126 protein-coding genes, 6 tRNA genes, 2 riboswitches and 1 other annotated feature (1 of these 135 running past the window's edge) are annotated in these 115,343 nt (G+C 36.3%); of the genes, 25 read left to right on the top strand and 107 right to left on the bottom strand.

Annotated features, from left to right (window positions below; translation table 11 throughout):
* The 6 genes from xerD to ACSKT4_RS11050 form a co-directional block, all read right to left on the bottom strand.
* A protein-coding gene (gene xerD / locus ACSKT4_RS11075) for a site-specific tyrosine recombinase XerD (protein ID WP_339214778.1) crosses the window boundary here: on the bottom strand, positions 1-633 show its 5' portion. Its footprint begins 258 nt before the window's first position; the window shows 633 of its 891 coding nt (coding positions 1-633); it begins with the start codon at positions 631-633; its stop codon lies off the left edge, out of view.
* A gap of 3 nt (positions 634-636) precedes the next feature.
* A complete protein-coding gene (locus ACSKT4_RS11070; protein WP_343457019.1) occupies positions 637-843 on the bottom strand; it encodes a YqzK family protein in 207 nt (68 codons plus the stop codon).
* Positions 844-1,021: 178 nt separating this feature from the next.
* Positions 1,022-1,492: a ferric iron uptake transcriptional regulator gene (gene fur / locus ACSKT4_RS11065; RefSeq protein ID WP_186869839.1), complete on the bottom strand. Its 471-nt coding sequence runs from the start codon at positions 1,490-1,492 to the stop codon at positions 1,022-1,024.
* Positions 1,493-1,567: 75 nt separating this feature from the next.
* Entirely contained in the window at positions 1,568-2,215 is a 648-nt protein-coding gene (spoIIM, locus tag ACSKT4_RS11060; RefSeq protein WP_339214776.1) for a stage II sporulation protein M, read from the bottom strand.
* 117 nt (positions 2,216-2,332) lie between these two features.
* Complete coding sequence (locus tag ACSKT4_RS11055) at positions 2,333-3,502, bottom strand: endonuclease Q family protein (protein ID WP_339214774.1); 1,170 nt, start codon at positions 3,500-3,502, stop codon at positions 2,333-2,335.
* A 1-nt stretch (position 3,503) separates the two neighbouring features.
* On the bottom strand, positions 3,504-4,049 hold the full coding sequence (locus ACSKT4_RS11050; protein WP_186869842.1) for an NUDIX domain-containing protein: 546 nt from the start codon (positions 4,047-4,049) through the stop codon (positions 3,504-3,506).
* A gap of 125 nt (positions 4,050-4,174) precedes the next feature.
* On the opposite strand from ACSKT4_RS11050, the gene ACSKT4_RS11045 reads away from it, so the two are divergent.
* Positions 4,175-5,086, top strand: coding sequence for an aldo/keto reductase (locus ACSKT4_RS11045; RefSeq protein WP_186869843.1), 912 nt, complete (start codon positions 4,175-4,177; stop codon positions 5,084-5,086).
* A gap of 261 nt (positions 5,087-5,347) precedes the next feature.
* Here the strand turns inward: ACSKT4_RS11045 and ACSKT4_RS11040 are convergent, their stop codons facing one another.
* The 4 genes from ACSKT4_RS11040 to ACSKT4_RS11025 all read right to left on the bottom strand — a co-directional run bounded on the left by ACSKT4_RS11040 (position 5,348) and on the right by ACSKT4_RS11025 (position 8,219).
* Positions 5,348-5,890 (bottom strand): GNAT family N-acetyltransferase, encoded by a 543-nt coding sequence (locus ACSKT4_RS11040; RefSeq protein ID WP_186869844.1) that lies wholly within the window; start codon positions 5,888-5,890, stop codon positions 5,348-5,350.
* A gap of 245 nt (positions 5,891-6,135) precedes the next feature.
* Complete coding sequence (locus ACSKT4_RS11035) at positions 6,136-6,456, bottom strand: iron-sulfur cluster biosynthesis family protein (RefSeq protein ID WP_186869845.1); 321 nt, start codon at positions 6,454-6,456, stop codon at positions 6,136-6,138.
* 19 nt (positions 6,457-6,475) lie between these two features.
* The gene (locus ACSKT4_RS11030; RefSeq protein WP_186869846.1) at positions 6,476-7,270 is read right to left on the bottom strand and encodes an SDR family NAD(P)-dependent oxidoreductase; all 795 of its coding nucleotides are present in this window, start codon (positions 7,268-7,270) and stop codon (positions 6,476-6,478) included.
* Positions 7,260-8,219 carry an MBL fold metallo-hydrolase gene (locus ACSKT4_RS11025; RefSeq protein ID WP_186869847.1) on the bottom strand — a complete coding sequence of 320 codons (960 nt, stop codon included), beginning with the start codon at positions 8,217-8,219 and terminating at the stop codon, positions 7,260-7,262. The genes ACSKT4_RS11030 and ACSKT4_RS11025 overlap by 11 nt, the downstream gene beginning before the upstream one ends.
* Before the next feature lie 194 nt (positions 8,220-8,413).
* Between ACSKT4_RS11025 and ACSKT4_RS11020 the strand changes: the two genes are divergently transcribed.
* From ACSKT4_RS11020 to ACSKT4_RS11005, 4 genes are read left to right on the top strand one after another with little or no spacing between them, the layout of a single operon-like run.
* Entirely contained in the window at positions 8,414-9,160 is a 747-nt protein-coding gene (locus tag ACSKT4_RS11020) for a glycerophosphodiester phosphodiesterase (protein WP_186869848.1), read from the top strand.
* A 15-nt stretch (positions 9,161-9,175) separates the two neighbouring features.
* Positions 9,176-10,192: an NADPH dehydrogenase NamA gene (gene namA / locus ACSKT4_RS11015; RefSeq protein ID WP_186869849.1), complete on the top strand. Its 1,017-nt coding sequence runs from the start codon at positions 9,176-9,178 to the stop codon at positions 10,190-10,192.
* Between the two features lie 13 nt (positions 10,193-10,205).
* Positions 10,206-11,129, top strand: coding sequence for a ribonuclease Z (rnz, locus tag ACSKT4_RS11010; protein ID WP_186869850.1), 924 nt, complete (start codon positions 10,206-10,208; stop codon positions 11,127-11,129).
* Between the two features lie 15 nt (positions 11,130-11,144).
* Entirely contained in the window at positions 11,145-12,512 is a 1,368-nt protein-coding gene (locus tag ACSKT4_RS11005; RefSeq protein ID WP_186869851.1) for an aldehyde dehydrogenase, read from the top strand.
* A 346-nt stretch (positions 12,513-12,858) separates the two neighbouring features.
* On the opposite strand, the gene ACSKT4_RS11000 is transcribed toward ACSKT4_RS11005, so the two are convergent.
* The 7 genes from ACSKT4_RS11000 to ACSKT4_RS10970 all read right to left on the bottom strand — a co-directional run bounded on the left by ACSKT4_RS11000 (position 12,859) and on the right by ACSKT4_RS10970 (position 20,648).
* A complete protein-coding gene (locus ACSKT4_RS11000) occupies positions 12,859-13,566 on the bottom strand; it encodes a DNA alkylation repair protein (protein ID WP_186869852.1) in 708 nt (235 codons plus the stop codon).
* Positions 13,567-13,642: 76 nt separating this feature from the next.
* Positions 13,643-14,014: an iron chaperone gene (locus ACSKT4_RS10995; RefSeq protein ID WP_186869853.1), complete on the bottom strand. Its 372-nt coding sequence runs from the start codon at positions 14,012-14,014 to the stop codon at positions 13,643-13,645.
* Between the two features lie 51 nt (positions 14,015-14,065).
* The gene (locus ACSKT4_RS10990; RefSeq protein ID WP_186869854.1) at positions 14,066-15,301 is read right to left on the bottom strand and encodes a DNA polymerase IV; all 1,236 of its coding nucleotides are present in this window, start codon (positions 15,299-15,301) and stop codon (positions 14,066-14,068) included.
* A 161-nt stretch (positions 15,302-15,462) separates the two neighbouring features.
* Positions 15,463-16,581 (bottom strand): M20/M25/M40 family metallo-hydrolase, encoded by a 1,119-nt coding sequence (locus ACSKT4_RS10985; RefSeq protein ID WP_186869855.1) that lies wholly within the window; start codon positions 16,579-16,581, stop codon positions 15,463-15,465.
* 18 nt (positions 16,582-16,599) lie between these two features.
* Complete coding sequence (locus tag ACSKT4_RS10980) at positions 16,600-18,153, bottom strand: acyl-CoA carboxylase subunit beta (RefSeq protein WP_186869964.1); 1,554 nt, start codon at positions 18,151-18,153, stop codon at positions 16,600-16,602.
* Positions 18,153-18,971 carry a methylmalonyl-CoA epimerase gene (gene mce / locus ACSKT4_RS10975; protein WP_186869856.1) on the bottom strand — a complete coding sequence of 273 codons (819 nt, stop codon included), beginning with the start codon at positions 18,969-18,971 and terminating at the stop codon, positions 18,153-18,155. The genes ACSKT4_RS10980 and mce overlap by 1 nt, the downstream gene beginning before the upstream one ends.
* 24 nt (positions 18,972-18,995) lie before the next feature.
* Positions 18,996-20,648, bottom strand: a complete 1,653-nt coding sequence (locus tag ACSKT4_RS10970) for an acyl-CoA mutase large subunit family protein (RefSeq protein ID WP_186869857.1) — start codon at positions 20,646-20,648, stop codon at positions 18,996-18,998.
* 163 nt (positions 20,649-20,811) lie between these two features.
* On the opposite strand from ACSKT4_RS10970, the gene prli42 reads away from it, so the two are divergent.
* Positions 20,812-20,955 (top strand): stressosome-associated protein Prli42, encoded by a 144-nt coding sequence (prli42, locus tag ACSKT4_RS10965; protein WP_186869858.1) that lies wholly within the window; start codon positions 20,812-20,814, stop codon positions 20,953-20,955.
* Between the two features lie 46 nt (positions 20,956-21,001).
* Here prli42 and ACSKT4_RS10960 read toward each other — a convergent pair whose 3' ends face one another.
* The 7 genes from ACSKT4_RS10960 to ACSKT4_RS10930 all read right to left on the bottom strand — a co-directional run bounded on the left by ACSKT4_RS10960 (position 21,002) and on the right by ACSKT4_RS10930 (position 28,429).
* The gene (locus ACSKT4_RS10960) at positions 21,002-21,982 is read right to left on the bottom strand and encodes an aromatic acid exporter family protein (RefSeq protein ID WP_186869859.1); all 981 of its coding nucleotides are present in this window, start codon (positions 21,980-21,982) and stop codon (positions 21,002-21,004) included.
* Between the two features lie 69 nt (positions 21,983-22,051).
* A complete protein-coding gene (locus tag ACSKT4_RS10955; protein WP_186869860.1) occupies positions 22,052-22,483 on the bottom strand; it encodes a BrxA/BrxB family bacilliredoxin in 432 nt (143 codons plus the stop codon).
* Between the two features lie 87 nt (positions 22,484-22,570).
* Positions 22,571-23,851: a dihydrolipoamide acetyltransferase family protein gene (locus ACSKT4_RS10950; protein WP_186869861.1), complete on the bottom strand. Its 1,281-nt coding sequence runs from the start codon at positions 23,849-23,851 to the stop codon at positions 22,571-22,573.
* 15 nt (positions 23,852-23,866) lie between these two features.
* Complete coding sequence (locus tag ACSKT4_RS10945) at positions 23,867-24,850, bottom strand: alpha-ketoacid dehydrogenase subunit beta (protein ID WP_186869862.1); 984 nt, start codon at positions 24,848-24,850, stop codon at positions 23,867-23,869.
* Positions 24,851-24,862: 12 nt separating this feature from the next.
* On the bottom strand, positions 24,863-25,858 hold the full coding sequence (locus ACSKT4_RS10940) for a thiamine pyrophosphate-dependent dehydrogenase E1 component subunit alpha (protein WP_186869863.1): 996 nt from the start codon (positions 25,856-25,858) through the stop codon (positions 24,863-24,865).
* Between the two features lie 37 nt (positions 25,859-25,895).
* Complete coding sequence (lpdA, locus tag ACSKT4_RS10935) at positions 25,896-27,317, bottom strand: dihydrolipoyl dehydrogenase (protein ID WP_186869864.1); 1,422 nt, start codon at positions 27,315-27,317, stop codon at positions 25,896-25,898.
* A 14-nt stretch (positions 27,318-27,331) separates the two neighbouring features.
* Entirely contained in the window at positions 27,332-28,429 is a 1,098-nt protein-coding gene (locus ACSKT4_RS10930) for a Glu/Leu/Phe/Val family dehydrogenase (protein ID WP_211741309.1), read from the bottom strand.
* Positions 28,430-28,798: 369 nt separating this feature from the next.
* On the opposite strand from ACSKT4_RS10930, the gene ACSKT4_RS10925 reads away from it, so the two are divergent.
* Positions 28,799-29,032 (top strand): DUF2627 family protein, encoded by a 234-nt coding sequence (locus tag ACSKT4_RS10925; RefSeq protein ID WP_186869866.1) that lies wholly within the window; start codon positions 28,799-28,801, stop codon positions 29,030-29,032.
* Between the two features lie 373 nt (positions 29,033-29,405).
* Here the strand turns inward: ACSKT4_RS10925 and spo0A are convergent, their stop codons facing one another.
* The 25 genes from spo0A to ACSKT4_RS10800 form a co-directional block, all read right to left on the bottom strand.
* Positions 29,406-30,188: a sporulation transcription factor Spo0A gene (spo0A, locus tag ACSKT4_RS10920; RefSeq protein ID WP_186869867.1), complete on the bottom strand. Its 783-nt coding sequence runs from the start codon at positions 30,186-30,188 to the stop codon at positions 29,406-29,408.
* Positions 30,189-30,487: 299 nt separating this feature from the next.
* Positions 30,488-31,774: a SpoIVB peptidase gene (spoIVB, locus tag ACSKT4_RS10915; protein ID WP_186869868.1), complete on the bottom strand. Its 1,287-nt coding sequence runs from the start codon at positions 31,772-31,774 to the stop codon at positions 30,488-30,490.
* Positions 31,775-32,012: 238 nt separating this feature from the next.
* Positions 32,013-33,725, bottom strand: coding sequence for a DNA repair protein RecN (gene recN, locus ACSKT4_RS10910; RefSeq protein WP_186869869.1), 1,713 nt, complete (start codon positions 33,723-33,725; stop codon positions 32,013-32,015).
* Between the two features lie 18 nt (positions 33,726-33,743).
* Positions 33,744-34,193, bottom strand: coding sequence for a transcriptional regulator AhrC/ArgR (ahrC, locus tag ACSKT4_RS10905; protein WP_186869870.1), 450 nt, complete (start codon positions 34,191-34,193; stop codon positions 33,744-33,746).
* A gap of 49 nt (positions 34,194-34,242) precedes the next feature.
* On the bottom strand, positions 34,243-35,070 hold the full coding sequence (locus ACSKT4_RS10900; RefSeq protein ID WP_186869871.1) for a TlyA family RNA methyltransferase: 828 nt from the start codon (positions 35,068-35,070) through the stop codon (positions 34,243-34,245).
* A gap of 27 nt (positions 35,071-35,097) precedes the next feature.
* Positions 35,098-35,982 carry a farnesyl diphosphate synthase gene (locus ACSKT4_RS10895; RefSeq protein ID WP_186869872.1) on the bottom strand — a complete coding sequence of 295 codons (885 nt, stop codon included), beginning with the start codon at positions 35,980-35,982 and terminating at the stop codon, positions 35,098-35,100.
* Complete coding sequence (locus ACSKT4_RS10890; protein ID WP_186869873.1) at positions 35,982-36,218, bottom strand: exodeoxyribonuclease VII small subunit; 237 nt, start codon at positions 36,216-36,218, stop codon at positions 35,982-35,984. Before ACSKT4_RS10890 ends, ACSKT4_RS10895 begins: the two co-directional genes overlap by 1 nt.
* Positions 36,211-37,560 carry an exodeoxyribonuclease VII large subunit gene (xseA, locus tag ACSKT4_RS10885; RefSeq protein WP_186869874.1) on the bottom strand — a complete coding sequence of 450 codons (1,350 nt, stop codon included), beginning with the start codon at positions 37,558-37,560 and terminating at the stop codon, positions 36,211-36,213. Before xseA ends, ACSKT4_RS10890 begins: the two co-directional genes overlap by 8 nt.
* Positions 37,557-38,408 carry a bifunctional methylenetetrahydrofolate dehydrogenase/methenyltetrahydrofolate cyclohydrolase FolD gene (gene folD / locus ACSKT4_RS10880; RefSeq protein WP_186869875.1) on the bottom strand — a complete coding sequence of 284 codons (852 nt, stop codon included), beginning with the start codon at positions 38,406-38,408 and terminating at the stop codon, positions 37,557-37,559. The genes xseA and folD overlap by 4 nt, the downstream gene beginning before the upstream one ends.
* A gap of 17 nt (positions 38,409-38,425) precedes the next feature.
* Positions 38,426-38,806 carry a transcription antitermination factor NusB gene (gene nusB, locus ACSKT4_RS10875; protein ID WP_186869876.1) on the bottom strand — a complete coding sequence of 127 codons (381 nt, stop codon included), beginning with the start codon at positions 38,804-38,806 and terminating at the stop codon, positions 38,426-38,428.
* Between the two features lie 139 nt (positions 38,807-38,945).
* Positions 38,946-39,338, bottom strand: a complete 393-nt coding sequence (locus ACSKT4_RS10870; RefSeq protein WP_186869877.1) for an Asp23/Gls24 family envelope stress response protein — start codon at positions 39,336-39,338, stop codon at positions 38,946-38,948.
* A gap of 30 nt (positions 39,339-39,368) precedes the next feature.
* A complete protein-coding gene (gene accC, locus ACSKT4_RS10865) occupies positions 39,369-40,742 on the bottom strand; it encodes an acetyl-CoA carboxylase biotin carboxylase subunit (protein ID WP_186869878.1) in 1,374 nt (457 codons plus the stop codon).
* A gap of 14 nt (positions 40,743-40,756) precedes the next feature.
* A complete protein-coding gene (accB, locus tag ACSKT4_RS10860; protein WP_186869879.1) occupies positions 40,757-41,254 on the bottom strand; it encodes an acetyl-CoA carboxylase biotin carboxyl carrier protein in 498 nt (165 codons plus the stop codon).
* Positions 41,255-41,540: 286 nt separating this feature from the next.
* Positions 41,541-42,089 (bottom strand): SpoIIIAH-like family protein, encoded by a 549-nt coding sequence (locus ACSKT4_RS10855; RefSeq protein ID WP_186869880.1) that lies wholly within the window; start codon positions 42,087-42,089, stop codon positions 41,541-41,543.
* Positions 42,090-42,104: 15 nt separating this feature from the next.
* Positions 42,105-42,728, bottom strand: coding sequence for a stage III sporulation protein AG (gene spoIIIAG / locus ACSKT4_RS10850; protein ID WP_186869881.1), 624 nt, complete (start codon positions 42,726-42,728; stop codon positions 42,105-42,107).
* Entirely contained in the window at positions 42,725-43,351 is a 627-nt protein-coding gene (gene spoIIIAF, locus ACSKT4_RS10845; protein ID WP_186869882.1) for a stage III sporulation protein AF, read from the bottom strand. The genes spoIIIAG and spoIIIAF overlap by 4 nt, the downstream gene beginning before the upstream one ends.
* Positions 43,352-43,361: 10 nt before the next feature.
* Positions 43,362-44,534 carry a stage III sporulation protein AE gene (gene spoIIIAE, locus ACSKT4_RS10840; protein ID WP_465823385.1) on the bottom strand — a complete coding sequence of 391 codons (1,173 nt, stop codon included), beginning with the start codon at positions 44,532-44,534 and terminating at the stop codon, positions 43,362-43,364.
* 38 nt (positions 44,535-44,572) lie between these two features.
* Positions 44,573-44,965 carry a stage III sporulation protein AD gene (gene spoIIIAD, locus ACSKT4_RS10835; RefSeq protein WP_186869884.1) on the bottom strand — a complete coding sequence of 131 codons (393 nt, stop codon included), beginning with the start codon at positions 44,963-44,965 and terminating at the stop codon, positions 44,573-44,575.
* A 5-nt stretch (positions 44,966-44,970) separates the two neighbouring features.
* Positions 44,971-45,177: a stage III sporulation protein AC gene (gene spoIIIAC / locus ACSKT4_RS10830; RefSeq protein ID WP_010093209.1), complete on the bottom strand. Its 207-nt coding sequence runs from the start codon at positions 45,175-45,177 to the stop codon at positions 44,971-44,973.
* 18 nt (positions 45,178-45,195) lie between these two features.
* On the bottom strand, positions 45,196-45,708 hold the full coding sequence (gene spoIIIAB, locus ACSKT4_RS10825) for a stage III sporulation protein SpoIIIAB (RefSeq protein WP_186869885.1): 513 nt from the start codon (positions 45,706-45,708) through the stop codon (positions 45,196-45,198).
* Entirely contained in the window at positions 45,644-46,630 is a 987-nt protein-coding gene (gene spoIIIAA / locus ACSKT4_RS10820; protein WP_186869886.1) for a stage III sporulation protein AA, read from the bottom strand. Before spoIIIAA ends, spoIIIAB begins: the two co-directional genes overlap by 65 nt.
* Positions 46,631-46,926: 296 nt before the next feature.
* Complete coding sequence (locus ACSKT4_RS10815) at positions 46,927-47,907, bottom strand: prenyltransferase/squalene oxidase repeat-containing protein (protein ID WP_186869887.1); 981 nt, start codon at positions 47,905-47,907, stop codon at positions 46,927-46,929.
* 170 nt (positions 47,908-48,077) lie between these two features.
* Positions 48,078-48,635: an elongation factor P gene (efp, locus tag ACSKT4_RS10810; protein WP_186869888.1), complete on the bottom strand. Its 558-nt coding sequence runs from the start codon at positions 48,633-48,635 to the stop codon at positions 48,078-48,080.
* Between the two features lie 27 nt (positions 48,636-48,662).
* On the bottom strand, positions 48,663-49,724 hold the full coding sequence (locus ACSKT4_RS10805) for a M24 family metallopeptidase (RefSeq protein WP_186869889.1): 1,062 nt from the start codon (positions 49,722-49,724) through the stop codon (positions 48,663-48,665).
* 134 nt (positions 49,725-49,858) lie between these two features.
* Positions 49,859-50,380, bottom strand: a complete 522-nt coding sequence (locus ACSKT4_RS10800; RefSeq protein ID WP_343221425.1) for a YqhR family membrane protein — start codon at positions 50,378-50,380, stop codon at positions 49,859-49,861.
* A gap of 217 nt (positions 50,381-50,597) precedes the next feature.
* Here ACSKT4_RS10800 and ACSKT4_RS10795 point away from each other — a divergent pair, with 217 nt between their 5' ends.
* Entirely contained in the window at positions 50,598-50,966 is a 369-nt protein-coding gene (locus ACSKT4_RS10795) for an SA1362 family protein (protein ID WP_246521329.1), read from the top strand.
* Positions 50,967-50,986: 20 nt separating this feature from the next.
* On the opposite strand, the gene ACSKT4_RS10790 is transcribed toward ACSKT4_RS10795, so the two are convergent.
* The 4 genes from ACSKT4_RS10790 to ACSKT4_RS10775 all read right to left on the bottom strand — a co-directional run bounded on the left by ACSKT4_RS10790 (position 50,987) and on the right by ACSKT4_RS10775 (position 55,638).
* Positions 50,987-51,877 carry a patatin-like phospholipase family protein gene (locus ACSKT4_RS10790; RefSeq protein WP_186869891.1) on the bottom strand — a complete coding sequence of 297 codons (891 nt, stop codon included), beginning with the start codon at positions 51,875-51,877 and terminating at the stop codon, positions 50,987-50,989.
* Between the two features lie 73 nt (positions 51,878-51,950).
* Positions 51,951-52,370 carry a transcriptional regulator MntR gene (mntR, locus tag ACSKT4_RS10785; protein ID WP_186869892.1) on the bottom strand — a complete coding sequence of 140 codons (420 nt, stop codon included), beginning with the start codon at positions 52,368-52,370 and terminating at the stop codon, positions 51,951-51,953.
* Between the two features lie 93 nt (positions 52,371-52,463).
* The gene (locus ACSKT4_RS10780) at positions 52,464-52,649 is read right to left on the bottom strand and encodes a hypothetical protein (RefSeq protein WP_186869893.1); all 186 of its coding nucleotides are present in this window, start codon (positions 52,647-52,649) and stop codon (positions 52,464-52,466) included.
* Between the two features lie 430 nt (positions 52,650-53,079).
* Positions 53,080-55,638, bottom strand: coding sequence for a vitamin B12-dependent ribonucleotide reductase (locus ACSKT4_RS10775; RefSeq protein ID WP_186869894.1), 2,559 nt, complete (start codon positions 55,636-55,638; stop codon positions 53,080-53,082).
* A gap of 391 nt (positions 55,639-56,029) precedes the next feature.
* On the opposite strand from ACSKT4_RS10775, the gene ACSKT4_RS10770 reads away from it, so the two are divergent.
* Positions 56,030-56,401, top strand: a complete 372-nt coding sequence (locus tag ACSKT4_RS10770; protein ID WP_186869895.1) for a rhodanese-like domain-containing protein — start codon at positions 56,030-56,032, stop codon at positions 56,399-56,401.
* A 434-nt stretch (positions 56,402-56,835) separates the two neighbouring features.
* Here ACSKT4_RS10770 and gcvPB read toward each other — a convergent pair whose 3' ends face one another.
* From gcvPB to gcvT, 3 genes are read right to left on the bottom strand one after another with little or no spacing between them, the layout of a single operon-like run.
* The gene (gene gcvPB / locus ACSKT4_RS10765; RefSeq protein WP_186869896.1) at positions 56,836-58,299 is read right to left on the bottom strand and encodes an aminomethyl-transferring glycine dehydrogenase subunit GcvPB; all 1,464 of its coding nucleotides are present in this window, start codon (positions 58,297-58,299) and stop codon (positions 56,836-56,838) included.
* Positions 58,292-59,641: an aminomethyl-transferring glycine dehydrogenase subunit GcvPA gene (gene gcvPA, locus ACSKT4_RS10760; RefSeq protein ID WP_465823384.1), complete on the bottom strand. Its 1,350-nt coding sequence runs from the start codon at positions 59,639-59,641 to the stop codon at positions 58,292-58,294. The genes gcvPB and gcvPA overlap by 8 nt, the downstream gene beginning before the upstream one ends.
* Before the next feature lie 15 nt (positions 59,642-59,656).
* Entirely contained in the window at positions 59,657-60,769 is a 1,113-nt protein-coding gene (gene gcvT / locus ACSKT4_RS10755; RefSeq protein WP_186869898.1) for a glycine cleavage system aminomethyltransferase GcvT, read from the bottom strand.
* A gap of 90 nt (positions 60,770-60,859) precedes the next feature.
* Positions 60,860-60,946: riboswitch (glycine riboswitch) on the bottom strand.
* A 3-nt stretch (positions 60,947-60,949) separates the two neighbouring features.
* Positions 60,950-61,050: riboswitch (glycine riboswitch) on the bottom strand.
* Between the two features lie 149 nt (positions 61,051-61,199).
* On the opposite strand from gcvT, the gene ACSKT4_RS10750 reads away from it, so the two are divergent.
* Both ACSKT4_RS10750 and ACSKT4_RS10745 read left to right on the top strand, forming a co-directional pair.
* Positions 61,200-62,864 carry a DEAD/DEAH box helicase gene (locus ACSKT4_RS10750; RefSeq protein WP_186869899.1) on the top strand — a complete coding sequence of 555 codons (1,665 nt, stop codon included), beginning with the start codon at positions 61,200-61,202 and terminating at the stop codon, positions 62,862-62,864.
* The gene (locus ACSKT4_RS10745) at positions 62,854-63,636 is read left to right on the top strand and encodes a YqhG family protein (protein ID WP_186869900.1); all 783 of its coding nucleotides are present in this window, start codon (positions 62,854-62,856) and stop codon (positions 63,634-63,636) included. The genes ACSKT4_RS10750 and ACSKT4_RS10745 overlap by 11 nt, the downstream gene beginning before the upstream one ends.
* A 61-nt stretch (positions 63,637-63,697) precedes the next feature.
* Here the strand turns inward: ACSKT4_RS10745 and ACSKT4_RS10740 are convergent, their stop codons facing one another.
* Both ACSKT4_RS10740 and ACSKT4_RS10735 read right to left on the bottom strand, forming a co-directional pair.
* Positions 63,698-63,883, bottom strand: a complete 186-nt coding sequence (locus tag ACSKT4_RS10740; RefSeq protein ID WP_186869966.1) for a YqzE family protein — start codon at positions 63,881-63,883, stop codon at positions 63,698-63,700.
* A 30-nt stretch (positions 63,884-63,913) separates the two neighbouring features.
* Positions 63,914-64,429, bottom strand: a complete 516-nt coding sequence (locus tag ACSKT4_RS10735) for a shikimate kinase (RefSeq protein ID WP_186869901.1) — start codon at positions 64,427-64,429, stop codon at positions 63,914-63,916.
* Between the two features lie 100 nt (positions 64,430-64,529).
* Between ACSKT4_RS10735 and comGA the strand changes: the two genes are divergently transcribed.
* The 8 genes from comGA to ACSKT4_RS10695 all read left to right on the top strand — a co-directional run bounded on the left by comGA (position 64,530) and on the right by ACSKT4_RS10695 (position 68,749).
* Positions 64,530-65,540: a competence type IV pilus ATPase ComGA gene (gene comGA, locus ACSKT4_RS10730; RefSeq protein ID WP_211741300.1), complete on the top strand. Its 1,011-nt coding sequence runs from the start codon at positions 64,530-64,532 to the stop codon at positions 65,538-65,540.
* Positions 65,503-66,555, top strand: coding sequence for a type II secretion system F family protein (locus tag ACSKT4_RS10725; protein WP_465823383.1), 1,053 nt, complete (start codon positions 65,503-65,505; stop codon positions 66,553-66,555). The genes comGA and ACSKT4_RS10725 overlap by 38 nt, the downstream gene beginning before the upstream one ends.
* A 13-nt stretch (positions 66,556-66,568) precedes the next feature.
* Positions 66,569-66,883, top strand: coding sequence for a competence type IV pilus major pilin ComGC (comGC, locus tag ACSKT4_RS10720; protein WP_211741298.1), 315 nt, complete (start codon positions 66,569-66,571; stop codon positions 66,881-66,883).
* Positions 66,876-67,301 carry a competence type IV pilus minor pilin ComGD gene (gene comGD / locus ACSKT4_RS10715; RefSeq protein WP_186869905.1) on the top strand — a complete coding sequence of 142 codons (426 nt, stop codon included), beginning with the start codon at positions 66,876-66,878 and terminating at the stop codon, positions 67,299-67,301. The genes comGC and comGD overlap by 8 nt, the downstream gene beginning before the upstream one ends.
* A gap of 10 nt (positions 67,302-67,311) precedes the next feature.
* Positions 67,312-67,623, top strand: a complete 312-nt coding sequence (locus ACSKT4_RS10710; RefSeq protein WP_186869906.1) for a hypothetical protein — start codon at positions 67,312-67,314, stop codon at positions 67,621-67,623.
* Positions 67,607-68,026, top strand: a complete 420-nt coding sequence (gene comGF / locus ACSKT4_RS10705; protein WP_186869907.1) for a competence type IV pilus minor pilin ComGF — start codon at positions 67,607-67,609, stop codon at positions 68,024-68,026. Before ACSKT4_RS10710 ends, comGF begins: the two co-directional genes overlap by 17 nt.
* Entirely contained in the window at positions 67,998-68,390 is a 393-nt protein-coding gene (locus ACSKT4_RS10700) for a hypothetical protein (protein WP_186869908.1), read from the top strand. The genes comGF and ACSKT4_RS10700 overlap by 29 nt, the downstream gene beginning before the upstream one ends.
* A 116-nt stretch (positions 68,391-68,506) precedes the next feature.
* On the top strand, positions 68,507-68,749 hold the full coding sequence (locus ACSKT4_RS10695; protein WP_186869909.1) for a DUF2626 domain-containing protein: 243 nt from the start codon (positions 68,507-68,509) through the stop codon (positions 68,747-68,749).
* A 51-nt stretch (positions 68,750-68,800) separates the two neighbouring features.
* Here ACSKT4_RS10695 and ACSKT4_RS10690 read toward each other — a convergent pair whose 3' ends face one another.
* Positions 68,801-69,427, bottom strand: coding sequence for an MBL fold metallo-hydrolase (locus ACSKT4_RS10690; RefSeq protein WP_186869910.1), 627 nt, complete (start codon positions 69,425-69,427; stop codon positions 68,801-68,803).
* Between the two features lie 173 nt (positions 69,428-69,600).
* Between ACSKT4_RS10690 and ACSKT4_RS10685 the strand changes: the two genes are divergently transcribed.
* Positions 69,601-69,783, top strand: a complete 183-nt coding sequence (locus ACSKT4_RS10685) for a DUF2759 family protein (protein ID WP_186869911.1) — start codon at positions 69,601-69,603, stop codon at positions 69,781-69,783.
* Positions 69,784-69,881: 98 nt separating this feature from the next.
* Here the strand turns inward: ACSKT4_RS10685 and ACSKT4_RS10680 are convergent, their stop codons facing one another.
* The 8 genes from ACSKT4_RS10680 to rpmG form a co-directional block, all read right to left on the bottom strand.
* Positions 69,882-71,747, bottom strand: coding sequence for an LTA synthase family protein (locus tag ACSKT4_RS10680; RefSeq protein ID WP_186869912.1), 1,866 nt, complete (start codon positions 71,745-71,747; stop codon positions 69,882-69,884).
* Positions 71,748-71,906: 159 nt separating this feature from the next.
* On the bottom strand, positions 71,907-72,869 hold the full coding sequence (locus ACSKT4_RS10675; RefSeq protein ID WP_186869913.1) for an ROK family glucokinase: 963 nt from the start codon (positions 72,867-72,869) through the stop codon (positions 71,907-71,909).
* The gene (locus ACSKT4_RS10670; RefSeq protein ID WP_186869914.1) at positions 72,869-73,078 is read right to left on the bottom strand and encodes a YqgQ family protein; all 210 of its coding nucleotides are present in this window, start codon (positions 73,076-73,078) and stop codon (positions 72,869-72,871) included. The genes ACSKT4_RS10675 and ACSKT4_RS10670 overlap by 1 nt, the downstream gene beginning before the upstream one ends.
* A 74-nt stretch (positions 73,079-73,152) precedes the next feature.
* Complete coding sequence (locus ACSKT4_RS10665) at positions 73,153-74,610, bottom strand: spore germination protein (RefSeq protein ID WP_186869915.1); 1,458 nt, start codon at positions 74,608-74,610, stop codon at positions 73,153-73,155.
* 300 nt (positions 74,611-74,910) lie between these two features.
* Positions 74,911-76,431, bottom strand: coding sequence for a rhomboid family protein (locus ACSKT4_RS10660; RefSeq protein ID WP_255488110.1), 1,521 nt, complete (start codon positions 76,429-76,431; stop codon positions 74,911-74,913).
* Positions 76,432-76,584: 153 nt separating this feature from the next.
* On the bottom strand, positions 76,585-76,782 hold the full coding sequence (locus ACSKT4_RS10655; RefSeq protein ID WP_186869917.1) for a hypothetical protein: 198 nt from the start codon (positions 76,780-76,782) through the stop codon (positions 76,585-76,587).
* Between the two features lie 58 nt (positions 76,783-76,840).
* The gene (locus tag ACSKT4_RS10650; RefSeq protein ID WP_186869918.1) at positions 76,841-77,398 is read right to left on the bottom strand and encodes a 5-formyltetrahydrofolate cyclo-ligase; all 558 of its coding nucleotides are present in this window, start codon (positions 77,396-77,398) and stop codon (positions 76,841-76,843) included.
* A gap of 84 nt (positions 77,399-77,482) precedes the next feature.
* Entirely contained in the window at positions 77,483-77,632 is a 150-nt protein-coding gene (gene rpmG / locus ACSKT4_RS10645) for a 50S ribosomal protein L33 (protein ID WP_026681152.1), read from the bottom strand.
* A gap of 175 nt (positions 77,633-77,807) precedes the next feature.
* Between rpmG and ACSKT4_RS10640 the strand changes: the two genes are divergently transcribed.
* Both ACSKT4_RS10640 and ACSKT4_RS10635 read left to right on the top strand, forming a co-directional pair.
* Entirely contained in the window at positions 77,808-78,017 is a 210-nt protein-coding gene (locus ACSKT4_RS10640) for a hypothetical protein (protein ID WP_186869919.1), read from the top strand.
* 23 nt (positions 78,018-78,040) lie between these two features.
* Positions 78,041-78,625 (top strand): endolytic transglycosylase MltG, encoded by a 585-nt coding sequence (locus ACSKT4_RS10635; protein WP_186869920.1) that lies wholly within the window; start codon positions 78,041-78,043, stop codon positions 78,623-78,625.
* Between the two features lie 45 nt (positions 78,626-78,670).
* On the opposite strand, the gene phoU is transcribed toward ACSKT4_RS10635, so the two are convergent.
* The 12 genes from phoU to ACSKT4_RS10575 all read right to left on the bottom strand — a co-directional run bounded on the left by phoU (position 78,671) and on the right by ACSKT4_RS10575 (position 87,272).
* Positions 78,671-79,330, bottom strand: coding sequence for a phosphate signaling complex protein PhoU (gene phoU, locus ACSKT4_RS10630; RefSeq protein WP_186869921.1), 660 nt, complete (start codon positions 79,328-79,330; stop codon positions 78,671-78,673).
* 138 nt (positions 79,331-79,468) lie between these two features.
* Complete coding sequence (locus tag ACSKT4_RS10625) at positions 79,469-81,613, bottom strand: peptidoglycan D,D-transpeptidase FtsI family protein (protein WP_186869922.1); 2,145 nt, start codon at positions 81,611-81,613, stop codon at positions 79,469-79,471.
* Between the two features lie 71 nt (positions 81,614-81,684).
* A complete protein-coding gene (locus ACSKT4_RS10620) occupies positions 81,685-82,959 on the bottom strand; it encodes an MFS transporter (protein WP_186869923.1) in 1,275 nt (424 codons plus the stop codon).
* Positions 82,960-83,082: 123 nt separating this feature from the next.
* Positions 83,083-83,694: a superoxide dismutase SodA gene (sodA, locus tag ACSKT4_RS10615; protein WP_186869924.1), complete on the bottom strand. Its 612-nt coding sequence runs from the start codon at positions 83,692-83,694 to the stop codon at positions 83,083-83,085.
* A 164-nt stretch (positions 83,695-83,858) separates the two neighbouring features.
* Positions 83,859-83,934: transfer RNA gene (locus tag ACSKT4_RS10610), tRNA-Phe, on the bottom strand.
* Between the two features lie 194 nt (positions 83,935-84,128).
* Positions 84,129-84,221: transfer RNA gene (locus tag ACSKT4_RS10605), tRNA-Ser, on the bottom strand.
* Between the two features lie 9 nt (positions 84,222-84,230).
* A tRNA-Ile gene (locus tag ACSKT4_RS10600) sits at positions 84,231-84,307 on the bottom strand.
* Positions 84,308-84,316: 9 nt separating this feature from the next.
* Positions 84,317-84,392 (bottom strand) — tRNA-His (locus ACSKT4_RS10595).
* 26 nt (positions 84,393-84,418) lie between these two features.
* Positions 84,419-84,495 (bottom strand) — tRNA-Met (locus ACSKT4_RS10590).
* A gap of 7 nt (positions 84,496-84,502) precedes the next feature.
* A tRNA-Asn gene (locus ACSKT4_RS10585) sits at positions 84,503-84,577 on the bottom strand.
* Positions 84,578-84,804: 227 nt separating this feature from the next.
* Positions 84,805-86,433, bottom strand: coding sequence for a Na/Pi cotransporter family protein (locus ACSKT4_RS10580; protein WP_186869925.1), 1,629 nt, complete (start codon positions 86,431-86,433; stop codon positions 84,805-84,807).
* 203 nt (positions 86,434-86,636) lie between these two features.
* Complete coding sequence (locus ACSKT4_RS10575; RefSeq protein ID WP_186869926.1) at positions 86,637-87,272, bottom strand: NfeD family protein; 636 nt, start codon at positions 87,270-87,272, stop codon at positions 86,637-86,639.
* A 78-nt stretch (positions 87,273-87,350) separates the two neighbouring features.
* Here ACSKT4_RS10575 and ACSKT4_RS10570 point away from each other — a divergent pair, with 78 nt between their 5' ends.
* On the top strand, positions 87,351-87,680 hold the full coding sequence (locus ACSKT4_RS10570) for a hypothetical protein (protein WP_186869927.1): 330 nt from the start codon (positions 87,351-87,353) through the stop codon (positions 87,678-87,680).
* Between the two features lie 43 nt (positions 87,681-87,723).
* On the opposite strand, the gene ACSKT4_RS10565 is transcribed toward ACSKT4_RS10570, so the two are convergent.
* On the bottom strand, positions 87,724-88,095 hold the full coding sequence (locus tag ACSKT4_RS10565) for a DUF4190 domain-containing protein (RefSeq protein WP_186869928.1): 372 nt from the start codon (positions 88,093-88,095) through the stop codon (positions 87,724-87,726).
* A gap of 175 nt (positions 88,096-88,270) precedes the next feature.
* On the opposite strand from ACSKT4_RS10565, the gene ACSKT4_RS10560 reads away from it, so the two are divergent.
* Positions 88,271-88,555: a DUF2624 domain-containing protein gene (locus ACSKT4_RS10560; protein WP_186869929.1), complete on the top strand. Its 285-nt coding sequence runs from the start codon at positions 88,271-88,273 to the stop codon at positions 88,553-88,555.
* A 201-nt stretch (positions 88,556-88,756) separates the two neighbouring features.
* On the opposite strand, the gene ACSKT4_RS10555 is transcribed toward ACSKT4_RS10560, so the two are convergent.
* From ACSKT4_RS10555 to cccA, 5 genes are all read right to left on the bottom strand, one after another.
* Positions 88,757-89,650 carry a deoxyribonuclease IV gene (locus ACSKT4_RS10555; RefSeq protein ID WP_186869930.1) on the bottom strand — a complete coding sequence of 298 codons (894 nt, stop codon included), beginning with the start codon at positions 89,648-89,650 and terminating at the stop codon, positions 88,757-88,759.
* An 18-nt stretch (positions 89,651-89,668) separates the two neighbouring features.
* Positions 89,669-90,979 (bottom strand): DEAD/DEAH box helicase, encoded by a 1,311-nt coding sequence (locus ACSKT4_RS10550; protein ID WP_186869931.1) that lies wholly within the window; start codon positions 90,977-90,979, stop codon positions 89,669-89,671.
* 37 nt (positions 90,980-91,016) lie between these two features.
* Positions 91,017-92,144, bottom strand: a complete 1,128-nt coding sequence (locus tag ACSKT4_RS10545; RefSeq protein WP_186869932.1) for a Nif3-like dinuclear metal center hexameric protein — start codon at positions 92,142-92,144, stop codon at positions 91,017-91,019.
* Entirely contained in the window at positions 92,128-92,838 is a 711-nt protein-coding gene (locus tag ACSKT4_RS10540) for a tRNA (adenine(22)-N(1))-methyltransferase (RefSeq protein WP_186869933.1), read from the bottom strand. Before ACSKT4_RS10540 ends, ACSKT4_RS10545 begins: the two co-directional genes overlap by 17 nt.
* 76 nt (positions 92,839-92,914) lie before the next feature.
* Positions 92,915-93,280, bottom strand: a complete 366-nt coding sequence (gene cccA, locus ACSKT4_RS10535; RefSeq protein WP_186869934.1) for a cytochrome c550 — start codon at positions 93,278-93,280, stop codon at positions 92,915-92,917.
* A 571-nt stretch (positions 93,281-93,851) separates the two neighbouring features.
* Between cccA and ACSKT4_RS10530 the strand changes: the two genes are divergently transcribed.
* Positions 93,852-93,998: a hypothetical protein gene (locus ACSKT4_RS10530; protein WP_186869935.1), complete on the top strand. Its 147-nt coding sequence runs from the start codon at positions 93,852-93,854 to the stop codon at positions 93,996-93,998.
* Here the strand turns inward: ACSKT4_RS10530 and rpoD are convergent.
* From rpoD to deoC, 22 genes are all read right to left on the bottom strand, one after another.
* The gene (gene rpoD / locus ACSKT4_RS10525) at positions 93,995-95,116 is read right to left on the bottom strand and encodes an RNA polymerase sigma factor RpoD (protein ID WP_186869936.1); all 1,122 of its coding nucleotides are present in this window, start codon (positions 95,114-95,116) and stop codon (positions 93,995-93,997) included. The two genes, ACSKT4_RS10530 and rpoD, sit on opposite strands and share 4 nt — an antisense overlap.
* Before the next feature lie 28 nt (positions 95,117-95,144).
* Positions 95,145-96,953: a DNA primase gene (gene dnaG, locus ACSKT4_RS10520; protein ID WP_186869937.1), complete on the bottom strand. Its 1,809-nt coding sequence runs from the start codon at positions 96,951-96,953 to the stop codon at positions 95,145-95,147.
* A 457-nt stretch (positions 96,954-97,410) separates the two neighbouring features.
* The gene (locus ACSKT4_RS10515; protein ID WP_186869938.1) at positions 97,411-98,211 is read right to left on the bottom strand and encodes a pyruvate, water dikinase regulatory protein; all 801 of its coding nucleotides are present in this window, start codon (positions 98,209-98,211) and stop codon (positions 97,411-97,413) included.
* Positions 98,212-98,230: 19 nt separating this feature from the next.
* Positions 98,231-98,860 (bottom strand): CBS domain-containing protein, encoded by a 630-nt coding sequence (locus ACSKT4_RS10510; protein ID WP_186869939.1) that lies wholly within the window; start codon positions 98,858-98,860, stop codon positions 98,231-98,233.
* A 177-nt stretch (positions 98,861-99,037) separates the two neighbouring features.
* Positions 99,038-101,122 carry a glycine--tRNA ligase subunit beta gene (gene glyS / locus ACSKT4_RS10505; RefSeq protein ID WP_186869940.1) on the bottom strand — a complete coding sequence of 695 codons (2,085 nt, stop codon included), beginning with the start codon at positions 101,120-101,122 and terminating at the stop codon, positions 99,038-99,040.
* Positions 101,122-102,000 (bottom strand): glycine--tRNA ligase subunit alpha, encoded by an 879-nt coding sequence (gene glyQ, locus ACSKT4_RS10500; protein WP_186869941.1) that lies wholly within the window; start codon positions 101,998-102,000, stop codon positions 101,122-101,124. The genes glyS and glyQ overlap by 1 nt, the downstream gene beginning before the upstream one ends.
* Before the next feature lie 199 nt (positions 102,001-102,199).
* Positions 102,200-102,377: a binding site (T-box leader), on the bottom strand.
* A gap of 54 nt (positions 102,378-102,431) precedes the next feature.
* Positions 102,432-103,175 (bottom strand): DNA repair protein RecO, encoded by a 744-nt coding sequence (gene recO / locus ACSKT4_RS10495; protein WP_186869942.1) that lies wholly within the window; start codon positions 103,173-103,175, stop codon positions 102,432-102,434.
* Between the two features lie 27 nt (positions 103,176-103,202).
* The gene (locus ACSKT4_RS10490) at positions 103,203-103,355 is read right to left on the bottom strand and encodes a YqzL family protein (protein ID WP_186869943.1); all 153 of its coding nucleotides are present in this window, start codon (positions 103,353-103,355) and stop codon (positions 103,203-103,205) included.
* A 172-nt stretch (positions 103,356-103,527) separates the two neighbouring features.
* Positions 103,528-104,430, bottom strand: coding sequence for a GTPase Era (gene era, locus ACSKT4_RS10485; protein WP_186869944.1), 903 nt, complete (start codon positions 104,428-104,430; stop codon positions 103,528-103,530).
* Positions 104,431-104,843: 413 nt separating this feature from the next.
* Positions 104,844-105,209 (bottom strand): diacylglycerol kinase family protein, encoded by a 366-nt coding sequence (locus ACSKT4_RS10480; protein ID WP_343221424.1) that lies wholly within the window; start codon positions 105,207-105,209, stop codon positions 104,844-104,846.
* Positions 105,187-105,651, bottom strand: a complete 465-nt coding sequence (gene ybeY / locus ACSKT4_RS10475) for an rRNA maturation RNase YbeY (protein ID WP_186869945.1) — start codon at positions 105,649-105,651, stop codon at positions 105,187-105,189. Before ybeY ends, ACSKT4_RS10480 begins: the two co-directional genes overlap by 23 nt.
* Positions 105,651-107,780: an HD family phosphohydrolase gene (locus tag ACSKT4_RS10470; protein WP_186869946.1), complete on the bottom strand. Its 2,130-nt coding sequence runs from the start codon at positions 107,778-107,780 to the stop codon at positions 105,651-105,653. The genes ybeY and ACSKT4_RS10470 overlap by 1 nt, the downstream gene beginning before the upstream one ends.
* Positions 107,777-107,902: a hypothetical protein gene (locus ACSKT4_RS10465; RefSeq protein ID WP_255488111.1), complete on the bottom strand. Its 126-nt coding sequence runs from the start codon at positions 107,900-107,902 to the stop codon at positions 107,777-107,779. Before ACSKT4_RS10465 ends, ACSKT4_RS10470 begins: the two co-directional genes overlap by 4 nt.
* The gene (locus tag ACSKT4_RS10460) at positions 107,871-108,839 is read right to left on the bottom strand and encodes a PhoH family protein (RefSeq protein WP_186869947.1); all 969 of its coding nucleotides are present in this window, start codon (positions 108,837-108,839) and stop codon (positions 107,871-107,873) included. Before ACSKT4_RS10460 ends, ACSKT4_RS10465 begins: the two co-directional genes overlap by 32 nt.
* A gap of 2 nt (positions 108,840-108,841) precedes the next feature.
* A complete protein-coding gene (yqfD, locus tag ACSKT4_RS10455; protein ID WP_186869948.1) occupies positions 108,842-110,065 on the bottom strand; it encodes a sporulation protein YqfD in 1,224 nt (407 codons plus the stop codon).
* A gap of 23 nt (positions 110,066-110,088) precedes the next feature.
* The gene (yqfC, locus tag ACSKT4_RS10450) at positions 110,089-110,370 is read right to left on the bottom strand and encodes a sporulation protein YqfC (protein WP_186869949.1); all 282 of its coding nucleotides are present in this window, start codon (positions 110,368-110,370) and stop codon (positions 110,089-110,091) included.
* Between the two features lie 96 nt (positions 110,371-110,466).
* Complete coding sequence (locus tag ACSKT4_RS10445) at positions 110,467-110,982, bottom strand: hypothetical protein (protein WP_186869950.1); 516 nt, start codon at positions 110,980-110,982, stop codon at positions 110,467-110,469.
* Between the two features lie 32 nt (positions 110,983-111,014).
* The gene (gene floA, locus ACSKT4_RS10440; protein WP_186869951.1) at positions 111,015-112,007 is read right to left on the bottom strand and encodes a flotillin-like protein FloA; all 993 of its coding nucleotides are present in this window, start codon (positions 112,005-112,007) and stop codon (positions 111,015-111,017) included.
* A gap of 48 nt (positions 112,008-112,055) precedes the next feature.
* Complete coding sequence (locus ACSKT4_RS10435; protein ID WP_465823378.1) at positions 112,056-113,390, bottom strand: NfeD family protein; 1,335 nt, start codon at positions 113,388-113,390, stop codon at positions 112,056-112,058.
* A gap of 273 nt (positions 113,391-113,663) precedes the next feature.
* A complete protein-coding gene (locus tag ACSKT4_RS10430) occupies positions 113,664-114,110 on the bottom strand; it encodes a GatB/YqeY domain-containing protein (RefSeq protein ID WP_186869953.1) in 447 nt (148 codons plus the stop codon).
* A 15-nt stretch (positions 114,111-114,125) separates the two neighbouring features.
* A complete protein-coding gene (gene rpsU / locus ACSKT4_RS10425) occupies positions 114,126-114,302 on the bottom strand; it encodes a 30S ribosomal protein S21 (RefSeq protein WP_042145999.1) in 177 nt (58 codons plus the stop codon).
* A 168-nt stretch (positions 114,303-114,470) separates the two neighbouring features.
* Complete coding sequence (gene deoC / locus ACSKT4_RS10420) at positions 114,471-115,142, bottom strand: deoxyribose-phosphate aldolase (protein ID WP_186869954.1); 672 nt, start codon at positions 115,140-115,142, stop codon at positions 114,471-114,473.
* Positions 115,143-115,343: the final 201 nt, after the last annotated feature.

Raw genomic sequence — 115,343 nt, 5'->3', positions numbered from 1 at the left:
ATTTAAAAATAAAACACTCTCATCTCTATTCTTTTTTAATAGATTAGAGCGAGCATATTTTAGATAATTTTCTATCGATTGCTGTGCCATATCACCTAATGGTACAATTCTCTCCTTTGCTCCTTTACCGAAGCATCGGACAAAGCCCATCGTTAAATGTAAATCGTCTGTTTTTAGTGATACTAGTTCACTTACACGTAAGCCGGTAGCATAAATGAATTCAAGCATAGCCTTATTTCGAATATCTAAAGGAGTATTCCCTTTAATATCAAGGAGCTTGTCTACTTCTTCTATGGAAAGAACATCCGGAAGTTTTCTTTCTTTCTTAGGTGTTTCAATATGTAATGTTGCGTCATGATTAACAATTTCCTCACGCAATAAAAAATGGTGAAACTGACGAATGGCAGAAATAGTTCGCGCAATCGTTGCAGATGATTTCCCTTCATCCCTTAGTTTATAAAGAAATCCAACAATATCCGTTCTTGTAATCTCATTCCATGTACTATGTTTCCCTATACTCATATCTTTCATATATCTACTTAAATCTCGTTTATAGGATTTTAACGTATTATCAGATAATCCTCGTTCAATTTGCAGATAATGAAAAAAATCATTATAGGCATGATTTAGCATTCTCTACTCCCCTAATCGAAAAAAGATATTTAAACGATCAATAAAGCTTTGTTCATTTTGGAATACTTTAACAGATGGACCTTCTGGAGTCTCATATCGATGAAACTGTTCATATTCGGAATGCATGACTTGCAAACCAAAATAAAATAAGCATGTACAAGCAACGAAGATAATAAATACCTTAACCGTATCCCATACCATCCTCTTCATATGGCATTCTCCTTTAATAAATACTAATAATAAAAGATATGCCAAAAAGATATACTTTATACATACTAACTAGAAAACTAGTCCCATAAATTCATATGATGAACCTATTTATATAGTAACACGAAAAAATGACGATTAAAATTAAATAATGCCTTCTCCTATTGAAAAGGCATTCCTATCATGAAGTAGACTTAGAAGCAGACTTGACAGTAGCTTTTTGACATACTTTACACAGGCCATGAAAGGTCAATCGATGATCCTGTACTTGAAAACCCCACTCTTTTTCTACTATTTTCTCAACATCACCTAATAAATCTTCCATTATTTCCTCTACCGAACCACACTCAATACATACTAAGTGATGATGAAAATGCTCGGCTCCTTCTTTTCGTAGATCGTATCTGGAGACGCCATCGCCAAAATTAATTTTATCAATGATTTTCAATTCCGATAATAATTCCAATGTACGATATACGGTAGCCAAGCCGATTTCAGGTGCTTTTTCTTTAACTAATAAATATATATCCTCAGCACTCAAATGGTCCGCTTCCCGTTCAAGTAGTACTCTTACGGTGGCTTCGCGTTGTGGAGTCAGCTTATAGCTCTGTGCATGAAGTTGTTTCTTTATACGATCAATACGATGTTCCATGGCGATCTCCTCCCTCATATCCACCTTTAATTATATGCACACGTATAAAGGGTGTCAAAGTTTATTTGTTTCTAACTATTCTGTGGCATATAGAGATTTAATATAGGATACCATGGCTTCATTTGCAACATAGGCTTCAATCAGTGCTGGAATAACAGATAATATCAGTAATATAGCAAATACAGAAGCATATTTTATGAATGGATGTAAAACTGGTTGTGAGAAGGACACCTTTCTAGCGAATAATTTATTCAATAATCCCAATGTGAATATCATAGAAAGACTTCCAGCAATGATATAAATGGGTATAACCAAAATATTTTGAGGTGCAATAGAAAATGTAGCTAGTAAAAAGCCCTTTAACCCAAGCTGATTAACAATAAATCCTACTGAAAATCCAACTACCAATCCTTTTAAAAATATTAGAATCCATACAATTGGCAAGCCAATTACTGATAAGCCTAGTATAAATAGAAGAAATAAATATCTCGCATGATATACATAACTTTCCTTGAATATATCATTATTAGCAATTGTATTCTCATTCGTTAAGTAACCAAAAAAACGTTCTACATAAAAGAAAAGATCTGTTCTCTGCTCAAACCCCATACTATTAACAACAATTGCCCCAAATATTATACCGGTTAAAAATAATATAATCATAAAGATATAAATGGTCGCATGTGTTTTTAGATGATCCATTGCTAGTGTTCGTTTTATCATAGGAATCCTCCATTCACTTTCTTGTCTATATTAAAAGTTATGAGGGATTCCTGTTAAACATTCCTATCAAATCTATCTTTACAATAATATCTTTTATCATTCAACTAAACTGTAGCATCAGCTCTCGGCAACACTACCATATTTTCCTCCACCACCAGCAATGATAGCTAGTTTTCCTTCTCTCATTTGAATAATAGACTGTGCAATATGTTCTGGAACTACTTCTAGTAAGGTTTCATAAGGAACATGATGGATAATATTCATTTCCGTTTGAAAATGTTCTAATAATTTTTTATATGTTTTCGGCCCTAGCTTCGGTAGATATTCTAGTGGTACTTGATACATATATGGTGGACGTAGCTCTACTTCACCAGTATGATCTCTTAACTCGCCTATTCGATCTGCTACCCCTTTCACAATCTTTCTTGAACCACACTCTGGGCACACAGTCGAATCCGAATCCAAGTAATGGAGACATTGATCACAAACAGTCTTATGGTATTTACCGAGCTTTGGATTCATTCCGAAATTACGGATAATCTTTCGTCCTTTAACCTGGTGTAAGGCATAATTAAATTCTTTAAAAGACGGTTCACTCATTTGAATTTCCTGATATTCCCTACCAATTTTCGCTAATGAATGCGCATCAGAATTGGTCAAATAGGTATAGGAATGGAGTTCTTTGATTTGATCTGCCATATACGTATCCGAACTAAGACCTAATTCAATTCCATCTATTAAGTCTGGGTCAAAGACTTCGTTTAGCGATTGTTTAACCCCTTTACCATATAAGCTTTTATAAGGTGTGAATACATGTGCTGGTATAAAAATTCCTGACAATTCTTTTACTTTGTATTGCAAATCCTTAGCTGAACCATAGTAGCGCTGCGAGCTTAACGTAATATTCTTCATTTTCGTTATGAGCCATTCCGAAAACTTCTCCATTTCTACTAAGCTTGGTAGAAAGCAAAGAACATGAATTGGACCTCGACAATTCTCGTCATATACTTCTATTTCGGAACCAAGGAGTAATGTGACTTCCTCAAAACGGATTCCACCATCATTAAGTTCGTATGCTAGCTCTTGGTCTATCAGCTTTTTTAATTCCAACTGTACATTAGGTGATTGGCAATCAATTACACCAATTAACTGAATCCCTTTGTTCCGACTAGCCTCTTTTAATATATTCGTTATGGTTAAATTCTTGGAAGCCGTAATTTTAACTGGCTTATTAAAAATATCTCTTCCAATATGAATGTGCATATCGGCAAAATAGGATGGTAACATGTTATAACAACTCCTGAGTATCTAGGTAAAGTATGGCATAATTCGTTTTTGCATCATGGATTCGTTGTTCTTCTACTAACTTTTTCGCTTCCTCCAGTGTAACCTCTAGAACTTCTACAAACTCATCTTCATCTAAAGCTTTAGGTACTGTTAATTTCTCTAAATCTTTAGCTAGATAAATATGCATTAGTTCATTAGCAAATCCTGGCGAAGTATAGAAGGAGGTTACTTTTGTTAGATGACTTGTAGTGTAGCCTGTTTCCTCTTCTAATTCTCGCATTGCAGTTATTTCTGGCACTTCACCAGGCTCAAGTTTCCCAGCAGGGATTTCAATTATCGATTTTTCTAATGGCTTACGATATTGTTCAACAAGAACAATTTTATTATCCTTTGTAATCGGTATAACTGATACAGCACCTGGATGCTTAATTAATTCTCTCTTAGCTTGTTGGCCATTTGGTAATCGTACATCATCAACTTGTAATTTCACAACTTTTCCATCATAGATTGTTTTCGAATTTATCGTCTTTTCTTCAAATTTCTTCATTACGTTCATCCTTTAATCATAATGATTCCATTTTAGCATAAGGATTCTTGCAAGTTAATAATCAAAGCTTTAGAACTTGGCATTTGCCTTTCATTTGAAATATGATAAAGACAGGAGGGAGTACTATGAAGAAAAATAAATTAGGAAAATCAGACATTGAAATATCAGCATTGACACTTGGATGTATGTCACTTGGTACCGATAGAACGAAAGCAAAAGCTATTATTGACTATGCCTTAGACAACGGGATCAACCACCTTGATACCTCTGACTTATATGACTTTGGATTGAATGAAGAGATAGTTGGGGAAGCAATTAAACATAAGCGCGACAAATTAATTGTTACAACAAAGGTAGGCAACCGTTACACTCCTGGTCAGGATGGTTGGTACTGGGACCCATCGAAAGCCTACATACTGAGAGAGGTCAAAGAAAGCTTACGTCGCCTTAAAACAGACTATATTGATTTCTATATGCTTCACGGTGGGACATTAGATGATCCAATTGATGAAACAATCGAAGCGTTTGAACAATTGAAGCAAGAGGGACTGATTCGCGCATATGGAATCTCCTCCATTCGACCAAATGTGATTAGAGAATATGTCCAAAAATCTTCCATCGATGGTGTCATGACACAATACAGTCTTTTAGACAGAAGACCAGAAGAAGAAACGTTAGATTTGCTATACGAGCATAACATTAGCGTGTTAGCAAGAGGGCCACTTGCTAAAGGGATGTTAAGTAATCAAGCGAAAACAGTGATCACCAATAAAGGAGAAAAGGGATATTTAGATTATACACAAGACGAGTTACAAAACATCTATCAAGAACTAAGCGCTATCTCAGAAAATCTAAATGATCTTGCATTACGTTATGTGTTAAAACATCCTGCAGTATCAACTGCCGTATTTGGTGCTAGCTCCATACAACAAGTAGAGGAAAATTTAACAATCCAGTCAGCTAACCCTCTTGATGAGGATGTTTATCAAAAGCTTAAAACGATTACGAGAAGCAATACGTATGACAACCATAGATGATTGTTTAATATAGGAAACCAAAGCTTCTTAGTAAAAAAACGAACTTACTTTGTATAATCCTTTTACGAGGATTTCTAAAAGTAGTTCGTTTTTGTACTTTATGACCACTTTAACCAAAACTACCAGTAATAGACCAATTATCAACTTGTGAGTCGGATTAGATTGATATGGCTGGTCCCTTCTCCATTAAAACCTTTGGCTCTAGGAGTCTATTTCACTACACTTTATGACTTTCATTCGTCAGTTTTCATTACGTTCGGTTTACTTATTTATAATGCCATAATAGACTAAATCAACATATCGATTTTCTTTTCTTACATGCTCCTTTAACATGCCCTCTTTTTCCATACCTATCTTTTCCATCACTCTACCTGAAGCTGGATTCGTACTGAAGAAGCGGGCAAATACTTTATGAAGTTGCTTCTCTTTAAAGGCGAATTCTATCATGGCTTCTGCTGCCTCTGTAGCATAGCCATTTCCCCAATATTCTTCCCCTATCCAATAAGCTAGCTCACCATGATGAAAGCTAGGACTATTCGATAAGGCGATTGCACCGAATAATTCTCCTGTCTTCCGGTCTGTTATAGCAAATTCATAAGCTTTATCAGCTAGAAAATTTTCTAAATGACGCTCCATCCAAACTAAGGCATGATCCCTTTCATAGGGAAAAGGTAGATACATCGTGTTCTTGTAGATCTCGTAATTATTACATAATTTAGCAACAGTATCCGCATCAGATTCTTGGAACAACCTTAGCAGAAGTCGTTTCGTTGTAATGGTTTTGACTTGATCATTGTAAGTCATACGTTTTCCCTCCTGTGTAACCCGAGCTCAATTTAAAACTAACGTTATACGTATTCCTATGAGTGATACGTAATCGATGTATATTTATTCGATTAGCGATATGTATATATTACCATAATTTAGCAGTACACTTATAGAAACTATCAGAAAAAATAGACTAGCATTTTATTTTAGTTGTGTAGATAAGAAAAAATCGTGCAAGCAATCCAAGAAAGGATTACGGCACGATTGGAATACATACTTATTTAATTTACAACACTTGTTGTAGAAATAAACGGATTCAAAATACCTTCTGGACTAGATAATCGAAAAGTTCCATTTACATAATCTAGTTTCATCTCTTCAGCAAAAAAGACTGCCTGCATGCTGTTTATAATGGTAGGAAAGGTATCGTTTTCTACGTCCTGATGTGTTTCTTCTTTCTGCGACAAGAACCGAAACGTAGGCATACCATTCACGCCACAGCCCAAGCCTTCTGTATCATAACGTAATAAGATATATGTCATGTTATTTATATTTAGTTCATTAAGCTTATGTTGGGCATTCTCTGTAATCGTAAGTTTCATTTATTTCTCCTCTATTGTCCTATTTTTTATTAAACTGTTTTTTTAGTACTTTTTCCATAATACCAGGAAAAACCTGATAAAATCTACTACCTAGATCCATCCAGAGTGGCATATTAATTTCTCGTTTACTTGTGAATAGATGTTGGGTGATCTTCATCGCAACTTTTTCCGGCTCTAACATATACTTATTTACATTTTCTTGATAACTCCCCTCCGGATCTGCTAAAGAGAAGAAATTCGTTCGAACTGGACCAAGGTTAACTGCTGTAACCGCTATATTGTGTGCGACAATTTCCTGTCTTAATGCATTAGTAAAACCGATTATAGCATGCTTGGTAGACGCATATACAGCTGATTTAGGTGTGGATATTTTTCCAGCTTGTGATGCAATATTCACGATATGACCGGCATTATTAGCCTTAAAATGCGGAAGAAATAGCTTAGTCATTCGAATGACAGCAAGCACGTTTACTTGAAACATTAGCTCAATATCTTGCCATTTCGTTTCATCCACATATTGAAACAGACCTACCCCAGCATTATTGATGAGTGCATCTATCGTTTCATGTTCTCTCATCACTTGAACAACTACCTCATCCACTTCCTCTAGATTAGTTAAGTCAACCTTATAATAATACCCTTTCACCTGGTATTCTTCTTTTATTTGTTCTTGAAGTTGTCGTAACTTATCCAACGAACGAGCTAGCATAATAGGTGTTCCACCGCTAGCAGCTATTTTCCTAACAAGCATTTCACCAATTCCACTTGATGCTCCTGTCACGACAATCTTTTTTCCTTGAAGGCTAGTTTGCATGATAAATGATAACCCCGTCTTCCATTGTTGTTGTTACTAATCCCCGATTCTCTAGGTAATCCAATTGACCAATTGTCTCAGACATCGTTAAATCAATTTGTGATTCAAATTGTCTCGGAAATAGTTGCTCACAGAGCTGAAAAGCTGTCTTAGAATATTCTTTTAATAGACTGAGTACTTTATTAGCACGATTCTCTTGTTTAGCATAGACACGGGAGACTACTTCTTCTACGTCGGTAAAAATCTTACCATGCCCAGGCAATACTACGTTAATATCTAGACTTAAGCATTTCTCTAAATTATCTCGATACTGTAATAGTGGCTTAGAACGTTCTGTTTCACCTTCTGATGGTGGTTCCATTATTGGATTAGGGCTAATATGATGTAGCAGATGATCACCGCCAATAAAGGTACCATCATCACGTAGAAAGGAAAGATGACTTTGTGCATGCCCTTTTGTCTCAACCACACGAAACTCTGGATAACCCGGTAACAAATCCCCTTCCTCGATTACTGTTGTTAAGATCCCTTTTCCTGCCCAAACTAATTGTTTTCGTAGCTTATCGATATGAGAACGAAAACGGCTTGGCACCCCATTTGCATCAAAATATTCATAATAAAATGCTTCAAAACGACTAAAATAATCATCATCATGGGATAGCCATGGTTCCACATTCTTGTCTCCAACAATATTCGTTACCCGATCAAAGCGGTCTATTAAACCAGTATGGTCAGGATGATGATGTGTTAAAATAATTTGTTCAATATCGTTAGGCTTATAGCCAATTTCTTTCAGCTGTTCAACTAAAGCGTTCCATGCTGCTTCTGTCCGGACACCAGCATCAACTAAAGAGAGTGTGTCACCCTTTAATAAATAAACATGTGTATCCCCAACTGCAAAAGGAGTTGGAACGGTCATTTGTTGGATTGATTTTTTTGCTACTTTCATATTCAAAGCCCCTTCACTCTAGTAAACTCTATGTACTGAATAGTCGTTCATTCCTTTATGTTTATTTTACAGCTAAACAGGAAAGAAGTCACTTATCTAAATTAAGATTGTATATTGGAATCCAATCCCACAATTTGTTTATTGGTTGACTTTACCTTTCATTTAAAACAAAATCAAATTAGAGGTGATGGAATGTGACGACTAAAATAATTGCCCACCGAGGTGCAAGTAAGCTTGCGCCAGAAAACACCATGTATGCATTTGAGCTTGCATACAATTTAGGTGCAGAAGGAATCGAAACAGATGTACAATTAACAAAAGATAATATTCCAGTATTAATTCATGATGAGACCGTAAGACGAACGACTAATAGTAATGGTTATGTAAAAGATTTCACTTTTGAAGAACTATCTACATTTGACGCTGGTTCATGGTTCTCCCCCGATTTTCGAGGAGCTAGAATTATTCGCTTAGAAGACTTCCTTACATGGATTAAACCAAAGAACTTATACGTCAATATTGAATTGAAAAATAACAAAATTGACTATAGTAATTTGGAACAAATAGTCTATAACCAGTTAAAGGAACATCGTTTATTGGAACGGACAACTTTATCAACATTCAATCCGAATAGTGTAAAACGACTAGCTAGCTATCAGGATGAAGTGGAAATAGCATTCCTTACCTCAAAGCGAAATGCAAACCTAGTCGAATATGCTAAAGCATTAGGTGCCAATGCACTACATATTAAATATCGTTTAGTACATCCATTACTAATTAGCCAAGCTCAGGAACAGAATATGCCGGTTCGTGTATATACCGTAAACAAATACTCGCATATGATGCACTGTTTTGAACAAGGGTGTGACGGTATCTTTACCGATGTCCCATACAAAGCACTTATGTTTAGAAAAGTATTCCAATATAAGAAACAATTATAAATGGAGGTTTTATTCATGACTAAATTATTTACACCTATTACATATAAAAATATGACATTAAAAAATAGAATCGTTATGTCTCCGATGTGCATGTACTCCTGTGAAAACGAGGATGGCAAACTAACACCTTTCCATCTCACACATTACATTTCTCGAGCAGTCGGTCAAACTGGATTAATCATGTTAGAGGCTAGTGCTGTAGAACCTGCTGGGAGAATTACAGCGAAGGATCTCGGAATTTGGGATGATGCGCATGTTAGTGGTTTAAGAGAGCTCGTTCACGAATTACATCGTTACGGCTCTAAGGCAGGAATTCAACTAGCACATGCTGGACGTAAAGCAGAGGATGAAGAGATTAGTTACGCACCATCTCCACTTCGCTTCAATGACAGATACCAAGAGCCATCTGAATTGGATCACCAAGGCATTAACAGAATTATAGCAGCTTTTGCAGAAGCAGCAAGAAGAGCAAAAGAAGCCGAATTCGATATGGTGGAAATCCATGCAGCTCACGGATATCTAATCAATGAATTTCTCTCACCATTAGCCAATAAGCGAACAGATGAGTATGGTGGTAGTAAAGAAAATCGTTTCCGTTTCCTTCAAGAGGTGGTAGAGGCAGTATCTAAGGAATTCACTGGTCCAATATTTGTCCGTATTTCTACAGATGAATATCACCAGGAGGGAAATACATTAGAGGATTTCTTGTATTATGCAACGCAATTAAAAGAATTAGGAATTGACTTAATTGATTGTAGCTCAGGTGGTGTTGTACCTGCAAAAATTAATCCATACCCTGGCTATCAAATAAAACGGTGTGAAACAATTAAACATACGGTTGGAATTCCAACTGGAGCAGTTGGTCTCATTACGACAGGTATTCAAGCAGAAGAAATTCTCCAAAATAATCGAGCAGACCTTATTTTCATTGGTAGATCCCTACTGAATAACCCATATTGGGCTAAAGAAGCTGCATATGAACTTAACTACGAACTAGAAGCGCCGAAGCAATATGCACGAGGTTGGAAATAAGGAGGCCAAATTCATGGAGTTATTATTTTTAGGTACAGGAGCTGGTGTACCCTCCAAGGAGCGAAATGTGACGGCCATCGCATTAATGTTACTTCAAGAAGCAAATAGTATTTGGTTGTTTGATTGTGGTGAAGCGACCCAACACCAAATTCTACACACTTCCATTAAACCGAGAAAAGTAAATAAAATATTTATTACCCATTTGCACGGGGATCATATATTTGGATTACCAGGCTTCCTGAGTTCCAGGTCCTTTCAAGGTGGAGAAGATGAATTAACTATTTATGGGCCAAAAGGCATTGAAGAATATGTACGAACTAGCTTGGAACTAAGTGGATCTCATCTAACCTATCCACTTTCTTTCGTAGAATTACGTGAAGGTAAAATATTAGAAGAAGAAGGGTTTATCGTATCCTGTAAGAAATTAGACCATGGTATACCAAGCTATGGATTTAGAATAGAAGAAATGAATAAGCCAGGAGAACTTCAAGTAGAAAAGCTTAAATCTGCTGGTATAAACCCCGGTCCAGTTTATAGTCTTATTAAAGAGAACGAAACGACTACACTAGAGGATGGTCGGATGATACACAGAAAAGACTATATCGGACCTGACAAACCCGGAAGACATATTGTCATTCTTGGGGATACAAGATCAACTGAATTAAATCAGGACTTTGTTCAAGCAGCAGATTTATTAGTACATGAAGCAACCTTCGACAAAGAAAGCTATGAGTTAGCACATAACTATTACCACTCTACCACTGCCCAAGCAGCGGATCTCGCTAAAGCTGGTAAGGTAAAAAAATTAGTCCTAACACATGTATCCTCCAGATACCAAAAACTGGATTTGGATCAACTACTTGATGAAGCACGAGCAATATTTCCAAATACGGAAATAGCACATGACTTTTTCAAATTATCTGTTCCATCCCATTAGAAGGAGTGGTATTTGATGAACATCCAACAATTGGTTGAAAACCAACGTAACTTTTTCTTAAATGAACATACACTAGATTATCGCTTTCGAATCGATCAACTACGAAAATTACGTTATAAGCTAGAAAAGTACGAAAAGAATATTTACCAAGCTTTAAAGCAGGATTTAAATAAATCAACTTTCGAAACCTTTACAACAGAGCTTGGTTTTTTATATAACGAAATAAAACATCTGGAAAAAAACTTAAAAGAGTGGATGAAAGATGAACCAGTGGACGCCCCTCTGACCCATAAAGGAACGAAAAGCTATATTCGCAAAGAACCATATGGAGTTACTTTAGTTATCTCCCCTTGGAACTATCCGTTACATTTGGCGATTGCACCTGCTATCGGAGCAATTGCTGCAGGAAATACAGTTATTATTAAACCGTCAGAATATAGTCCATCCACTTCATCTTTACTCGCTAAAATGGTCAAAGAAACATTTGATCCTAGCTTTTTAACAGTAGTAGAAGGTGCAAAAGAAACTAGTGAAGCGTTATTAAATCAACGCTTTGATTATATATTCTTTACTGGCAGTACTCCTGTAGGCAAAGTCGTCATGCGTAAAGCTAGTGAATATTTAACTCCGGTAACATTAGAACTTGGTGGGAAAAGCCCTGTTATTGTAGATAGAGATGCCAATATATCGATAACGGCTAAGCGAATTGTATGGGGAAAATTTTTAAATGCCGGACAAACTTGTGTTGCTCCTGATTATATTTATGTTCACAGTAAAATGAAGGATAAGCTTATCAAAGAAATGAAAAAGCAAATAAAGAAGCTATATAATAAAGATGCACTAACGAATAAAGATTATGTTCGAATTGTTAATGAAAAACACTTCCATCGCTTGTCAGCCTACCTTTCAAATGGCATAATAGCCTATGGTGGGAATACAGACAATGAGCAATTAAAGATTGAGCCAACCATATTAGATCAGATCACTTGGGAAGATCCTGTCATGCAGGATGAGATTTTTGGCCCAATACTACCGATTCTTACGTTTGAAACATTAGATGATGCGATCGCCGATTTAAAGCGTCGGGAAAAACCTTTAGCACTTTATTACTTTGGTGAAAAAGAGAGTAATCAAGAAAAAGTGATGACAAGTTTATCATTTGGCGGAGGTTGTATTAACGATACATTATATCATCTAGCAAATCCTAACCTGCCTTTTGGTGGAGTTGGCAGCAGTGGTATTGGTAGCTATCATGGGAAATATAGTTTTGATACGTTTTCTCATCAAAAAAGTATCTTGAAACAAACTACTAAAATGGATATACCACTTCGTTATCCTGGCGGTAAGCTTGCATTTTCATTAATTAAGAAAATATTAAAGTAACCGAGTAATCGTTTTTATATCCTCAGTGAATGTTAAAGAAGAGGCTTTAGACAAAAGAATTTATCTCAAATAAAAAACCGAATGATGAGCAACGACCACGCTCCGGAAATATACTTGCGGTTGCTTCCAGCACAGTGGCGACATCTGCTCGAAAGAACCTCGCAGTGTCTTCTTTACCGCTGGGCGCTGGTGAGCCTCCTCGTGCTAAGCACTTCGGGTTCTCAACCTTGCCCTATCCTGCTGCAGGAGTCTACGTATATTTCCGTAGCTAGTATCGTGTATCATTCGGTTTTACATTTAATTCTATTAGTTATCTGCCAACCCCTTCTTCTATATCAAGTATGGACTAGCATCTTACATATTTACGCTTAAAACCTAGTGAACCTCTGTCTAAATCCTTCTGAATCTTTTCGGAAGCATGTAAGATAGTACTTTTCTTGTTGTCCTTTTTCATTTCGACTGGCCCAATTCTCTTTGCCACTTCAACTGCCTTCTCGTGAAGGGGCACATACGAAATTGCAACGGTATAGATAAAATTATTCATGGAAGACTTCGTACGTTCTGGTGCTTCATGAATTGTCTTCATCACTTGATCCAACATACTGGAAAGCTTGTCCGAATTAAATTCATCATCTGGGCGACTACCTAATAACCAACAATAACAGCTCCAGCCTGCTGACATCTTAAGCTCCTCACCACTAGCAATCCATTTATCAGCTACTTCTTGAGCAATATCCGTTTCAGATAACGTTACAGCTACAACATAATCGGAAATCATATAAAAATATGCACTTTCCATCCAACGATTAAAGTCTTCCTCCGTCATCACGTGTGGGTCTGCGATAATACCAGCAAAATACATAGCATCATAGTTTCCGGTTACATATAATTCCTCTGCCAATTTTTGATTCTTCTTAATTTTTCTAGCAATTGGTTTCATTGCACCAGTCGCTACACCAAATAATGGTTCATGTGCGCCATTACTTAGGTATCTTTTTTTCGTTCGCTCCGTACCAAGTGATTCTAATTCTTCCATTACTGTTTTTAAATCCATGGCTTAACTTCCTTCCTGTAACATTCTTCTTCAATTAAATCGACCCCACTATCCGGTATTTACGCAAATACTACTTCTATTTACGCCAAAAAGTAGTACAGTCGGCTTTATCCAATATATTAAATGTAATCATTTTCTCAAGTAAAACATAGTCAAACGGATTATCCCACTTGAAGCGTACCAGTTCCTTCGTATGCTCTAAGCCTGCCTCCTCTATTTCATTTGCAAAGTGAATCATCCCTGCTCTTTCCGGTGCAACTGCTAGATGGTGTTTAGCCGCACTAAAACCAATAATATAGGTGCCATGATCAGTAAACATAGGTTGATTCCACTTCACTACTGGCATTAAATTGGGAAATGTCTTGATCACCCAATTCAAAACTTCCTCCATTCTTGCTCGATGTTCCAAATTATCGATGCGTCTTAAACATTCATCAAAAATTTCCATCTTATTTTTCCTCCCATCTACCTAGCTATTAATATAAATGCAGTATAACGTTTATTTTCTATAATCATCCAGAAAGTCTTTTTGAAAGCTAGTTTTAGGTTGTTGATTCACTTCCTCCTTCACCTCAACAAAGGGGTTTTTACCAAACTTTTGTGTTAATTTATCGATAGCATCGTACAGCTTTTCTTTTTCAGCATCCTTCTTATACGTAAACAAATCCAATTGTTGAGCAATATTTTGTTTTTCTTCTATATCCTGAACAGTTACGCCAAGTAAGCGAATTGGTTCTAAATTCCAATGAAGGTCAAAAAGTTCAAAAGCTACCTTTAAAATATCCTCCTTCTTTTCAATATAATTCGGAAGCTTTTTACTTCTAGTAATAGTACTTCGGTCATGATAGCGAATGGTTAACTGGACAGATCGACCTGCTGCATGCTTCCGTTTCATTCTACTCTCTACATTTTGGGCCAGTGCCGTTAGTAAGCTTCGGATTTCGTTAGCATCGGTTGTATCCACCGGCAATGTCTCGGAGCTACCAATACTTTTAAATTCATTTACTGCATCCGGATCGACTGGCCTCAAGTCAATACCATTCGCACGATTCTTTAACCGTTCACCATTAATACCCAATAACTGTTTCAATTGATAAACATCCGCTTCAGCCAAGTCACCAATGGTATGAATATCCATTGTGTTTAATTTTTCCGCTGTCTTTTTCCCTACTCCATACATTTCAGCGACTGGTAATGGCCATAGCATCATAGGAATATCTCGTTTTCTTAGGATTGTAATTCCCATTGGCTTCTTCATATCCGATGCCATTTTTGCTAAGAATTTATTCGGAGCAATACCAATACTACACGGCAGATCGAGCTCTCTTTTTATTTTGTGCTGTAATTCCTCAGCTAATTGTAGCGTATTAGAAGGTGATGTGGCGTCCGTTACATCCATATACCCTTCATCAATTGATACGGGTTCTACAAAAGGCGTTATAGAATTTAGTATTTTAAATATTTCACTTGAGGCGTAGCGATACCGTTCAAAATTAGGGCGGAGGATAATTAATTCCGGGCATAATTTTCTTGCTTGCCAAATTGGCATCGTTGTCTTAACCCCTTTAGCCCTAGCTTCATAATTGCTTGTAATAATAATCCCTTTTCGCTCCTCTGGATTTCCAGCTACTGCTAATGGTTTTCCTTTATATGCTGGATGATAGGCCGTCTCCACCGAAGCATAAAAGCTATTCATGTCCAAATGAAAAATAATCCGTGCCTTATTCGCTTTCATATCACTTTACACCTTTCCGAACGGTTGTTTCTACTTTTATTATATCACAAAAACAAAAAAGCCCTTTATACTAGTAGAAAGGGTTAATTGGATTTAAAGAAAAAAACATTAAAGATGCCAATAAAGGTATCTTTAATGTTCATGGAAAAATATAAGATGAATTAATTAGCAACTTCTTCAATGATTGCAGCTACTAATTCCGTTACTTTTACTAATTCCTCAACTGGTATACGCTCATTTGTCGTATGAATTTCTTCATATCCTACTGCTAAATTGACAGTCGGGATGCCAAATCCTGCAATAACGTTCGCATCACTTCCACCACCGCTCTTCAGTAGCTGACTTTCTCTACCAATCGATGCGGCTGCCTTTCTAGCAACTTCAACAACTTCATCTCCAGCCTGTTGTTTGAATCCGGGATACATTACCTTAATATCCACAATTGCTTCTCCGCCCATTTCTTTAGCGGTTGTTTCATAAGCTTCCTTCATGGCCTTCACTTGAGCTTCCATTTTTTCCGGCACTAGGGAACGCGCTTCTGCTAGGATTTCCACATGATCCACTACGATGTTTGTTTGCTTTCCGCCTTCAAATCGACCAATATTTGCTGTCGTTTCTTCATCAATTCTTCCTAATGGCATTTTAGCAATAGCTTTAGCAGCAATGGTAATAGCAGAAACTCCTTTTTCCGGTGCAACACCAGCATGGGCTGTTTTGCCTTTAATAATGGTATTAATTTTTGCTTGCGTTGGCGCAGCAACGATAATATCCCCAACTTTTCCATTACTATCTAATGCATATCCAAACTTCGCATGAATCATGGATGGATCTAGTGCTTTGGCACCGACTAATCCAGACTCTTCTCCCACCGTAATCACAAATTGCACATCACCATGTTGGATATTGTTCTCTTTTAGTACACGAATCGCTTCAAGCATGGCACTAAGTCCCGCTTTATCGTCTGAACCAAGAATCGTTGTACCGTCTGATACAATATATCCATCCTGAATAGATGGTTTAATACCTTTACCCGGTACTACGGTATCCATATGGGAAGTGAAATAAATCGGGTCAACCCCATCCTTATTCCCTTTTAATGTACAAATAAGGTTATTCGCACCATGACCTGTCTTTTCTTTTGCCTCGTCTTCTAGTACTTCCAACCCTAGTTCGCTAAACTTCTTTTTCAAAACCTCTGCAATTTCAGCTTCAAAGCCTGTCTCTGAATCTACTTGAACTAGCTCCATAAATTCACTAACTAATCTGTCCTTATTGACCATGTTGTTAACCCCCTAAAATTAAAGAGGAATATTCCCATGTTTTTTGCTTGGGCGATCCTCTTTTTTATATTGTAACATTTCTAACCCTTGAATAAGCTTTATCCGAGTTTCCCTAGGGTCGATAACATCATCGACCATGCCTAGCTTTGCCGCAATATATGGATTTGCGAACTTTTCTCGATATGTATTAATCTTTTCTTGACGTGTTTTTTCAGGGTCTGTACTTGCCGCAATCTCTTTAGCAAAGATAATATTTGCTGCACCTTCTGGTCCCATAACTGCAATTTCTGCATTTGGCCATGCATAAACTAAATCTGCACCAATTGATTTACTATTCAATGCTACATAGGCACCACCATAAGCTTTTCTTACAATAACAGTTAGCTTAGGTACTGTAGCTTCAGAATATGCATATAAGATTTTAGCTCCATGTCGTATGATACCACCATGTTCCTGTTTTATGCCAGGAAAGAAACCTGTCACATCTTCAAATGTAATAATTGGGATATTAAAACAATCACAAAAGCGAATAAATCGTGCTGCTTTATCACTTGAATCAATATCGAGTCCACCTGCCAAATGTTTCGGTTGATTACAAACTAATCCAACTGTTTGACCATGTACTCTCGCAAAACCTACTACAATATTTTTAGCAAATTCTGCATGAATTTCATAAAAGCTATCCTCATCCACTACTTGTTCAATAACTCGTTTTATATCATATGGTCGTGTAGAATCAAATGGAACAATATCAACTAATCCTGGTCGATAATTTTGTAGGGCATCTTCTGTTACGGTCCTTACTGGTGGTTTATCGTTATTATTGTTCGGTAAATACGATAGCAATTTCTTCACATGATTTAATGCATCTGTCTCATTTTCTGCTTGGAAATGGGCATTGCCACTTTTACTATTATGAATATGTGCTCCACCTAAATCTTCAGAGGAAATTTTTTCTCCTGTTACCGTTTCAATAACTTTAGGCCCCGTAATAAACATTTGTGAGGTCTTCTCGACCATTATCACAAAATCCGTTATAGCTGGTGAATATACCGCTCCACCTGCACTTGGTCCCATAATAACGGAAATCTGCGGTATATAGCCGGAATAAATGGCATTACGGTAAAATACTTGACCATACCCATCTAGTGAGGATACCCCCTCTTGAATTCTAGCACCACCAGAGTCATTTAATCCAATAAATGGGACACCATTCTTTGCCGCAAGATCCATAACGACAGCGATTTTCTTTCCATGCATTTCACCTAAAGCCCCACCATAGAGAGTAAAATCTTGTGCAAATAAATAGACTGGACGGCCATCGATTTTTCCATACCCAGTGATAACACCGTCCCCCATTCCACTGGACCCATTCATTTCAAAATCGGTTCCACGAGATTCAATAAACGTATTTAATTCAACGAAACTCCCGTCATCTAATAAGTAATCAATTCGTTCCCTAGCAGTCCATTTCCCTTTAGCATGCTGCTTTTCAATCCGTTCATCCCCACCACCTAATTCTGCCATTCTCCGTTTATCATAGAGCTCATTAATCCGATCAAACATATCCATCATGCTTCTTCTCCCCCTGCTTCTTCACATAGTTCAAACAGTACGCCATGTGCTGATTTAGGATGTAAGAAAGCGATTTGTGATTGATGACTGCCTTGTTTCGGTTCTGCATTAATTAATTGAACACCATTCTTAGACAAGCTGTTAATCCTTGCCTGAATATCATCAACATCTAAGGCTATATGATGGATGCCTTCTCCTTTTTTTTCAATAAATTTATGAATAGCAGAGGAATCCTCTAAAGGTTCTAGTAATTCAAAACGACTCTCCCCAATTTTAAGGAAGGCTACTTTTACTCCCTCAGACGCTACCTCTTCCACTCCCTCTAGTTCTAACCCTAATGTCTTCGTATAAAATGGTAGCACCTGATTGATTGATTTAACGGCAATACCAATATGGGATATTCTGTTAGAAATACTACCTTCCTGTACTCCTACTAGTTGATTAATATAATCTGCTAACGCTTCAATCGTAGAACCACTTGTAAAAATTTCCTTTACCCCTTTTTCTTTAAGGAATGGAATATCCTCTGAAGGAATGACACCGCCACCAATTACTGGAATATCTTCAGCACCTAACGCTTTTAATTCCTCAATTACTTTTGGAAAAAGGGTACGATGTGCACCTGATAAGGAAGATAATCCTACTACATCAACATCTTCCTGAATTGCCGCTTTGGCTATTTGAGCTGGTGATTGTCTTAAGCCAGTATAGATTACTTCCATTCCATGATCTCTTAACCCTTGAGCGATTATTAATGCACCTCGATCATGTCCATCAAGACCAGGTTTTGCTATTAATACTCTTATCTTTGCCATACTATGTTCTCCTCCCCTTTTGTATTAGATGCTACCGTATTCTCCAAACTCTTGACGGAGTACATTACATATTTCTCCAACAGACGCATAAGCTTTTACGGCATTTAATATATATGGCATTAAATTCTCATCGGCTTGACTTGCTGCCCATTTCAGTTGTTTTAATGTACTTTCTACCATTTCACTATCACGTTTTTCCTTTATCGACTGGAGCTTAGCCTTCTGCTCCCGTTCTAATTCTTCATCTACCTTTAATAATTCTGGATTAACCTCTTCCTCGATTGTAAATTTGTTTAACCCAACAATTATTTCCTCATCCTTTTCAATTTTTCTTTGTGTTTCATAAGCTGTCCGATGAATTTCTCGTTGCATATAGCCTTCCTCTACAGCAGATACTGCTCCGCCAAGCTCGTTAATTCGCTTCAAGTAAATTTCTACCTCTGCTTCTATTTTATCTGTCAATGCCTCCAAGTAATATGAGCCACCTAACGGATCAATCGTGTCTGCAACGCCACTTTCATGGGCAATGATTTGTTGTGTTCGTAAAGCTATCCGTGCCGATTCCTCTGTTGGCAGAGCAAGAGCCTCATCACGAGAGTTTGTATGTAAACTTTGTGTACCACCAAGAACTGCTGCCAATGCTTGCAGAGTTACACGAACTATATTATTATCCGGCTGCTGGGCAGTTAAAGTAGAACCACCTGTTTGGGTATGAAAACGGAGCTTCCAACTCTTCGGATTTTTTGCTTGATAATGCTCTTTCATAATTTTAGCCCACACTCTTCTAGCTGCACGGAATTTCGCAATCTCTTCAAAGAAATTATTATGGGCGTTAAAAAAGAATGCTAGTCTAGGAGCGAATGAATCCACATCCATCCCTGACTCGATAGCTGCATCTACATAAGCCATTCCATTAGCAATCGTAAAGGCCGCCTCTTGAACTGCTGTAGATCCCGCTTCTCGAATGTGATAGCCCGAGATACTAATCGTATTAAATTTTGGAACAAACTTCTGGCAGTATTCAAAGATATTGGTTATCAATCTCATGGACGGCTTTGGAGGAAATATATACGTTCCACGAGCAATATATTCTTTTAAAATATCATTTTGAATTGTCCCTGTTAATTTTTCCATAGGAACACCTTGTTTTTCTCCAACAGCAATATACATACAGAGCAAAATGGATGCAGGAGCATTAATCGTCATCGACGTACTAACTTGATCTAAAGGTATTTTCTCGAGTAGGTCTTCCATATCATAAAGGGTATCAATTGCCACTCCAACCTTTCCTACTTCCCCTTCAGCCATCGGATCGTCTGAATCATAACCAATTTGTGTTGGGAGATCGAAAGCTACAGATAATCCAGTCTGCCCTTGTTCCAATAAATATCGGAAGCGCTTATTTGTTTCTTTTGCCGATCCGAAACCAGCATATTGACGCATCGTCCAATATTTACTTCGATACATAGTCGGTTGTATTCCACGTGTATACGGGTATTCCCCTGGAAAACCTAGCTTATCCATATATGTACTATCTACTTCTGATGGGTAGTACAGCCTTTCTACTTCAATAACTGAACTAGTTAAAAAAGTTTCCTTCCGTTCAGGAAAGCGCTTTAATATTTCTGCAACCGAATCTTTCCACTTCTTTTGAACCTCTTTTTCATCGATATTCATACTTGTTCCCCCATTCTGTTAAACTCGAATCTTCCCATCTGTTCAAATAAGGAAAATATTAAGATAATTTATACTAAAAAAATAGGATTGAATTTATTACTTGTCCTATTACTATTTTAACGTTAAAATAAGTAGAGCATATGGATTGAAGGAGGGCTAACAAATGTCTGCAAACCAAACTACCAAACCTGTACCAAAACGAAAATCCAAACGCGAACGTCGTATGAAGCTAGCAGTATATATTATGATTATTGCCATGGTTGTTTCTACAATAACTTATGGTTTAGCTGTGTTTGTTGGTTTATAAAGGAATGGTAAGACTGGATTACAGATTCAAGTAATCACAGTCTTTTTTATTTTGCTACTTTTGGTTTCCTCCATAAGCTTACATCACTATCTTTATATCGCTTCTTGATGATAAGGTAACCCTCAATTTCATGTAATAATCGAAATAAATTTGCCCGTGTTTCAAATTCCTCTTGCGTTGTTGGTAAATCCTCGTTATGAAACTCATCACGTAATTCCTTCAATTGCTCGAGAAATACAATGGCCGTATTCTCAGGATGAACAGAATCAGCTAATCCCTCGAAGAAATCTGCAATTTTTAATGATATTTCATCGCGATTCGGTAGTTTTGTCACTAAAGGAAGCATCCTTCTAAGTAAATCTAATTGCTTATTACGCATGTAAAAATAGTCATAATAAGTATGCTGGGATCGTAACAAGTGATTTTCCCTATCAATTTCAACTAATCGAGTCGCTTGTTCGAGTAATTCCTCTGATTGTCTTATTTCTTTGCCATCCCATACAGTATTATTATTCCTTAAATATAGAGCGATTTCGGTTAGTACCATCCGAAAGTTATGCTCCAATTTCATTTGAATTTGCTTTAATTTTTGGTCGTATCCAGGCATATATAAGTTTATTAATAGACCTGTTCCTATCCCTACCAAGATGATAATAAATTGTTGAAGCAATAGTGAAACGGGAATACCGTTAGTACTATAAAGATTGAGGATAATGACGGAACTGGTTATAATCCCTGGAGTAACTTTTAACCATACTGTAACCGGAATAAATACCATAAGCATCAATCCTAAAACAACCGGATGATAGCCAATAAACTCAAAAAACAAATACGAAAGTATACTTGCAACAATACAGGCTAATAATCGATGCCACGCACTAATAACGGACTGTTTACGTGAGGGCTTAATTGTCAAAATCGTTAGTATCCCAGCTGAAGTGAAATTGGTCAGTCCTAACGCTTGTGCTATAACGATTGAGATAGGTGTGCCTATTGCTGTTTTAATAGTTCTATACCCGATTTTCACCCATTTTTCTCCTTTTAACAAGAAATAAGACTGACCTTATGGTATAGGACAGCCTTATTTGGTTCTTTCTTATACTTCTTCACAATGTTTGTCAAACATCTCTTGAAGCTTCGTCATTACTTCCATTGCACTGTGGCCTTCAATGTCATGACGCTCAAGCATCGTTACAATTTTTCCATCTTTCAAAAATGCAAAAGAAGGTGATGAAGGCGGATAGCCTTCGAAATATGTACGAGCTTTCTCTGTAGCTTCACGATCTTGTCCAGCAAACACTGTTACTAAATGATCAGGACGTTTATCATAATGAATCGCATTAGCAGCAGCTGGACGAGCTACACCACCAGCACAACCACAGGTTGAGTTAATCATGACAAGTGTTGTACCCTCACGATTCAGTGCAGCATCTACATCTTCAGGTGTTCTTAGCTCCTCATATCCTGCTTCTGTTATATCTTTACGTGCAGCATCAACGATATCATTCATAAATAAATTAAAATCCATACAAGCCACCCCTTTATGTTAAGTTTCTTCTTTCCTAACATATAGGTTATCAATTTTGCAACTAAAATTCAATTTATAAAACTTGATCTAATACACTTGAACGGTATTTTCATTCATATTTTCCAGTGTTTCTTTTACATAGGCTAAAAATTGACCACAAATCAATCCATCTAAAATTCGGTGATCCAGTGATAAACATAGATTTACCATATCTCGAGCAGCAAACATGTTATTAATGATAACCGGTTTTTTCACAATCGATTCAACTTGTAAAATGGCAGCCTGGGGATGATTAATTACTCCCATAGACTGTACAGAGCCAAAGGAACCAGTATTGTTAACTGTAAATGTACCACCTTTCATGTCACCAGCAGTTAGTTTATTGGTACGCGCCTTTTGAGCTAATTCATTTATTTCTCTTGCTATCCCTTTTATACTCTTTTCATCCGCATGCTTAATAACTGGTACAAATAACTCTTGATCTTTCGCAACCGCGATTGATAGATTTATATCCTTACGTTGAATGATTTTATCCCCTGCCCATGTACTGTTTAACTGTGGGAATTTTTTCAAGCCTTGTGCGACCGCTTTTACAAAGAATGCAAAGTAAGTTAAATTATAACCCTCATTTTGTTTGAATTCAGATTTAATTTTATTTCGGTAACTAACTAGATCGGTAACATCTACTTCCACCATCATCCAGGCATGTGGTATTTCCGTTTTGGAGCGTACCATATTTTGCGCAATGACCTTACGTACTCCTGTTACAGGGATTTCAATATCCCCAACCTGGCTAGTAGGTTGTGAGACAGGTGGAACAGAAGCAGTGGATTGCGGTTGTGCTTCCTCTTTTTCTTTTGGAGCTTGTGTATTCACCGATTCGCTCACTGGTGCACTAGGAATATCACCTGTAGCGATAATCTTTTCGATATCTTTACGCGTGATTCTTCCACCACGACCAGTTCCTGTCACGAGCTCTAAATCTATATTGTTCTCTTGTGCCATACGGAGTACAGCTGGAGAATAACGTTTTTTCATAGATTGGTCTAAAGCGACCTCCGTTGTCGAGGTAGAGGCTTCCTTCGTTACGTCCTTCTCAGCTTCATTGGATTCATTAGCTGCACCAGCTTCTGTTTCGATATAGCAAATTAGTTCTCCAACAGCGACCGTTTCTCCCTCACCTGTAACGATTTCTTTGATTGTTCCAGTAAAGGAAGAAGGCACCTCTGCATTGACTTTATCTGTCATGACCTCAGCAATAGGATCATACTTGTTAATATGATCTCCTTCTTTAACAAGCCAAGAGCTTATGGTTCCTTCTGTAACACTCTCCCCTAATTGGGGCATCGTAATTTTTTCCAGTGCCATCGTTTTCCCTCCTAGTTAAAATTCAGCTAATTCACGAATTGCTTTTTCGATTTTATCAGGATTCATCATAAAGAATTTTTCCATTGTAGGTGCATATGGCATGGCAGGTACATCAGGTCCAGCAAGTCTTTGAATAGGAGCATCTAGGTCAAACAAACAATTTTCTGCAATGATTGCTGCAACTTCCCCAATAATACTACCTTCTTTATTGTCCTCTGTGACTAATAGAACCTTTCCAGTCTTTTTGGCAGCTTCAATAATGGCTTCCTTATCCAATGGATAGATTGTACGTAAATCTAAAATATGGGCATCAATACCTTCTTCTGCTAACTTTTCAGCAGCTTGTAAGGCAAAGTGAACACATAATCCGTATGTAATGATGGTAATATCGGATCCTTCACGTTTCACATCCGCTTTACCTATTGGTAATACATAATCATCTTCTGGCACTTCACCTTTTAGTAAACGATAAGCACGTTTATGCTCAAAGAATAATACTGGGTCATTATCCCTAATTGCTGCTTTTAATAAACCTTTTACATCATAAGGTGTGGAAGGCATCACGATTTTTAATCCAGGTTGGTTAGCAAAAACAGCCTCAACCGATTGTGAATGATATAAAGCACCATGAACTCCACCGCCATAGGGTGCTCGAATGACAATTGGACAGTTCCAATCATTATTTGAACGATAACGAATTCTGGCTGCTTCTGAAATAATTTGGTTAACCGCAGGCATGATAAAATCTGCAAACTGCATCTCAGCAACTGGGCGCATTCCGTACATTGCTGCACCGATACCGACACCGGCAATAGCGGATTCTGCTAGTGGTGTATCTAGAACACGGTATTCACCGAACTCATCATATAATCCTTCTGTAGCCTTAAAAACGCCACCTTTTTTCCCAACGTCTTCCCCTAATACAAAAACCTTTTCATCACGTTGCATTTCTTCTCTTAAAGCAGTAGTAACAGCTTGTATATAAGACATGACTGGCATGGTTATCCCTCCCTACTTTTCTTCGTAAACATATTTTAATGCATCTTCTGGTGCAGCATACGGAGCATTCTCAGCATAGTCCGTTGCTTCATTGACAATTGAGTTGATTTCATTTGTCATATCTTTTTCTACTTCGTCCGTTAACACACCAACATCTTTTAGATACTGGGAAAATGTGAATATAGAATCAAGTTTTTTCGCTTCTTCTACTTCTTCACGACCACGATATGCACGGTCATCATCATCACTTGAGTGAGCAGTCAATCGATAAGATACTGCCTCAATCAGTGTTGGACCTTCACCACTAATTGCACGGTCACGAGCTTCTTTTACTACTTTATATACTTCTAATGGATCGTTTCCATCAACAGTGTAGCCTGGCATACCATAACCAATGGCTCTGTCCGATACCTTTTGGTTTCCTAGTTGTTTTTCCGCAGGTACGGAAATGGCATATTTATTATTTTCAACCATTGTAATTACTGGTAATTTATGAACTCCTGCAAAGTTCAACCCTTCATGGAAATCTCCCTGGTTAGACGAACCTTCACCTAATGTGACAAACGAAACAAATTGCTTCTCTTCCATTCTTGCAGCAAGCGCAACACCAACGGCATGTGGCAATTGCGTTGTAACAGGAGATGAACCCGTTAGAATTCGATTTTTCTTCTGACCAAAGTGACTTGGCATCTGTCTTCCACCAGAGTTTGGATCTTCTGCTTTGGCGAAGGCGGACAACATTAATTCTTTTGCTGTCATACCAAAAGCAAGTACAACTCCTAGATCACGATAATAAGGTGCTATATAATCTTCTTGACGATTTAAAGCAAACGCAGCTCCAATCTGTGCTGCCTCCTGACCTTGGCAAGAAATAACGAAAGGAATCTTCCCAGCACGATTCAATAACCACATTCTCTCATCTAGTTTCCTAGCAAGAAGCATTGTTTTGTACATTTCTAAAACTTGATCATTTGTTAGCCCAAGTTCTTCATGACGATTTTTTGCCATTTTTTAAGTCCCTCCCTTAACTAATTAAACATAAATATTATCCATGAATTTGTAAACCGTCAACCGCTAACGCTGCCTCGCCCATAACTTCAGAAAGGGTTGGATGTGGATGTACGGTTTGGGCAATTTCCCACGGTGTTGCATCCAATACTTTAGCAAGACCAGCCTCAGAGATCATATCTGTTACATGTGGACCGACCATATGCACGCCAAGTAAGTCCTCATTTTCTTTATTCATGATGATCTTGACGAAGCCATCCGATTCACCGTATACTAATGCCTTCCCAATTGCCTTAAACGGGAACTTTCCTACTTTTATATCATAGCCCTTTTCTTTTGCTTGTTTTTCTGTTAATCCGACACTTGCAGCCTCAGGACTAGAATAAATACAAGCTGGGATATTATCATAGTTTAAACGATGTGGTTGCTTCCCTGCCATATGTTCGACTGCAACAATCCCTTCATGAGATGCGACATGGGCTAATTGCATACCACCAATTACATCCCCAATTGCATAAATATGAGATTCTTTCGTTTGATAAAATGGTGATGTTTGAATAAATCCTTTCTCCATTACAATATCTGTATTTTCTAAGCCAATATTAGTTGTATTTGCCTGGCGTCCTACAGATACAAGGAGTTTATCCGCTGTAAAAACTTGATTAGATCCAGCAACTTCGGCTTCAATGGTTACACTGGCATCCTTTTTAACTGTTTCAGGTAGTACTTTTGCACCCTTAACAAAAGTTACCCCCTTACGCTTCAGTTGTTTTTCTACTTCTTTTGCAACATCAGCATCCTCAGTTGGTAAAATTTGATCTGTATATTCAATAACCGTTACGGCTACACCAAAGTCAGCTAACATAGACGCCCACTCAATACCGATTACACCACCACCGATAATGATGATAGACTCAGGCAAGCTCTCCATTTGTAATGCCTCATCTGAACTCATAATCATAGAACCGTCTATCTCAAGACCTGGTAATGATCTAGGAGAGGATCCTGTTGCAATTAAGACAAATTTTGGTACGATCATCGTGTTTTCATCACCATTTGCATATTCAATCGAAATCGTACCAGGTAGTGGAGAAAATATACTTGGCCCCAATATTCTCCCAAAACCATGAAAAACATCAATTTTCCCTTTCTTCATTAATGCCTGAACACCTTTATGTAGCGTATTGATAATCGAGTTTTTTCTCTCTTGAACACGATTAAAGTCTAGCGTTACATTATTGGCTTGAACACCAAACTCAAAAGCATTCTTCGTTTGCTTATACACTTCAGCACTTCGTAAAAGTGACTTAGATGGAATACAGCCTCTGTGTAGGCATGTACCACCAAGTTCACCCTTTTCGACAACCGCAACTTTCATGCCAAGCTGAGAGGCGCGGATAGCAGCTACATAGCCACCCGTTCCGCCTCCAAGTACTACTAAATCATACTCCTCAGCCATACTAATATGCCCCCTTACTTTCTTCTACTTAATGTATGAAGCCCATTTAATAAAAATTGACCTCTTGATTTTCTAACCGATTCGATACGTTCTTCTGCCATTCTATCAGCAGCTAAGTAAGTAGGAATATTATCTCTTCTTGAGATTTCAAACACCTTTAATAAACTGTCGTAAATTCCTTCTACCTTTTTCATCGCTCTTGATTGATTATAGCCATTTAACTCATCGGCAACATTGATTACCCCACCAGCATTGATAACATAATCTGGTGCATATACAATTCCCTTCTCAAACAATATATCACCATGTTCGGTACTTTTTAATTGATTATTAGCAGAACCAGCGACAACTTTTGCCTTTATGCGAGAAATAGTATCATCATTAATCGTTGCGCCTAATGCACATGGTGCATAAATGTCACAGTCCACTTCATAAATATCATCAGGATCTACTGCTGTCGCTCCAAATGCTTCTACTGCGCGATGGGCTGCAGCTTTATTAATATCTGTAACAATTAATTTCGCACCCTCTTTATGTAAATACTCACATAAAGTAAAAGCAACACTTCCGATTCCTTGTACAGCTACTGTTTTCCCCTCTAAAGAATCATCACCATATGCTTCTAAAGCAGCAGCTTTCATTCCTTTATATACGCCATAAGCTGTTACAGGAGATGGGTCACCAGATGAACCGAACTCAGGTGAAATTCCGGTAACAAAGTCTGTTTCCATATGGATTAAATCCATATCCTCAACCGTAGTTCCTACATCTTCTGCAGTTATGTATCTGCCATTTAAACCTTGAATATATCTTCCAAACGCTCGAAACATCTCTGGATTCTTATCTTTTCTAGGATCACCAATGATGACAGTTTTTCCACCACCTAAGTTTAATCCAGCAGCAGCGTTTTTATATGTCATACCTTTCGCTAAACGCATTGCATCAACAATTGCATCTTCCTCTGAAGCATATGTCCACATTCTAGTCCCGCCAAGAGCTGGTCCTAACGTCGTATCGTGAATTGCAATTATTGCTTTTAAGCCAGAGTTCTTATCTTGGCAAAACACCAATTGCTCGTAATCATATACTTCCATGTCTTTAAAAATATCCATTTCTATTCCTCCTCATTTATAAAACGTTGCTATTTATAACTGCTTAAGCTATTAATAAATAAGCTTTCTTGACGTTAAATAAGCCATTGAAACTAACACTTTAAAAACACTACTTTTACATTATAATACAAAATCCCTATTCATAGGAAATGTAAGCGCTTTATTTATTATTCAAATAAAAAATATTTTTTAAATATTAAAAAATATTGAGGTTATATAGCTATATATTTCGGTATTTTTTTATGCGCTTTTCTCTATCATACGGTACATTTTCCATAATGGCAAATTAAAATTTTATCTATTTTTTATATTTTGGTATACTATGGGCTAAGTAGAATCTATCTATCGGGAGAAAGAAAAGGAGATAAAATGGTCAGATTATTAGCAGTATTAGTTATTTTTATACCTGGCATTATTGCAGCAATTGGGATTAAATTAATGCGAGACACATTATTTGATGATTTCCACCCTATTTTTTTCCACGCTTGGATCCAATTTGGGATTGGTTTGTTCCTATTTATTGCAGGACTAGCATTTTTAGGAGGATTTATCATTTATCGTGACCGCAAGAAGCAAGCAGAAAAGAAGGCAAAGGGCATCTAGTAAACGTTTACTACTGTTTTTATGAAAGTAGAAAAAAATTAGATAAGAAATAGTTTTCGATATAACAGTGATGAAGTTAGTAAACAAAATTTATCCTAGCTAGGAAAAATCTAGGAGAGAAATGAAGAAATCTTAGGTAAGTAGATCCATGGCTTGACAGTATAAAAAAACAGAGCCTAAAAATTATCTTGCACATACGTGTAAACATCAACCAATTCATCTGATAACATTAAAAAAGACACCATCCTTTATTGATTTTTTACAAACCAATAAAAAATGATATCTTTTATCAATTGCTAGGCATTTATCGGTAACTACTCTTGTTTAGCAATATATGTAAAATTGCTATTAACCCATTAATACCAACGATTCATTAAGAAGCCTTGTGGTCAAGCCTTAAACGGTCCGCCACCATTGCGATAAATTCAGAATTTGTTGGTTTGGCTTTTGAAATACTTACCGTGTATCCAAATAAGGCGGATATAGAGTCGATGTTTCCACGGCTCCAGGCGACTTCGATTGCATGTCGAATAGCACGTTCGACACGTGATGAAGTCGTATTAAATTTCTTTGCGATATCTGGATATAACACTTTTGTAATGGAGCCAAGTAATTCAATATCATTATATACCATGGTAATGGCTTCTCGTAAGTACATATAACCTTTAATATGAGCAGGTACGCCTATTTCATGAATAATATTGGTAATACTTGCTTCTAAATCTTTCTTCTTTCTTTCCTTCTTCATACCAAAGTTTGAACGGTTAGAAAGAACACTTCGTCCATTTACTTGGCGAATCTGTTCCGCAAGATTCTCTAAATCAAATGGTTTTAAAATAAAATAAGATGCCCCTAAATCAACAGCTTTTTTCATAACCTCCTCTTGTCCAAAAGCCGTTAACATAATAACATACGGATCATTACTTGACTTACCTTTTTCTCTAAGCATATTTAGAACGGCTAACCCATCTACATGAGGCATAATGATATCCAGCACCAATACATCAGGTTTCTTTTCTTCAACTAATGCTAGACAATCTTTACCGTTGTATGCTGTGCCAACCACTTCAATATCTGGTTGTTCATCAAAAAACTCTTCCATTAAATTGATTAAATCCCTGTTGTCATCTACTAAACAAACTGAAATCTTATCCACAAAATGCTCCTCCTTTAAGGTATTTCCATAATGTCCACTCTATGTATTCGACAAAACTTCAAAATATCCTTCTTTTTTTAAAAAAACTTTGCGTTTTTTTATCTTTTCTTTAATTTACTTTATTTTGCTTTCATTTTCGTTATGATTCGATTTTATCCGACAGCTAATTCGATTTTTTGTCGAAAAATATTTAATTCTATTCCTCCAAGTCGTATATTCCCGGTTACATACAAAATAAAACCTAAAATCAAATTAAAAGAACCCATGCATCAATGCACAGGTTCTCTTTCCACACTATATTAACTCGCTTGTTTCTTCTCTTTATTATAGATATCCACTCCAGCATCCTGGAGCATCCATTCAATATGAACACCATATCCACTTGTTGGATCATTGACAAAAACATGTGTTACTGCTCCAATAACTTTGTCATTTTGAATAATCGGGCTACCACTCATCCCCTGTACAATACCACCAGTTGCTTCTAATAATTTTGGGTCGGTAATTTGTATAACCATACCTTTTGTAGCAGGAGTTTTTTGCGGTACACTAGAAACAATTTCCACATCAAATTCCTCTACCTTCTCCCCATCGATAACCGTTAATATTTTGGCCGGTCCTTCTTTAACTTCATGTGATAACGCAATTGGCATTGGTTTATCATACTTACCATTCTCAATCGATTCATCTAACTTACCAAAGATACCAAATGGACTATTCTTCGTAATAGTACCGATTTTATTTTCTCTGATTGAAAACTTAGCTTGCTTTTCACCAGGGGTACCGTTATTCCCCTTTTGAATCGAGGTCACAGTGGATCTAACAATTGTACCGTCATGAATTTCGATCGGTTTCTTCGTATCCATGTCCGAGATAACATGTCCTAATGCACCGTATTTTTTCGATTTAGGCTCGAAGAACGTCATCGTGCCTATACCTGCGGCTGAATCACGAATATATAAGCCAATCCGGTATTCATTTTCCTTTTCATCCAATACAGGCTTTAATTCCGTATCAAAGGTCTCCTTACCACGTTTGACCTTCACTTTTAATGGTTCGGAGCTTTTACCGGACTCTTCGACAATTGGTTTAACGTCCTTCATTTCCTCTATCTTTTGACCATTTATTTCCATGATTACATCACCGACTTTAATCTCTGCCTCTTCACCAGGAGACATCGTACCATTTTCACCGTTTACAAGATGATGGCCAACTACCAATACTCCAAGGGTTTGTAGCTGTACACCAATTGATTGTCCACCTGGAATTACTTTAACGTCCTTTAATATCGAAACGTCAACTTTCTTAATTGGTACTCCAGCAACGGAATAATATAATTGACTATCGCCTGGTTCAGTAACATGGAAACTCGACGCGTTAACCGCTTCTGAATTATTGTCCGTAGATGCGTATACTTGAACAGCATTACCTAGGTTAGGAACCTCTAAGGGGAATTGATTTTGAAACGTTACAATCTTATTTGGAATGGTAAAATAATTTTGTATAGGGGGCGTAAAAGGAACAATTAGCAATGTGAGTAGTAGTAAAAATCCTGTTACGATTCGAATTTTGTCTATGTGCTTCACAAATGTCCACTCTCCTTGTTCCTAAACCCATACCATATTTTTATATCTGTACTTCTAATTTGACCTTTAATAGCTATTTTTAAACCGGGAAAAGATAAGAAAACCTGCTTATCTTTTCCTTTACAAATATTGTATGAAGAAAATTCAGGGAATCGAGACTAGACATCATGTTTCACACAGATATAAAAAAACGCTGTCCCTTCGTTATATCTAATAAGGGACAGCATTTTAATATATATTAACTATTTACTGTAGCTCTTTTAAACCCTTGTGCTAATTTATGTAGCTCTTTGGCATGCTCCTTCGCTGTTTCTGTCACTTTTGTACCCGTCATCATTCTCGTTAACTCATTGATTTGTTCTAATTCCGTTAGTTCGCTAACTTGCGTGACAGTACGATTCTCTAATTCGTTTTTTTCAATAAATAAATGTGTATCTGCCATTGCTGCTACTTGTGGTAAGTGGGTAATACATAACACTTGAGAGTCATTAGATATTTGGAATATTTTCTCCGCAATAGCTTGTGCTACTCTTCCACTTACTCCCGTGTCTACCTCATCAAAAATGACACTAGTCACACCTTGATGCTTAGCAAACAATTTCTTCAATACTAACATAATTCTAGAAAGTTCTCCGCCTGATGCGACTTTGGAGATCTCTTTTAATGGTTCACCTAAATTCGTTGAAATAAGAAAACGAATTTGATCAAAACCATTTTTATGAAGGGGGACATTTTCTACAACATTCTCAGGTATGAATTGAACAGAGAACGATGCTTTTTCTAAATATAAGTCCTTTAATTCTTCCTGTACCTCTCGGATTAAATTGCTCGCCGCCTGTTTTCGGATCGCATGTAATTGCTGCGCCTCAATAAACGCATCTTCCTCTAGTTCGTTTATTTCATTAGCTAAACGCTGGAGGTGGGAGTCTTTATTTTTTATTTGCTCAATTTCTTCCTCGATAGAACCCATATATTCAATCATTTCGCTAACGGATGTACCATATTTCTTTTTTAAACGACTTATCTCAGCTAATCTTCCTTCAATTTCATTTAAACGGTCCGGATCGTATTCTAAGGTTTCTAAGAAATTACTCAATTCGTATGTCAGATCTTCCATCATATAATAATGATTGGATAATGACTCTGATTTTTTGGCAATTACATCGTCATAGTGGTTTATTTCCTCTAGTGACCTTTGTGCAACACTTAACCATTCAAGTCCTTTTTGCTCACCATATAATGCATTATACGCCTCGTGAACACCTTTATAAATTTTTTCATAATTAACCAGCTGGTTGCGTTCTTTCTCTAATTGAACATCTTCGTCTGGGACAAGATTTGCCTTTTCCAGTTCATTTAATTGGAACTCCAGTAGATCTAATCGTTGAGCCATCTCCTGCTCGTTTTCATTTAGCTCTTTATAACGTCTTTTTAATGTTTCAAGTCGCTGAAATAATTCGGTGTACTCTTCTTTAACTTGTTCAATCTCATCACAGTTATATAAATCCAATAATTCTATATGGTTCTCTGGTTCCATTAAAGATTGGGTTTCATGCTGACTATGAATATCAATTAGTGTTCTTCCAAATTCCTTTAAGATAGCGAGTGTAACTAATTTTCCATTAACACGGCAAATACTTTTACCAGAAGTCGTGATTACCCGTTGCAACACGACTTCCCCATCATTAATTTCTATCCCATATTGTTTGCCGACTAAATAAATTTGATGTGAAGTAGATTCGATTAAAAATAACCCTTCTATTTCTGCTTTGTCTTCTCCATGCCTAATAAAATCTACAGAAGCTCGTCCACCTGCAAGTAATTGAATCGCATCAATTATAATGGACTTACCTGCCCCTGTTTCACCAGACAATACGGTTAGACCTTCTTTAAATGTTAAAGTAATCTGGTCAATAATCGCAAAGTTACGTATCGATAATTCAGTTAACATCTGGTCACCCCATTTTGCTTAAAGCATATTGATAAAACGGTCTTTAATTTCAACTGCATCTTCTTCCGTGCGGCAAATAATAAGAATTGTATCGTCTCCACAAATTGTTCCCATGATTTCTTCCCAATCTAGATTATCAATTAGAACACCAACTGCATGAGCATTACCTGGTAAAGTCTTTAGTACGATAAAGTGGCTCGTATGATCGATTTTTACGAAAGCATCCATGATAAGTCGCTTTAATTTATCATGGGGATTAAAACGTTGGTCTGCAGGTAAGCTATATTTATATTTACCACCAGTGGTAGGAACCTTTACTAGGTGTAGTTCTTTTATATCTCTTGAAACCGTTGCTTGTGTCACGTTATAGCCTAAGCTTTTTAACCGGTCTACTAACTCATCTTGCGTGTCGATATCATTCTCTGTTATTAATTCTCTAATTTTTATATGTCTTTGAATCTTACTCATATTGCACCCCCAATTTAATTAAAAAGGACTACGATTGTAGTCCATTTACTCATGTATTCTGTGCTGATTTCAATTCTGAATGAGCTTCATCGACTACGACTCCAGGATTCAGTTCTTCGATGGATTTTCCAGGTTCGTCTTTATCCCAACCTAGATGAGCTAAAAATTCAACATTTCCATCTCCTCCCGTTATAGGGGAAAATGTTAAACCGTAAAGCTCAAACCCCTCTTCCATAGCGAATGCCAGAATCGTTTGTAACACTTCCACATGTACTTTTTTATCACGTACAATGCCTTTTTTTCCAACTTGTTCTCTTCCAGCTTCAAATTGAGGCTTAATTAACGTGACAATATCACTATTTGGCAATAACAGCTTCTTTAATACAGGTAGAATTAATTTTAACGAAATAAATGATACGTCTATCGTGGCAAAGTTAGGTAATCCTTTTCCTAACATATCTTCTGTTACATATCTAAAATTCGTTCTTTCCATCACTTCTACACGTGGATCGTTCCGGAGTTTCCAATCCAGTTGATTATATCCTACATCTATTGCATAACAAAGCTTAGCCCCAGACTGTAATGCACAATCTGTAAATCCACCAGTTGATGATCCTATATCCATCATAATTTTATCATGAACATCCACAGAAAACACTTTCAAAGCCTTCTCCAGCTTCAGCCCACCTCTACCAACATACGGTATTAACTTACCCTTGATGGTTAAAGGGATGTCCTGATCAACCTTCATCCCTGGTTTATCTAGTCTTTCTTGTTCAGAATATACTAATCCAGCCATAACAGCTCGTTTAGCCTTTTCTCTTGTATCGATTAAATTACGTTCTACAAGGAGAACATCAAGTCTAATTTTGCTCATATACTTAAATCCTTTACTGGTTGGAGTTTAATGATCACGCTCGCTGAAATAATCGGTTAAATCTGCGAGTCTAGATGTATCCGCATTTGCTTTTTTTAATAATTCTTTTGCTTTCTCTATATAGTGCTTCTTCATCTCGATAGCACCGTCTAACCCTAATAACTTCGGGTATGTACTTTTATTGTTGGATTCGTCACTACCTACAGCCTTCCCTAATTTTTGTTCATCACCGGTAACATCTAGTATGTCATCTTGAACCTGGAAAATTAATCCTAAATAATGGGCAAAATCTTGTAAATAGCTGATTTGTTCCTTAGTAGCATTTCCTAAATAAGCTCCGGCTGTTACGGCAAATCTTAACAGCTCACCTGTTTTTAACGCATGGATTTTCTCCAGCATTTCTATGGTAACCGTTTGATTCTCAGCCTCCATATCTAGAATTTGACCTGCAACCATACCGGTTGGTCCACTTGCTTGAGCTAACAGCTGAATAAGGTACACTTTTTCGGAATTTGATAACAATGCATCGTTTGTAATCATTTCAAAACTAAAGGTTAATAATGCGTCCCCAGCTAGGATAGCAGTTGCTTCACCAAACACTTTATGGTTCGTGAGCAATCCTCGTCTATAATCATCATCATCCATTGCTGGTAAGTCATCATGTATTAAGGAATACGTATGAATCATTTCAAGTGCTGATGCTGTTCGATATGTCTTTTCCACATTTGAAGCATACGCCTCAAAGCTTGCTAATAATAAAATCGGACGTAGCCTCTTACCGCCTGCTTCCAAGGAATAAAGCATAGACTTCTTTAACGACGTAGGGATGTCTAATTGACGTACGTGTTTCGTTAATTCTTCATGAAATACTTTTTGGTTCGTCTCTATGTAGTTTTTTAATAACGTTCCCACTACTTTTCATCCTCCTGTATATCAAAAGGAACTAGTTCTCCCTGGTCATTCATAATTTGCACCATTTTATCTTGGATATGATTTAATTTATCACTACAGATTTTAGATAGCATCATTCCATCCTGATAATATGAGATTGCCTTTTCTAAAGGTACATCGCCTTCTTCTAATTTCCCAATGATATCCTCTAATTTCTCCATCGCTTCTTCAAATGTTAAATCTTTATATTTATCCATTATGAGTCTCCTTTACATCTAAAACTTCACAGTCCACTATACCATCGTGGAGATTGATACTAATCCGATCATGCTGTTTTACTTGTGATTTCGATTTAATAATATCACCTGTTGGTGTATAAGGAATCGCAAATCCGCGTTTCATGATTTCTAGTGGATTTAATAAACTAAGTTTATCCATTGATCGGGTTAACTGAATAGACTGCTTTTCGACATATTGATTCATCACTTGATTATTTTTTTTTATCAATTGACTTAATGCTTTTGTCGCTTGTTCTATTCGTCTTTTTGGATGTTGAGTAGAAAGCCTCGTCTTATAATTAGTGAATCGCTCCATCTTTTTGTTAACTTCTAGTTGGAAGGATCGGTCCATTCGTTCCCTATTCTTATCTAGCTCCTGTTCCTTTTGTCTTATTAGCTGTTCAGGGTAACGAAATGCATAAGCATTTGCCATTTGCTTCAATTTACTCTGCTGATGCTTAATGGAAATCGTAACTAAACTAGTTAACGTTTGTTTCATTTTAGTGATCCGGTCTAGTAATTCATATTGCGATGGAACCGCAAGCTCAGCTGCACCAGTCGGAGTTGGCGCTCGTAAATCTGCTACATAATCACTAATGGTAACATCTGTCTCATGTCCAACAGCAGATATAATGGGAATCTTAGAATGAAAAATAGCTTCAGCTACACTTTCCTCATTGAAACTCCACAATTCTTCTATAGATCCGCCACCTCTTCCAAGTATAATGACATCAAATTCCCCCATATCATTCGCTTTATATATTGCTTTCGTAATGGAGGATGCTGCATTAACACCTTGAACTAAAACTGGTAACACGGTCACTTGTGCGACTGGATACCGTCTTTTAATTGTTGTGATAATATCGCGGACAGCTGCACCAGTAGGAGAAGTAATTACACCAATATGGTGAGGAATGGTAGGAATTTTCTTCTTATACTGTTCATCAAAGTAACCTTTTGTTCGTAAGCGTTCCTTAAGTTGTTCAAAAGCTAAGTACAAGGATCCAAGACCATCAGGCTCCATTTGTTGAATATATAACTGATATTGTCCAGTTGCTTCGAATACACTAACTTCTCCACGAACTAAAACCTTCATTCCATTTTCAGGTTTAAACTTAAGAAATCGATTGTTTCCAGCAAACATCACCGCATTGATTCGTGCCTGGTCATCTTTGATGGTTAAATACATATGGCCTCTAGAGTGTAATTTAAAATTAGATATTTCCCCCTTGAGCCAAACGTCTCGTAGATGGGGGTCCATATCTAATTTTCGTTTCATATATTTAGTTAAAGCGGTAACTGTTAAGTACTTATTTGTCATTTTACCAAACCTTTTGCAGCTTTAATGGTATTATGTAATAACATCGTAATGGTCATCGGACCTACACCACGGGGAACTGGTGTTATATAGTTAGCCTGTTCAGAGGCACTTTCAAAGTCAACATCGCCTGTCAATGATCCATCCTCTAGTCGATTAATACCGACATCTATCACTACAGCACCTTCTTTTATATACGCTTTGTCAATGACATTCGGTCTACCAACGGCAACAATAAGAATGTCTGCTGTATTCGTTATCTCTTTTAAATTATTTGTTTTAGAATGGCAATATGTTACCGTTGCATTTTCGTTGAGTAATAATTGTCCAACTGGTTTCCCTACAATATTACTTCTCCCAATTACAACAGCATGCTTCCCTTCTATTGTAATATTTTTGGACTTTAGCATCGTGATAATCCCATACGGCGTGCAAGGCAAGAAAGTGTCTTGTCCAGTCATCATTTTTCCAATATTATAAGGATGAAAACCATCCACATCTTTTTTTGGATCAATGGATTCAATAATATGTTCTACATTAATATGATCTGGAAGTGGTAATTGAACTAGGATTCCGTGTACCCCGTTGTCACTGTTAAGCTGTTCGATTGTCTGTAATAATTCTTTTTCTGTTACAGTGTCAGGGAGTTCCACTATCTCTGAGCTTATTCCTACTTCCTCAGAAGCGCGCTTCTTTCCATTAACATAAGATCTAGATGCTGGATTATTCCCAACTAAAACAACTGTTAAATGGGGCAGAATATTTTGTTGCTTTAAATATTCCACCTCTTTTTTCATATCTAACTTTAGTTGCATAGACAATTCCTTACCATTTATAACCTCAGCTACCATTATTATCTTCCCCTTTATTACTTGATAATTTTAGATAACACGCCGTTTACAAACTTACCTGATTTCTCGTCTCCGTACATTTTTGCTAAATTAACTGCTTCATTAATCGATACATTCTCAGGAATATCTTCCATATATTTTAGTTCATAAGTTGCAATTCGCAGTACTGTTTTCTCAACAGATGGAAGGCGTTGTAATGACCATTTTTCTAAATGACTTGAAATGATTTCATCGATTGCTTGTTTTTCTTTCACTACACCTAATACAAGCATTTGCAGAAAATCATCCTTTTTCTCCTCATCTAATCTCTCTTGTATGGTAATTTCGATATCTTCTTCTAACATATCTAATTGAAATAATATTTGAAATGCTTTTTCTCTTGCTTCGTGACGTTTCATCATGCATTACTCCTTTAATAATCTCCTTCAAATCATAACATGATTACGAGACAGACGCCACAAACTAACGAATTCTTTTTCATCATAATAAAGAAAGAAAGGTCAAAGGTATGATTATACCATTTGACCTTTCTTATTGTTATTGTGCTTCGTCTGAACTATCCTTTTCCATTTGTAATCCTACTACATGTACGTTTACTTCAGAGATATCTAATGATGTCATCGTTTTTAATGTCTGTCTGATATTCGACTGAATTTTTTGCGCTACTTCTGGGATCGATACACCAAAATCTAAGACAACATATACGTCAATGACTATCCCATCTTCTGCAAGCTCTACCTTAACGCCTTTACTATGGGACTTCTTGCCAAATTTTTCAACGACTCCCGTTGCAAAATTCCCGCGCATATTGGCAAGGCCATCAACTTCTGATGCTGCAATTCCAGCGATTACCTCAATAACCTCTGGGGCTATTTCAACCTTACCAAGTCCTGTATTTTCACTCATATTTACTAAAGACTGTTCTGCCATCCTCTCACTCCTTTTCAAATTGAGGTATGCTTAGCTGTTAGTTTTAGTTTCACTTGATTCTAAAATCGGATGTTCCTCTAGGAAGTTTGTATTGAAATCACCATCAATAAATACTTCATGCTCCATAATAAGGCGATGAAATGGAATGGTTGTATGGATTCCTTCCACTAGAAACTCATCTAGTGCCCGTTTCATACGAGAAATTGCTTCCTCTCGTGTAGAACCATACGTGATTAGCTTAGCAATCATAGAATCATAATATGGTGGTATAGCATAACCAGGGTATACAGCAGAATCTACTCTTACTCCTAACCCACCGGGAGGTAAGTACATATTAATTTTCCCGGGAGAAGGCATAAAATTCTTAAATGGTTGTTCTGCATTGATTCTACACTCAATTGCCCATCCATTAAAGGTAACATCCTCTTGTTTTACTGATAATTCCTCACCGTTGGCAATGTTAATTTGCTCTTTAATCAGGTCAATACCGGTTACCATTTCTGTTACCGGGTGCTCAACTTGAATTCTTGTGTTCATTTCCATGAAGTAGAAATCATTTGTTTTTCGATCAAAAATAAACTCAATTGTTCCGGCACCAACATAGTCTACTGCCTTAGCAGCTTTTACTGCTGCTTCTCCCATTTTAGCACGAATTTCTTCATTTAGGGCAGGGGATGGTGTTTCTTCGATTAATTTTTGTAATCTGCGCTGAATACTACAGTCACGTTCCCCAAGATGAATAACATTTCCATGGGTATCGGCTAAGACTTGGATTTCAACATGTCGGAAATCTTCTATGAATTTTTCGATATAAACCCCTGGATTACCAAAGGCTGTTTCTGCTTCCTTCTGGGTAATACGAATCCCCTTAATTAAATCCTCTTCTGTTCTTGCAACTCGTATACCTTTTCCACCACCACCAGCGGTAGCTTTAATGATTACTGGATAACCGATGGATTTTGCAATTTGAATTGCTTCTTCTTCACTTTCTATTATACCATCAGAACCGGGAACAATCGGTACATTTGCTTTTCGCATTGTATCACGAGCGACATCTTTAATTCCCATTTTTTGAATTGCTTCTGGTGTTGGTCCTACAAAAGTAATATTACATGCTTTACAGATCTCGGCAAAGTCAGCATTTTCTGCTAAAAATCCGTATCCTGGATGGATGGCATCTACATCTCTTAAATTAGCAATACTTATTATATTCGTGAAGTTTAAATAACTGTCCTTACTTGAATTGGGACCAATACAATATGCTTCATCCGCTAATTGAACATGTAATGCCTCTTGATCAGCTTCTGAGTATACTGCCACTGTTTCAATACCCATCTCTTTACATGCACGAATAATTCGGACAGCTATTTCTCCTCTGTTTGCAATTAGCAATTTCTTTATCATATTAGCTCGTCCCCTTATTTCCTTTTCACTCTAAATAGTGGTTGCCCATATTCTACAAGCTCTCCATTTTCCACTAGAATTTCAACGATTTCACCATTCACTTCCGCTTCGATTTCATTAAATAACTTCATTGCTTCTACAATACAAACTACTGTATCGTTAGAAACCGAACTTCCAACAGTTACAAATGGGTCACTATCTGGATTAGGAGCACTATAGAACGTTCCTACCATTGGTGATGTTATCTCATAGTCAAAGTTTGATTTCGCTTCCGTTACAGGAGCTTCCGTTTTCTGAACCGTCTCTTGTTTAACTTCTGGCGTAGCAGCTTGTTGAGCTGGTACTGGTGTCACTTCTTTTTCTACTTGAACAACCGGTTTCGATTGCACTACGACATTTTCCCCTGCTTTTTTCATAGATACTTTTGTACCGTTTGTTTCATAAGTAAACTCATTGATTGAAGATTGATCTACTAATTTTATTATTTCACGTATTTCTTGTACTTTTAACATTATGAATTAGCACTCCCTTACCTTTTTATTATTAGGTACTAATAACTCCTCTTAATATTTTACGACAATTATAGGGATAACTTCAACAAATAAATGAATTATCGGTAGAACAATGCTTTCACATTACCCCCATTATAACAATCTACCCTCTTCTACGCGAATTAAATCAGATCTATCGTTTTATTGCATAACCTATCACATTGTTATACACGAACTAAAAACCTTTAAAAATAGACAAAAAAATAAAACATCAAGCCGATTAGACTTGATGCCAGTATAAGTATTGTTAGCTTTCGGTAGCAGGTTGTTGAATAACATTAACAGGAATTTCACCAAATTCATCTCGAACCATTTGCATAATGTTTACCACTTCTGTTGGGGTTAGTTCTTCCACTAATTGTACATGTACATGTACAACATCACCATCAGTACGAACTAAAACATCTTGGTATTCTGCCGAGTCTAATATCGTTTCCTCCAAAATCATTTCTTTGGAGTAGACTTTATCAATGGTATCTATTTCTTCATATGCTTGATTCTTTTCTTCTGCGGAAGCAGTACTACTTGCTACAATATCTTCTAATCTATCTTTTTTCTTACTTCTTTCTTCTTGTACTTCCAATCTAAGTGCTGCAAATAAGTCATTTGCTTCTGAAACAACGTTAACATTTGACCCATTCGCTGGTGTGGATTCGTTAGTAGCCTCTTCTGTATCTGCATCATCATCTGTATTCATATAGGCCAAATCACCCGGATTAGACGTCATGTAATACACACTCAACACAATCATTAAACTTAACATCGTTAATAGCCAAACAGTTTGTTTTTTCAACATTACTTCATCCTCCCTTTAATTTTTAGGATTTACAGATACTTTATGTGTTGGAACATCAAGCACTCTAGAGATAGCTTCTACAACCCATTGTTTAACGGTAGCACTTTCAACACCCTTTGCTACCACAAGAACTCCCCTTACCTTAGGTTTTTTCGTTTGAACTAAGACAGGTGTTTCTTGGTCACCTTGTCTTACAATGACCGTCTGGGTTTCTTCTGTTAGTTCGTCAATATTTCTTGTCCCACCATTTCGGTCGTTTTCTTCCGTTTGCTGAGTTCCTTTAATTAAGTTTTTTTCATAGACCTTGACATCCGTAGAGTCTAGATTGACCATTACTTCTACTTCTGAGACACCATCAATTTTTTCTAGCATTCCTTTTAATTGCTTTTGATAGTTTGCCTCCAATACGCTGACATCAGATGTTGTACCTGATTCATGGGAACTTACTTCTTCAGATTGGGACTCAGATTCTAATTCCAACCTTGGCATATCTTGTCCCAAATCTTTCTGGGATGAGGAAGAAAATATGTTACCCATTAAGATTACAAGTAAGGCAACTAGTCCAATTAGGATGACATAGCCAGTTTTCTTAGATCCATTTAACTTATCCTTTAGAAATTCTTGTAATTTATTTATCAAGATGTCCCTCCCTCCCATATGACAGTTAATTTTTTATCTGATAATTCCCAAGTCTCACGTAACAAGGATTCAACTTCCTGAAGATCTATATCGACTTCCTGAGTTGTAACCTCTTGTTTCCTTGCATCAATAACAACATCTTCTACTGCATTTACTGCTCCCTCCCCTGCTTCTGATTCTCCAAGATAAACCACCACTTCTTCTAGCCCCTCATAGGAGATTGCTGCTCCTTCTTTAAAATCGAAATCTAATTTTTTTATTTCTGCTTGATAGTTGTCCAATAGAGGAGCACTTGCTATATCTTTTAGTTGGACAGCCATTTGTTCTAAAATATATGCGCTAGTTGACGATTCTATTTCACTTTTTTGCAATTCAATCAAATTTTCTACTTTCGGATCACTAGAAGTTTCATTGATAAGAGTAGAGAAGGATTGCTCTACAGCTTCTTTTATATCAACCTTAAACAGATAAAATATAGGCTGTAAAAAAATTAAAATTAACACCAATCCAATCACAAATTTTATATACTTTTTCATTCCACCAGTGGGTACTAGCAAATCGATTATGGTTGCTAGCAAAATAAAAACAATAATTTGTGCAACCCAGTTAATTAAAAAATCCATTTCCATCATCCTATCGAAGCAATAGTGTGATATTACTTGCAGTGACTATAATGACAATTGCTAGAAAGAACATAAGGGATACAGCAAGCAAACAAGCTAGAATATAGACAATATATTTGCTTATCGTGTTTAGACTAGTAATAATTGGTCCATCTGCTACTGGTTGAAGTACTGCTGCAGCAACTTTATAGATTAGGGCTATCGCAAATATTTTTATCGCTGGAAATAAAGCTATAAAGATTATGATGGCAACTCCGACTATTCCAACCGCATTTTTCAAGATTAATGAAGCGCTAAGAACGGTATCTGCTGCATCTGTAAAGGTTCTCCCCACCACCGGGATAAAGTTTCCTGTTACAAATTTAGCTGTTTTCATTGCTACACCATCCTGAATAGCACTTGCTGCACCTTGTACAGAAAGAACACCTAAAAATATCGTTAAAAAGATCCCTAACGTAACCAAACCGATTGATCGAAACAAATCAGCAAGGTTTGTAACTTTATGGTTTTCATTTAAACTGCTCACAATAATTAGTAATGCCGATAGAAATAATAATGGCATGATAAAGTTAGAAACTAAGACTCCACTGAAATTAATTAGAAATATAATGATTGGATGAAAAAAAGAAACGGAAATCAAGCTGCCAAATGATGCCATTAAACCTAGTACTAACGGAATTAAAGCAATCATAAAGCTACTCATCATATTAATGGCATCCTTCGCATAAGAGACTGCCAAGTAAAAACTATTTAAAGCGATAAATATAAGAACAATGTAAACGACAAAATAAGCGATTTTACTAACGGAAGTTCTTTCAAAGGCTGTATGCATCGTTTGAAGAAGTACAGAAAATAATGTTAATAATAGAAGTGATCCTAATAATTTTCCATTCAATATCACTTCATGTAATAAATATTCAAGTCCACCTGTCAGAATATTGCTAATCGAGAACTCATCATTTCCTTTAATAAATTCATAAAGACTTGTTTTTTGTAATTCCGGAATATATCCGCCATACTCATCCACTACCACATTCCAATATTCTTGCATCCCATCAAATGAGACTTCATTTAATAGAGCGTCCTCAACGGGAGCTTCAGCATTATCGTCTGCATACACAACGGATTGTCCTAGAAACAGAAATAACATTAATAAACAACCAATCCTACTAGCTTGCTTCATCCGCTTCGATTGCTCCCTTCCTTTCTAACATTTCTCCTTTACACAGAAGGTAAGAAATTTAGAATAGCTTCTACTACTGCTGTTATAATTGGTATTGCAAGTAATAAAATAAATATCTTTCCAGCAAGCTCTATTTTGGAAGCTACCGCACTAAGTCCTGCATCTTTTGTAATACTGGCTCCTAATTCTGTAATATAAGCAATACCGATTATTTTTAGGATAGTCTCAATGTACATGGAGTTAATGGCTGCTTTTTGACCTAATGACTCAATTAGTCGAATAATGGAACCAATTTGGCTAATAACCGCTATAAATAATGCAATACCCGTAATGAGTATGATAAGAAATGCAAAGGGGCCGCGCATATCCTTTAAAATGATGTATAGAATACTAGCTATAATGCCTAGTGTGACGATTTGAATAATATCCATTTGACTTACCCTTGAAAAAGAAATACAGATCGGATTTGTTGAAATAAATCAGATAACCCATTTATGACGACAACAAGGACAATAATAAATCCGACCAACGTGACAAATTGCGCGATTTCTTCCTTCCCCATTTGCTTTAAGATTGTGTGAATCAAAGCGACAATAATTCCAATTCCTGCAATTTGAAATAATATCGATGCATCTGATAGCATAATGCAGCCCCTTCCTCCCTAAATAAGCAATAATACGATGAACAGGCCTGTTAAAAAGCCTAGATTTTTGGCCATCTTTCCGTACTTATCCTGATCATCTCTTGCATCATCTAATTCTCTTTCCAAATGCTTAATCGTTAGCTGTATATGTTTTTGTTGCTGGTCAAAATCATGTTGCCCAAGCGTTCTTCCAAACTGAAGAAGAATCTCTTTTTCATGTGATGTTAAACTAGAATTTTCAATATAATTTGCAACACATTCTTCCCATACTAAGTCAAAATAGCTATTCGTTCCCATCATCTTATTAGCCACTGATTGGAAAAAAGATGCACATGGTTCTGGGATTTGTTTGGCAATAGATATAAATGCATCGTGCAGTGGCATCTGACTATATAAGATTTCTGCCTCTAATACTTGAAGGGCATTGATGAGCTGACGGATTTGCTTTGGCCGCCGAGCCAATTTATTACTCCACTCGAATCCTAGCCATGTTGTTACTCCGATGAAGAGTAGTGCCCCGATCCACTTCATTTGGATAGCACCCCGTTTTCTTATAGATATTTTTATCATTTTCATCAAAGATTGACTGAATCGTTCCGGGAGCGGACTGTCCTTTTAGCAGTACAACTCGTCTAAAGACCTTTTTTTCTAGTAGTGGAAGAATGGAAGGCCTTTTCTTTAATTCTTCTAAGGTTTGTCCATGAATCGTACATATTACGGTAACACCAGCATTAATCGCATTTGTTAAGGCTTGTACATCTTTATCGCTGCCAATCTCATCCACTACTAATATCTCCGGTGACATAGATCGAATGAGCATCATCATGCCCTCTGCTTTTGGACAAGCATCTAAGACATCTGTTCGTCTTCCAAGGTCATGTTGTGGTACACCTTTTAAACATGCCGCAATTTCCGAGCGTTCATCAACGACTCCTACCTTTTTAGGTGGTATATGGTTCCATCCTGATGAAATAATTCGAATGACATCTCGAATGAGCGTTGTTTTCCCTGACTGTGGAGAGCCAACAAATAACGTATTGAGAAATCCATTCTCATATAGATAAGGCATGACTTGTTGCCCGACACCGATTTTCTGTTTTGCGATACGAATATTGAAAAAGGTAATATATTGAATGGCCTTTACCGTTCCGTGTACCGTATTTACTTTGCCTGCAAGTCCTACTCGGTGACCCCCTTCTATGGTGATATAACCCTCCCTTAATTCATCCTCCATCCTATATAAAGAAAACTCACTCAACTGATTCACGATGAATACATTATCCTGTTTATTCGGTCTAGCTTGTGTTACCCATTCCACCCCTTGGTCAAAGATAAGTTCGATTGGTTGGTTCAAACGAACGCGAATCTCTTGTACCATATTCCAACGCTTCCCAATTTTGCTTCTTAAGACCGTTTGTATTTCAGTCGGAAATAAACGTAGTATCTCCTCCATAGCTTGTCCCCACTTTGTATCGGTTTTTAATTGTTTTCATTTTCTATAAATAAATGTATGTTGGAATGTAGATTTTATGACTGATAGAACGAACTTAATAGTTTTGCTACAAATAAAATTGATAGAGTAGAAAGAGTGTATATTTTATGAACAGACATGATGAGCCTCCTTGTTTTTATATTTTCAAACCATGCACAGCTAAACGAGTAGGTATATTTCGATCCGATTAAAAGAACAGCAAAAAAAAGATGCCCACCAAAAAGGTGACCATCTCTTTTCTTTGCGTTTTACTAAAGTTAGAATCGTATTTTTTTCATCTCGCTCTTTTCAATATCTATATCTAAATACCCGAATGAATCAAAGCGTTTATATCTTTCTACTGCTAAAATCCCCTTCCAATAGATTCTTGCCATTTCAAATTCCTTCGGATAATTCCCCCACTCCCAAGAAATATCCCATGTACCATCTTCAGAAAGTTGGTTTACATAAAACATAAAATTTTGATCAATTAATGATCCAAGTTTACTACATAGCTTATCGGATGGACTTTGTACAAAATCCAATGGTAGTGGCTCATAGCCAGTGTCCCATTGCGTTACATCTTTATTGATACATTCCAATGCTAAGTCAATCACTTTCTCTTCAACTTGTTCAAAGGAAAACGGTATATGGGATTCAAAGGTAGATTGATGTGGTTTTAATAGCTTGATACATTGTTGGAAATTATTAATCTCGTGCTTGTCCATTTCAGTTTGATTCATTAAATGCGTAACAGCCTTGCCCACTGAATCCCATCCTATTTCTGAGCTGCTACTCGTCGGTTCTGACCAATGTATAAGGGTCGCTGCAAGTTCTACACTTGGGTTAAATGACCAGTTCTCTTGGACTCCTTCTTCCCAGTGCCACCATGGCGCATGTGGATAATCATTATTTTCTGGTAATACAGATGTCCACTGACCCGATTCTTCATTATATGTATCAATCAAATAAGAAATAAGTTTCTGAACGATTGGTTCTTCCTTTTCTGCACCTATTTCGATTAAAACTTGAGCCGCTGCCCAAGAAGCCATAGGAGAGGACTTCGGCAACCAAAAATCCGGTTCAATCCCATGGCCGAACCCACCATCCTCATTTTGAAATTCCTTGAGACTTTTTAGCACCTTATCCTTACTACCAGTACCAAATACATAATCAAAACGGTCGATTTCTAGATTCCTGCAATGACGTAATAAAAATTCTCTCGTACGATTAAATTGTTCGCTAGCTACTTTTTTCAATATTTGCCTTCCTTTCACATTTGCATGGATTAGTTTATCCTCTATACTCCCTATATTTTATCATAATATTTCCAAAAATATAAAATATCATTAAACATATTCTCGTTCATCGCATAAAAAAATGACCATCTTAACTGATGATCATTCTTCAACTTATTATTTAGGAGATATTATGCTCTAGAAACGTATTTACCATCAGAGGTATTGATAATTAGCTTATCGCCTACGTTAATAAAGAATGGAACTTGCACGACTAATCCAGTTTCTACTGTAGCCGGTTTTGAACCACCGCTTGCTGTATCACCTTTAATACCTGGTTCTGTCTCAATTACTTCAAGTTCAACATTGTTTGGTAAGTCGATACCTAACATTTGACCTTGATAAGAAATAATCGATACTTCCATATTTTCCTTAATAAATTTTAATTCATACTCAATTTGGTCAGAGCTAAGCTCGATTTGTTCATACGTAGCTGTATCCATAAATGCATGTGAATCTCCAGATGCATATAGATATTGCATCTTTTTATGTTCAACATGTGCTTTACCTACTTTTTCTCCAGCACGGAATGTTTTTTCTTGAATGTTACCATTACGAAGGTTACGAAGCTTTGATCTTACAAAAGCTGCACCTTTACCTGGCTTAACATGTTGGAAATCAACAACTTGCCATACATCATTATCTAATTCAATTGTTAATCCTGTCTTAAAATCGTTTACTGAAATCATTCTATTTCCTCCTCATTGAAACACAGCTTATAGCTGAATAAGTTCTTTCGTTGATGTTGTTAAACGTTCATTACCAGTTTCTGTAATGACAATATCATCTTCTATACGACATCCGCCAACATTTGGAATATAAATACCTGGTTCAACGGTAACAACCATACCGGGTTCTAATTTTAATCCACTACGGAAAGAAAGTCCAGGACCTTCGTGCACTTCTAACCCAATTCCATGTCCAGTAGAGTGGCCGAAATAGTCGCCGTAACCTTGTTCTTTAATATAATCTCTTGTTAAAGCATCTGCTTCAATTCCAGTCATACCTGGCTTAATTCCATTCACTCCACGAAGTTGTGCTTCAAGTACTGTGTCGTAAATTTTTCGTAATTCAGCACTAATCTCACCAACTGCGACTGTTCGCGTGATATCTGAAACATATCCATCATAAAGAGCCCCGTAGTCTAATGTTACTAGCTCACCTGCTTGGATTTCTTTAGTAGAAGCAACTCCATGTGGCATAGCGGAACGGAAGCCTGATGCAACAATCGTATCAAAGCTTGATTGTGTAGCGCCTTGTCTACGCATAAAAAATTCAAGCTCATTGGAAACATCAATTTCTTTTACACCTGGTTTAATGTAACCTTGAATATGTTCAAAAGCAGCATCTGCAATTTCTGCTGCCTTCTTTAGAATAGTCAGCTCTTCTGGTGTTTTAATTAAACGAATTTTCTCTACAATTTCACTAGTTGGGACTAATTCAGCGTCCAATAGCTCATTATAGCGATCATATGTAGCATATGTAATATGATTTTTTTCAAAACCTAATCTTTTCACATGTAGTCGTGTTAATTGTGCATTTACTTCTTCTTCAATTAACGTCTTATGCTCGATAATAGTAAAGCCCTTTGCTTGTTCTGCAGCTTGTTCTGTATAACGGAAATCAGTAATAAAGATAGCTTCTTCTGCACTAACAATCGCAATACCAGCAGTACCAGTAAATCCTGTTACATATCGACGGTTAATAGGACTTGTAATCATTAATGCATCAAGATTCAATTCTTGAAGTGATTGTCTGATCTTATTTATTTTTTCCATCTCTTCATCCCTTTCCTTTTTGCTCACCAGCTTATAATGAACAAAACCACATCTCTATTTAGTTTCCTCGACTTTAACAGTTTACCATAAATAGACAAGTTTGAATATTGATTTTGCTACGTAAAAAGAGCTCCTTAGCTTGATGATGACTTTTGTTCATCATTTTCTTTATGACTTAACACAGAATCATAGTAATCAAACGAAATGGAATAACCGATAAAGGTTCCATATAAGATATACAAACAAATAGTGGAGATAATCGACTTTACTTCCATCTCTTGTACACTTGGGACGTTAGTAAATATAGGCTGTAAAACAAAAAACACAATTAGCCATAGCATAATACCGTATGCCACACCAACCCATAAGGAGTAGATTTTCCTTAAAAGCCCATAGTAAACTAGTGCAACCACAATGGATAAAATGGCTATGATAACTATTGTTACTAATTCCCCTAACCATGTATCTGTCCAATGAGCGGTGGTCCATGGTCGAAGTACATAAGCTTTTGCAGAGACCTCCGTAAAATTAAAATAATACATAAACAGTCCTAATAAACTTGCGAGAATCCCACCAATGAAACCAGTAAGCAACGATCTGCCTAGTATGGTTGAAGAATCCTCTTGTTTATTTTGTTCTAATTTTTTATCTTCCACTGTATCCACCTCCAACATTAGTATTACCTATTGGCGAAAATGAATTACAGGAAATGCGTTTATGATAAAATGGATACAGCATCATATTTTAAAAGCCTGAATATTTTATGGTAAGAAGGAAACAATTATACTAGAATAAGAAGAACGATTATCTATTAGAATGACGATAATAGGAAACCAAATCATATATACATATATAGATGAAAGGAAGATTCATATGAGAAAAAACTCGATGATTAGATATATTATATACGGAATTGTGGGATTAGCAGTAATTGGATTAATGATGCAGTTGTTTCTTAATACTATTGGATTTTTATTTCAATTATTTGTTGCTGCAATCTTTGGATTAGCTATTTTTGGATTGTTCTACTATTTCATTCTAGGTGGGCGCAACAAATCATCCGACGCTAAGAAATATAAGCAAGCAGTACGACAATCAAAGTCGAAATATACACATCATCAACAGACACCAAATGTAAAGCATTCACAACCGTCTTCATTGAAAAAGAAATCCAAGAAACGACCGGCTCATTTACGGGTGATTGATGGAAATAAATCAAAAAGTAAAAAAGCAGGCTTCTAATAAATAGAAGCTTGCTTTTACTATGCGGGCCAATATTTTAGAAACTTTCTTGCTTCCTCACGACCACTCTGTACTAATCTTTCTTTCACATTTTGATCAATCTTAAAATCGACAGTTTGAACATCTTTTACTGGAATAAAAATAATACTATCTTTCTGAGATTTGGCAATATATCTTGCGTCATGGGCTTGTTTCATAGTGGAAAATAAAGCATGTAGCATATCAAGAGCATTTTTAATTTTTTTGGGGGAGATATGTTGTGGGGAATCACTAAGCTTCAAACCTAATATCGGTCGCATGCGTTTATTCGTTTCACTTTCTAATACCCAAATCGGAAAATTACTTAACAGTCCACCATCAACGATTAAGCTTTTTTCTTTATGCTTTCCGGCCATTTTTTTAGGCATAAAAAAGTACGGGAATCCTGCACTCATCCTAACAGCTTTTGCTACAGGAAAATCATTAGGATTAATTCCATACACCCGTTCTAAATCATCTGGTATGACAATTAATTTGCCTAAAGTTAAATCACTAACGACTACCTTTAAATAACCTTCCTTTATATCTCCGAAAGTAAAAATTCCCTTTTTTGCCAGGTGATAGTATATCCATTTTTCAAATTTATCGCCTTTATTAAGACCCATTTGAAAATATAAGAAAAACCACTTACTACCTGGCAATATCTTGGTAAGTCCTGGAGGGTCTAGAAATTCCTCTAAATTCAATTCATCTAATAATGATTCAATTTCACCGACTTTATAGCCTGAAGCGATAAATGCTGCCAAGATAGCGCCTGCGGAAGTTCCAGCTACCCGTTCAAATTCCAGTTTTTTCTCTTGTATACCTTCAAGTGCTCCAATGAAAGCATAGGCTTTCACACCACCACCGGAGAAGACACCGTCTATTTTCATACAATATCTCCTTATCGCTTTTTATATAATATGTAAGCAATAAGTGTATGAAATAGAACATTGTCCTTCACTGTTAATCATTATTTCTCTTTTGAACATTTCGTAAATCGTCTATTCGCTTTTGATCTTCTTTAAAATATTGTACTAAGTCACCTAATCGATCAATCGAATTCCAGCTTAAATGATGCTCTATTCCTTCTACATCATTGTATATATTTTCAGCATCCACACCAATGATCTCTAAGAAATTTTCTAATAGTTCATGGCGAAACACTAATCGCTCTCCTACTTTCTTACCTTTTTCAGTGAGAACAAAGCCTCTATATTTTTCATAAAGTAAATAATCATCTTTATCTAGCTTTTGAACCATCTTGGTAACGGAGGAAGGATGAACTTCTAATGTTTCAGCAATATCAGAAACTCTAGCATATCCTTTGGTTTCAATTAAGTTATATATAATTTCAATATAGTCTTCCATACTTGGGGTTGGCATCCAATTCTCCTCGTTTCATCGAATAATTTTTATCTTATGCAACATTGTTTCTATATATTGAGGATACAGGAAAATTGGATGGTGTACAAGCTTTTATGTAAAATCGAATAGTCTCCTTACAGCTCGTAATAACCAAAGTAATAAACGAAATGGTAATAAAAGCAACTCAGGAATCCACCATAATGCATCCATGATTCCATCCCAAAATGTGTAGCGTCCTTCCTTCTTCTTTTGATGCCTTTTTGTTTTTGAGTTTTTTACTTGCCACCATGCTCTCATTTCTTATCTCTCCGTAATATAAGTATCGTAAGTTTATATATAGTATTTATTGAGTGTATTTGCTTCACGATTTTTAGCAACTAAATTCGGTGTGCTATATTATCCTTTACTAGCAGAAATATGAATTTGTACATTGGGATCCAGTTCACTTATAGAACTTAGTAAAAATTGTTGTATTTTATCATCATCTTCTATTATTAAGATTTTTGTCATGTTCAAATGCTCCCCTATTTAACGAGCAAATCTTACCCCATTAGTTTATGTAAACATTAATTCTATGATTATAGAATAATAGCGTTTGGAAATCCGTGTACCATTATCCTTATATGTTGAGAAATGTAAAATAACCCCTTACGGCTATCATACCGAAGAGGTTATTTCTTACCAACCTTATTTCTTAATTATCAAAAACCATTCAAAGCCATCACTATTATAGACCACACTTCAATTGCGCCCCACAGCTTGTACAAGTGTTACAACCACCAATATCTTCGACACTACCTTCACGACAAACTGGACATGTGTCACCTACTTCTGAACCAATCGTAACATCTGTTGATTTAAGCTCTTGGATAGTATCCATTAACACCACTTTTTTAGGTTCAGTAGTTTCCTCGAATAACTCGGTTTGTTCAAAATTGTTTTCTTCTGCTTTCAGTGTTAGTACTTGAGAGTCACGGCTTCCATCTACATACACCGTTCCACCTTTAGCACCACCACGATAAAGTCTTCTATATACACTTTCAACTTGACTTACTGTATACCCTTTAGGTGCATTCACTGTTTTAGAAATTGAACTATCTACCCAGCGTTGAATTACACATTGTGTATCAGCATGAGCCTCTGGTGATAATTCCATAGCAGTTACGAACCAATTAGGTAGGTTATTAGCATCTGCTTCTGGGTTGCCATCTAAATATTCTTGGACGATGTCCGCTTTTACTTCAATAAACTTACCAAGTCTTCCGCTTCTGAAATAAGAGAAGGAGAAGTATGGTTCAAGCCCAGTAGAAACCCCCACCATCGTACCAGTACTACCGGTTGGTGCTACCGTTAATAAATGTGAATTTCGAATACCGTACTTCAGAATATCTTGACGAATATCTTCTGGCATTTTCTTCATATAGCCAGTATTGATAAACGCTTCACGAAGGTTCATCGTTTCTTCTTCATTTTCTCCTACTAAGAACGGGAAGCTTCCCTTTTCTTTAGCAAGCTCAATAGACTCACGGTATGCAGTAGTAGCAATTGTTTCAAAAATCTTATCTACTAGTTCATTACCTTCTTTTGAACCATACTCTGTTTCACAATAGATAAGTAAATCGTGTAATCCCATTACGCCTAAACCAATTCGGCGTTCTCCTAGAGCTTGTTTTTTATTTTCATCTAGGAAATATGGTGTCGCGTCAATAACGTTGTCTTGCATACGGACTCCGGTTTTTACCGTTTCTTGTAATTTTTTAAAGTCTACTGTTTTAGAATCTTTATTAGCCATTTCACCAAGATTTACTGCTGCTAAGTTACATACAGAGAATGGCGCAAGTGGTTGTTCCCCACAAGGGTTAGTTGCAACTACTTGTTGCCCATATGCTTTGGCATTCGTCATGTCATTGGCATTATCAATAAAGAAAATCCCCGGTTCAGCAGAATACGTAGCACAAATATTAATTAAGTTCCATAGCTCTTTAGCTTTAATTCGACGATATACACGAACACCATAGCCCATTTCTTCCCATTTACGCACATCCCCAACATTGTGCCAGTTTTCATTATAATCTTTCATTTCTTCTTCCGTATAATTTTCCACATCAGGGAATTTTAATTCGTAGAACGTATCGTTCTCAACAGCTTCCATGAACTCCTTCGTAATACATACGGAAATATTAGCTCCAGTTAAGAATTCTGGATTGTGAACAGAGTACGTACCACCTGTTCGAAGCTTTTCTTCTGCTTCTTTTAATACTTGGTTCGTAAATCCGCCTTGTCCTGGAATGCTTTTATAATTAAGAATTCCTTGGTAGAGATCTACTTCTGTTTCGGTTAATGGGGTGAATTTAAGCTTTTCCTGTGCGAGCTTTTTAATTTGTTCATCCTCGGTGTTCTCAATCAAATATCGGAGAATTCTAGGATTTTGCATCTTCGAAATAATGAATTCAATAATGTCAGGGTGATTGTCAACTAGCATTATCATTTGAGCACCCCTACGTGATCCACCTTGCTCAACGAGGTGAGTCAATTTAGCAATATCATCCAACCATGATACCGATCCAGATGATTTACCATTAACCCCTCTTGCTAGTGCATTGCGTGGTCGTAATGTCGAGCCGTTCGTTCCGACACCCCCACCTCTACTCATGATTTCCATTACTTGTTTACGGTGTTCTGATATACCTTCGCGAGAGTCTCGAACATATGGCATTACATAACAGTTAAAGTAAGTTACTTCTGTATCTGAACCAGCACCGTACAATACTCTTCCTGCAGGGATAAAGTTTAAATTCGCTAGTTCCTTGTAAAATTTTTCAAAGGATTGTTGACAAAGCTCTTCCGTTGGCTCCACACTTGCTAGCCCTGTAGCATTACGCTTAGCAATTTGTTCATAGAACACTTCTAGAGGCTTATCAATACTATCTAGTCCTCTCTTTACTACCCCTGTTTGTGCTTCTTCCCCGTCTAATACAGAGGTGTAATCTGGTTCTACCTGTACCAATGCCTCATTGTTTACGCGATCGATCGATTTAATAAATCCTAATCCTCTAGCTGGGAATTTGGGATCGGCTTTAACCGTTAAAACGACAAAATCCCCTTCTTTTAATGTCTTTTTTTCTATATCTTTAAAGGAATATCGGTCTAGCATAACAAGTCTAGACACACCTTTATGTAACAATTTCATATCTGGCGTGATTGGGTGTACTTGTGGAAATTGCTTAATATCCTCATTTAGCAAATCCACATTAATGTTCGTTCTTGATTCAACAACCGTAGACATTCTATCTCTCCTTTTGACATAAATGAAATTCTAGTAATCTAGAATTTAATTAGTAATACCATACCATATTTAGTAACAGAATTACAATATCTTGTATTTGCATTTTAACATAACACAATATATGGTAAATTGAGCATATTGTATTAAATTTGTCAACAAACAATAAAAAGCAAAAATCTAAGAAAAACAAAGCTATTGCAAGCAATATTTGTGTAAATCTCCATACACTAACATTTTTTCATATTGCATAAAATAATAGGCTTGTGATAGTGATATATTTTCACTATTTTTCGACATAATAAACATGTAAACCTTCATAGAAAAACTTTGAAAAAAACATAGTTTCCGCCTATAATAAGATAGTACACATGGAAAGACGGGGGATTAATAGATGAAGTATCTTTTATTAGCACTAATCATTATTATCGTAATAGCAGTATTTCGTTACTTTAGACAACGTACTTATTTAAAAACGTTAACAGAAGATCAATTCCGTGAAGGCTATCGTAAAGCACAGCTTATAGATGTAAGAGAGCCTCAAGAATTTAAAAATGGACATATTCTAGGTTCTAGAAATATTCCAGTTACTCAAATGAAGCAGCGTTTGATTGAGATTCGTAAAGATAAGCCAGTATACCTATATTGTCAAAGTGGCGCACGATCAGCAAGAGCCGCACAGCTTCTTCATAAAAAGGGCTATGAGCATATCTACCAATTAAAAGGTGGATTTAAAAAATGGACTGGTAAAGTAAAACAAGGATAAATTTTAACTTAATAGGAATAGAATCACAAATAAAGAAGCTTGGAAAATCCAAGCTTCTTTATTTTTCAGTCATCACTATCTTCTTTCTATTCTTTGCCTAAATAGCATTTTGGACATCTCACCGAATAACGTAGTAAAATTGCCATCTAATACAAGTGTCAGACAAAAGCTTTTAGCTACATTGAAAAAAGAGGCTGGGACAAAACTATTTCTAACATAGGATAAACCGAACATGAAAGTTAGCGCATCAAATCCGCCCCAGAAATATACTTGCGGTTGGTGGGTGGCTGGTGAGCCTCCTTAGAGCTAACGCTCCCCTGGGGTCTCACCAATGCCTTTCCTCCCACAGGAGTCTCCGTATATTTCCGGGGCTAATGTAGTGATGGTTCGTTTTTTATTACCTTGTTTTAGTTTTGTCCCAGCCTCTAATACTATTATTTCTCTTTATAAAAACGTAGTACTGGTTTTCTTGCTGCTGTTGTTTCATCCATACGCTTTACAACAGTGTTATGCGGAGCTTCTTGAACAATCTCAGGATTATTTTCCGCTTCGTCTGCAATTTGTAGCATAGTCTCTATAAATCCATCTAATGTTTCTTTAGACTCTGTTTCTGTAGGCTCTATCATTAAAGCTTCTTCAACATTTAATGGGAAGTAGATGGTTGGCGGATGATAGCCAAAGTCCAACAGACGTTTGGCAATATCTAATGTACGTACACCTAGCTTCTTCTGTTTTCTTCCAGAAAGTACAAATTCATGCTTACAATGTTGAGTATATGGTAAATCATAAGCCTTCTCTAATTTACGCATCATATAATTCGCATTTAATACTGCATACTCACTAACCTTCTTAAGACCCTCTCCACCCATCGTACGGATATACGTATAGGCACGAAGATTGATTCCGAAGTTACCATAGTAAGGTTTTACACGACCAATTGACTGTGGTCGATCATACTCGAACGTGAAGAAATCATCTTGTTTTACAATTAAAGGTTTTGGTAAGAAAGGCTCTAGTTCTGCAGATACCCCAACTGGACCTGAACCAGGACCACCACCGCCATGTGGACCAGTGAATGTTTTGTGTAAATTTAGATGTACAACATCAAATCCCATATCTCCAGGCCGAGCGTAGCCCATTATGGCATTTAAGTTTGCTCCATCATAATATAGTTTACCACCTGCTGCATGAACAATCTCAGCCATTTCAAGAATTTCCGTCTCAAATAATCCAAGTGTATTCGGATTTGTTAGCATTAATGCCGCTGTGTCTTCCCCGACTACACGCTTTAAGTCCTCTAAATCAACCAGCCCATTCTCATTTGATTTAACTGTAATCGCATCAAATCCTGCCACAGTTGCAGAAGCTGGATTTGTACCATGTGCTGAGTCTGGAACTATTACCTTTGTACGTTGAAAATCACCATTAGCTTCATGGAATGCACGAATCATCATTAGCCCTGTCCACTCACCATGTGCACCTGCTGCTGATTGTAGTGATACACCAGCCATACCAGTAATTTCTTTTAATGATTCTTGTAAATCATACATCATCTCGAGGGCACCTTGAACAGTTTTAGGGTCCTGATAAGGGTGAATATGACTGAACCCATCTAATCGTGCAACATCTTCATTAATTTTCGGATTATACTTCATCGTACATGATCCAAGCGGATAAAAGCCAGAATCAACACCATAATTGCGATTCGATAATCCTGTATAGTGACGAATGATATCTAATTCACTTACTTCAGGTAAATCTGGAGCATCTGCTCTTACATACGTATCCGTTAGTTCCGCTTCTAATTCTACTTCTGGTACATCTATTTCGGGTAAATTATAGCTTACTCTACCTTCTTTACTACGTTCAAAGATTAAGGCAAAATCTTGATTACTCATGGATATCCCCCAATTCTTTTACAAAAGTATCAATTTCTTCTTTTGTACGATTTTCTGTTACAGCAATTAGCATATGATCTTCTAGTTCTGGATAATAAATTGCTAAATCATAACCACCTATTATTCCCTTTTCGAGTAATTTATCATTCGCAACTTTAACAGACACTGGAAGCTTCACGATAAATTCATTAAAGAAGGAACCATGACCTACCACTTCAAAACCTGCAATCTCAAATTGCTTTTTCGCATAACGTGCCTTTTGCATATTAAGCTCTGCCATTTTTCTTATTCCATGCTTACCAATAGAACTCATTGCAACAGCACTTGCAAGCGCATTTAATGCCTGGTTAGAACAAATATTAGAAGTAGCTTTATCACGACGAATATGTTGTTCACGAGCTTGTAAGGTTAGTACGAACCCACGGACACCATTTTCATCCTTTGTTTGTCCTACTAATCGTCCTGGAATTTTACGCATGAGCTTTTCAGTAGTTGCAAAATAACCACAATGCGGACCACCAAACTGAGCAGGAATACCAAACACTTGTGTATCGCCAACCACAATATCTGCTCCAAACTCACCAGGAGGTGTTAAATAACCTAATGCTAAAGGATTACTAGATACGATAAACATTGTTTTTGGTTGTGCATCTAATAATGCTCGAACCTCTGCTAAAGGCTCAATTTGTCCGAAAAAGTTCGGGTATTGTAAGACAACACTTGCAGTATTTTCATCTAATTCACTAGCTAACTGCTCTAAATTTGTACGACAATCGCTATGATCAATATATACGATATCCAGATTTTGGCCTTTACCATATGTTTCAATTACCGCTTGAGATTCTGGGTGAATCGCTTTAGATACTAGAACTTTTTTCTTTCGCGTTTGACCAGCACTTAAGTTCACTGCTTCAGCTAAAGAGGTTCCGCCATCGTACATAGATGAATTGGCAACTGGCATCCCGGTAAGCTCTGAAATCATCGTTTGAAATTCAAAAATCGCTTGCAATTCCCCTTGTGATATTTCTGGCTGATACGGTGTATACGCCGTATAGAATTCTGACCTTGAAATAATATGATCCACTACAGAAGGAATAAAGTGATCATATACCCCTGCCCCTAAGAAAGAGGTATACTCCCTTAGGTTATAGTTTTTGTTTGCCATTTGGACAAGTTCTTTTTTCAACTCAGCTTCACTTTTTGGTGTTTTTAGGTTTAGTCCATCCTTTAGGCGAACCTTCTCTGGAATATCTGAAAATAATTCATCAGTTGAAGCGACGCCAATCGCACTTAACATTTCTTGTTTATCTGTTTCTGTCATTGGTAAATAACGAAAATCCATTTCCATTCCCCCCTATTAATCTTGCTTTAAGAATTTTCTCGAAATGATTTTTGCCCGTAGTCTACGTTTTCTTACCTGTATCTCTAGTTCCGTACCAGCTTCAGCAAATTCTGACCGCAATAAAGCTAAGCCAATATTTTTTTGTAATGTAGGAGATTGTGTACCAGAGGTGACAACCCCTACTTCTTCCTCTCCGTGAAACACTTCATATCCATGACGAGGGATACCTTTATCAATCATTTCTATACCGACTATTTTCCGTTTAGTTCCATGTTCTACTTGCTCTTTTAACACCGATTTCCCAATAAAGTCAGCTTCTTTATTGACTTTAACTGCAAAACCTAAACCAGCTTCTATCGGTGTAATAGTGGAAGAGAGCTCCTGTCCATATAATGGGAGGTTAGCTTCGAATCGAAGTGTATCTCTTGCTCCAAGACCAACCGGTAAAATTCCTTTTTCTTTTCCAGCTTCAAGTAGTACATTCCATAATTTTGGACCATCTGCACTAGCGATATATAATTCAAATCCATCCTCACCAGTGTAGCCTGTTCTCGAAACTAAAACTGGGGTTTGTACTCCTTTAATGGCTACTTCCTTCTCAAATCGAAAAAATTTAATCTCGCTTAGGTTTGTACTTGTAACAGATTGTAAGATTTCTTCCGCCTTTGGACCTTGTAATGCTAGTTGTGCATATTCAGAAGAAACATTTTTAATGGTAACGTCTTCTTCTGTAAATTGGTTATTCTTAACCATCCATTCATAATCTTTTTCAGTATTTGCCGCATTTACAACGACTAAGTATTCATTATCATTGACCATATATATTAGAAAATCATCAACAGTGCCACCATCTTCATAACACATGAGTGCATATTGTGCTTTATTTGGCACTAATTTGGATACATCATTTGTCGTAACGTATTGTAAAAAGTCAAGCGCTTTCCGACCTGTTACTAAAATTTCACCCATATGGGATACATCAAATAAACCTGCTTTCGTTCTTGTCGCCTCATGCTCTTCTTTGATGCTGGAGAATTGGACTGGTAAATCCCATCCACCAAAGTCAATTGTCTTTGCCCCAAGCTTTTCATACTCAGGAAAAATTGGGGTTCTTTTCAGTTCACTCACAATTTCCACTCCCTTTTAAATTTTCTAATTATTAACCATAAAAATAGAGACAGTATACTATGGAGGATCTATTATCCCCTTTTATACTGTCCCTGTCCTGTAACCAGAAAGTTTAACATTTCCTATAAGAAAATGCGTGCTTCGTGGGTGGTTTACCGAAGTAAACACTCTCCAGAGGTGCGTCCTACAAGAGTTCTTTTGCCTGAGAGATTCGCAAAATTGCTTGCTCCTTCGGCGTTACTAATCATACATAGATGAGTAATCTCTCCCCCTGTAATCATCCGCTTCTTATGAAATTCTAACTTTTGGTTATACTATGTATCAAAACTATTTTACTTACTAGATTTTTCGCTTTTATTATACCATATTACAGTTAAAATGTATCGTTAATATTCATCCATGATGAAACTATTGATAAAGGACGTATCGTATGAAACATATAGACATTATCCATGATTCAAACTTTATTGAGACGTTAGATGAAAAGTTAGAGCAGGATGGCCCTTTTTCCTCTTGGGAGCTTTTCCAGATGGCTTATAAAGCAGAGCTTACTACAATAACGAAGGACTTTCATGGTTTACGAGCTCTTGAATTTTTACCAGATATGGAGTTTTTACCACATCAAATTGAGACAGCCAAACAAGCTATTGAAGAGATGAATGGACGGGCAATTTTAGCTGATGAAGTTGGCCTAGGAAAAACAATAGAAGCTGGATTAATATTAAAGGAGTACATGATTCGTGGTCTAGTGAAGAAAGTACTTATTCTTGTTCCTGCTTCCCTAGTGAATCAATGGGTAAAGGAACTTAATGAAAAATTTTATATTCCGGCTGCTACTTTTCGTAAGCATTTCCCATGGGATCAATACGATATTATTGTGACATCGATTGATACAGCAAAACGTTCGCCTCACCGGGAAGCGATATTAGATATTGATTATGATTTTATCCTCATTGATGAAGCACATAAAATAAAGAATCATAAAACAAAAAACTATGAATTTGTACGGGAATTAAGGAAGAAATATTGTTTACTATTAACCGCGACACCGGTACAAAATCAATTAATCGAGATCTTCAACCTAGTATCGATATTAAAGCCTGGCCACTTAGGAAATTATGAATCATTCTTAGAAAAGTATGGTAGAGATCGTAAAAAGTTAAATCAGGATGTTTATTTAAAGCAGCTCGTTCAAAAAGTGATGGTACGAAATACTAGAAAGGATACGAAATTGGATCATGCAAAACGGCATATCGAAACCATATGGGTCGATTTTACACCGGAAGAATATGACGTATATAACGAGCTGGATCATACCTTTCAACCTTTCTCATCTTTTTCAAAGATTACATTTCTACGAGAGCTTTGTTCTTCCCGTGAGGCTTGCTATCTATCTCTCCAAAAATTTGTTAATGATGAAGAAAGTCAAGGAAGAGAGATATTAAAGCCGATTATTGATAAAATTGGCCAACTCCCGCATCATGCCAAAGCACATAAAGTGGTTGAGCTAATGAAACAAATTGGTGATGAAAAAGTGATTATCTTCACCGAATACCGAGCTTCACAGCTTTATTTACAGTGGTTTTTACAGCAGCATGGAATTACTTCAGTTCCTTTCCGTGGTGGTTTTAAACGCGGAAAGAAGGACTGGATGAAACAACTCTTCCAAGATAAAGCACAAGTGTTAATTGCCACAGAAGCCGGTGGTGAAGGAATCAATTTACAGTTTTGTCATTATATGATTAATTATGACCTTCCTTGGAATCCGATGCGCTTAGAACAACGAATCGGTAGAATCCATCGCTATGGTCAAGAAAAGGATGTGCATATTTACAATTTTGCGATTCGTAATACATTGGAAGAGCATATAATGAAATTACTCTATGAAAAAATTGCTCTTTTTGAAAAAGTAGTTGGACATTTAGACGACATATTAGCCGAGCTTAATATTGATAGCTTTGAAGGAGAAGTAAAAACAATTATAAACGAATCCTCCTCTACTGGAGAGGTAAAAATTAAATTAGATAATTTAGCTTCTATTATTCATCATACACATCAGAATACATTCCAAGAGGAGTCTCAATATGGCAATTAATCTCCATTCATTTTTAGAAGACTATTTCACTGCTCATCATTGTGACATACTTTCTAATCGTGAAGGTGTACTTAAGGTACAGTTAAATGAGAAAATGGACCGCGCTCTAATGAATAGGCCATTTTATTGGCATTACATTAAAAAAATGGGACGAGAGGGTGATCCGATGCAACTCACCTTGATTACAAACCCCTCGTCATTAGAAGAAAAGGGTGAGCGAATTCATTTCGGTAGTCCCCGACTTCAACAAATATTGAATCATTTAAAAGAAAATGAACGCTATACTAGACTATTTGAGGTGGTACACACTAATCAAAATACCGCCCTACATCCGTGGCTCGTCATCAACTTAAAATTGAGCTACATTGGAAAACTAAAAAAAGATGAAGTATTTTCAATTGGGTTAAACTTGCTAAATGGCATAATGAAAACGGAAATAATGGATACCTTAATGAAGAAGGAGTTTCTCATGCAGATTTCGGATTATTGCTATACCATTACTCCGTTAATTAAACCAAAGAGTGGGTATAACAGAATTTTAGCAGTCATCAACCAATACATCCAGGACCTTGAGCACGACTGGGCAAAAGAATCCCTTGAAGAATTAGACAAGGAAATTGAATTACTAAAGCATTTCTATGAGGGGGATCAAGAGGAAGATGTTGAACAAATGGAGAAAGAATTACAAGGCTTAAAAGAACGTTATCAGCCAAAAATCGAACTTACTGTAATTAATGGTGGGATTTTTTATTTAGATGCTTCTAACAAGTAAAAAACCCTCCATAGGGTCTGACAAATGACTTCATGTTCAGACCCTATCCTAATAGAGGCATTCATTCAGCCTTTTTAAACATAGACTTAATTGCCACTGGTAACACACCAAACCATTTGTTGCCTATCGTGACTTGCGTTCTCTGTGCCTTTTGTTCTAATCGCTTTTTTCTACGTTCTTCTTTTGGAAGATCAATATACGATACAACTTGCTGGGTCATAAATTTCACATAATCGTTTCCTTTTATGATAACCACCCCTTATTTATAGGATTATGTTTAGTCTTCACTATCCAAAATCCCTTTATACCTGTACAGGCTTACAATTTCTTCTATTATCTCCTTTGTCGTTCGGTTATCACAATGAACAATATAACCCGCAGAATATTCATAGATTTTATTTCTTTTGTCAAATAAAGCTTTATTCTGTTTTTCATCCTTCCATAATGGACGGGATTGATCGCGTGTTAATCTTAATTTAATGGTATCAAAGGAAGTCTTTAAGTAAATAATTATCCCATTTTCTTTCATATACGAAATATTTTCACTTCGTTCTATAATTCCCCCACCGGTTGCAATAATTGGTGTAGTCTTTAATGCTTTTAATGTCTCGGTTTCATACGTACGAAATGCTTCTTCTCCCTCTTCTTTAAATATATCTACAATACGTTTATGTAATCTACCCTCAATCGCCTCATCCAGATCGATATAATCGATTCCATACTGTTCCTTAATCGAGCGACCGACAGTAGTTTTACCGCTTCCCATGAAGCCAATTAAATATAGCTGTTTCAAACTTATTTACTCCTCTTTTAAAAAAATTTTAAGAAAAAAGAAGGATTTACCCGTTTTATGTCGAATCAAGATATAGAATAAAAGATGGAGGTGTTGCCTATTGACTACTGCTGAAAGATTATCCCGTCATATCATTACAAATGCTATTGAAAACCAAGCCACGGATATCCACTTCTACCCCTTTGAAACGACGACAAATATTTACTTCCGCGTATATGGTAAACGAATACTTTATCAATCGATATCAACTAATCGTTATGAATCCCTTCTTACTTATTATAAGTTTACATCAGGCATGGATATCGGTGAAAATAGAAAGCCCCAAAATGGGACACTTTTTCACTCCACAAAATCCGATAAATACTCCCTTCGGCTGTCTACTTTACCAGTTAACCAATTAGAAAGCCTAGCTATTCGACTCCTTCCACAACAGCAAAACCTATCTCTGGAACAACTATTTCTCTTTAAACAACAACTTCATACAATCAAAACGTGGATGAATCCCCCAGCAGGTTTAATTTTGTTTTCTGGACCAACCGGGAGTGGGAAAACGACAACATTATATGCATTACTAGAGTCCGCTTTAAAGGATGAATCCTTCCAGACCATTACACTTGAAGACCCAATTGAGAAAAATATCCAAGACATTTTACAAGTACAAGTAAATGAAAAAGCAGGTATTACATACCAAACAGGACTTAAAGCCGCACTGCGTCATGATCCAGATATTATCATGGTTGGAGAAATTCGAGATAGGGAAACAGCTAAATTTGCCTTTGAAGCATCCTTAACAGGACATTTAGTGTTGAGTACCATTCATGCTAAGAATACCCAAGGGACGATTCATCGTTTACTCGAAATGGGGATAACCCCTTCTGAATTAGAACAATCGCTAATTGGGATTGCGTCGATTCAGTTATTATCCATATTAACGTGTAACCCAACACAAAAACGCGCAGCTATCTTAGAAATATTAGATGGAGAATTATTAAGTCAGGTTATCAATGGCATAGTAATCGATCTCCATGAGTCTAAGCATTCATTTGAATACCTACGAAGGAAGGCTTATATCTATGGATTTATCTCTAAAGATACCTTTGAAACGTTTTAATAAAAAGCTAAACATATCTACTCAATTAACCTTTTTAAAACGATTATCCAGAGCACTAACTAATGGGTACCCATTATTAGCGGCATTAGAAACATTAAAATGGGATAAGAGCTTATTTCACCTATCAGAAGATATCATCCACCATATCAAACGTGGCTACACCTTAGATCAATCACTAGAAAAACTCTCTTTTCATCCCATTATCACGTCTTATCTCTTTTTCGCAAAGGAACATGGGGATTTAGATGCCAGTATAACGAAATGTCTTGCTATCTTCGAAAAGAGAATCCATCATCTGAAAAAATTCACCCAAGTGATCCGTTATCCAATTATACTGCTAATTGTATTTTCAATTGCATTTTTGTTTATTCAACATTCTGTTGTACCTAATCTCCTTACGCTTTTTCAGCAACATGAACAAAATTCGTTTATTATTCATTCGGCCATTCGATTGTCTTCCCTTCTATACTATAGCACCATTCTTATTCTAATAATTCTATTCATCATGTATTGGATATGGAAACAAATAAAAGCTACTATACCTATCGGACTACAAATTAAGATTTATCGTTCTACCCCCTTGTACCGAAACTATTTAACATTAAATACTTCCTTCTTATTTGCAACACATGTTGAATCCCTGTTAAAAACCGGACTACCAATAAAGGATGTCCTTACGATTCTTTCCAAACAAGAAAAACTGCCATTGCTTTCCTATTATTCAACGCAATTAACAAATGGTCTCAATCATGGTGTACCTATTTCACAGCTTATGACTGAGCTAACATTCATCAGCCCACAACTTGCCTCGATATTTCAACAGAATAGTAATGCGGATACTTTAGAGAAAGATCTCGCTACGTACTCTGCTTATATCACAGAAGAAATAAATGAAAAAATAGTTAAGTTCATCACCTATATCCAGCCAGTCTTTTTCATCCTGCTTGGGTTAGTGATTATTCTGATTTACCTATCATTGTTAGTACCAATGTATCAATTTATTGAAACCATCTAAAGGGGCGATTTAAATGTTTAAAAACCAAAAAGCATTTACCTTAATCGAAATGCTTGTCGTATTAATGATAGTCTCTGTTTTGATGATTCTTATCATCCCTAATTTGGGAAATAAGAGCCAAGAAGCACAAGGTAAAGGGTGTGATGCATTAGTCTCTGTCGTACAAGCTCAAATCGATACATTTTATTTAGACTCTCATACGTTTCCAGCTAGCCTCAATGAACTGGTGAACAAAGGTTATATTCGTGAAAATCAAAAGCAATGCTCCAATAATGAGCTTGTATATAATTCTGTAAATGGAACCGTATCGGCACCAGAAAATGAATGATAAACAATTAGGATTTTCCCTCTTGGAAACGTTAGTTGCCCTAGCTATTCTGGCAATTATTCTTTCGATTAGTGTGCCGGTAAGTCATGCTTTATTAGGAAAGCTAGCAGAAGAAAAAATTCTAGCGCAATTCCAATACGATGTTCTCTTCTTACAAAATCAATCTATGGTTACAAACGACTATTTACGAATCAAGCTAGATCAAAACAGCTATACCCTAATTGGCGATAGTATAGATCCAATCGAACGGAAACTTCCAAATGGTTGGAGAATCGATCAACGCACACTTCAAAGCATTTCCTTTAATGAAAACGGAACGATCAGATATGCGGGTACCATACAATTTTCCTCACCAACAAATAGCTATATCGTTGTCTTTCCAATTGGTAAAGGACGTGGTTATATTGAGAAACAGTAGAGGATTTACTATGACAGAGGCATTAGTCTCTTTAGCAGTGCTAATCGTCATTAGCACTGCTCTCCTTCCTCTAACTTCATTCATTTCCCTTGAAAGAGAAGCACTAAGTCTTAAAAGGGCCATCACTTATCATTTACATGATGAATTACATTCAGTATTGTGGTACGGTGTCCCTTCCGATACGTACTATGAATCAATAGAACAAGTAGAGATAGGAATGACATTTACTGTGATGGATGATGATATTATTCAAGGCTGTGCAAATTGGACAAATATAAACAGCAGACAGGAAGAGGTATGTCTTTATGGCGTTAAAGAATAGTGAAAAAGGTTTTACATTACTAAATCAATTATTCAGTTTACTAATTCTCATAATCTGTATACCGATTCAAGGGGCGATTTTAAATACATTACATCACCAAAACACTTACTACGAAGAATTATCCATTCAACAATTTTTTAATTTCATTCAAAGAGAGGTCAATCAATCCATTGCTTGTACTACTCACTCGAATAAAATCGTACTTCATTTATATAATGATGATGTTGTCACCATCGAGTTATATCGACAATTAGTTCGAAGACAATTGAATGGCAAAGGTCATGAAATATATTTACGCGATATCGAAAGTTTTCAAATTAGTTCGTTACCATTTGGGTTTACAATTCACGTCACATCCTTAAAGGGAGATCACTATGAGAAAACGATTGGATTTTGTCCATAATGAAAAGGGATTTATCCTCCCCTCGGTCCTCTTATTGACTACCTTCGTATTACTAAACTTCTCAACCAATATGTTAGCCTATCAACATGATTTAAAGATAACCTATAATTTAATCGAACAAATCAATGCCCAAACTCTATTCCAAATGAGTTATATAACGTATAAAAAAGACTACGTTCCCCAAAATAAGGATGAAAACCTAACCTATCAATTTCCTAACGGGAAAGTAAACATACGGTCTAAGGGGTATGGAGAGTTTATTCAGTTACGCTTTAACATAGAAACGAATCAATCGAAAGTCTTATTCGTCTCGGAAATGGTAAAGCCAGCACCTAATTCCAATCAATTCCAAGAGATAGAATAATTTTAACTCTCTGCTTATTTGTTAATAAATTTCAAACAAATAATATGTATCGTTTACATTATTCTTTGACTTGTATATAATAACATTGATGACGTCACCGAAAAGGAGGGGAAATGATGGACAGAATGTTTAGAGTCCTTGCCTTTTGGACTGGTATCTTTACGGTAATGTTTTATGTTGGCGGTATGGTCAACACTTCTTTACTATTCCTAGTTCAAACGGTATTTTTCCTAACAGTAAGTTATTTGAAATTATCTGAGCGTATGTACATGTACTTGTTCGGAGCTTATTGTACTGTTTTCATGATAGGTTTTACATGGTATTCAGAATTTATTTTAGTGCCTGGTTTTGGGCATTAAGGAACAAAAACCCTGCTTACATATGGATTCGTCGCAGGGTTTTTGTTTTATCTATTTTTGGGGTATAAATGGGTTATACCTTTTCTCCTCACCAATGGTCGTTGTTGGACCATGCCCCGGGTATACCATAATTTCATTGGCTAATTTATACAAAGTATTCCATATTGTATCTTGTAAGGTAGCAAAATCACCACCAGGTAAATCAGTCCTACCAATACCACGATTAAATAATACATCCCCACTAAAAATTGCCTTTTCCGCTTGCATTAAATAACTTATACTTCCTGGCGAATGCCCTGGGGTATACAGTACGTCGAATTCAAATGGACCAATTGAAAAATTACCGGGTCCTAGGAGGACATCTGGTGCTGAAGTGATGATTTCCTCACCAATAAAAGCTAAAGAACGATTAAGGCTAGGATCCTCTAACCATGTCGCTTCTTCCTTATGCATATAGACCTTTATGTTGTAATGGGTACGTAACAGTTCAACCGCACCAATATGATCAAAATGTGCGTGGGTTAACAGGATTGCAATCGGCTTCAGATTATTTTCTGCCAACCAATTCATTAATCGCTTTCCATCCCCACCTGGGTCGATTATGATGACTTGTTCGGAATTATGTACAAGATAACAATTCGTACCAAGTGGCCCTAATGGGATTTGCTTGATTTCCATTGATTGTCTCCTCCTATCTCGAATGTGAAGAAATTAGAAATATTTTGTGATATTCTCGACAAAACCATAATTTTATACTAGAATAAATGTGGTAGTATGATACATATTAATATAAATATCGTAATTAAACAAACAAAGATGATTAGCTTAGTATAAGGAGGTTTATTGTAACGATGTCACTACATATAGTTTTAGGTATTATCTTTTTAGTAGTTGCAATTGTAGCAGTTGTTTCTTTTGTAAGACAGCTAAAATATCGTAATTTTTTAGCTCTAATCTTTTCCGCACTAACTGTTTTAGCATTTGGATTTTTCTCAATAGGCACCATTATTTCTGCTATAAAGGAATCACTATAATAGAAGAAAAACTACACATTCCGTTTCTGATGTGTAGTTTTTTCTTTATTCATAAAACATATTAAGCTGCCAATATACCACTTTTTAGTTATTACATGTTATCTAGAGTCAAAAAAACGAAACAAATCTCCATAGATAATACTATCTGAATACTCCAGTTCTTTTTTTACTGTTTCGCTAAGCTCGAAACATGTATCCGCCTCTTCTAGAACCTCTCCACTAGTAAAGTCATAGCAGCTATCATTCGTATAGATATAGTCGTTCGTGATAACGTCCCCATTTCGAAGCGCAATATAATCCTTACGATCATCTACAAATAAATCATTACCAAAATAAATATCGTCTTTATGCTCGATGCCTAAAAGACTAAGAATCGTCGGCTTCAAATCAATTTGTCCGCTAATGGTTGACCTTGCTTCCCCTTTTCCATGACCAGGGATGTGAATGAATAAAGGAACACGTTGTAATTGTACATGGTCATATGGTGTTATTTCGTCCTTCTCTAAATACATGCTCATCGCCTTATTATGATTAGAACTAATGCCATAATGATCACCCATTATAATAATAATCGACTTATCGTAGATACCTGAATCTTTTAGCATCTGGAAGAATTCCTCAATGGATTCATCCATATAACGAACTGTTGGAAAGTAATTATTCAGTGTATTAGAATTTGAATCATATCGTTCGATTGATTTATCCATCTCATCGAGTTCAAATGGGAAATGATTGGTTAAGGTTATAAATTTTGCGTAATACGGTTCCGTAAGCGTGGTCAGATATTTCATTGACTGCTCAAAGAATGGCTTATCCTTTAATCCCCAACCAACACTATTATAATCGTTTACTTCATATGCATCGACATCATAGAAATGATCAAAACCTAAACTCGGATACATTTGATCCCGATTATAAAAGCTATCATTATTCGCATGGAAAACTGTCGTATGATACCCTTCATTTCCAAGCATTTCAGGTAATGCATAATAATCATTTTGGGCATGAGTATAGAACACAGCACCTCTTGGAAGCGGGTATAGTGAGTTTTCTGTTAAAAATTCAGAGTCAGATGTCTTCCCTTGCTCTGTTTGGTGATAGAAATTCTCAAAATAATACGTATCCTCATCTTCTATTAAACGATTAAGAAAAGGTGTAACTTCTTGACCATTTACCGTGTTATTTATAACAAAGGTTTGTAATGATTCGGCAGAAATAAATATCACATTCTTATCTTTTGCTACCCCGAATAATTCTGATTCCCCATTCGTTTCAATGACATTATCTACATACTCCTTGATAGTAGGTAACTCACTACCGTCAGCAAATACATGCTGTGTTTTTACCTTTGAATGTAATACAACATCATAAACATGGTAATTAAATAACCCAATATATTTCACTAGGTATTCCCTATCAAATGCCCTTGTAAATAGCTGTGGTCGCTCCATTTCTGCGAGGAAGAAATTCCCAACTAAAAGAGCTAGTGATAATGCTAACGCACATACCTTACCGCTTCTTGGGTATTTCGTTACCACAAGTTCTTGATGTTTCTTACTCAAATACCAAATGACAATCACATCAAGAAACAGTAAAATGTCATACATCTTAATCAAAGATAAAATACTAGATCCTAAATCTCCCATCGTTCCACCTTGGATTAATTGTGGAACTGTAATGAAATCAGAGAAAGATCGGTAGAATACTAGATTGGCAAAAATAATTAACGTGCCGATCAGGATCATATAACGTACATACTTCATTTGTCTTTCCGGCTTCGTAATCCAAACGCTCAAGCCAAATATTAAAAAGGCTGAAACAAATGGGTTAATCAATAAGATAAACTCTTGCATAGAATTCTCTAAATCCAATGAAAATAAAAAACGATAGACAATATATGTTTTTAAACCGAATAATAGAGTTGCTAAAACATATAAAGGAAGCCTTATTCCTTTACTTTTCATCCTATTTCCTCCTAAGAAATTACTGCTTTACTATATGTTTTTCAAGCTAGTATTGTTAGGACATAAATGTCAATCAGGAAAAACATGCTATCCTATTAGACGTTTTAGTTAACAAAAAAGTTTCAAAATAATGACACTTTATAGAAGAAAAATTAATTACTAGTTACTATTTTCTATTACTAAATACGCTGCACCAATGATTCCAGCATCATTACCTAGCTCTGCTATTCGAATTTCACATGCTCTACTTGTTCTTGCTAAAGCATATTTTGTAAACGATTTCTTAATAGGTTGTAATAATTGATCTCCAGCCTTTGACACGCCTCCACCGATTAGTATTTTGGAAGGATTTACTGTCACAGCTAAATTAGCTAACACAAGGCCTAATATGTCTGCTGTATGGTTAACGATTTGAATACTATTCTCATCGCCATTAGCTGCTAATTCAAATATATGCTTAGCCGTGATCGCTCCGTACTGGTTCTGTATTTGAGCTAGTTTGCAGCTTGGATCGTCTTCCATAAACTTCTCAGCTTGACGAACAATTCCGGTAGCAGAAGCAATCGTCTCCAAACATCCCTTACGACCACAATTACAAGGATAGCCATTTGGATCAACCGTAATATGTCCAATTTCACCTGCAGTCCCATTAACACCATTTATGATCTTGCCACCAGCTATTACTCCTCCACCTACGCCTGTTCCTAGAGTAACAGCAAGAATATCATTAGATTGGTTACCCGCACCTAACCAATTTTCACCTAAAACGGCAATATTGGCATCGTTTTCCACATATACTGGTAAACCTGTTTTACTAGACATATAGTCAGCTAGATTAAAATCTTTCCAACCAAGATTTACTGCTTCATACACATACCCTTTTTCGCCATCAATAAAACCTGGCGCTCCAATTCCTATTCCAAGAACATTATGCAAATCAATAGCTAATTCTGTCAATCTACCTAAGACAGATTCCCAGATGTCGTTCATAACAGCGGTATCATCAGAAGATTTATTTGTTTCAATTTCCCATTTTTGCATGATTTCGCCGCTAGCTTTGAGGATACCGATTTTAACGGTAGTACCTCCTATATCTACTCCAACAATAATTGATTTATTCATTATTTCTCACCTTTTTCAGAATGAAGTTTGTTGATTTCTTGACGGATAATTAATAGAGATAGTCTATAGTCCTCAACATCAATAAGTCCATATGAATATAATTCTTTTATCTCCGTTTGCATTAATTCCAAATCTGCTAACCGATTACCCGTATAGATAAACGTGCCAAAACGCTTAAGTAGTTGTAGTACATCATACAAAGTATTCATTTAAATCACCAAACTTTATTATACCAAATGAAGGAAAAAGGATATAGTCATAACAACAAAAGACCCAGCCGAAATTATCGATCTGGGTCTTGGGGATGTAAAATGGTTGGTCTTTTTCGTTTAAGAGGGATTGGCGTTCGAATAAATACATCTCGAAATGCCCGAAACGAAAATGGTAATACAGGCCAGTAATAAGGTATTTCGAAAGATTTCATCCGCACTGTATATAAAATCCATAATAGTGTTCCTACCATATAACCATTCACACCAAAAGCTGCCGTTACCAATAACAAATATATGCGAACTAGACGATTAGCAAGGCTCATTTCATAGCTAGGTGTAGCATAAGTACCAATAGCAGCTATTGCTAAATACAAAATAACTTCATAGGAAAATAATCCTACTTCTATTGCGACTTGTCCTATTAGTATAGCTGCAACTAAGCCAATTGCTGTAGCTAAGGATGAAGGAGTATGTATGGCAGCCATTCTTAGCATATCAATTCCGATTTCAGCGATGATAAACTGAATTAAGATTGGTACTGCTCCCACTTCACTCAACCCAATAAATCCTAGTTCTACTGGTAGCAGCTCTGGTTGGGTCGAGAATAGAAAGTATAACGGTAATATAAAGATTGATGCCCATACTGCAATAAACCTTACAAACCGAAGATATGCTCCAACAACAGGCTTTTGACGATATTCCTCTGCATGTTGTAAGTGATGCCAATAGGTAGTCGGTGTAATGATTACGCTTGGTGATCCGTCAATAATAATTAAAACATGGCCTTCATATAAATGTGTTGCAGCTGTGTCTGGTCTTTCTGTGTACCTTACTGTCGGGAAAGGATTCCAATGTCTACCACTGATATATTCTTCAACCGTCTTCTCTGCCATCGGAAGACCATCCGTGTCAATTTCTTTTAATTTATTCTTTATGTCAACTACTCTCTTCTGGTCGGCTATATCTTCTAAATAACAAATACAGATATCAGTTTGGGACCTTCTTCCGATTTGCATATATTCCATCCGTAATGAGCGATCACGTACTCTCCTTCTCGTCAGAGCAGTATTAAACACGATTGTCTCTACATAACCATCTCTTGACCCTCTTACTACCCTTTCTAAATCAGGCTCCCCTGGTGAACGTACAGGGTATGTTCTAGCATCAATAATAATAACCTTATTGACGCCCTCAACAAGTAAGGCGGTCGGTCCACCTAAAATAGTATCGGCAGCCTGATTCAAGTCATCGACTTCATCTAATTCTACATAAGGAAGATATCGTTTTAATAATTTCGTCAGTGCATCTGGCTCTAAACTATCTGGTTCGAGTTTAGCTAGAAATTTCATAATCAGATGCAATATGTCATCTTTTACAAACCCATCAATAAAGAACATGGACATTTTTCTTCCTGCATATTCTAAATCTAAATGTACAATATCGAAGTTTTTGTCTACTTGTAATCGTTCTTGGATATAGGTGTTGTTCTGTTCATAATTCGAAAATAGTGGTTGTTTGTCGTTTTCCATAGTTCCTCCATGAAAACCTTTGATAAGATTAGTTTTCGCTTGCCATGCAATTCTATTCATAAGAGCCCTTTACACTCTACTTGTACACAAGGACATGGAGAAACTATATTTGTTAGGGAGATTCGGAAAGATTCATCCAAAATAGAATCTAAAGTTTCTTAAGCACTTTGTATGCCCTTCATACTCAGAAGGGAGCTATATAAAAATAACTCCTTACTGTACATTATCTCTCTCCGGAGACTATGTACAGGTATGGAGTTATAGAAACGGGTATTCCGTGTTAATCATGTATGCAGGAAATTAATCTTTTGAGAGTTTTTCATACATTTCCTTAATTTTATCATCTGTTGGACTTGCTTGATAAGCTGCTTCAATCATCTCTCCTGCACGTTTATCCCCTATTTGATCATACAGAATTGCCAAGTTGTAATACGCCTCTGGTAATATACTTGGTTTATCTAATAGTTGGATGCATTTTTCTAAATCGGCAATTGCTGAATCAATTTCGTTTAAGTGGATATAGGCATAAGAACGTTGAAATAAAAACATGGCTTCAAATTCCTCGGGATTTTCCAATCCTTTTGTAGCACTTGTTACAACATCTTCATACCGTTCTTCCTGGATTGATTGCTCCATATTTTGGAGGAGATAGATAGGATTCGCTTCATTCTGATGCATTCCATATATAAACACTCCGATGCACAATGCAACATAAATAACTAAGGCACCAAGCTGCAATAGAACATTCTTTTTCATTGGAAAGTGTACGATACCAGCTACTATAAAACCGGCAACTAATCCTCCCATATGTGCCGAAACATCTAATTGTGGCATAGCAAATCCTAATAAAACGTTAATGCCTAACAGAATCAAGATATCTCTGCCAATTGTTTGTAGAAAAATACGTCGATGAAATAAGCCAAAATATATAAACGCACCGAATAATCCATACAGAGCTCCAGATGCTCCAGCGGATAAGTTAGTTACAAAGGCAAAACTAGCGATACCCCCACCTATTCCGGCAAGCATATAGATAACGAAGAATCTTGCAGAACCAAATATCCTCTCCGCTAAAGAACCAAAAAAATAAAGGAATAACATATTGGAGGCAAAGTGTAATAGGCCAATGTGTAAAAACATAGAGGAAATAATTCGCCACCATTCCCCATCCATAATTAACGGGTTATATTTTGCCCCATATTCCATCAATGTAACATTATTTTGACTACCTCCATTTAATTCTAATAAAAGAAAGAAAATAGCATTTATCGCAATAAGAAAATACGTAATAAACGGCTTTCCATAATTAAAAACATTACGCTCTTGTTTTTGTTTTTCCTGAACTTTATGAAACAATTCAACTTTATATTGCTGAGTAGTTGTTTCCATCAGTTCTTCACTTATATGATCTTCATCGTTTATAAACGTGACTCCAATATTCTGTTCTAATCTATTTCGTTCTGGTTCTATTTCATCCCCAGATAAGTAATATATCTTCATTTGAATCGGATTTTTATCCTGAACCGTCAATGGTTTTTTCAGTATTTCCCAGCTATCAATTGGTGTATGTGGGGAAATATAAACATTATGTATGTGAATATCTTTACCTTTTAACAATTTTCTCAGTGCACCAGCTTTTTGAAATACGATGCCGATGTCTTTCTTGAGATGATTTTTCCAATCAAATCCACTCGCAGATAACCGAACTACTGTAGAGGTCTTATTTTCATACTTCTCTAACCATATTTCCTCTACTTTATTGTTAAGGTATAACACATCATAACGATGTTCCTTAACCAACTGCTGGGCTATTGAGTACATTAGGTATATTTCGTTGTGCTCCATTCCTTCCCCTCCCCTTACATCATATCAAATTCAACAAATAAATGCTGAATCTAAAATTAGCTTCTTTATCGTTCTAGTCGTTGATAATATGTATGACAAAAAAAGAAGCTGTAAAAAACCCAGCTCCTTTTACGTGGTTGAATCGGTTGGTTCCTTGAAAAATCTTGGGAGAATATTCTTCCGGATAGATGGTAAATTCATGGATATGGAAACGGCTATTTTTCTTAAGAAACTCACCGCTAACATGGCGTTCATGATCTTATATCGCCATTTATAAACGACAGAAATCATGGCAACAAAAACAGTTAATATCATAAATACTCTCATCTAAACACCCCTTCAAAACTTTGATGTTTATAGTCTTATCCTTCTAGTCAAAAATATTCTATATAATAAACCCATCCTCAGATAACAAATGCTTTACTGCTATATCATGAGCTTCAACCGAGATCCTTTCCACAAGTTGTATATTACTAAGGATAGCAATGGTATTACCTTGATAGGAAGCTAAAAATCGGTCATAGTACCCGCCTCCAAATCCAATTCGAAACCCATGTGAATCAAATACTACCCCTGGAACTAAAATTAGATCCATTTGATGCTTGGAAAGGAAATTCTCTTCAATTGGCTTGGGTTCTAAAAGATTGGAATACACAGTTTCTAACTCTGCGAAGCTATGTAATCGATAGAAGGCCATTTCTTTCTCCTCTGGATAACATTTCGGAACAGCCATTACTTTTCCCTGTCTCCAGCCCTCTTCAATGATTTCTTTTGTATCCCATTCAAATCCCCTTGATATAGTGACACCAATAGTATTGGCTTCCTTCCAGTAGTCAGATTGGAATAAGTTGGTTTGAAGTTTTTTCTCTATCTGGTTTCTTTCCTGGTCGGTTATAGCTTGCAGACGTTGAATGACTTGTTTACGGAGTTGTTCTTTTTGCATGAATCACATCTCCTACTTTGTCGTATTTAGTATAAAAAAAGCTTGCTCCTAGCCATTGGTAAGAGCAAGCTTTTCCGTGAATCATTATTTTGTTTCACGGTGTAAAGTATGTTTTTTAAGACGTGGACAATATTTCATAAGCTCAATACGCTCAGGATTCGTACGCTTATTTTTTGTTGTAATGTAATTACGATCTCCCGTTTCGGTACAAGCTAAAGTAATGTTTACGCGCATGTTTTTCCCTCCAAACTTATAGTAAACTTGCATTAATCGCATCTATTAGTTCTTTTCAGACTTATTAATAATAGCAGATGTTTAGCAATCAATCAAGTACATGGAAAAAATTTATGGTTCCCTCGTGTCGAAATGTGTGATATAACTAATAATGTATATGAATGGAGGTTATAGAATGATTATTGCGGGAGTAACCATTGTTGTTGTTGCTGTTGTACTATTTGTACTTTCCTTTTTCTTAAATGACCGCTTTGAGAAAATTGAAAGTGAATTAGAGCAACTATCAATTTCGACAATGCAAGATACGTATCAGCTTAAGAAAAAAGTAAAAGTATTAGAAGAAGAATTACTTACAGAAGATTATCAAGAAACAGATGTTAATTAATCTATTAAAGTAAGGTGGAAAATATGAAGCAGACCATACGTGCATTTGCAGTAGGACTATGTACAGCAGCAATCATTATGTTAGTTGTCTCTTACTTTTCAGATGGCTCGAGTCAAAATTTATCTGACATGCCAATTGAAGAGGTATTAAAACATGTAAAAGAACAAGGATATCATGTACTATCTGAAGAGGATTACATATCCTTATCCATGAACCACAAAGTGGAAAAGGAAGAAACCGAGAATTCTTCAGAGTCAGAAGAAGCTAATGAGAATGAGAATGAGAACAAGAAAGAGGAAGCTAGTGAGAAAGAGAAATCTGATGAAAGTGCTAGCGATTCAGACGAAAGTTCTTCTGAGGAATCTTCTAATAACGAGCCAGAAGAGGAACAAGAAGAAGCGGTTAAATCATATACGTTAACCATAGAATCCGGTATGCCATCCTCAACGATTAGTAATCAGCTTGAGGAAAATGGGATTATCGATAATGCAAGAGATTTCAGTAACTATTTAGAAGATAAGGGCTATGCTAAACGAGTTCAACTTGGTGAATTCACGTTAACTAGTGATATGAGTCATTACGAAATAGCAGAAGCACTAACTAGATAAAATGGAAGAGGATTTTAGGTATAGCCTAATTCCTCTTCCTTTTCTTTAATCATTTAAATCTACTATTTCTCCTTTAACCAGAAACAAAATACTTTCCCCGATATTTGTAATATGATCCGCAAAACGTTCAATATATCGGGCACTGAAAGCGATTTGCATCACATATTGAACCTCTTCGGAGTTGATGGCCGTTTTACTCAACATATCCGTCACTACTTGTTTATAAAGTTTATCTACTTTATCATCCATCTGTGCCAATTTGTGTGCAACGGTAATATCTTCTTGTTGAAATGCAATGATCGCTGTATCTAACATTGCTAAAGCAGTATCACGCATAGTCTTTAATTCCTTTGGTAACTCTTCTAAATAGTGATCTCCTAAGCGTATCGTTGCTTTTGCTATATTCTTAGCATTATCACCCATCCGTTCTATATCGGTGACCACTCGTAAAGCAATAATTAATCGTCTAAGATCGGTTGCAACGGGTTGTTGCTTAGCAATTAATAGAATTGCTTTATCATTAATTGCTGCTTCTTCTTTATCAATTACTTTATCCTCTTCTACAACTTGTTTTGCTAGCTCTATATCCTGATTAAATAACGCATCCATACATTTAATTAATGCACTTTTAGCCAAATTTGCTAATTGGATGATATCTTGATTTAGTGTATCCATCTCTGAATGGAACTGTCCTCTACTAAGCATAAAATCGTCTCCCCTAATTAAAGTACACCTATCATAGTCCTTCAATATAAAGGCTATATTAACTATATGTAAAATTATTGTAAAAATATGTTTTCATGATAAAGACCCTAAGACTTTGTTACTGTCTTAGGGTCTTTGTTATTCGCTTTGATCTTCTTCTATTTCATCATTTTCAGTTGCTGAATTTTCTTCGTTTGTACTTTTATCGCGTTGCTCTTTAAGTGTAAAATAAGCCTCCATTATTCTACGAGTAATATTTTGGTTAATTTGGTAATCCGTATTTTCATCTAAGTTTGGAACGATTACTGATAAGGCAATCTCTGGGTTATCATATGGAGCATATGCTACCATCGTTAGATTAATGGTTTTGTATAAATTACCGTTTATCGTAATATCATTCTGAGCTGTACCAGTTTTCCCAGCTGCTTTAAAATTAGTGCCTCTAAAATAGCTATACGAAGTCCCACCTGGCTCCTGATATACTTGACGGAAGCCTTCTTGAACTCTTGCAATTAGACTGTCATCCATTACGATTTTATTTAATACTTTTGGATTTATACTTTTATATATGGATCCCATGTCCTCATCATTCGTCGATGGATTACGAACTTCCTTCAAGAAATGTGGTTGTACACGGTAACCACCATTAGCAATAGTAGACACATATTGAGCAAGCTGCATGGCACTAAACGTATCATACTGACCAATCGCATAGTCCATTAGTAAGCCGGCTTCTTTTTTAGGTCCAGTATAGCCAGTTGTTTCATTTGGATAATCAACACCGGTTTCTACACCTAAGCCGAACTGTTTAAAATAATTTCTCATTTGTTCAAATGCAGCCGGATCAAAACTGATCTTCTTATTTTCGTAATAATTATATTCTCCACCCATTTTCATCGCTATATAGAACATGTATACGTTGGAAGAACGTCTAAGCGCATCTAAATCATTAACCCGTCCTAAATTTGTCCATGATCCCTTTTGTGGGGTCCCGAGGATTTTAATTGGTGTATCAAATACGCTATTGCCAGGACTGATAACACCTGATTCATATCCTGCAAGGACGGTAGCCCCTTTAACAGTGGATCCAGGTCGGTAGCCGTCCGTCATTGTTCGAAAGGCCGAATCTACAATTTCATCTTGCTCAATCACACTAGTTTCTGGATCATCTAAATAACTCTGACCAGCAACGGATAATAACTCACCAGTATGTGGATCCATCACTACCGCTAAAGCATGTTGAAGATATCTATTTTTCCCGCCTTGTGTAGCAGCTTTAAGTTCTGACCTTAGTATTTCATCTACCTTTTCTTGAAATTCCATGTCAATACTAAGAACTAAGTCCTTACCACTTTCACCAGGTACCACTACTTCCGAATCAAGAATGACACCACTTTTACTCATCGTATATTTAACCTGTTCTTTTCTACCTCTTAACAGGTCTTCATATTGCTTTTCTAATCCAGTATCACCAACTCGATCATTACGATTATAGCCTTTGGCCAAATAGGTATCAATTGATTCTGCCGGTATTCCTTCTTTTTCGGTTGTCACATTTCCTAAAAGATTTCGTAATGTCTGTTCAAAAGGATATTCACGTACCCAATCTGTTGTGGCATTTATGCCAGGTAAAGACGCTAGGTGTTCTGCAACTTTTGCATATTCTTCCGGCGTCACATTTTCACTTTTTACAATTTGTGGTGATAATGAATAGGCACGGTCAAGCTCTTTTTTAATGAGGATAATTTCTAGATCCTGCTCAGTAAGGTCTTCATATTCTTCCTCCGTGATTCGCTCAAGTACAGTATTATATTGTTCTGCTGGATCCATTTCAGCAGCTTCCTCTTTAGTTAACTTCTCTTTAACCTCTTCGTCATTTAAAAGGTACCAATACTCTTTTTTATCCCGTTCGGTTATTCTGTTAAGTTGTTTTTCTCTTTTTTCTGGATCTGGGTCGAACATATCAATATATTTCGAAAGTTCCTGTGCAACGTTCAACCGATCCATTGCCTGCACACCTTTAGGTGGCGTATACGTAATAGCGTACATCGGCTTGTTTTTTACTACTACATTGTAGTTTCGATCATAAATCTCTCCACGTGGTACCGGTATCTTCGTTATATCCTCTGTTGTTTTATTTATTTCTTCCTGAAAGCTTTCCCCATTAAGTATCTGGACTACTCCAAGCTGTAAAATAAGCACCGCAAACAATAAAAATACTATAAAAAATAATATATTTAATCGAAAGGGAAGTTGGGCTTTTTGTTTTTTTTCCTTCTTCATATTTCTCCCCCATTATAAGCAAAATTTAGATTCTCTCTATCTCTATATTATAGCATTAATGATTGAAAAATTTAACGGTTTTTTTCATCGGTCACCTGATCTTTTATGAGTACGTCCTTTTTATTTGAACTAGTTAAATAAATATTTCTGCTATAGAAATAAACACCTAAGTGCATAGCCCCAAATACAACAAGTAGTATAGGTATAATTTTCTCTGTTTCAAATACGGTGATACTTAAGATGAATGTCATAATAGAGATAACCCGGCCAATATTTGTAAACAATTCTCTAACTACGATATATTCAATGCGTAATTCGCCTGCTTTCCATGCCTTTCCAATGACATCATATGTCATGGATGCATAGGGTACATTTACTATGGGGTATGCAATACCAATAATAATACCGTAGATGATTAACGTACTATAGCTAGCATGGATTAAAATAATGAATAATGCGAGGTACAGCATTAAGCTACCAATCAGAATAGCCTTTTTACGCTTGAAAGGCTTTATAAATTTCGTAGCTAGAAAATAAAAGACAAAGGAAAAACCAGAGAAGTAAAGATTAAACATACCGAGTGAAAGTTCACTTTGTGTCACGATATATACCCATATAGTAATGACAAATAGGAAAATTCCCTCACGTAATCCTTGAAAAAAATGAGCCTTTAATATTCGATTCCAATTTTTATTATGATTCTTCTCTAGGACTACACGCTTAAATAGGTAATCACCATTCGCAGGTCTTCTGATTAAAAAGAAGCTACAGGCTACCGCGCAAATGAATAAAATGAAGGATGCGGTAAAAATGGTACTGTACCCAATATTAGCTGGCATCTTGGAAATAATAAATCCAGCTGTAATTGGACCAATCATACCACCTAAAGACTGTAAAACACCTAAAAAACCATTAAAAAGATCCCGAGTCTCTGGTTCGGTAATTTCAAATGTTAGTACATTAAACGCTAACCAATAAAAGCCATAACCAATACCTAATAAACTTCCTAATAATAGGTTAAAATACGCTGCTTTCTCTCCTATCATAAGTACCGTTAAAAAAAACAGCGATAAAAAAATTACACCCAATCTTAAAACAATGACGCGATCCACCTTTTTCGCTATTTTTCCAGCCACTATAAAGGTAATCGGTTGAAACACAAAGATAGCAAGATTATAAAAAGCTATCGTGTAATAGTTTCCTTCTGCTTGTTTCCATAAGTAAATATTTACAAATGTATTGGATAAATATATACCTAATGAATATAGTCCACCTATTACTAATAATAGGATTAAATCACGATTAATTTCAGTTTTTCCGAAAACAAATTGTAAGCTTTTATGCATATTGAATTGCCCCTTTTCTCTCTTTCCTTAGTGTGAGCAATTCAAATAGAGATATACGAAAAGAAAAAAGGATGTCACAAAGAGACTTATCTCTCTGCGACATCCTTCTATCTATAAAAAGCGTTATTTAGCTTCACTGTAGTTTTTCGCAACTTGATCCCAGTTTACAACGTTCCAGAATGCTGAAACATAGTCAGGACGTTTGTTTTGGTAGTTTAAGTAGTAAGCATGTTCCCAAACATCAAGACCTAATACTGGTGTTTTACCTTCCATTAAAGGAGAATCTTGGTTTGGAGTGCTAGTTACCTCTAGTTCACCATTGTTTACCACTAACCATGCCCAACCTGAACCGAAGCGAGTTTTTGCAGCATTTTCAAATTCCTCTTTGAATTTATCAAAGCTACCAAATTTAGCATTAATCTTATCAGCTAGTTCACCAGTTGGTTCTCCACCACCATTTGGAGAAAGAACTTTCCAGAATAAGCTATGGTTATGATGACCTCCACCATTGTTACGTACAGCAGTACGGATGCTTTCTGGTACTGCATCCAGATTGCTAACGAGCTCTTCAAGGGACTTACCTGCTAATTCAGATTTTCCTTCAAGCGCAGCATTTAAGTTTGTAACATAAGTATTATGATGCTTTGTATGATGGATGTTCATTGTTTCTTTATCAATAGTTGGCTCTAATGCATCATATGCATAAGGTAATTCTGGTAATTCAAATTTTGCCATAATGAAATCCTCCTTCAATAATAAGTTATTTAGGGATAAAATACCCTTCACATGAAAGATTATCAGAGGTTTCCAGTTCTTGCAAATTATTTGCCCTTGTAACGTTATCTGTTGGAGAGAGAAAAAAATCCAATAAAAAAAACAAGCGATTCGCTTGTACAAAATGGTGGCTTGGGACGGAATCGAACCGCCGACACATGGATTTTCAGTCCATTGCTCTACCGACTGAGCTACCAAGCCTTGCTATATTTCATAAAAAAACATAATAAAATTTTCTTGTTATGTTTTGAACCCTGCATCTTCTAGATTATTCAAGGATGTGTATGCTTCGGGGTTACTCGTAGTTAATTCGGTGGATGTGTTGCTCGTTGCTCTACCGACTGAGCTACCAAGCCTTACGCTATGATGTTAAAAATAGTATTATTGATTATGTATGGAGGAGGTAGAGGGATTCGAACCCCCGCGCGGTTTGACCCGCCTGTCGGTTTTCAAGACCGATCCCTTCAGCCAGACTTGGGTATACCTCCGAGATTAAATGGTGGACCCTGCAGGACTCGAACCTGCGACCGATCGGTTATGAGCCGATAGCTCTAACCAACTGAGCTAAGGGTCCTAAGTTATATGGGGCGACCGGTGGGAATCGAACCCACGAGTGCCGGAGCCACAATCCGGTGCGTTAACCACTTCGCCACGGCCGCCATGATGTTTAAAATAAAATAAGTAATGGTAGCGGCGGAGGGGATCGAACCCACGACCTCACGGGTATGAACCGTACGCTCTCGCCAGCTGAGCTACGCCGCCATTTTGTTGGCTCCACAGGTAGGATTCGAACCTACGACCGATCGGTTAACAGCCGATTGCTCTACCACTGAGCTACTGTGGAAAATTATCAATCTTTTAAGTAAGAAGTAGATGTCTTCTCTTTAAGTGGCACGAGATATAATATAACATGTTCAATCTTTCGTGTCAACTATTATTTTAATTTAATTTATGTAATTTTTACTTTCTGTCGAAAACGACAATAATTACTATATCACCTTTATTTAAAAATAGCAACAAAAATTTACAAAAAAAATAAAAAGAGAGAGGAAAACCTCTCTCTTTATTCTCTTAATGATCCTCTAACACTGCTTCTGCAATATTAACTGCATGATCACCGATACGTTCTAGATTCGATATAATATCAACAAAGACGATACCTGCTGATACAGAACAATCCCCTTCATTCATACGGATGATATGCTTTTTACGATAGCTTCGTTCCATTTTGTCTATTTGGTCCTCTTTTTGAACAACTGCCAATGCCTCTTCCCGATTACCCGTATCAAGCGCCTTAATCGCTTGCTTAACGGTAGACATTGTTAAGTCAAACATATTATTTAAATCCTCTTGTGCCTTATCCGTGATCACTACTTTATTGGATATTTTATAATCGATTAACTCCACAACGTTTTCAAAGTGGTCTCCAATTCGTTCAATATCTCGCACTGTATCCATTAATACCGTGTGCTTTGCACTTTCAAATTCAGACAATGAACCACCAGAAATGTCAATAAGATAATCCGTTATACTACGATCTAAACTGTTTAGTGCGCCTTCAATCTGTAGAGCCATTTCAGCATGTTTCGTTTGGTTTGTTGATAAATACATGCTTGTCTCTTCCATGCCTTGATATGCATATTCACCCATGCGAACTATTTCAGCCTTTGCTTGGTCAAGGGCTAGCGCTGAAGATTGTTGAATAAAAATCGGGTCTAAATGCTTCGGCTTATATTCGATTGTAGTATCCTTTCCTGGTACAAGCTTCGTTACCATCCATGCTAGTAAGCCAATGAATGGGAACTGAACAATTGTATTTAGTATGTTAAAACTACCATGTGCGAAAGCAATAGTCATTTCGGCGTTTAACATTAGTTTTTCTTGTAAAAACATCACATATTGTGTGAATGGATGTAGTAATAATAAAAAGACAGTTGTACCTACTAAGTTAAATATGACATGTACTGCAGCTGCACGACGAGCAGCAACAGTAGCACCTAAGGATGCTATAATAGCTGTAATAGTTGTCCCAATATTATCACCAAAAAGGACAGGTAATGCAGCATCTAGTCGGATGGCTCCTTCAGAATAAAGTCCCTGCAAAATACCGATTGTCGCACTAGAGCTTTGTACGATAACAGTGAACAGTACCCCAATAACAACCCCTAATACGGAATGCTCACTCATACTTAGGGTTAATTCCTGGAATGCTTCTAACGACCTTAAAGGCTTCATTCCACTACTCATTAATTCTAACCCATAAAATAATGAGCCAAAACCAAACACGACTTGACCAATAGCAGTGACCTTTTGATGTTTAAAGAAAAAGATCATTAAGGCACCAATAGCAAGAATCGGTAATGAATACGCACCGACATCGATACCGATGATAAATGCTGTAACCGTTGTACCAATATTCGCACCCATAATAACTCCGATGGCTTGTCTAAGTGTCATAAATCCGGCACTAACTAAACCTACAGTAAGAACGGTCGTACCTGAACTACTCTGAATTAAAATAGTCACTACTATACCCGCAAGTACTCCAAGAAACGGATTACTCGTAAAACGGTCTAAAATTTCTCGCAAACGATCTCCGGCAGATTTTTGTAATCCATCTCCCATATATTTAATACCTAGAAGAAAAATACCTAAACCACCGATGAATTCAAAAATCAGCGTCTGCACGTCTATTTCCAATGGATATTCGCCCCTTTAATTATGTTGTCTTATGTATCCCTTATTGGCACACCTTTATCATTATTGAAAAAAGAATCCGTTTTGTAAAGCAATTATTAAAAACTTTACACAAAATTTACATTCAAATTCCGACAAGAAAGAACAAACTTCATTCAATAAAGGTATTGTGTGTAAAAGGCAAAAAAAAAATTCTTAGGAGGATCCTAAGAATTTTTTTTACGTTCTACTAATATTTTTGTTCCATCTACTTCAGTTACGACTACCTCCGTTCCTTTTGGTATCCATTGACCATTCGATATAGCACTATAATCTTTATTTCCAAGTCGTATCGTACCAACCGGACGTAAATCATTTAATGTAACCGCTTCTTGATGTAATAACGTTTTATATTCAGCATTGATAGAATTATATCCAGCCTCACTAGTCAATTTATCTTTTAAGGTAATCTTATTCCACATATCTCTACGCTTAAATACTTTTAAGAAGAACAGTGACCCTGCTGCCCCTAGTATTACCCCTAGTACTGCATATGCTCCAGCGGCAAAATTTGGTGCCGGTAACGCGACAGCTGCAATCATAGCAGCTGTACCAATAGTCGCTAAGGTTCCATCATTTAATACTTTACCATCTATAATTATAAGTGCGATTCCAATAAAATAAATGACAAGCATAAGAATAAGGGAGTCTGTTTCCAAATATACTGAAAAATAAACCGTTATAAATCCTATACCTAATAAAGCAAATATACCACGCATATTTACTAATATTTCACCAATTAAAAATAATGTTGCTAAGCCAGTGATGATAATAGCAATCCACTCTTGAGAAAATATTTCCATATTCTTCTCCCTCTCCAAATTAATCTTACTTTATATACGTTTGTGAATAATAAATGGTTTCATAATAAGGAGTAACTCATGAAAAAATTTATTCTTACTATATGTATTATACTATTTTTGATTAGTATCTATAAAGATTTAAACACCGGAACTGACTTATCAAAACAAAAAGAAAGTCAGGATTCTTCCCTAACATTAAACACTGCTTTTGAACCAATCAAGATAAAAACAGAACGAGGTGACACGGTGCTAACCGTTACCGAACGACTTAACCCAACGATACACAATATAAATATAGAGCAAATTCGAAGAGATTTTTCTACATTGAATCCAACAGTAGACCCTGATCATCTGCAGGTTAATCGCTATTATTTCTTTCCAAAATATAACGGTTATGGAAATAATTAGCCATAATATAAAAGAGGCCAGGTAGTGAACCTAGCCTCTTCATCTATACGAAAGGTAATATAAACAGGGTAATGATAATGGAGATTGCGCCGGCTACGATTGCAATATTACCAAGGGTATTTGCATGACGATTCCTTGCCATAAACCCTACAACAATCCCAGCACCACCTAAAAGAATTGGTGCCCAGAAGAATGAGGCAATAGATAACACTAAGGCTATCCAACCGATTGAAGTATTCGCTTCACTCTTTTCCTCGTCAAGGGCTACATTTCTGTAGTCATCTGCTGTTAATTCAGCAGCTGTTTCCTCATCACGGCTACTGTAATAAAGTCCATCGACGTGACGTGAAGAAATATCGTCTTCACCATGCTTCGGAGCGTTCTCCACATTATTGGTACGAATTTTATCGTCCATGATTGACCTCCTTCTATAAAATGATGAGGTGCAATTATAGTTTATGATGAAAAACGAAACTTATAATGCTACTTTTTACCACCAGGTGAAATAACCATTTTCCATAAAACGGTGAGAACAAGTTGATAAAAGCAGCTGGTAAGCATATAGTGGTAAACAAAGAGAGGTGTATATTATGTCAGTGTTTATAAAACAAATTATTCTGAATAAAATGAGACAAATTACAGCTGAAGATATTATACAATATTCAGGGGAATACGGGTTTACGATTACGAGACAGCAGGCCGAGGAAATTGCCACATATGTTCATACTAAAAAAATTGACCCATTTGACAAAAGAGAGCGAGAAAAGATGCTCCACGATCTAAGTGAAATTATAGACCGCCAAACCGCATTAAAAGCAAATAAACTTTTTCATGAATTAATAAAATCACACGGACTGGAGCATTTATTTAATTAAAAAAAGCTACCTAGGTAAGCAATTTACCTTATAGGTAGCTTATCTATTTACGCGTTGATAAAACAAGTTTAAGTAAAGAACTAGAGGCTGAGACAACGATTCTCGAACCGTAACCCAACCTCTATAGAGCTTAATAATCTCATTAAACCGCACACTAAACATCATTATAAATTTGATAATCATCGTATTGGTCACGTTAATTTATTGATTCATAATTATTTCTTGTAATTCCGGGTTAAATGACCCGTTTCGAATCATTTCTATTTCAAATTTATAAGGAGCTTTTTTACTCTTCTTATCTAAACCTACATAAGGTGTTTCTAATATTTTTGGTAGTGCCGCTAATTGTGGGTGATGGATAATATAATGAAGTGCATCAAACCCAATATGTCCAAAGCCTATGTTTTCATGACGATCCTTATGTGCTCCTCGCTCATTTTTAGAGTCATTTACATGGACGACCTTTATTCTATCCACACCAATAATTTTATCAAACTGTTCTAGAACACCATCAAAATCATTCACAACATCGTAACCAGCATCATGAACATGACAGGTGTCAAAACATACGGATAACTTATCGTTATGGGTAACACCCTCTATAATCTGGGCAATTTCTTCAAATGTTCTACCTATTTCTGAACCTTTTCCGGCCATTGTTTCTAAGGCAATCTGAACTTTATCATCTTTCTCTAATACTTCATTCAAACCCTCAATTATCTTTTGGATTCCTTCGTCTGGTCCAGCACCTACATGGGCACCTGGATGAAGTACAATCTGTTTTGCACCGATAGCTTCCGTACGATCGATTTCACTTCTTAAGAAGTTAACTCCTAATTCAAAGGTTTCTGGTTTCGTTGTATTTCCAATATTAATAATATACGGAGCATGGACAACAATATCCTGAATACCGTTTTCCGTCATATGCCTAAGACCTGCTTCAATATTTAATTCTTCGATTGGCTTTCTCCTCGTATTCTGTGGTGCACCAGTATAGATCATTAACGCATTTGCGCCATAAGAGACCGCTTCTTCACTTGAAGCTAGCAACATTTTTTTGCCGCTCATTGAGACATGCGAACCAATTTTTAACATAACGACTTTACTCCCCCATTATTTCTTTCTATTTTTACTTTTAATCATATTTTTCTTAATGGATTCCTGTTGTCTTTTCATCTTTTTCTTATAGCCCGGTTTTACCTTCTTAGGCTTACGAACCTGCTTCCATGCTTCTTTTTCAACCTCTGTTGTTGTCTTCAGACGCAGATTTCGTTCATTCCATGCTTTTGCATCTTTCCACTCACCATTTCTTACATCATAAAAGACAAATTCTAATCCTTTTTGTTCAAGCTTTTCGATTAGCTTGAGATCTTCTTCTCGATATAAGCTTATAGCAGTTCCTTCCATTCCAGCCCGTGCTGTTCTACCTACACGGTGAATATAGAACTCTTCCTCTTTCGGAAGTTGTGCATTTATGACATGACTTACTCCTTTAATATCAATTCCTCTTGATGCTAAATCAGTAGCAACTAAATATTGATATTTAAGACTTTGAATCTCTTTTAAAATCCGCTTTCTTTCTCGAGGTGTAAGCCCACCATGAATAATCCCTACATTAAGACCTTTTTCTAACAGTTTTTCATGAAGTTTATCTGCATTCTCTTTACCGTTAGTAAAAATAATGGCTAGATAAGGATTGATTGCCTCGGATAGTTGATAAATGATTTCATCTTCTGCACGATGCTTAACAGCAACTAAACGATGCTCCATTGTTTCAGGAGATAATTCATTAGCAATCTTAACATGTAGTGGATTTTCTAAATACTTTTTAAAGAAGTGTTCTAGTCGTTGTGGAATGGTTGCAGAGAATACCATTAATTGTATATCTTGCTTACAACGAATTAATAATTGATCTAATGTCTCAATAAAACCTAAATCAAGCATTAAATCCGCTTCATCAATGACAAAGGAAGTAGCAGAATAAATCGAAATCACTTCTTCTTTCACTAAGTCTAAAATACGACCAGGGGTACCTACAATAATATGTGGAGGCTCTTTCAACTTATCAATCATTTTTTGTTTATCTGTTCCTCCAACTAACAGCTTCGTTTTCCATTCCTCTTCTTTACCAGCCAATTTGATAATTTTTTTCACTTCATCATATAGCTGTGTCGCAAGCTCGCGTGTTGGTGCTGTAATTACGCTTTGTATTTCTTTTTTATTCGCGTCTAATTGGTTAAAGATTGGGAGTAAAAAAGAGTGTGTTTTTCCTGAACCAGTATGGGATTGTCCAATGACACTTTGCCCTTTTAATATAGCAGGAATAACTTTCAGCTGGATTTCTGTTGGCTGCTTAAATTCCAAACTTTCAATTACATCTAGCATAATTGGGTTGAACGATATTGATTTAAATGTTTTATTCATACGATTACTCCTTTAAGTGCCTTACCAAACTAAATTACTATCGATATTGAAAAGGGTCTGTGTTCGTCTCCGAAACAATTATTTCAAGTGATTTATTTAAGGTTGCATCTTCTTTGATTTGTTGTTCTAAATATTGTTTCGTAGCAGACTTCATGACTTTTTCTATATAATGCCCAGCATCAATAACGGAAATTCCCATTTCAATCGCTTCTTGTGCTACATGGAATGTCATATCCCCAGTAATGTAAACGTCTGCTTTCTTCTGTATAGCAGAGTGAAAATATTTTTCACCACTTCCACCTAATACAGCCACCCTCTTAACTTTACGGTTACTATCCCCTGATACTCTTACGTAGTTTACCTCTAGGACATTCTTTACTTTAGTCACGAATTCATCTAATGTCGTTACTTCCTTCAGATTCCCAACCCGGCCTAACCCAATTTTCTCGCCTTCATTTTTTAATGGAATGACATCATATGCCACTTCTTCATAAGGATGAGCAGCAATCATTCCTTTTAATACATTGGAAAGAATGCTTTGTTGGACGATTGTTTCCACTTTTACCTCTGGAACCATCTCCAATTGATTCTTTTTCCCAATAAAAGGATTCGCTTCTCCTAAAGGCATAAATGTGCCTGTTCCTATGGTCTGGAATGTACAATGACTATAATGACCAATGTGACCAGCTCCTGCTTTAGCTAATGCATCTGTCACAACTTCTACATGCGTTTCTGGTATATAGACAACAACTTTACATAATGAATCTTCATTAGTTTCTACTAATACTACCTTATCTTCAAGACCAATTAAATCAGCTAATAAATCATTTACGCCACCTTTTGCAACATCAAGGTTCGTATGTGCTGCATATACGGTTATATCATGCTGAATTAATTTTTTTATTATTCGACCACGCCAGCTGTCGACATTTATTTCTTTTAAAGGTTTGAATAATAATGGGTGATGTGCAATGATTAAATCTACCTCATTTTCGATTGCCTCTTCCACTACAGATTCCAGTACATCTAATGTAACCATGATTTTTCTTACTGGTTTATTGTACGAACCTATTTGTAAGCCTATATTATCCCAATCGTACGCGAAAGCTTTGGGAGCCCATTTCTCCATAAGGCTAAAGATATGTGCGTTAGTTGTCTGGCTCATGACGTAGCACCTCCTCAATCCAACTTAATTGCTCCTCAAATTTCCCTATTTTCATGGTATCTTGTACTTTAGCTTGCTTCATCTGACGAATAACGTTTATTAATTTATCTCGTTCAGACTTCCATTTTTTAAAGAACAATGCATCTCGTCGGTTTAATAAAATTGGGCCAAAAAGCAATTGCTGATCGGATAGTGTTTCCTTATTATTCGACCGTTGCCCAACAATAATTTCATAGATATGTCCATTTTCTTCTAGTATAGCTTCATCCTCAATAATGAATCCATTCTCCATGTACCAACTACGTACATTTTTTTCATCGACATTTGGCTGGGCAATAATTAAATTGACTTTTTCGAGCTTGTCCTTCCCATTTTCTAGGATCGAACGGATTAATGCTCCACCCATACCAGCAATAACTACCTGATTAACTTCTCCTTGTTGTAGAACAGCCAAACCATTACCTAATCTTGCTTCAATTACATCCTGTAACTGGTAGGTCTTAATCGTATCGATTGCACTAGATAGTGGTCCTTCATTTACTTCTCCAGCAATTGCTCTTGCGGTCGAGTCATTACTGCATACATAACAAGGCAAGTACGCATGATCAGATCCAATATCGGCAAAATGTGCCCCTTTTGGTAAATAAGAAGCGACCTTTCGCAGTCTATTAGATAACTTTATTTCCTCTGCCATAACTAGCCTCCTCTTTCAAATACATAATAAAAGAAAAGCTTTCTGTATTATATCAGAAAGCTTTCCCCGACACTATTTATTTCTTCTCACTTAACCATTCAGAAATAATTGCAATTTCTTCTTCAGCAAGCTGCCCTAGTTGAGCTGGCATTCCGCCTTCTGTACCATTGGTAACGATATCTTTAATTTCATCTAAAGATAATTCAGAACCAACTGCATCTAAAGCAGGTCCCATACCACCAGAAAGGTCTGCCCCATGACAATGCAAGCAACTTGTTTCGTAAATTTCTTCCGGATCTTCCATGATTACTTTATCAGCTTGTCCTTCGTCCCCTTCAGCAATCTGTGTCCTTTGATGATTACCCACAAAAGAAATAACAATTACTGCTAGTACCCCGACAATGGCAATCATTGCAAAGGGGATTAATGGGTTTCGTTTCATTAGTATTTCCTCCTTATGTATCCCCAGAATAAAATATTATTCCACATAGCTATATCTATTCTATATGAAAAATGCTTTAGTTGAAAGAAAAAAGATGTGAAAAATTTACGAACAATAACAAAATAATAGCTAAAACACTTGACAACATTAAATAACGATAGTTAAGTTTTTTTCCTAACCAATACCAAGTTACGAAAATTAATAGAAATATACTAATGGTAACATATGGGTTTATTTGAAGTTTATTCGTTATTAAATCTGTAGTCATTAATAATATAACTAGTGGAACAATAACTGAAATATGTACATAGTTTATCTTATTCCTGTAAAAATAACGAAACACCCAAATAGAATATCCCATAAAAAGAACTAAAATACTCAGTTGCAAAATGAAACTAAATTGAGTAAAATAAACTACAAGAAATGAAAACGGTACCATTAACACTAAAAGTATTAGCTGAATATAAAGGAAAGGTTTATACTTCTCTCTCTTTATATCCGATAACGAATTATCGTTCCCTTGTGTATATAATGCTAACAAGAAATCGCACTGTGATTCAGGAAGTAATTTATGCTCCTTCCAATACAGGATTTCTTTTACAATGGTACTAGTACGATCATCTGCCAAATTAATCACCCCAATGCAGATTTAACGACATACAAAAAAAGAAAGAAGGAAAGTCATTGCTCTTATACGACCAATGACCAACCCAATTAATCTAAAAAGTCTTTTAAACGTTTACTACGACTAGGGTGTCTTAGCTTACGAAGTGCTTTTGCTTCAATCTGACGAATTCTTTCACGAGTTACACCAAATACTTTACCGACCTCTTCTAACGTACGAGTACGACCATCATCTAGACCAAATCGTAATCGAAGAACATTTTCTTCTCTGTCGGTTAATGTATCTAATACATCTTCTAGTTGCTCTTTTAATAATTCATAAGCAGCATGATCAGAAGGTGAGATTGCTTCCTGGTCTTCAATAAAGTCACCTAAGTGAGAATCGTCCTCTTCACCAATCGGTGTTTCTAATGAAACAGGTTCCTGTGCGATTTTTAGGATTTCACGAACTTTATCAGGCGTTAGATCCATTTCTTCACCAATTTCTTCTGGTGTTGGTTCACGACCAAGATCCTGTAATAACTGTCTTTGAACACGGATAAGTTTATTAATCGTTTCAACCATGTGTACAGGTATACGAATCGTTCTTGCTTGGTCAGCAATAGCACGAGTAATGGCTTGTCGAATCCACCAAGTTGCATACGTACTAAATTTAAATCCTTTACGATAATCAAATTTTTCAACAGCTTTAATAAGACCCATATTGCCTTCTTGGATTAGGTCAAGGAATAGCATTCCTCTACCTACATATCGCTTAGCAATACTTACTACTAAACGTAAGTTAGCTTCTGCTAGTCGTTTCTTAGCTTCCTCATCACCTTGTTCAATACGAGTAGCTAATTCTATTTCTTCTGTAGCAGATAATAAATCAACACGACCGATTTCTTTTAAGTACATTCGTACCGGATCATTAATTTTAATTCCTAGTGGTACGCTTAAATCATTGATGTCAAATTCTTCTTCTTTTTCGATTTCTTTCATTTTCGGGTCATCATCAGACTCACCAATTACATCAATACCTTGATCAGCAAGATTTTCATAGAATTCATCCATTTGATCTGGCTCAATTACAAAGCTAGATAGGCGATCCGCAATTTCCTCGTAGGCAAGAACACCACGTTTCTTACCAATCTCTACAAGCTGTTCTTTCGCTTGTTCTAAAGTTAACTCAGGCTCATTTTCTTTTGTTTGTGAAGTATTATTGTCAGCCATGAGTCCCCCTCCTTCCATACTACTTAAATCAATTTAAATGCTTAACTTGTCTTTGTAATTCTATTATCTTTAGTGCAATTTGCGCTGCTTTTATTGGGTCATTCTGTTGTTCAGCTAATCGTTGTTCGGCTTTTAGCTGTTTAATGCTTACTCCTGCACTACTTTCATTACGAATAATCTGTATATAATCATTAATTTCTCTATCACTGATGTCCGTCTGGGTAGGAATTAACGCAAGTTCAATAACCAATTTCCTTAATTTCTCATCTACTATACGTTCAATGAATATGCTAACATCTTCCAGATTATCCTCTTCATAAAACGCATATAAGTGTGTAGCGATGATTTTATGATCATCAATATTGAAGGAAACGCCAATATCCTCCTGAACTTTATCAGCGATGGACCGATTCTGAAGCATGTAAGCCAAGAGCTGTCTTTCAGCATTATGGAAAGCTGGTAATAATTTACCTCTTGACTTTTCTACCCTATTAGTATATCTGTCTTTTTCCCTCTTATCCTTACTGGTACCGAGTTTTTGTCGGTGTTGTTCTATTTCTCCTAATAAGGATTCCATTGAAATATTATATTCTGTACTTAGTTCTTTTACGTAAAATTCTCTTTCAACAGAACTATCTAGATTAGCTATTTCTTTGAGTACCTCTTCTAGATACTGCAGGCGGTCACCTTCAAGACTTAAGTTAAAGTCTTTCTTTAAATACTGCATGTAAAAACTCATAAAGGTTTTGCTTGCTCCAATAACCTCTCGCTTAAAAGCCTCTCCACCAAACCTATTTATATAACTATCTGGATCAAGATTATCCTTTAAGCTCGCAATTTTCACTTGACAGCCAATCTCTTCAAGTAATTTCGCCGCTTTATAAGTAGCTTCCACCCCAGCATTATCACCGTCATAACAAATCACGACCGTTTCCGCGTATCTCCTAAGAAGCTTTGCTTGTACTTCGGTAATCGCCGTCCCCATAGTAGCTACCACATTTTGGACACCAGACTGAAATGCCGTTATAACATCCATATATCCTTCAAACACAACAACCTCATTTTGTTTTCGGATATATTTCTTTGCTAAATCAAAGTTGTATAACATTTTACCTTTTTGAAACATATCGGATTCAGGGCTATTTAAGTACTTTGGTTCCTGTCCTTCCATCGCCCTTGCACCAAATGCAACCGTTCTACCTAAATGATTCCGGATCGGGAATATAACCCTTCCCCTAAATCGATCTGTAACGGAATCATCTTGTCCCCTGGTAAGAACCCCATATTTTACTAGCATTTGCTGATGAAAGCCTTTCTTCTGCAAGAATGTAGCTGTAAAATCCTTCGTATTAGGTGCATACCCAAGTTGAAACGTATCTATCGCTTCATTAGTAATACCCCTCTCCTGAAGATAATCCAAACCTACTTTCCCATCCTTCGTATATCGTATTAGATGGTGATACAGTTTCGTTAACCATTCATGTGCAGAAAGTACTTGTTGACTTTCTTTGGATAACGAAGATTCTTGTTTAATGGCATGTTCAGGAAGCTCAATACCAGAACGATCCGCAAGATGCTTAATTGCTTCAAAAAAGTTAAAACTTTCCATCTCCATTAAGAAGGTCACTACATTCCCTCCCTTTCCACAACCAAAGCAATGAAAGATTTGCTTTTCTTGTGTAACAGAGAAGGATGGTGATTTTTCACCATGAAAAGGACAAAGTCCAAAATAATTCCTACCTTGTTTCTTTAATTGGACATATTCACCAACCACATCCACGATGTCATTAGCATTACGAATTTGTTCAATTAATTCATCAGATATTTGGTTCGCCATATAAACCACCAGATTTCAGGATTTCATATACTATTTATTCGATATCCTCCTAATAAAATCCTTCATATTTCGACAAGTTTTTTGAGAAAGTCGAAAAAAATTCCTTCTATTATGAAAAACGCTTAGAAGGATATAGAAGTCATCTTGATTTGCATTAGGTTTGTTTTTCCGTATAATCCTAAAATTCATAGTCTAGACTGTTTTTGTTAAGTCTAATAATACTATTCTACAAAAAAATGCAGATTCCTTCTTTAAAATGAATGTTTTATTTTTCAGAATATCTCCTAAAGTTTCTTTGTACTATTCTATACAATATCAAGTATTTTTACACAAAAAATTATTATAATACATTTCCTTTAAAATTACTATTAATTAAATTAAAATATGCAAGTTTTTTTTACTTTTTTAAAACCGTAGTAAAGGAGCATGCCCCAAAGCAATGCTCCTAACAAACTAATTATTCTTTTATTAAACGTAAAATATGGTTTGCTGTTTCTTCAACTGCTTTATTAGATACATCAACAACTCTACATCCAATTCTTTCCACAATTTTATTAAAATAATCCAATTCTTGGTGAATTCTTTGAATGTTGGCATATGTTGCCTGATCTCCCAAACCTAATGCCTTCAATCTTTCTTTTCGAATATCATTTAGCTTAATAGGTTCAATGCGCAATCCGATACATTTCTTTGGATCTACCATAAATAATTCCTCAGGAGGTTCCACTTCTGGTACGATTGGTATGTTAGCAACCTTTAATCGCTTATGTGCAAGAAATTGAGACAATGGTGTTTTAGACGTTCTTGAGACACCAATTAAAATGATATCCGCTCTAGAAATTCCTCTTGGATCACGTCCATCATCATATTTTACCGCAAACTCAATTGCTTCCACCTTTTTGAAATAGTCTTCATCTAACTTATGAACTAGTCCTGGTTCTTGACGAGGCTTTTTGTCAAAGAAACGTTCCATCGCTTGAAGCATTGGCCCCATAATATCAATCGCCTCTATATTTAATTCACTTGCTTTTTGATTCAAATAATCACGCAACATTGGATCTACTAGTGTAAACCCTATGATACTTTCCGTATCCTTTGCCCGAAATAAAACTTCGTCAATTGTTCTAATATCTTCAACATACGGTACTCGTTGAATATCATAATGATGTGTAAATTGACTTAATCCCGCTTTTATCACTAATTCTGCCGTCTCACCCACAGAATCAGATAGGATAAAAACATGCTTTTTGCTATTCATTCGCATCATCCCCCTAGGGTTAGATATGATTATCTGTGATTAATTCGACAAAGACATTTGTAATTGTCGTTTTCGTTACCCGTCCAACTACCTCTAGACCTTTTGGTGTGTCCTTTACTACAGGAACCCCATCAATTTGTTTATTAATAAGATTCTTCGCTACATCAATTAACAAGTCTTCTTTTCTGCACACGGTAATATTCGGCATCCTTGTCATAATAATATGGACCGGTAAGGCACTTAAATCTTGCTTTCCAATTGCCGCACGTAGTAAATCTTTTCTCGATACAACGCCAATTAAACATGAATGTTCATCCACGATAAACAATGTGCCAACATCCTCTAGGAACATGGTCGAGATGGCATCATATACCGAAGCACTTTCTTGCACCACAATCGGTATCGAATGATATTCATGGACCTTAAACTTTTTAATCTTCTCTGTTAATAATTCCGATCCAGTTTTTCCAGTGTAAAAATAACCAACACGAGGTCTTGCATCTAAAAATCCCGCCATTGTTAATATTGCAAGATCAGGCCGTAATGTCGCTCTAGTCAAGTTTAATTGTTCTGCAATATGCTCACCAGTAATTGGACCATTATTTTTAACAATTTCTATTATTTTTTCTTGTCGATTGGATAATTCCACTATTTCACACCACCCAACGGTTTTAGAAAAACCTGCATTTTTTCTTAGTGAATGCAATTAGTTTTCCTTATGCAGGTAGCCTATTTCGTAATACTTCACTACCCGCCGAATAAGACATACTATTTAATAATATTATAGCCCACTTACACTGGAAAGAGAAATTAGTATGTCTACTTTTTAAAAATGCTGTTTCCACTCGATCGCATTTAAGTTTGCAAAGCTATTTAGTAAAATGGCGATACGATTTAATAATGCCAAACGATTTGTTTTTAATCGCTCATCCTCTGCCATAACCATATTGTTATCAAAGAATTGATGGATAGGTTCTGCTAGCTTCTCTAGTTGAACGAATGCTTCCTGATAATTATCTTTCTCTAGCCATGATTGATAGCTCTGTTTTATCTTCTCATACGCTTCATATAATGATCTTTCGGAATCTGTTTCAAAATAAGCAGCATTTACTTCCATTTCATCCGTTTTCGAAGCTAAGTTCAATACCCGAACCAAAGCTTCTTGTATCGGTTTAAAGCTTTCTTCATTACGTTTTGATGATAAAATGCTAGCCTTCTGAATGATAGCTGACATAACACCAATTTCCTCACCAGTTATAGCCTGAATGATGTCTTGTTCAATGCCTCTTTCTTTTAACACGAAGGCAACTCTTTGTTGTACAAAATCATGTAATTCTTGTTGTACCAATTCTATATTAAAATGTTCTAGAATCAAGGATTCATATAGCTCAACGGCAATGTTAAATAGTTCGGCAACATTAATTTCCCAGCCTCGTTCATTCGCTATACGTAAGATTCCAATTGCTTGACGACGCAATCCGTATGGATCTTGGGAGCCTGATGGCTTAAGACCGACACCAAGGCATCCTACTATCGTGTCTAATTTCTCCGCAACACTTACAACCGAACCAACCAAAGTCTTTGGTAATTCTCCACCTGCACTTGTCGGCATATAATGTTCTTTAATAGCAACTGCAACAGCTTCATCTTCTCCAAATATCCGAGCATATTTTTCACCCATAATACCTTGAAGCTCGGTAAATTCACTTACCATATTAGTCATCAAATCAAATTTAGAGATTTCAGCAGCCCGCATAATCTGTTTCTTTTCATTCTCATCAATTGTAATAGTCTCTGCTATTTTTTTAGAAATACTGATTACGCGATTAACTTTATCATAAATGGTTCCTAGCTTTTCTTGGAAAACAACATTCTTTAATTTTTCCTGATAAAAATCAATCGTCTGCTTCTGATCCTCTTCATAGAAAAACTGGGCGTCAGACAATCTGGCTCTCAATACTTTTTCATTTCCTTTAATTACTGTTTCAATAGCATGACTATCTCCATTACGGACTCCTACAAAATAAGGTAACAATTCCCCAGAATTAGATTTTACAGGGAAATAGCGTTGGTGTTCCTTCATGGACGTCACTAACACTTGTTCAGGTAATTGAAGGAAATCCTTTTCGAATGATCCAACAAATACTGTTGGGTATTCTACTAAGTTCTTTACTTCCTCTAATAGATCTTGTTCGATAGGCACTAGAAAGTCATGCTGATTCTCTATTTGTTTGATCCCATCTAGAATTATCTTCTCTCTCTCATCTGCATCGACAATGACAAAGCTATCTTTCATTTTTTCCTTATAGTCTAAAGGGTGATGAAGCGTAATTTTATCACCTAAGAAACGATGTCCAAATGTTTCATTATTGGTTTGTACTTGTGCAAGAGTAAACGGAATAATCTCCTTATCATAAAGCGCCACTAACCACCGTATGGGTCTAGCATATCTCATCGATTGCTCGCCCCAACGCATGTTTTTACCAAATTGGATAGATTCAATGATACGCTTAAACTCTGGTAAAATATCCTTTGTTGGTTTCCCTTCAATTAATTTCTTAACAAATATATAAGTAGTACCCTTTATATCCTTTGTATAAATATCATCTACTGATTTACCTTGACCTTTTGTAAAACCAATAGCAGCCTTCGTCCAATTACCATCTTCATCTTTGGCAATTTTAATAGCAGGTCCCTTTGCTTCTTCCTCAATCGTAGCTTGATTTTCATCCATATCTTGTATTAGAATAGCTAGCCTTCTAGGGGTTGAATAGGTTTCGATTCCTGTATAGGTAATCCGTTCTTCCTCTAACCAGCTTCTTGTTTTATCTTCCAATTGCTTCTCGGCATCATCAATAAATCGTGCTGGAAGTTCTTCTAGACCTATTTCAAACAACACATTCTTTGCCATTATTTTTCCTCCTTCTTCAGCATTGGGAACCCTAGACGTTCTCGTTCCGCAACATAAGCTTTTGAAATGTTACGTGCTAAATTTCGAATTCTCGAAATGTATCCAGTTCGTTCTGTTACTGAGATTACACCTCTTGCATCTAACAGGTTAAAAGTATGGGAACATTTCAGTACGTAATCATAAGCAGGGAAAATAAGCCCTTTTTCCATTGTTTTTTTTGCCTCTTCTTCATACATTGTAAATAATGTAAATAGCATATCAACATTAGATTCTTCAAATGTATAAGTTGAATGCTCATATTCTGGTTGTTTGAAGATATCTTTATAAGTAAAGCCCTCTGTCCATTCTAAATCAAATACATTCTCTTTATCTTGGATATACGATGCTAGTCGCTCAATTCCATACGTTAATTCAACGGTTACCGGATTCGCTTCTAACCCGCCAATTTGTTGGAAATATGTAAATTGCGTAATTTCCATCCCATCAAGCCACACTTCCCAACCAAGACCAGCTGCCCCAAGAGTTGGATTTTCCCAATTATCTTCTACAAATCGAATATCATGTTCTAGTGGATTGATCCCTAAAGCCTTTAAAGAATCTAAATATAGTTCCTGGATATTATCTGGAGAAGGCTTGATCACAACCTGGAATTGATGATGCTGATACAGACGGTTTGGGTTTTCACCATATCGTCCGTCATCTGGTCTACGGGACGGCTCTACATAAGCAACTCTCCATGGCTCTGGACCAAGACTACGTAGTAATGTCATCGGGGACATTGTCCCAGCACCTTTTTCAACATCATAAGCCTGCATTAAAATACAGTTCTGTTCTGACCAAAACTTTTGCAATGTTAAGATCATGTTTTGAATATTCATGAATACTACCTCCGTTTAGGTTTTTTTAGGATAATCTAGTAATGAACTTTTCAAAAGAGAAGTGACCTAAGCGTTCCTACCGCTTTACTCAGTAAAACACGAATCTCATATAGGTAAGGATAAACAACCGGTATTAAGTCTGGGAACCACTTACTCTAAATCAAAAAACCCGTCCCTATGCCTATAAATAACTTATAGACATAGGGACGGGTTTAAATCCGCGGTTCCACCCTATTTGCTTTATTGATTCATAAAGCCACTTTACTCGGGTCATGCTCCAGAGCGCCATTCCTAACTGCCCCAATATCCAGCTCTCACCACCCTGGATTCGCTACTAATGGTAAACAGAAAGTACTCTTCTCTTTCATCACAATCTATCAAATATGTATCATATTACTTTATTAGTGTGGTATTTGTCAATATAAAGGTCATTATTGCAGCTTATCAAGCTGATTTAGAAATTTTCTAGTTTTTAAATAATACCCACCATAGCGGTCATAATAATTATCTAACAATCCTCGTAACAATAACTTGTTTTCTTCTTTAACCGATACATTACCTACTCTTTCTAATCCAACACTGGAGAAAATATATAATAGCTTTACGACTGAATTCGATAATGGAACAGACTCCGGATCGAGATGACGACATTTCGAACAAAGTAAGCCACCTTCTATCATAGAAAAGGTAAAGGGAGGATTTTTCTCACCACAGTGTGCACAACAGTCCACCGTAGGCGCAAAACCTCCAGCCCGATATAACTTCATTTCATACATCATGAGTGGTATATCTACGTCATGATGATTACTTATCCATTCCAAGGTCTTCGTTAGTTGTGTATATATCTCTAGATTAGGTACATGTTCATCGAGTAACTTATCTGTCAATTCCATTAAATAGGCAGCATAGGCCGTCTTTACAATGTCCTCTCGAATAGATCGGTAGGAATCAATAATTTCTCCCTGTTGTATATTGCTTAAACCTTTATTAAGATAAACAAAAAATTGACCATAAATGAATGGCTGCGTAACAGCAGCCATCCTGCTTTTTGGTTTCTTTGCACCTCTTGCAATTGCAGAAAATTTACCTATTTTATTACTAAATATCGTAACAATTTTATGTGTTTCACCATAGTCTTTTGTTTTTATTATGATACCATCTATTTTCTCTAGCATACATAATCCCCTTTATATCACTGCATGCTACATATTTGAATCAACCGGTAAGTTCTCCAGATTATTTTCTGAGCCATTTTCTAAATTTAGCTCTTGAGGTTCACTTTCTAACTCTTTCATCAATAAATAGGTCTCAATATTTCCTGTTTGACTGAATAATTTCCATACTAAGTCGATCACAAGAAAACACACCTTCCTTTATACTTTTCTACAAGTATCTTTTCTAAGTTAGAATACTGCTTACATCTTAAATTAATCTGGATACATAGGTTGCATGACAGGCAATCCATGTTCCGGATATGCTTATCTTCTCCACTCTAAAAGAAAGAATTAGTTATAATTTTTTCCAACTTTAATATTCATCTTGGCGGAATCCATATTCAAATAATTGGCTTTGCTTATTTCTCCAGTCTTTTTGTACTTTTACCCATAGTTCGAGATAAACTTTAGAACCTAATAACGCTTCAATATCCTTGCGTGCCTCTTTTCCGATATTCTTCAGCATGCTTCCCTGTTTACCAATTAATATCCCTTTTTGTGATTTCCTTTCCGTCACAATTACTGCTTGTATAAAAATGGCATTTGATTCACGTTTTTCAATGTTTTCTATTACAACAGCGATAGAATGTGGTACTTCTTCTCTAGTTGAATGAAGTACCTTCTCTCTAATTAATTCACTAATGATAAACCTCTCTGGATGATCCGTTACTTGATCAGCTGGGTAAAATTGTGGCCCCTCTGGTAGATGGTTTTTAAGTACTTCTAAAAGATGGGTAACATTATTCCCTTGCAATGCAGATATAGGAATAATTTCTTCAAAATCATATTTTTCTTTATATAATTCAATCAGTGGTAATAGCTTATCAGGATGTACTAAATCGATTTTATTTACCACAAGAAAGACTGGACTTTTCACACGTTCAAGGCGATCCATAATAAATTGATCTCCTCTACCATATCCCTCTTCTGCATTAATCATAAACAGTACTGCATCTACTTCATTCAATGTATTTTCAGCAATTTTAACCATAAAGTCACCTAGACGATGCTTTGGCTTATGTATTCCCGGGGTATCTATAAATATAAATTGTGCATCTGATTGGGTTAATACACCTTGAATTTTATTTCTAGTTGTTTGTGGTTTATCACTCATAATGGCTATCTTTTGACCAATTACTTTATTCATAAATGTTGATTTCCCAACATTTGGTCTACCAATAATAGCTATAAATCCTGATTTGTAGTTGTTTTCCATGTATGAAATTCCTCCAAGAAGTTTATTTTTACGATTTTCGTTTCTATGTTTGGTCTATTATACTACAAATTCTTCCTTGTTTCATGTTATCGACAAAACCTTTAAAAAGATTATATGCTTCGATAAGCCTCATTATGAAAAGATCATATTTGCTCGTTTTTTAGCGAAATTGTGAGTTAAGTCACCAACTATCGTATTCTTTACTTTATGATTATTCAGCTAGCTAAGTGCTATACTCTATTCCTTTCTACAAATACTCGTTGTAAAGTAACAACTTCAAGTAAGCTTTCTTATAGTGATGGAATCTTTACAAATAGAAATGCTTACATCTATCGAGACAAAAAACAGACCTATTGAAGAATATCCAATAGGCCTGGATTTTTCCTAAGTAAGTTCGTTACTGCTTCGTATTCCTAAAATATTTTCGGAATAAAGATGACAAATCCCACGATTATAGCCGTGAGAGAAGCTATTAGAACCGCACCTGCTGCTATATCTTTTATCTTCTTAGCCGCTGGGTGGATCTCAGGTTTAACATAGTTGATTATTTCTTCAATTGCTGTGTTTACCATTTCAGTGGTAACAACTAGACCAATTACAATGATAACAGCCAACCACTCTATTGTATCAATATCGAAATAATATCCGGCAATGACCACTAGAATAATCGATAGCATATGCAAGCGAAAGTTATGTTCTGATTGGAACACTTCCTTTAACCCATTTAAGGCATATGTAAAGCCAATAGATTTCCTTTTACCTTCCAAGATTAAACTCACCTAGTATTTCCTCTTGTTTTTGAAACATAACCTTCTCATCTTCTTTCGTCATATGATCATAACCTAATAGATGTAGAAAACCATGCACAGCTAAAAAGCCTAATTCTCTTTCATACGAATGATTGTAATCCGCCGCTTGTTCTTTTGCTCTTTCAACTGAAATGATAATATCACCTAGCACAACCGGTAAGTCTTCTCCAACGATTTCCACTTCGTCATCCGCTGTTTCTTCTAATGCGAATGAGATAACATCGGTTGGCTTATCTAAGTTACGATAATCTCGATTAATCTCTTGTATTTCCTTGTTATTGACAAACGTAACCGAAACCTCAGCATGATTCGGTACAGCTTCTTTTTTGGCAGCAATTTCAAGTAATCCTGTAATTAATTTAACTTCATCTTCTAACACCGAATTGGTATTATCTTGAAAATCTATATCCATTATTTTGCCTCCTTTGATGGGTATTGGATTCTAGAGTGAAAAATTCCTTTTAATGTTTCACAAATGGTTTGATGGACGATTTTCACTTCTTTAATCGTTAGCGGACATTCATCTAACTGTCCATCCATTAATCGCTCATTTACAATATTTGATACGATTTCTTCAATTTTTTCTTCAGTAGGTTCCTGTAATGAACGCACCGCAGCTTCTACAGAGTCACAAATAGATATAACAGCAGCCTCTTTAGTTTGCGGTTTCGGACCAGGGTACCGGAAATCTGCTTCTCTTGTTGTTGGGTTCTGTTCTTTCTCTTTGAAATAAAAATACTTTAACAATGTGGTACCATGATGTTGCATTGCGACATCGATAATCTCCTTAGGCATACGATGCTTCTTGAGTAGTTCTGCACCATCATAAGGATGGCGTATAATAATTTCAGCACTCTGCTCAGGTGAAATCATGTCATGTGGATTTTTAATGGACAATTGATTTTCAATAAAATAATGCGGTCTTACCGTTTTCCCAATATCATGATAATAGGCAGCTACTCTAGCTAATAAACCATTTGCCCCAATTGCATCACATGCAGTTTCACTTAAATTAGCAACCATAATGGAGTGATGGTAAGTTCCAGGAGCTTCTGTTAAGATTTTTTTGAGTAATGGTTGATTAGGACTAGATAATTGTAATAGCTTTATATCAGATAGTATACCAAGACCTGTTTCAAAAAATGGTAGTAAGCCTATTGTTAAGACAGCTGATAAAAAGGCAGAGGCTAAACCATATCCAGATAAAAGTAATAAATCAGCTAATGAATATTTTTCAAAGGACAAGAATACAAATAATAGTATCGTAACAATATTCGCAATGGACATTCCGATACCAGATCGAACAATCGATAATCGATCCTTAACATTCATTAAACATACGATCGCAGCAAATTGTGAGAAAAAGAAATAGACAACCGCTTCTATATTAAGCGTACCTGGTATTTGCCCATTAAATATGATACCACCAAGAATAGCATATAATGCCGTTAACACGATAGCTAATCGTTCATTGATTAGCTGCTTAACTAAGAGAACCCCAGTTGCTACAGGCACAATAAAGAAGAGCTCATTAGCATGTGTCGTAAATAGACTAATCGTCTTCATTAAAGAAACAACGAAAAAGCTGATTAATAAGATAGAAGCAATAGCTCCTTTATCCAATCTCTTATAATTATCGATTCGGTTCATCTCATAAAAAATGATCGATCCAATCAATAAAATGAGAATAGCTAATCCGATAACTGGAAATACATTACGGTCTTCATTTAAAAGTCCAACTAATTGAAGTTTTTCATATACTTCGTTTGTAATGGTCTCTCCTTCTCTAACAATTACTTCACCAGCATTAATCATAACTGGTTCAACCGTACTAGCTGCCTGTTTTCTTGCCTCTTCTGTCTTATCAGCATCGTAGAAAGAGTTCTCAACAATAACAAATTCGGTCAATTCTTGTAATGCCTCAATTAAATTATCATCTAATGTAGAATAGCGAATATTTTCTTTAATACTTTCGATGGCACTATTCATATTCGCTGTTCGTACACCAGTTTCGTATACCTCTTGAACGTAGGTAATGAACAGTTCTTCCCCTTGTTCTCTTTCCTCAGGTGATACATCAATTAACCTAAGAAATACACTGTCATCCACTTTTTCCGTTATACTGTTGGATATTAATTGTTTTAATCGTTCTACTTTTTCACGATTGTTTAAAGGAACTGGTGCGTCGCTATCATCCTCTTTCATGGACTCCGCTTCTAATTTTTCTACAGCATTAAATATTTCTGCTATGTATCCAATCTGTTCCTGGGCTATTTCTGTTGAAATATCAAATCGATCCTGTACGGATTGATAAACTTCTCTTGTCTTCCTCTTCGTCTCTTGTTGATTTTCTATTGTAATTGGTGAACGAATAGTTTCTCTTGCCGTTGTGAGAGGCTCAATATCATACGTTTCCGTATATACATTATTAAAGGATAATAGAAAAAAATAAAGGCTTAATGCGATAATCGGTACAACAATACGTAGAAATTTGCTTCGCGTTTTCATAATATATTCTATAATATTCTTAAACGAATTCATGATTTCACCTCTTTATCTTCATATTTCCCATCAAGTAATTCATTATTTCGAAAAATAAAGAAATAAGACCCTCCAAACGGGTCTCCTAGACTAATCAATCTTGTTGCTTTTTTCGTATGCATCAATGATTCGCTGTACCAATGGATGCCTCACTACATCTGTTTGTGTAAGATGGACAAAAGAAATTCCTGTTATAGCACCTAACATTTTCTCTGCCACATGTAGTCCAGACCTTTTTCCTTTCGGTAAATCAATTTGCGTTACATCACCAGTTATAACCATTTTCGAACCAAAACCTAGTCGAGTCAGGAACATCTTCATTTGTTCAGGAGTTGTATTTTGCGCTTCATCTAAAATAACAAAGGCATCATCTAGTGTACGTCCTCTCATATAGGCTAGAGGAGCAATCTCAATTGTCTCTCTTTCTATTAATCGTAGTGTATGTTCTGCCCCTAATACATCATTTAAGGCATCATACAATGGTCTTAAGTAAGGATCAACCTTCTCCTTCAAATCGCCAGGCAAAAATCCTAAGCTTTCACCTGCTTCAACAGCTGGTCTAGTTAAAATGATTCGCTTTACTTGACCATTCTTAAGAGCTTGAACAGCCATAACAACTGCAAGATAAGTTTTACCTGTTCCTGCAGGACCTATACCAAATACTAAATCATTCTCTCTTATGGCAGTTATATAACTTTTTTGTCCAAGGGTTTTAATCCGAATGGACTTTCCTTTCACATTTTTTGTGATAACATCCTCAAATAGCGTTTCAAATTGATTGATTCTACCTTCCTTTGCAAGCTCAATCGCATAAACAATATCACGCTCAGCTATTGTTATCCCCTTACGGACTATGTTTAGAAGGGTTAAAAGGATATCCTGTACAATTGCAATATCACTATCAGTTCCAGAAACACTAATTTTCTCTCCTCTTGTTATAATAGAGACGTTAAGTTTTTCTTCAATATGTTTTAAGTATCTGTCATTATTCCCAAAAAGCTCGAGAGCCTCTTCTGGATTGGTTAGTTCAATATCAATTGCGTTTAAATTATCAGGCATATTCAATCTCCTTGAGTTATAGGTTGTGCTTTAGCAATATTTTCCTCAACTGTCATATACAATTCTAATTTAACTTTACCATTCTCTACAGATTCATGCAAAACTTTTTCTGATACAATCTTAGCTTCCGGTCCAAGCTGCAGTTGAAGCTCCTCTTTCGCTTGTTCGATACCTGCTTTTCTTGCCTGTTCCTTCGTTCGTTCTAACTCGTGATACTGTTTTTCACTTAAAGTTGTTTCGATTATTTTTAACGGCAAATCCCATTTTATGAATTTTATTGGCGTTTCGACGCTATCATAGTGAATCTCCTCATATTCAGGTGATCCGAATCCCCATATTGGTAATTTAAAGTTACGAATGCCTAAATAATATTTTTTCTCCTGTTGTCCAGTAACAAGTTCATAATTTTGATTTAATGGAATACTAACATTCATTTCGTACCATGTTCTAGCAATAATTTCACCTTCTGCTGGTACGACTATCGAGTTATTTTTCTTTTCTTTTTCATTATCCTGATTCTGTGCTATTTCATTTAATGTACCCGAAACTAGAACTTGTCCAGGCTGCACGTAATCATTAATTTCCACTTTTGGTAAGCCTTTTGCGACATACATTTTCTTGATAACACCCTTCTTTGTCGCCACTAAGTCCCTCGGTCCCCCTATTTCTTCCTCTTTAACAACAATTTTTTCTACTCCTTCTAATTGAAAGGTTGTCCCTTTTTGCCTCACACCAACCCAAAGCAATTCAGGAATGTCATTGGTTAGTTTCTGCTGGATAATTCCTGGTGAATCTAATGTAAAAATCCAAGCACCTGGATGAATACCATACTCATCTAGTTGTTTGGCGATTTTTTCTTCGATTTCGATAGGTAAATCACCCGTTACCTCTACTTTCCAAATGATATTAGACATAAAAAGGATCATTAATATACTCATCACGAACGATAGGACAAATTCTCTTCTTCTTATAAAGCGACTTATTATAAATGGGTAACCTTTCCGTTGCTCAAACGTAATCTTATATTTTTTATCACGTCTTAATTGTTTAATTCTAGCTATATCAGATAGCCTAACATTACCACTACACGTATCGTTACCTTCCCTTTTAATATTCCATACGGTAATACCACGATTGGCACATGCTTGGAAAAAATGATCTGGCAAACGACCTTTTACCACAATTCTTACATATCCCTTGAAATATGACCCCTGTATCTGTTTCATTTCGTCCTCCCATTAACTAACGTTTATCCTGGAATAAACTTAACATCTGTTATGTTTCCTTCCAGTAATATTTCTTCTGGTAACATCATCTTTAGTACAAATGACGATCCTTTTATTTGGATATAGCCCTTTGTTGTTTTTAACCTTAATTCGTCGTCCGTGAATACGGCGAGTCCTTTATGATTTTCAATGTATACATGTATTTGGCCAATAATCGTTATTCTGGGTAGTTCCATTACAACATCAGAAGGCAGTGCAAGGTATTTTACTAGCCATGGTCGTAATCGTTGTTGTAATTTCTTCACAGATGTGAGCCCCCTCTCACATACATATTTATGAGAAACCGAAACAGATAAGAACTAAAAAACCCAAAAGCATCATAAGGATGCTTTTGGGTTTCATTATCGTGATATATGTCTTTTTCTCTCTGTTATTACATTTTGGTAAGGCTTCCTTGCTCTTGGTGGGCCTAGCACCTCCGACATAATGATGCCTTGTACTAATCCACGTCGATTAAGGCCAGTCTTTACCTCTTTCTTAAATTTCTCTTTATTTTCAACTACCTTGTCCGTAGCCTGATGCTTAATCGCATCCTGTATACTAGATCCTAATCCCACATCCTGTTGACTTATGTCATCAAGATTCACCTTAGATCCAGTATTCATCCTGCTTTTTAACTGTTCCATTTGCAGCTTTTGCTGTTCTTCAATAGAAGGTTGCACAGGAGCAGTTCTTTGAGTCGTACTCCGCGTTCTCTCTTGACCTCCTGAAGGGGTAGGATTTGGTCTAGGTACATTCGTTGGTCGACTTGGTGTTCGTTGCTTTTTCTCATTTTGCTCATTGTTGCCAATCATTCCTTTAATAATCCCAAAGAGGATAATGGCAATGAGAGGTAAAAAATTTAATATTTCTTCCATCATGTCCCCCCTTCCTGTTAATAGCAACTAAATTACTTATTCTCATCGTTGTTTTCTTTAGATAATTTTCCGATAGAATCACGCATATCAGTGTCTGCATTAATATTTTCGTAATTCAAATAATCCATCACACCTAATTTTCCAGAACGTAATGCTTCTGCAAGTGCAAGTGGTACTTCCGCTTCTGCTTCCACCACTTTCGCACGCATTTCTTGTACACGCGCAACCATTTCTTGTTCTTGCGCTACTGCCATTGCACGACGTTCTTCGGCTTTTGCCTGTGCAATATTTTTATCCGCCTCTGCTTGGTCAGTTTGTAGAATCGCTCCAATGTTCTTACCGATATCAACATCTGCAATATCAATCGATAGAATTTCGAATGCTGTACCAGCATCTAACCCTTTAGAAAGGACAGTATGTGAAATAGAATCTGGGTTTTCTAAAACTTTTGCATGTGTTTCTGAACTACCAATTGTACTTACGACACCTTCCCCAACACGGGCGATGATTGTTTCTTCACCAGCACCCCCTACTAGACGATCGATGTTAGCACGTACTGTAATTCTTGCTTTTGCTTTTACCTCGATACCATCCATGGCAATACCAGCAATAAATGGTGTCTCAATTACTTCAGGGTTAACACTCATTTGTACTGCCTCTAATACATCACGACCAGCAAGGTCAATAGCTGCAGCACGTTCAAATGATAACTCAATATTTGCACGATGTGCAGCGATCAAAGCATTTACCACCCTATCAACATTACCACCAGCTAAGTAGTGACTTTCTAGTTGATTTGTTTTAACATCAAGTCCTGCCTTGTGTGCTTTAATTAATGGGTTAATTACTCGACTAGGTACCACTCGACGTAGACGCATTCCGATTAATTGAAGTATACCTACCCGAACACCAGCAGCTAATGCACTAATCCAGAGTGTAACAGGTATAAAAGTAAATAGGATTGCAATTGCAATCAAGATCACAGCGATTAAAATCACCGGAAAAATGTATTCTTGTGGATCCATATAAAATTCCTCCTAAAGTTTATTTATCTTATAGGTTATTAATTAACCTTATAATTCCCTAACTAGTATACGTGCTCCTTCAACTTTTACTACTTTAATTGGTACATTTGCTTGAATAAAACTACCTTCCGATACTACATCCACTCTGTCTTTCCCTAAGATAGCAACTCCAGAAGGTCTCAGAGCTGTCGCTGTAACACCTACCATACCAATTAATTCAAGTCGATTTTCATTGGACACATAGCCTAACTCTGTAGTTGTTCGGTCCCGAAGTATGACATGACGAAACACGCCTTTATCCAGACCTACTCTTCTAAATAAGATAACAGATGCAATGATGACAACTAGTAAAGCAATTGCAACACTTATCGTCATATGTCCAATATTAGCACCTGACATAAAGATTGAACCAATTATGGCACCAACTCCTAATAAGCCTAATATACCACCTGGAACAAAGAATTCAGCAATAAGAAGTGCTATACCGATAACTAAGATAATAATTGCTTCCATCCCAGCAAGTCCTGCAACCACATGACCATAGAAAAATAATACTAATGAGATTATTCCTATACTACCTGGCACACCAAATCCCGGGGAGTACAGTTCAACAATTAATCCCAAGCCTGCTAGTGATAATAGGATGGAAATAACGATTGGGTTCGTAATAAATCTAGCTATGTTCTCTGCAAGAGTAGTTTCTGTTTGAATAATAGTTGCATTCGATAATCCTAGCTCATGCAGCAATTCAGTACGGTGGGATACAATTCCTTCAGCATACCCGACTTCCACCGCTTCTTGTGGTGTTAAGGTTAAAAATTCTCCCTCCGGTGCATCTAGTTCGGGTAAATCAATACTAGAATCTGCCATGGCAGCTGCATATAGAGGGTCTCTTCCACCAGCCTCAGCGGCACTAGTCATGGCCTTTAGCCAAGCTGACTGTGCTTTCTTGTCAGCCGCAGTCCCATCTGAATTAATAACACCACTTGCTCCCATCGTAGCTCTTGGAGTCATATATATGTTATCGGTATGAAGCGCTATATAAGATCCAGCAGATAGGGCTTGACTAATAATAAATGATGTTGTTGGAATATCTAAATCAGCAATAATCGTTCCAATATTATCAGCCGCTTGCACGCTTCCACCTGGAGTATTAATCTCAAAAATGATGTAATCTGCACCAGCTTCTACAGCCTCTTTAGTTGTTCTAGATAGAAAGGCTTCTAATCCCCGTTCCACATCATTTTCAATCGGGATGACATAAATCAGCTTACCCCCACCCTGTTCATCCGCATGTGCAACTTCTCCAGTATTAGGTGAAAATACCGATAAAAACAAAGTAGCGAATACGGCAATATAGAGTATCAATCGTTTTTTCGGCAATGATGGCACCTCCTTTATACACCTATTCATACGTTGTGAGTCTATGTAAGGTTTCAAAAAAGATTAAAAAATGGTTATTAACTATAGTAAATAGTATCATAATTTGATGGTGGAACGGTAGGGATATGAGAAAGGATAGGATATAAATTTCATACCACCATTATGTATAAGGGAAAAAAGACGGTCTTAAGCAAAATCCAATAACACATTACATTTTAAAGTTCCCATTTAAGTAAAAAACCCTTGCCTATCAGCAAGGGTTTCTTGGGTATACTAATTCAAGAATTCTTGAACTAATTTATTAATTTTAGAGCCATCAGCTTTACCTTTTACTTTTGGCATAACCGCACTCATCACTTTACCCATATCTTTTTTTGAAGATGCACCAGTTTCTTGAATCGTTTCTTGAATAATAGCCGAAAGCTCTTCATCTGAAAGTTGTTTAGGCATATATTCTTGAATGATTTTGATTTCCGTTTCAAGTTTTTCAACAAGATCATCGCGTCCAGCTGATTTAAATTCTTGGAGGGAATCTTTTCTTTGTTTCATTTCTCTTGATAAAATTGATAATTCTTCGTCTTCCGATAAATCACTTTTACCAAGCTTTATCGATTCGTTCTGTAATGAAGCTTTAACCATGCGAATCACACTAAGTTTTTCTTTGTCCTTACTCTTCATCGCTTGCTTCATATCATCGTTCAACTGTGTAAGTAATGACATCTTCTAGCACCTTCTTTAGAATTTACGCTTTCTAGCAGCTTCAGATTTCTTTTTACGACGAACGCTAGGTTTTTCATAGTGTTCACGCTTACGATATTCTTGTAGTGTCCCACTTTTTGCAACACTACGTTTAAAGCGACGAAGAGCATCCTCAAGAGACTCGTTTTTACGAACGCGAGTTGTATTTGACATGCTAATTTCCCTCCCTCCGAAGCATAAAACAGATTATAAAGACGAATGACATATCACACGCCTTTTGTAATTATAATATAACACGAAACATCGGTCAACTGATTATTTCTTGTTCGTGTTTTTTTCTTTCTCTTACAGTTTGAGACTACTATTATTTAGGCAATATCATTAATAATCAGAAGACCCTTGATTACCATTGATAATGTCTACTCCTGCACTAGCACCAATTCTTGTTGCACCCGCACTAATCATGGCTTCTGCTCCAGCTAGGTCACGAACTCCACCAGATGCTTTTACTCCCACATCCGGTCCTACTGTTTTACGCATTAATGTAATATCTTCAACGGTTGCGCCTCCTCCAGAGAATCCTGTTGAAGTTTTTACAAAGTCGGCTCCAGCTTCTTTAGCGAGTTTACAAGCACGTACTTTTTCATCGTCTGATAGTAGCGATGTTTCGATGATTACTTTAGTTAATGCTTGTCCTTTAGCAGCCTCAACTACAGCTTGAATATCTTGCTTAACAAATTCATCATTACCTGCTTTCAATTCTCCAATGTTAATGACCATATCTACTTCTGTAGCACCATCGGAAATTGCTTGTTTTGTTTCAAATACTTTTGCTTTGGTAGACGTTGCTCCTAATGGAAAACCGATTACTGTACATACTTTTACTTCCGTATCTTTTAAATACTCATAACATAAGGATACCCAATGTGGATTAACACAAACGGATGCAAATTTGTATTCTTTCGCTTCTTCTACAATCTTTAGAATACTATCTTTTGTTGTATCTGGCTTTAAAAGCGTATGATCAATATATTTTTCTAAATTTTGTATCATGGTTAACTCCCCTTTATCAGTTGTACGTACCTCTTAGGTATCATAGCATTTTCTAAAATAAAAAGCTATTTATTATCGGTTATTCTAAATAAAATGCCCAGTCTGGCACTTACCCCCAAAAGTTAGAGTAGTATATCTAACTTTTGGGGGTGTTTTTTATGTCCAAATATAGTGAGGAATTTAAAATAAAGCTTGTTATTG

Source organism: Ornithinibacillus liuyingii (genome assembly GCF_055550225.1).
The sequence above is the reverse complement of the archived record's forward strand: the minus strand, read 5'-3'. Positions and strand labels throughout refer to the sequence as shown.

What these genes read in the sequence shown, in the direction of transcription:
- ACSKT4_RS11070 (WP_343457019.1), bottom strand. Translation starts at nt 843, where the DNA reads ATGAAGAGGATGGTATGGGATACGGTTAAGGTATTTATTATCTTCGTT.
- fur (WP_186869839.1), bottom strand. Translation starts at nt 1,492, where the DNA reads ATGGAACATCGTATTGATCGTATAAAGAAACAACTTCATGCACAGAGC.
- spoIIM (WP_339214776.1), bottom strand. Translation starts at nt 2,215, where the DNA reads ATGATAAAACGAACACTAGCAATGGATCATCTAAAAACACATGCGACC.
- ACSKT4_RS11055 (WP_339214774.1), bottom strand. Translation starts at nt 3,502, where the DNA reads ATGTTACCATCCTATTTTGCCGATATGCACATTCATATTGGAAGAGAT.
- ACSKT4_RS11050 (WP_186869842.1), bottom strand. Translation starts at nt 4,049, where the DNA reads ATGAAGAAATTTGAAGAAAAGACGATAAATTCGAAAACAATCTATGAT.
- ACSKT4_RS11045 (WP_186869843.1), top strand. Translation starts at nt 4,175, where the DNA reads ATGAAGAAAAATAAATTAGGAAAATCAGACATTGAAATATCAGCATTG.
- ACSKT4_RS11040 (WP_186869844.1), bottom strand. Translation starts at nt 5,890, where the DNA reads ATGACTTACAATGATCAAGTCAAAACCATTACAACGAAACGACTTCTG.
- ACSKT4_RS11035 (WP_186869845.1), bottom strand. Translation starts at nt 6,456, where the DNA reads ATGAAACTTACGATTACAGAGAATGCCCAACATAAGCTTAATGAACTA.
- ACSKT4_RS11030 (WP_186869846.1), bottom strand. Translation starts at nt 7,270, where the DNA reads ATGCAAACTAGCCTTCAAGGAAAAAAGATTGTCGTGACAGGAGCATCA.
- ACSKT4_RS11025 (WP_186869847.1), bottom strand. Translation starts at nt 8,219, where the DNA reads ATGAAAGTAGCAAAAAAATCAATCCAACAAATGACCGTTCCAACTCCT.
- namA (WP_186869849.1), top strand. Translation starts at nt 9,176, where the DNA reads ATGACTAAATTATTTACACCTATTACATATAAAAATATGACATTAAAA.
- rnz (WP_186869850.1), top strand. Translation starts at nt 10,206, where the DNA reads ATGGAGTTATTATTTTTAGGTACAGGAGCTGGTGTACCCTCCAAGGAG.
- ACSKT4_RS11005 (WP_186869851.1), top strand. Translation starts at nt 11,145, where the DNA reads ATGAACATCCAACAATTGGTTGAAAACCAACGTAACTTTTTCTTAAAT.
- ACSKT4_RS11000 (WP_186869852.1), bottom strand. Translation starts at nt 13,566, where the DNA reads ATGGATTTAAAAACAGTAATGGAAGAATTAGAATCACTTGGTACGGAG.
- ACSKT4_RS10995 (WP_186869853.1), bottom strand. Translation starts at nt 14,014, where the DNA reads ATGGAAATTTTTGATGAATGTTTAAGACGCATCGATAATTTGGAACAT.
- ACSKT4_RS10990 (WP_186869854.1), bottom strand. Translation starts at nt 15,301, where the DNA reads ATGAAAGCGAATAAGGCACGGATTATTTTTCATTTGGACATGAATAGC.
- ACSKT4_RS10985 (WP_186869855.1), bottom strand. Translation starts at nt 16,581, where the DNA reads ATGGTCAATAAGGACAGATTAGTTAGTGAATTTATGGAGCTAGTTCAA.
- ACSKT4_RS10980 (WP_186869964.1), bottom strand. Translation starts at nt 18,153, where the DNA reads ATGGATATGTTTGATCGGATTAATGAGCTCTATGATAAACGGAGAATG.
- mce (WP_186869856.1), bottom strand. Translation starts at nt 18,971, where the DNA reads ATGGCAAAGATAAGAGTATTAATAGCAAAACCTGGTCTTGATGGACAT.
- ACSKT4_RS10970 (WP_186869857.1), bottom strand. Translation starts at nt 20,648, where the DNA reads ATGAATATCGATGAAAAAGAGGTTCAAAAGAAGTGGAAAGATTCGGTT.
- prli42 (WP_186869858.1), top strand. Translation starts at nt 20,812, where the DNA reads ATGTCTGCAAACCAAACTACCAAACCTGTACCAAAACGAAAATCCAAA.
- ACSKT4_RS10955 (WP_186869860.1), bottom strand. Translation starts at nt 22,483, where the DNA reads ATGGATTTTAATTTATTTATGAATGATATCGTTGATGCTGCACGTAAA.
- ACSKT4_RS10950 (WP_186869861.1), bottom strand. Translation starts at nt 23,851, where the DNA reads ATGGCACTGGAAAAAATTACGATGCCCCAATTAGGGGAGAGTGTTACA.
- ACSKT4_RS10945 (WP_186869862.1), bottom strand. Translation starts at nt 24,850, where the DNA reads ATGCCAGTCATGTCTTATATACAAGCTGTTACTACTGCTTTAAGAGAA.
- ACSKT4_RS10940 (WP_186869863.1), bottom strand. Translation starts at nt 25,858, where the DNA reads ATGGCAAAAAATCGTCATGAAGAACTTGGGCTAACAAATGATCAAGTT.
- lpdA (WP_186869864.1), bottom strand. Translation starts at nt 27,317, where the DNA reads ATGGCTGAGGAGTATGATTTAGTAGTACTTGGAGGCGGAACGGGTGGC.
- ACSKT4_RS10930 (WP_211741309.1), bottom strand. Translation starts at nt 28,429, where the DNA reads ATGGATATTTTTAAAGACATGGAAGTATATGATTACGAGCAATTGGTG.
- ACSKT4_RS10925 (WP_186869866.1), top strand. Translation starts at nt 28,799, where the DNA reads ATGGTCAGATTATTAGCAGTATTAGTTATTTTTATACCTGGCATTATT.
- recN (WP_186869869.1), bottom strand. Translation starts at nt 33,725, where the DNA reads ATGTTAACTGAATTATCGATACGTAACTTTGCGATTATTGACCAGATT.
- ahrC (WP_186869870.1), bottom strand. Translation starts at nt 34,193, where the DNA reads ATGAGTAAGATTCAAAGACATATAAAAATTAGAGAATTAATAACAGAG.
- ACSKT4_RS10900 (WP_186869871.1), bottom strand. Translation starts at nt 35,070, where the DNA reads ATGAGCAAAATTAGACTTGATGTTCTCCTTGTAGAACGTAATTTAATC.
- ACSKT4_RS10890 (WP_186869873.1), bottom strand. Translation starts at nt 36,218, where the DNA reads ATGGATAAATATAAAGATTTAACATTTGAAGAAGCGATGGAGAAATTA.
- xseA (WP_186869874.1), bottom strand. Translation starts at nt 37,560, where the DNA reads ATGACAAATAAGTACTTAACAGTTACCGCTTTAACTAAATATATGAAA.
- folD (WP_186869875.1), bottom strand. Translation starts at nt 38,408, where the DNA reads ATGGTAGCTGAGGTTATAAATGGTAAGGAATTGTCTATGCAACTAAAG.
- nusB (WP_186869876.1), bottom strand. Translation starts at nt 38,806, where the DNA reads ATGAAACGTCACGAAGCAAGAGAAAAAGCATTTCAAATATTATTTCAA.
- ACSKT4_RS10870 (WP_186869877.1), bottom strand. Translation starts at nt 39,338, where the DNA reads ATGGCAGAACAGTCTTTAGTAAATATGAGTGAAAATACAGGACTTGGT.
- accC (WP_186869878.1), bottom strand. Translation starts at nt 40,742, where the DNA reads ATGATAAAGAAATTGCTAATTGCAAACAGAGGAGAAATAGCTGTCCGA.
- accB (WP_186869879.1), bottom strand. Translation starts at nt 41,254, where the DNA reads ATGTTAAAAGTACAAGAAATACGTGAAATAATAAAATTAGTAGATCAA.
- ACSKT4_RS10855 (WP_186869880.1), bottom strand. Translation starts at nt 42,089, where the DNA reads ATGTTGAAAAAACAAACTGTTTGGCTATTAACGATGTTAAGTTTAATG.
- spoIIIAF (WP_186869882.1), bottom strand. Translation starts at nt 43,351, where the DNA reads ATGGATTTTTTAATTAACTGGGTTGCACAAATTATTGTTTTTATTTTG.
- spoIIIAE (WP_465823385.1), bottom strand. Translation starts at nt 44,534, where the DNA reads ATGAAGCAAGCTAGTAGGATTGGTTGTTTATTAATGTTATTTCTGTTT.
- spoIIIAD (WP_186869884.1), bottom strand. Translation starts at nt 44,965, where the DNA reads ATGGATATTATTCAAATCGTCACACTAGGCATTATAGCTAGTATTCTA.
- spoIIIAC (WP_010093209.1), bottom strand. Translation starts at nt 45,177, where the DNA reads ATGCTATCAGATGCATCGATATTATTTCAAATTGCAGGAATTGGAATT.
- spoIIIAB (WP_186869885.1), bottom strand. Translation starts at nt 45,708, where the DNA reads ATGAAGTGGATCGGGGCACTACTCTTCATCGGAGTAACAACATGGCTA.
- spoIIIAA (WP_186869886.1), bottom strand. Translation starts at nt 46,630, where the DNA reads ATGGAGGAGATACTACGTTTATTTCCGACTGAAATACAAACGGTCTTA.
- efp (WP_186869888.1), bottom strand. Translation starts at nt 48,635, where the DNA reads ATGATTTCAGTAAACGATTTTAAGACAGGATTAACAATTGAATTAGAT.
- ACSKT4_RS10805 (WP_186869889.1), bottom strand. Translation starts at nt 49,724, where the DNA reads ATGGAAAAAATAAATAAGATCAGACAATCACTTCAAGAATTGAATCTT.
- ACSKT4_RS10795 (WP_246521329.1), top strand. Translation starts at nt 50,598, where the DNA reads ATGAGAAAAAACTCGATGATTAGATATATTATATACGGAATTGTGGGA.
- ACSKT4_RS10790 (WP_186869891.1), bottom strand. Translation starts at nt 51,877, where the DNA reads ATGAAAATAGACGGTGTCTTCTCCGGTGGTGGTGTGAAAGCCTATGCT.
- mntR (WP_186869892.1), bottom strand. Translation starts at nt 52,370, where the DNA reads ATGCCAACCCCAAGTATGGAAGACTATATTGAAATTATATATAACTTA.
- ACSKT4_RS10780 (WP_186869893.1), bottom strand. Translation starts at nt 52,649, where the DNA reads ATGAGAGCATGGTGGCAAGTAAAAAACTCAAAAACAAAAAGGCATCAA.
- ACSKT4_RS10775 (WP_186869894.1), bottom strand. Translation starts at nt 55,638, where the DNA reads ATGTCTACGGTTGTTGAATCAAGAACGAACATTAATGTGGATTTGCTA.
- ACSKT4_RS10770 (WP_186869895.1), top strand. Translation starts at nt 56,030, where the DNA reads ATGAAGTATCTTTTATTAGCACTAATCATTATTATCGTAATAGCAGTA.
- gcvPB (WP_186869896.1), bottom strand. Translation starts at nt 58,299, where the DNA reads ATGAGTAATCAAGATTTTGCCTTAATCTTTGAACGTAGTAAAGAAGGT.
- gcvPA (WP_465823384.1), bottom strand. Translation starts at nt 59,641, where the DNA reads ATGGATTTTCGTTATTTACCAATGACAGAAACAGATAAACAAGAAATG.
- ACSKT4_RS10750 (WP_186869899.1), top strand. Translation starts at nt 61,200, where the DNA reads ATGAAACATATAGACATTATCCATGATTCAAACTTTATTGAGACGTTA.
- ACSKT4_RS10745 (WP_186869900.1), top strand. Translation starts at nt 62,854, where the DNA reads ATGGCAATTAATCTCCATTCATTTTTAGAAGACTATTTCACTGCTCAT.
- ACSKT4_RS10725 (WP_465823383.1), top strand. Translation starts at nt 65,503, where the DNA reads ATGGATTTATCTCTAAAGATACCTTTGAAACGTTTTAATAAAAAGCTA.
- comGC (WP_211741298.1), top strand. Translation starts at nt 66,569, where the DNA reads ATGTTTAAAAACCAAAAAGCATTTACCTTAATCGAAATGCTTGTCGTA.
- comGD (WP_186869905.1), top strand. Translation starts at nt 66,876, where the DNA reads ATGAATGATAAACAATTAGGATTTTCCCTCTTGGAAACGTTAGTTGCC.
- ACSKT4_RS10710 (WP_186869906.1), top strand. Translation starts at nt 67,312, where the DNA reads ATGACAGAGGCATTAGTCTCTTTAGCAGTGCTAATCGTCATTAGCACT.
- comGF (WP_186869907.1), top strand. Translation starts at nt 67,607, where the DNA reads ATGGCGTTAAAGAATAGTGAAAAAGGTTTTACATTACTAAATCAATTA.
- ACSKT4_RS10700 (WP_186869908.1), top strand. Translation starts at nt 67,998, where the DNA reads ATGAGAAAACGATTGGATTTTGTCCATAATGAAAAGGGATTTATCCTC.
- ACSKT4_RS10695 (WP_186869909.1), top strand. Translation starts at nt 68,507, where the DNA reads ATGGACAGAATGTTTAGAGTCCTTGCCTTTTGGACTGGTATCTTTACG.
- ACSKT4_RS10690 (WP_186869910.1), bottom strand. Translation starts at nt 69,427, where the DNA reads ATGGAAATCAAGCAAATCCCATTAGGGCCACTTGGTACGAATTGTTAT.
- ACSKT4_RS10685 (WP_186869911.1), top strand. Translation starts at nt 69,601, where the DNA reads ATGTCACTACATATAGTTTTAGGTATTATCTTTTTAGTAGTTGCAATT.
- ACSKT4_RS10680 (WP_186869912.1), bottom strand. Translation starts at nt 71,747, where the DNA reads ATGAAAAGTAAAGGAATAAGGCTTCCTTTATATGTTTTAGCAACTCTA.
- ACSKT4_RS10675 (WP_186869913.1), bottom strand. Translation starts at nt 72,869, where the DNA reads ATGAATAAATCAATTATTGTTGGAGTAGATATAGGAGGTACTACCGTT.
- ACSKT4_RS10670 (WP_186869914.1), bottom strand. Translation starts at nt 73,078, where the DNA reads ATGAATACTTTGTATGATGTACTACAACTACTTAAGCGTTTTGGCACG.
- ACSKT4_RS10665 (WP_186869915.1), bottom strand. Translation starts at nt 74,610, where the DNA reads ATGGAAAACGACAAACAACCACTATTTTCGAATTATGAACAGAACAAC.
- ACSKT4_RS10660 (WP_255488110.1), bottom strand. Translation starts at nt 76,431, where the DNA reads ATGTACTCAATAGCCCAGCAGTTGGTTAAGGAACATCGTTATGATGTG.
- ACSKT4_RS10655 (WP_186869917.1), bottom strand. Translation starts at nt 76,782, where the DNA reads ATGAGAGTATTTATGATATTAACTGTTTTTGTTGCCATGATTTCTGTC.
- ACSKT4_RS10650 (WP_186869918.1), bottom strand. Translation starts at nt 77,398, where the DNA reads ATGCAAAAAGAACAACTCCGTAAACAAGTCATTCAACGTCTGCAAGCT.
- rpmG (WP_026681152.1), bottom strand. Translation starts at nt 77,632, where the DNA reads ATGCGCGTAAACATTACTTTAGCTTGTACCGAAACGGGAGATCGTAAT.
- ACSKT4_RS10640 (WP_186869919.1), top strand. Translation starts at nt 77,808, where the DNA reads ATGATTATTGCGGGAGTAACCATTGTTGTTGTTGCTGTTGTACTATTT.
- ACSKT4_RS10635 (WP_186869920.1), top strand. Translation starts at nt 78,041, where the DNA reads ATGAAGCAGACCATACGTGCATTTGCAGTAGGACTATGTACAGCAGCA.
- phoU (WP_186869921.1), bottom strand. Translation starts at nt 79,330, where the DNA reads ATGCTTAGTAGAGGACAGTTCCATTCAGAGATGGATACACTAAATCAA.
- ACSKT4_RS10625 (WP_186869922.1), bottom strand. Translation starts at nt 81,613, where the DNA reads ATGAAGAAGGAAAAAAAACAAAAAGCCCAACTTCCCTTTCGATTAAAT.
- ACSKT4_RS10620 (WP_186869923.1), bottom strand. Translation starts at nt 82,959, where the DNA reads ATGCATAAAAGCTTACAATTTGTTTTCGGAAAAACTGAAATTAATCGT.
- sodA (WP_186869924.1), bottom strand. Translation starts at nt 83,694, where the DNA reads ATGGCAAAATTTGAATTACCAGAATTACCTTATGCATATGATGCATTA.
- ACSKT4_RS10575 (WP_186869926.1), bottom strand. Translation starts at nt 87,272, where the DNA reads ATGGAAATATTTTCTCAAGAGTGGATTGCTATTATCATCACTGGCTTA.
- ACSKT4_RS10570 (WP_186869927.1), top strand. Translation starts at nt 87,351, where the DNA reads ATGAAAAAATTTATTCTTACTATATGTATTATACTATTTTTGATTAGT.
- ACSKT4_RS10565 (WP_186869928.1), bottom strand. Translation starts at nt 88,095, where the DNA reads ATGGACGATAAAATTCGTACCAATAATGTGGAGAACGCTCCGAAGCAT.
- ACSKT4_RS10560 (WP_186869929.1), top strand. Translation starts at nt 88,271, where the DNA reads ATGTCAGTGTTTATAAAACAAATTATTCTGAATAAAATGAGACAAATT.
- ACSKT4_RS10555 (WP_186869930.1), bottom strand. Translation starts at nt 89,650, where the DNA reads ATGTTAAAAATTGGTTCGCATGTCTCAATGAGCGGCAAAAAAATGTTG.
- ACSKT4_RS10550 (WP_186869931.1), bottom strand. Translation starts at nt 90,979, where the DNA reads ATGAATAAAACATTTAAATCAATATCGTTCAACCCAATTATGCTAGAT.
- ACSKT4_RS10545 (WP_186869932.1), bottom strand. Translation starts at nt 92,144, where the DNA reads ATGAGCCAGACAACTAACGCACATATCTTTAGCCTTATGGAGAAATGG.
- ACSKT4_RS10540 (WP_186869933.1), bottom strand. Translation starts at nt 92,838, where the DNA reads ATGGCAGAGGAAATAAAGTTATCTAATAGACTGCGAAAGGTCGCTTCT.
- cccA (WP_186869934.1), bottom strand. Translation starts at nt 93,280, where the DNA reads ATGAAACGAAACCCATTAATCCCCTTTGCAATGATTGCCATTGTCGGG.
- ACSKT4_RS10530 (WP_186869935.1), top strand. Translation starts at nt 93,852, where the DNA reads ATGCTCCTTCCAATACAGGATTTCTTTTACAATGGTACTAGTACGATC.
- rpoD (WP_186869936.1), bottom strand. Translation starts at nt 95,116, where the DNA reads ATGGCTGACAATAATACTTCACAAACAAAAGAAAATGAGCCTGAGTTA.
- dnaG (WP_186869937.1), bottom strand. Translation starts at nt 96,953, where the DNA reads ATGGCGAACCAAATATCTGATGAATTAATTGAACAAATTCGTAATGCT.
- ACSKT4_RS10515 (WP_186869938.1), bottom strand. Translation starts at nt 98,211, where the DNA reads ATGAATAGCAAAAAGCATGTTTTTATCCTATCTGATTCTGTGGGTGAG.
- glyS (WP_186869940.1), bottom strand. Translation starts at nt 101,122, where the DNA reads ATGGCAAAGAATGTGTTGTTTGAAATAGGTCTAGAAGAACTTCCAGCA.
- glyQ (WP_186869941.1), bottom strand. Translation starts at nt 102,000, where the DNA reads ATGAATATTCAAAACATGATCTTAACATTGCAAAAGTTTTGGTCAGAA.
- recO (WP_186869942.1), bottom strand. Translation starts at nt 103,175, where the DNA reads ATGCTAGAGAAAATAGATGGTATCATAATAAAAACAAAAGACTATGGT.
- era (WP_186869944.1), bottom strand. Translation starts at nt 104,430, where the DNA reads ATGGAAAACAACTACAAATCAGGATTTATAGCTATTATTGGTAGACCA.
- ybeY (WP_186869945.1), bottom strand. Translation starts at nt 105,651, where the DNA reads ATGGATATAGATTTTCAAGATAATACCAATTCGGTGTTAGAAGATGAA.
- ACSKT4_RS10470 (WP_186869946.1), bottom strand. Translation starts at nt 107,780, where the DNA reads ATGAATTCGTTTAAGAATATTATAGAATATATTATGAAAACGCGAAGC.
- ACSKT4_RS10465 (WP_255488111.1), bottom strand. Translation starts at nt 107,902, where the DNA reads ATGCATACGAAAAAAGCAACAAGATTGATTAGTCTAGGAGACCCGTTT.
- ACSKT4_RS10460 (WP_186869947.1), bottom strand. Translation starts at nt 108,839, where the DNA reads ATGCCTGATAATTTAAACGCAATTGATATTGAACTAACCAATCCAGAA.
- yqfD (WP_186869948.1), bottom strand. Translation starts at nt 110,065, where the DNA reads ATGAAACAGATACAGGGGTCATATTTCAAGGGATATGTAAGAATTGTG.
- ACSKT4_RS10445 (WP_186869950.1), bottom strand. Translation starts at nt 110,982, where the DNA reads ATGGAAGAAATATTAAATTTTTTACCTCTCATTGCCATTATCCTCTTT.
- floA (WP_186869951.1), bottom strand. Translation starts at nt 112,007, where the DNA reads ATGGATCCACAAGAATACATTTTTCCGGTGATTTTAATCGCTGTGATC.
- ACSKT4_RS10430 (WP_186869953.1), bottom strand. Translation starts at nt 114,110, where the DNA reads ATGTCATTACTTACACAGTTGAACGATGATATGAAGCAAGCGATGAAG.
- rpsU (WP_042145999.1), bottom strand. Translation starts at nt 114,302, where the DNA reads ATGTCAAATACAACTCGCGTTCGTAAAAACGAGTCTCTTGAGGATGCT.
- deoC (WP_186869954.1), bottom strand. Translation starts at nt 115,142, where the DNA reads ATGATACAAAATTTAGAAAAATATATTGATCATACGCTTTTAAAGCCA.